This window comes from Microcoleus sp. Pol17C6 (assembly GCF_036701145.1).
Taxonomy (GTDB): Bacteria; Cyanobacteriota; Cyanobacteriia; order Cyanobacteriales; family Microcoleaceae; genus Microcoleus.
On record NZ_JAUBQH010000003.1, the window covers coordinates 60,340 to 175,682 of the forward strand.

The window sequence follows — 115,343 nt, forward strand, 5'->3', positions numbered from 1 at the left end:
ATCTTGCCCGTTCTTAAGGCAGGCAAGATGCCCACTCCCCAATCCAACTCACTCTTTGTGGAACGGGCATCTTGCCCGTTCTTAAGGCAGGCAAGATGCCCACTCCCCAATCCAACTCACTCTTTGTGGAACGGGCATCTTGCCCATTATTAAGGCAGGCAAGATGCCCGCCCCACAATCCAACTCAAACTCAAACTTTTACAGCTTTTTCTAAAGGAAAGCCCAGCTTTTCGCGCTGTTCCAAATAAAGCTGAGCAACTCGCCGCGCCAAGTTGCGAATTTTGGTGATATACCGAGTTCTTTCCGTTACCGAAATCACACCTCTAGCATCGAGCAAATTGAAAGTGTGAGAACATTTTAACACATAATCAAGACTAGGCAAAACCAATCCTTTTTTTGTCAATTGTTCGGCTTCTTGCTCGTACAATCCAAATAGAGTAAACAGCAATTCTGGATTAGAAGCTTCAAAGTTATAAGTACACTGTTCTATTTCTCCTTGCAGGTGAACGTCGCCGTAAGTGATGCCATCTTTCCACTGAATTTTCGTCATCGCATCGACTTCTTGGAGATACATTGCGAGGCGTTCTAGTCCGTAGGTAATTTCAATGGAGACGGGGCGACAGTCAATGCTACCGCACTGTTGAAAGTAGGTAAATTGGGTGATTTCCATACCGTCGAGCCAGACTTCCCAGCCGACGCCCCAAGCTCCTAGGGTGGGCGATTCCCAGTTGTCTTCTACGAAGCGAATGTCGTGGTCTTCTGGGCTAATTCCTAATGCTCTGAGGGAGTCTAAATAGATGTCTTGGATGTTGGGAGGAGAGGGTTTAATTAAAACTTGATATTGATAGTAATGTTGGAAGCGGTTGGGATTTTCGCCGTAGCGTCCGTCGGTGGGGCGGCGACAGGGTTCGATGTAGGCGACTGACCAAGGTTCGGGGCCGATTGCTCTGAGAAAGGTGTGGGGATTCATGGTTCCTGCACCTTTTTCTGTGTCGTAGGATTGGGCGATCAGGCATCCTCGATCGCTCCAGAATTTGTTTAAGGTGGCAATGACTGATTGAAAATTCACTGGTTTAAATATGGTTAGCGAGTGTCTCAACTTATTTAAGCATACTCAAGGCAGGGTTTATTGAAATAAACCCTGCCGAAATCAGATAAGACAGGATTTATAGGGAATTGCCCTACTCTGCTTTTTCCTGTTTGCGTTTTTCTCTTTCGACGATCGCTACTCAAACTATCGAGCGATCGCATTTACGAAGGTGCGGATACAATCAGGAACGACATTACCATCCGCTTTCATCAACCCCTATAGCAATATCACAGTTTCAGCAGATTGATTTCCCCCATTACGAGGGCGAAGATGTAAGGTAATTTCCGTATCGAGTCGCTTGAGGAAAAGCAGTAATTTTCCCTCACTGAACCGTTGAAACTCTCCGTTCATTAAATGAGAGACTTCTGGTTGTGGGATGCCCAGTAACTCGCTCATTTCACGCTGTTCCAAGTTGCGCTGTTTCAACAGACGAAGTACCTGAATTCCAATTTTACCCCGCGCAAAAAGTTCGTCAGCATCTGCCAATCCAAGGTCAGCAAATACATTACCGCTGCTTTCTTCAAAAATGGTTTCTTCTGTCATAATTGTTCCTCTCTCGCTAGTGCGTCTTGATAGCGTTTTTTAATTAAGTCAACATCAGCCTGTGGGGTTTTAATCCCTTGCTTGGATTTCTTTTGAAAAGCGTGCAACACATAGATTTTGTCACCAATCTTGACAGCATAAACAGCCCTGTAAGTATCGGTATCGTAACGTTTGACGATTTCATACACACCGCTTTCCACCCCTTTAAAGGGCTTGGCTGACAAAGGTGTTTCGGGTGCATCTCACTTTTGCAGATACATCAAGTAGAAAGTTGACCATTGAGATAAGCACAGCGAAGAGAAAGGAATTAGGAAACACTCTCGATATTCCACTGCGCTCCCGATAATTTCACCCTTAGTCCAATCCGTTTAATCGTTGATTCTACTGTTCCAGAACCGATAGAACTTAAAGATTCTTCTTTATAGAATCGGTAGTTAACTATGCGGTTGCGATGGAACTCTAAATAATTGCAAAAGGTTTTAAATCCTTTTCTTTTCAACTCTTTAAATAAATTGATAACTTCATTAACTTGACCCGACCATAACAGACTTTCGGCTTGTTTTAATCGTTTCAATGAACCCCCGGCTTTGTACAAATTTTCTTTCAGATGATACCAATCTAAGATTTCTTGTCTTCGTTGGGTCACTCCAATTTCTTGAAACAAGTTCCAAATTCCGGGATGACCATCCCCTATACAATATATAGGATGTAGCAATTTTTGGCTATTACTCCAATCAATTAAATCTTGATTATTTTGAAAGAATGCTCCGCAATAAACATTATCTAAACACACGGCTTTATAATCTTTCCAATAACAGGGCTCACCCTTGTTTTCGTTGCGTAGTCTGACTTTACCTCCATCTAAGGTAATTTCTTGGACTCCTTGTGAGTGATGTAGGCAATTCAAATTCTTGGCTGTGAACTAATCTCTGTAAGGTACTATGAGAAACTGGGATTCCCGTGAATGTTTCTAAATCTTTTTCTCCTTTTTGATAAGACTCGTTGGCGCTGATTATCAGAGCGCACTTTTCCATCATTGGACTGAGTTGACTATAAGGTTTTAGCCCGAAATATTTCGCCTGATTGTCTGTAATATTCAGCAACCCGACTAATGATTTTACGGTTCGCTGTCTTCCGGTTTTAATTCCTGATACTTTTGAAAAAAAAACCTACCTAGTTCGGGTCCAACTTCTTTTAACATTTTTTGACGTAGAGAATTTTCGATACTTTCAAAATTTGAAAGTTCGGTTGAGTGTGTATTTCGGTAAAGAATTTCTGCTACCCCTTTTAAGTGTGCTTTTAGGCGTTGTTGGTCTTCGGGTGTCATTTTTTTACCTCATCTTTTTTCACAGTTTTACTAGCTTTTTCATTTTAGCCCTTTTTCATATATTTGCAAAAGTGAGATGCACCCGGTGTTTCCCCAGCTTGCACCAGTTGTAGCGCATAACCTACCGCTTTTTGTACCTCTTCAGGAAACTCGCGGATATTTTTGCGAGAGTCTCCCATCCAAACAAGAGGTCGTAAAGGCACTTCTATAGTATCTTTGTTATCGACCATTTTATACGAAATTTCCTGTAAAAACCAAGTTTGACAATAGCATAAAATGTTGCCCAGCCTAAAAATCGATTTCCCAAAAAATCGGTTCTTGTGTCATAGTTGTTCCTCTCTTGGCATGGTATAGTACCCATCTTCGATTCGCATCGACAACTCATGAAAACAGACACCATTTTCTACAGCCTGTTTCAAGAATTTCCCAGCTTCTTCTTTGAACTAATCGATCGCCCTCCAGACGAAGCCGCCGCCTATGAATTCACCTCCCGTGAAATCAAACAACTCGCATTCCGCATCGACGGGTTATTTCTCCCCAATACCGAAGAACCTGAAAAACCATTTTACTTGGCTGAAGTTCAGTTTCAACCGGATGCCGACTTGTACTACCGCATCTTCGGCGAACTCTTTCTCTACCTGCGACAATACAAACCCCTCAATCCTTGGCGCGTGGTTGTCATCTATCCCAATCGCCGCATCGAACACGAACATATGCTGCAATTTCAGGAACTCTTAACCAGTCAGCGCGTGCAACGGATTTACCTTGATGAATTGCCAGAAGCCGCAGATTGATCGCTGGGAGTGAAAGTTGTTAAACTGGTAATTGAGCCAGCAGAGACAGCAGCAGAACAAGCGCGGCAGTCGATCGCAATGGCCCGACAACAGTTGTCCGATCCAACCGTTCTACGCGATTTAATTAACCTCATCGAAACAATTATCGTCTACAAACTCCCCCAGAAAAGCCGCGAGGAAATTGCCGCCATGTTGAATTTAAGCGAACTCAGACAAACTCGATTTTACCAGGAAGTCAAGCAAGAAGGCTTAGAAGAAGGACTGGAACAAGGGTAAGGATTCAGGTCACTGAACTCCTTGCTGGGCAAAGACTTTAGATCTGGAGCTTGATGCTAAATAAATCTCTATTCTCAATAAAAGACAAAAAATGACAGTTTTTCGTCCTTTATTGACAATCAACCACGAAAGGCAAAAACCCTTATTTTGCCCTACAACCCTTGCCAGACAAGCGTTGGAGCCGCAAGTTTTTAGACCTGAATCCTTACGAACAAGGTAAGCAGGAAGGTGAGCGGCAGGCGAAGTTAGAAGCCATTCGTCGCACGATAGGGCTGGGGATAAATTTAGAGACGATCGCGCAATTATTAGATTTGTCTCTCGAATTTGTTCGCCAAACCATTAACAAAATCCAACGGGAATCGATGTCACTCCCCGAACAAAATATCGACTCGTTTATCGAACTATTAACTCAGCAGCGATCGCTCTTCGGGGTCGAACAATTAACCGAACTAGCGCAGCTAATTGAACCCTTATCCGATGAGAGCGATGTCCTTTCAGAAGCGATTTCATCCTGGGCTGAAAATTACCCTTCAATTCAGGAAGCTCAAGCCAAACTGCTCGAACCACTACCGCCGGCTAAGGCATCAGAAAAAGCAGCAGTCACCCGAGAAACTAGCGAATCTCAACTCGGCGATCGCCCCAACAAACAAGCTCTCAAAAATGCCATTTTATTGTAGCGCGATCGGCCATATTTCTACTTGCAAATAAACAGAGGCAGATATTGCTGTCTTGCGTCAGGTGTTGAGTGGAAGCGATCGCCAAATTGCCACTAAAAAACAGAATAGTCAGAACCCCGACTTATTGAATAAGTCGGGGTTCTGACAGTGAAAAAGTTGAGATTACTTTCTAGTTTAGTCTGCAGGAGCGAGGGAAACTAACAGAGTGATGTTGTCAACGCCGATGACATAAACCGTGTCTCCCGGTGTGAGAGTGATTTGGCGATCGCACCGTGCGGGCCACCAGCTACCTTGGAAGCGGACGCGACCTGTTTGATTCGGGTAAATCGATTCATCGACGACTGCTTCTTCGTTGAAATAGTTAAAATTGGTGTTGATGTAGTTGTCGATTAACATATTCTTTTCTGTGCTGTAGGTGTGAGGAGAAAAAATAGAACCGAAAGCTTTTATTACGTTAAACATTTTCTTGACTCCTTTTGTGTTAATATATATCGAATTTGAGTCGCCTATTGATGCTATTTGAAAGGTTGCATTTCCGGGTGGTTCATGCTCTGATTTAGTCTGCGGGAGCGAGGGAAACTAACAGAGTGATGTTGTCAACGCCGATGACATAAACCGTGTCTCCCGGTGTTAGGGTGATTTGGCGATCGCAACGTGCGGGCCACCAGCTACCTTGGAAGCGGACGCGACCTGTTTGATTCGGGTAAATCGATTCATCAACCACTGCTTCTTCGTTGAAATAGTTAAAATTGGTGTTGACGTAATTTTTGATGAGCATATTGTTAGCGCCGCTGTATCCTTGGGTAGAGAAAATCGAGCCGAAAGCTTTTACTACGTTGAACATGATATTTACTCCTGTTGTGTTAAAATATGTGGATGTGTAATTGTCTGTTTATGCTATTTGAGAGGCTGCATTTCCTCGGTTAAGATTGATTGATGGCCTTGATATTTCATTGTTCTTGCCTTCCGTTGTTTTATCAGGATAAAAGGCGAAGAATTTTTGAAATGTTGAGGGGATTTGAGAAGCGGTTGCGGGGAGTATAAATCCAGTAATTCCGAGGTATTGAATTAAGGATTTCATGGTTGAGTAGTTGGTGGGATTTACCTTAAGGGTAGATGTGGTTAGCTACATTAGAGATTGTCTGATTCCGCATTACTGCTGCTGTGAATATCTGTGATTTTGGAGTTTGACTTTTGGGTTGAATTTTTTGATTGGGTTGTGACTCACTTGCTTTACATTTACTAATTTGCCAGGAGTCGAATATCTTTGGTGCGATCGCCAGTCCACTTTCCGAGTCTGGTACTGGCACATGACACTCGCCAACCTGCCAACAACGATTTTGCAACGGTTTTGACCTACCGAACAGGCTTGTAGCTGTGCCAATTTAGCCAACTGGACTACCGCGAACAGTGAACTATGAACTTACGCCGTCTCGATCGCCCAATCCGGAATATCCATACATATCTAGTCGGTGACTTACGCACCAAACCCCTAAAAACCCGGTTTCTGACACCCTGTGCGCCATAAGGAGCCCGTAAGCGGATCTATGATATAAGCAAGTAAACTTCGCCTCTCACCCGCCCTCCCCATGCGATGTTGATTTGTACCTACCTATTTAGGCATAGAAAATAGGCGATCGAGATTGACGCAGATATCAGGAGGCCGTAGGAGTTTTTGATCTATGCAGCTCGATCGCACCCTGTTATTCAATTATTGAACAGGTCGAACTTAAAATCCATTCATAAATTCAGAATATTAAATTCATAAAAGTCATAATTATAGACAACCTGCTTGATACTGCATAATTGTTACAGGAATTCTGAATAAAGTTTTAGCTAATTGAGACAAACCAAACTTAAATTTAAGCGACTGCGGCAATTCTTGTACGGAAACTTCTACGAACCCAAAGCGAGTATAAAATGATGCGAGTCGCTTTCCCAAACATTCTAAATATAGCGGTTCTGTAGCTTGTTGAATTAAATATTTTGTGAGGTAGCTTCCCAAACCTCGATCGCGCCAATCTTTCGCCACCACCAAACTGCCCAATTCTTGCGCGCCCGCAAAGTTCCGCAACTGCCCGCAAGCTGCCAATTTTCCCTCGCATTCGATGACCCAGAATTGCTCCCAGCGCAACTGAGTTGGATCGAGTCGGGCGCTCCACACTAATATTCTAATTGATTTGATGTCTTGAGCTGATGCTGGGCGGATGGCGCATTCAGACGGCAACGAAAAACAACTTTCATTCATTATGATTCCATAAAATTAGCTTTAAGTAGGTAGGCGCTGTAAAACACAATTATGTTAAGGATTGTAAAGTATCCAAATGCCCTAAGCGTGGCTAAGTTAGCCCTGTTGACATATTGTTACATAGCTCGGTTTAATCCCGCTTACCTACTTAACTACCCTCAGGCTTTTTTCAAGCTATACCGTAGGGTACAGAGTAATCTTTATGGGCTGGGACAACGCCGATGGCTCTTGGTCATTGCTCCCGCAGTCAGATGCCCGACACCAATGACAAATGACATTTCTAATACCCAGGCGGGCGTTGAAAAAAACCAGTTACTTGAGTTAACTTTTCCGCAATCTCTAGCAGTTTCAGATCGCTTCCACGCCGTCCCACCACTTGCACGCCGATGGGTAGTCCTTCTTTTGACTGGGTAAAGGGCAGCACTACGGCAGGGTTGCCAGTTAAATTGAAAATTGTTACGTAAGCACCTATTGTTGTCCAATAAGAGAACTCGCGACCATCCACCTCAATGGGTTCTCCTGGCTGACGGTGGGTGAAAGCAGGCACTGGCACCACTGGACACAGCCAAACATCCCAATTAGATAAGAAACTTTCGATATTAGCAATCAGAATATCGCGCTCAATGAGGGCGTTGACATATCGTTGTTGCCGTTGAATCTGCGTCAGGTGTGGCTGGGATAAACCCAATTCAAAATTATAAATATTGAAGTAAGTATCACGTACCGCATTGCTATCAAAATTTGGCGGCTCGTTGTGTTGCTCTACACAGCATCCTATATCTGTCAGGGATGATGCTAATTTCTCTAGAGCAGCTTTGGTTTGAGCTGTGGCTGGAATCTCACCAAAACCTTCTGTCCAAGCGTAGCGGTACGATTGTAGCGTGGTTGCTGGGTTAACTTGTTTGGATATCGGTATTACTTCTGGCTGGCGGGGGTCTGGATCTTGAATCAGTGACAGGCACAATCGCAAGTCTTCTACAGAGCGGGCAAGAGGTCCTATTGTTTGTAAGTGGTGGATAGTTTTAGGTGTTCCTGGTAATTCTGGAATATGTCCAAATGTTGAGACGCGATTCTGGCTTGGTTTCAAGCCGAAAATGCCACAGAAGTGAGAGGGAACGCGGATTGACCCACCAATATCACTACCAAGTTCAAGAGGGGATAACCCCGCAGCTATAGCACTCGCTCCACCTCCTGTGCTGCCGCCTGGCGTATATTCATGGTTCCAGGGGTTGTTTGTTCTACCAAACAGAGGACTGTTGGTCTGAAAGTTACCAGCTAGTTGTGGTGTATTCGTCTTGCCCAAAATAATTGCTCCTGCAGCACGCAGTCGAGCGACGACGGTAGCATCTTGCTTTGGGACATAATTAGCTAAGGGTTGATAACTGCTGGTTGTGCCTAATCCTTTGGTTTCGAGGGTGTCTTTGATAGTTACGGGTACTCCATGTAAGGGCCCCCAATTTTCTCCTTGAGCTAATGCTCGATCTGCCACTTTCGACTGCGCGATCGCATTTTCCGCATCCAGAGTCACAATCGCATTTAGTGCTGGGTTGTATTGAGCAATCTGACTCAAATAAGCTTCTATTACTTCTGTTGAAGAGACTTGACGAACGCGGATTGCTTTTGCTAATTGATTAGCAGTTAAATAAACTAAATCATTCATTATAATTAACTCTTGTTATCAATACCTAAGTAGGTAGGCGCTGTAAAACACAATTATGTTAAGGATTGTAAAGTATCCAAATGCCCTAAGCGTGGCTAAGTTAGCCCTGTTGACATATTGTTACATAGATCGGTTTAATCCCGCTTACCTACTTAGTAAATTTATTCTTATTTTCCGGGTCGAGTTCCAGAGGGTGCATTTAAGTATAACTTCAATCACTAGAAATTATACCAGCTAGCCGCTTCAAAATGCGAAAAACCTCGTAAAGTTCATTTCCGGGATTCGCAATATCGAAAAGTTTAGAGACGGCATACTGCGGTGTGTCTCGTTTGGTCATTTTGATAAATCGAAAGCTGCTACCATTCGTCAGAAGCCCAAATGTTACAGGTTCGGGGCTGGGGTCATTCAGCATATAAAATAGTAAGTGAGGAAGCCCAGCTTCAACCGAATATTGAGAGCGTTTTGCTTCGATCGCAACTACCCAAAAAGATTTCAGCAATAGCAGGGCATCGATGCTACCCTTGACAATTGTATCTTCATCTTCAATAGTCAGTTCTACTGATTTTTCTGCCTCTATGTGAAAGGGAGTCAAGTAGAAATCTGCTAAAAATAGCAAGGGAGCCAGTAGCACCATTTTTACGGTATCTTCCAGCATCGCGTACTTGACACTGTTGATATAACCTGCTTTTACGTTGTCGAGCGCTCGCTTTTTGTCATCGCTAATTTCCGGTAAATCGTCAATCCACTCCCGGAAGAATTGCTCGTCTTCACAAAGTTGAAAATTAAATTTTGTTTCGACATCTAGCAGAGTCAGTGTTTTTGCTTGAATGCTTTGTTTCATAGTTTTATTTAGTTATTTATTAGTTGTAATTTATTGTAGCATATCAACTGTCAATCGCCTCCAACAACACCTCCGCGCCAAACCTTACCGCATCGGTACAAGGCAATCCCGTTTCTGCTTGAACTTCAGCTATTGCTAACAGCGCATATTCCTGATTTAAGTGATGAGTGTTGAGGGCAATCGCGCTCACTTTTCCCCCTGCAAAAGCACCCGCAGCAGCAGCAACCATTTCGTACAATTCGACCACTTTCGATAAATTGGGAATCGATACGTGCGGGTGATTGCGAATGCTAGTTTGTCCGGCTCTGTGGGCTAAAATTAAGTGAGTTGGCTGCGAACCCCGCAACAGTGGCAGAGTCGCCGTCGAACCCGGATGCAATAACGAACCTTGCCCTTCTACGTGCAGAATATCGCATTCAGAACCCAATTTAATCACCATTTGTTCGACAGCACCAGCCGCGAAATCAACTCGCACGGCATCCAAAGGAATGCCTTCATTTCCGATCATTAAACCTGTTTGTCCGGTTGCCAAAAATTTGGAACGCAAACCCCGCTGCAAGCAAGTGCGATTAAGTTCCAGACTGGTTGACATTTTGCCAACGCTCATATCTGTGCCGACAGTTAACACGCGGCGGCAGCTTAATTTAGCGGCGGCGGCAGAGGCGATCGCACCGACAGATTTCGGTTCCTGACGCACGTCCCAAATCCATTGATTTTCGGTTAAGGGAACTGTTATCAAAGGTGCAAGTTTTGCGTGCAAACCGTTGACAATTGACAAACCTGCTGCTACCGCTTGATTAATTTCTGGCAGCCATTCCGCAGGCAAAATACCGCCGGAAGGAGCGATACCAATTAGCAGAATATCCGGCGCAAATTGCAGTGCTTCTGCAACGGAAGCAACTATCGGTACTTGTTGAGGAATACCCGTTAATTCAGGTAAAGATTGTCCTGCACATTGGCGGTCTATTACTGCTACAATTTGTGCTTCGCTGTAGCGCAAAAATGCTAAGCCTGTTTTGCCGGAAGGGCCAATAATTCCCTCATGCAGTAAGATAGCAACTTTGCCATTTTTGATGGGATAGTTTTTAGTCATTGGTTCACTGTAAGTAGATAAAGCTTGAAAATACATCAGGCCTGGACGCAGTGAGTGAAACTTTAGTTTTCGCGAGCCGAAGGAAAGCAATCACAAAGTTTATGATAGCTTGATATTCTGTTACATGGTAAAGTTTATTTGCGCCGACATACTTACTTCTATTCTCCAATTTCAATTCGCCGCACTCCCAATCCCGATCGCCCGTTTGGCAGCAAACACCCATTTTCGACGATCGCACCGGTGAAAGGATCGTCTAATAAATTTAAGTGACTGTCCAAATCCAAATAGTCAGCTAGGGGGGAAAGTTGGGCTGCTGCTGTATTTGCGATCGCGCTATCTGAATAGCAGCCGAACATTACTTGCAAATTGCAGGCTTTTGCTGTATGAATCATCCGCATTGCTTCGGTCAATCCCCCTGACTTCATCATTTTGATATTGATGCCGTGGACGCAGTGCGCTAACTTGGGTATATCGGAAGTATTAAAGCAACTTTCATCAGCAAAAATTGGCAGGGGCGATTGACGGTACAGTTCTGAGAATTCCTCCCTATCTGCGAGGGGTGAAAGCGGCTGTTCGACATAATTTATATTATATTTTTCTAGCCAGTGACACATCTCGGCAGCATCTTTTAAACTCCAACCGCCGTTAGCATCAACACTAATTTTAAGGTTAGCTGGTGCTTCATCCAGCACTGCTATTAACATAGCTTGGTCGGCTTCTATTCCTGCGGGATTTCCTAATTTAACCTTAACGGCGCGGTATTTGATACCTGCTGGATCTTTGCCAAACCAATCGCGCACTCTTTCTCTTGCACCAGAGGGCGAATTAATGCCGATTGTGACGGAGGTGGGGACGATGCGCGATCGATCTAATCCCCACATTTTCCACAGCGGCAAGCCTGCTTTTTTGCCCAGCCAGTCGTGCATTGCCATGTCGATGCCGGCGCGGGCGGCTGAGGGTAAGTTGACCTCTGTTAATACTTGTTCGATTTTTTGCCGATCGAACGGAGTAAACTTTTCTAGCAGCGGTGCAACCTCCTGCAATGCGGCTAGCAGAATTTCGGTAGTTTGGGGCCGAGAACCTGTGGAAAACGGCGAAGCTTCTCCCCAGCCTTCGATTCCTTCGTGTGCTAATTTTACCCATAAATTGGTACTTTGGGCTGTTGTACCGCGGCTGATGGTAAGGGCAAACCGCTTGCGGACAGTGAAAGTTTCAATTTGAACGTGCATTGTCAGTGATTGGTTATTTTTTGTAGATAAAAATCCGAGGTGGCGGATTGCGCCGCTATTGCCATTTTTTACTTTTTACTTTATAGTTTGATTTTCCTTGTTCTAGTTTATCAAAAACTTGATGAAATTCCTGATTTCTGTTTCGCCGAAGAGAGTTGCTTTCTCTCTCAGCATTTGGGTGCTCTTCTTTGCTGTTGCTGGTTGCATCGTACAAGTTCTCCGCTACGGTTTTAACTATCAACAACGCTGGATTAGTTTGTTTAACTTAGACAGAGAAATAAATTATCCTTCCTGGTACTCGTCATTTACTTTGCTGTTTTGCGCGATTTTGCTAGGTATTATTGCTAGTGCTAAGAAGAAGCAGGGCGATCGCTATTTTGGACACTGGAAAGCGCTGGGGTTCATCTTTGTATTTTTTTCGTTAGATGAAATTTTGAGTTTGCACGAAATATTAATTATTAACGACTTGCGAAAGGCACTAGATTTAGGGGGACTTTTTTACTTCATTTGGGTAATTCCGGGGACGATTTTTGTTGTGGTTACTGGGCTGGCTTATCTCAAGTTTCTCCGGCACCTACCCCGGAAAACAAGGGATTTATTTTTACTGGCAGGCAGTATATATGTCGGTGGAGCACTTGGCATGGAAATAGTTTGTGGCTATTATGCAGATGCGGTAGGTCAGCGAAACTTGATCTACGGTTTGATGGCTTCTGTTGAGGAAATTTTGGAAATGGTAGGGGTGATCGTATTTATCTATGCCCTGCTGTCTTACATCGGTTCCCATCTTGAAACTATTGATTTGCGGTTGAAGATAGTCGATAATCCAGAGAGGTAAAACTGACGATAAACCAACATTCTTAACGAAATTAAAATCGCAGACTTTATGCCTATCTACTTCTACACTACTGGCAGCGAATACGGCTGTTTTTCTAATTTTTCCAGTCATGGATTTGAGTTAGACGGAGAATATTGGGCAACTACCGAACATTATTTTCAAGCACAAAAGTTTCCCAAAACGGCTCACTGCGACCAAATTCGCCAAGCAAAAACGTCGAAGGATGCAGCAAAAATGGGGCGCGATCGCTCTCGTCCCCTCCGCAAAGATTGGGAAGAAGTCAAAGATGATATCATGAGAAAAGCCGTACTCCGCAAATTTGAAACTCATCCCGAAATTAGAGAAATTTTACTCGCTACTGGTGATGAGGAAATAGTCGAAAATTCTCCTAGTGATTACTATTGGGGTTGCGGCAAAGATGGCAGCGGCAAAAATATGTTGGGACAGATTTTAATGGAAGTAAGGGAAATATTGCGACAACGCACGCCAGAGTAAAACATAATTTTAATTTCCCATCATAAAGCAGGACTTGTTTAATCGTAAGTCCTGCAAAGCTCTAACCGAGCATTTTCCCAATTTTATTAAACACGCTGACTCAAAAATCCGCCTGACCAACTGTCGAATTTTGTGCCAATCTCCTCAGGCTGTTCTGGTAGAGGGTTTAGCCTCTCCGAGAAGACTGCAAAGCAGGGGAAACGGTAAAAACCCTGCACCACCTTTTGATTTCAACAACTACTGTCAACCCGAATTAACTTTTCTCGTCGCAAGTACAGCATTTGTGCGCCAGTCGCCTCCCGGACACCGTTCTCCTTAGGTTGGCGATTCACAGGTCAAACAGCAAAAGTCCTGTTCTGGTTAAAGTTTGTTTTTTATTGATGCTGTATCTTTCTATTGTGTTGGATTTATGTCAAGTTTTAGCTGTTGTACAGAATTCTTTACATTGGTGATTTATTTGGATACAATTGCGCCCCTCTGTCGCAGTTGCTGTTGAATTCGGTTGAATTCTTTCTGTTCTGCGCTTAGCAAAGTATTGTCGATCGGCGATCGCATATCCCACTGCAATTCGGACAATAACAACAAACAGCCAGCCATAATTATTCCTGTGGTTAGATATTGCCAAGGTGCAACAAAACTTAATAGAGGAATGCTAAATAAATGAGTTAGTCCGATCAGGAGAAAAGTGCGCGATCGCAAACCGAACCCCGTCAACAAATAGCCGATCGCGCTCAACCCCAACCACAAATCACAAAGATGCAGCAACAAACCTCCCCAACCGGCAAAAATACTGCAATCAGTCAGAACCAAACCAGTTATCATCAAAATTGCCCAAGAGTAAAGAATCCAGCTAACTCGCTCGACTCTTACCCAAAACAAAGTCAAAACAGCCATTACCGCAGTACCAATTAGAGTCAAACTTGACCACAGAATCGCCTGAAAGCTCCAACTGATGGGGAAAAACTGAGCCGTAAAAAAAATCCCCCCTGTCACCAAACCCCAAAGCAGAAAAGTTTGGTCGATGCGGGTATAAAGTCCTGAGAAAAGAGTAATATTTCCAATTTGCCAGCGGAGTTGCAACAGGCCTTCGCGGTCTTGTACGTCGAGATGTTCCTGTTTGCAGCGGATTAGGGGTTCGGAGGCGTTGAAAAAGGTCATCCAGTGTTGGGGAAAGTATGAAGTTTTGTGTATTGTAACAAGTCTTAAGGAATATTTTTCAGATTTTTTCTTGTTCCCCGGCTCAATCTGGGGACGTAGATTTGGAGGCTCTGCTTGCTGTTTTCCTCAGCAACCGAAGAGGCAGAAGGCTGCGTTAAGCTTTGGACTAACGCAGCCTTGAGGTTTGAGTTCAAGCAAGTCTCCAATTCTTATCTTTTGGAGAATAAATGAAGGCAACATTCACAAGAATTGAGCCATCTTTTTTGCCTGTAGAGTAAATTTGCCACGTACCTGTGGGAACCTGCCGCAGATACGGTTTATTTTTCTTTAGCCGATCGTAGATTGAGCTTTTTGAGCATTTGGTATATTCGGCCGCACGTTCAACTGTGCAGCCCATTTCCACCGAAACTGCGATCGGCTGGGTGAACAGATTGAGCTGTTCGCTGTTATAATTAGTCATGAGAAATCCTCGGTCTATATAGACCATAAACAACATGAGAGTCCTACTGGTTGCACCCAGTGGCTCCCGAAAACTGATAAGCAATTGAGAGCGTCTCTAGTACCACCTAGGGGCGCTTGTTTGCTTGTTAAAGGCAGTCTAACACTGCTTTGCAAAATATACAAAGATATACACCAAAATTGACGTATTTTTTTTTAAACCTATGGTAAATTAGACGTATAAGCTTTAAAAGCCTTGTATAACAAGCATTTTCTCCTTCCCGGCTCAGCCTGGGGAAGCTGATCCGGAGGCTCTGCCTCCTGTTTTCCTCCGCAACCGACGAGGCGGAGCCTCTGGATATGGGTTCCCAGGCACAGCCGGGGAACCAGTTAAACCAAATAGATATTATGAAAAATACATTTATCTCTCGATTTACTCCTAGCTTGATGTCACCAGAAACCCTGGAAGCTATCTTAGTACAGCGTCACGCACTGGCAGAACGTTTAGTAGAGCTAATTCGGGTGAGCGCGCTAACAGATAACAAGCATTTTCAACTGCTAATTGGGCCGCGCGGCATTGGCAAAACGCACTTGGTTTCCCTGATTTATCATCGCGTTGTTAAGATGGAAGATTTGCGGGATAAATTGCTAATTGCGTGGCTGCAGGAAGAGGAATGGGGGATTGCGTCTTTTTTGGATTTATTGCGGGGAATATTCCGGGCACTTGCTAAAGAATATAAGCCAGAATATGAAGCTCAGTTACATGATGATGTTGAAAAGCTTTATGATTTGTCGCCGGAGCAAGCTGAATTTAAGGCCGCTGAATTGCTGAGAGACTTTGTTGGCAAGCGGGTGCTGTTGTTGATTGTCGAAAATTTAGAGGACGTGTTTAGCGGCTTGGGGGATTTCGGGCAGAAGCAGTTGAGGGCGTATATTCAAAATAATTTTTTTTTGACAATTTTGGCAACATCACAAAGTTTGTTTTATGCAGTCAAGCTCTCTAATAATCCTTTTTATGATTTTTTTGATTTACATGAATTAGATGAGTTTAAGCTCGATGATGCTGTAGCTTTATTAAAGCATATTGCTAACTTAGAAGGGAATAGTGATTTAGCATCTTTTATTCAAAGTCCCACAGGGCGCGATCGCATTAAAGTTGTGCATTACCTTTCTGGTGGCAGTCCTCGCGTCTATATTGTTTTTTCGGCTTTTCTGATGACTCCTGAATCGCTCGATAAATTGGTAGAACCGTTCATGGAAATGCTGGATAGCCTCACGCCATACTATCAGGATCGGATGAAATATCTATCAAATCAGCAGCGAAAGATTGTTGACTTTTTGTGCGACAGAGGTGGTGCCGCACCAGTAAAAGAAATTGCTAAACGCTGTTTTATCGAGCAGCGAACTGTATCTAGCCAACTTAAAGATTTGCGAGATAAGGGTTATGTTAAAACTGAGGAAATTGGACGGGAATCGTGGTATGAATTGCGGGAACCATTGATGCGTTTTTGTCTGGAGGTAAAAAAGCAGCGCAATCAACCGATTCGATTAATTGTGGATTTTATTCGGGTTTGGTATACGCGGAAAGAATTGCAGCAGCGATTGGGATTGAGGATGGCGGATGTTGATTTGGCGGAGAAAGAATGTCATTTTATGTATCGGCAAGGTTTGAAACCGATTCCACCTGATGCTGTGATGGAACGAGAATATTATACGCGGGCGCTTGAGGCTATTGAGAGAAATGAGGAAGACCCGCGTCTGAAGGCTTATGTTGATGAAATTGGAAATTGTATTGAACAGAAAGACTATGTTTCGGCTTTAGCATATGCGGAAAAATTGGTAGCAAGTCGCGGCGAGGCAAGGGATTGGGTAGAAAAGGGACGCTGTTTAAATAGCCTGGAACGCTACGATGAAGCTTTAGAATGTTTAGAAAAAGCTATTGAAATTGACTCGAATTATGCCAGGGCTTGGGCGAATCGAGGCGATGTACTCGAAAGTCTTAAACGCTATGATGAAGCCTTAGTATCCTACGAGAGGGCGCTCGAACTTGACGAGGATGATCCGTGGCATTGGGCTAAGCGAGGTTATCTACTCAACAACCTCAAACACTATGAAGAAGCCTTAGAATCCTTTGATCGGGCGCTCGAACTTGACGAGGATGATCCGTGGGATTGGGCTAGCAGAGGCGATGTACTCGACAACCTCAAACGCTATGAAGAAGCTTTAGAATCTTACGATTGGGCGCTCGAACTAGATGCCAATTATCAGTGGGCTTGGCGTATGCGAGGTGATGTACTCAACAACCTCGAACGCTATGAAGAAGCCTTAGAATCTTACGATTGGGCGCTCGAACTTGACGAGAATGATCCGTGGGCTTGGGTTAACCGAGGGGATGTACTCAACAACCTCGAACGCTATGAAGAAGCCTTAGAATCTTACGATCGGGCGCTCGAACTGGATGCCAATTTTCAGTTGGCTTGGTTTCTTCGAGGTCTTTTACTCGACACACTCAAACGTTATGAAGAAGCCTTAGTATCTTACGATCGGGCGCTCGAACTTGATGCCAATAATCAGTCTGCTTGGAGGTGGCGAAGCTATGTACTCAACAACCTCAAACGCTATGAAGAAGCCTTAGAATCTTACGATCGGGCGCTCGAACTTGACGAGAATGATCCGTGGGCTTGGGTTCAGCGAGGTCATGTACTAGACGACCTCAAACGCTATGAAGAAGCCTTAGTATCTTACGATCGGGCGCTCGAACTTGACAGCAATTATGAGTGGGCTTGGTTTAGCCGAGGCTGGACGCTGGATAATCTCGGCCGCTATGAAGAAGCTTTAATATCTTGCGACAAAGTGATCGAACTGGGTTCTCAACATTCATCTGTCTTCTTCAACCGTGCCATTGCTATTCTCGGGTTGAATCGCTGGGATGAAGGCATCGCCGCCTTAGACGACGCATTCCAACGCCTCGAACCAGGCGATGAAGCTGAGGCAGATGATGCCAAGTTAATTATCAACAACCTATTCGCGAGCACACACAATCTAGCGATATCTCAAACTCGCATCACCAGCCTGATAGCCGTTTATGAAAAACACAAATATCTCTCAATCTTAGGACAGGGAATTGTGCGAAACATTCCTGCGCTAATGTCAGAAATGGTAAGCGACAAAGCCGCCCGCACTTGGTTAGAATTATGGCAAGAACTAACCACCAACTACGAACAATTCCTAATTCCTATCCGCCTGCTGAATGCGGCTGTCCGCTATAAGGACACAAAGGGCGACAGACGAGTTTTGCTAGAACTTGCCATAGAAGAACGCAATTTATTAGAACCATTGGTCTCAACCAAACCCGAATAAGTAAAACAGGATTTACACACTCCCACAAATAAACCGGGTTTTTTACCGAATCTTCGAGTACGAACGAAGTATTTTCGTAAAAAAAACGGTTGCTGGGTCCCATGCGTAAGTCCTATAAAATAGGTATAAAATAGAAATTGATGATACTAGCAAAGGACTCATCCCCATGACCGCAACAATTCCAACTAAAACCTCAGCAGAAATCATCTACCCAGACAGCGACGCCAAACCCATGTCAGACAATACCAAACAGTTTGAACTAATTGTCACCATTCAAGGCGGAATAGATGCCTTATACAAAGACAACGAAAATGTCTTTGTAGCCGGTGATTTGCTGTGGTATCCCGTCGAAGGCGATAACAAAACTCGCCAAGCACCTGATACGATGGTAGTGTTTGGCAGGCCGAAAGGTTACAGAGGTTCCTACCAACAGTGGCTTGAAGATAATATTGCGCCGCAAGTTGTCTTTGAAATCATCTCCCCCGGCAACCGCATGACAGCAATGTTTAAGCTGTTTAAGTTCTATGAAAATTATGGAGTCGAAGAATATTATGTCTACGATCCAGAGGATAATGAGTTAATGGGTTGGGTGCGAAGTGACGGACAACTCAACTATATTGAATCAATGGAGGGTTGGGTGAGTCCGCGTTTGCAGATCCGTTTTCAAACTGCATCGGGAGACTTGGAAATTTATCGGCCTGATGGACAGAAGTTTTTGTCTTATGTGGAGTTGTCAAGACAACAGGAATCAGCACAGCGACAAATGGAACAAGAACGGCAAGATAAAGAGTTAGCACAGCAAAAAGCCGATCGCCTATCGGAAAAATTGCGAGAAATGGGCATAAATCCAGAGGAAATTTGAAACTTTTAGAGACCACCGACGCTTGAAACCGCCAGATTTCTTCAACCAGCGAAGGCGAGTTTTGTCTGTGTAGACGCGGTTTGAAGCGTCGGGTATTTGAATCACCTATAATAACTTGACATATCAACAACTCTCCATGCAAAATCCCCGCCAAATAGCCTTTCTCGCACTCCGCGAAGTCCACCGCCGCGGTGCATTCGCAGATGCGGCACTCGATCGCGCTTTCAGCAATTCTCAACTCAACGACCTCGATCGGCGTTTAGTGACAGAATTAGTTTACGGTAGCGTCAGGAGAATGCGATCGATCGACTTCATCATCGACAAACTAGCAACAAAGAAATCCTCCCAACAACCGCCCGAACTCCGTACCATCCTACATTTAGGGTTATATCAACTCGAATATCTCAACCAGATTCCCCCCTCCGCCGCTGTCAACACCACCGTTCAACTAGCAAAAGAAAACGGATTTTCAGGACTCAGCAGTTTTGTCAACGGTTTGTTGCGCCAATACATCCGTTTAACAGATAACGGCTTAAATCCATTAACAGTTACTAATTATAAATCAACCGTTGAACGCCTAGGAATTTTGCACAGCTTCCCCGAATGGCTGGTGAAATTGTGGATAGAACAAATAGGCGAAACCGAAACCGAACAACTCTGTGAATGGTTCAACCAATCTCCCACAATAGACCTGAGAATCAATCCTTTAAAAAGCTCGATCGCCCAAATCGAAGCTGCCTTCAAATCCCACAACATCTCAACTAGCAGAATCCCACACTTGCCACAAGCATTAAGACTAAATGGCAGCATCGGCGCAATTCAAAACCTCCCCGGATACAGCGAAGGTTGGTGGACAATCCAAGACAGCAGCGCTCAATTAGTCACCCATTTACTAGGGCCCCAGCCAGGAGAAACTATCATCGACGCCTGCGCCGCACCGGGGGGAAAAACCACCCACAGCGCCGAATTAATGCAGGATGAAGGCACTATTTATGCCTGCGACAAAACCGCCAGCAGACTCAAAAAACTTAAAGAAAATGCAGACAGACTCCAGATGAAATCCATTAAAATTCATACCGGAGACAGCCGCCATTTCCCAGAGTTTGTTAACCTTGCAGACAGAGTTTTACTAGACGCACCTTGTTCTGGCCTGGGAACCCTCCACCGCCGCGCCGACGCCCGCTGGCATCACACGCCCGAAAACATTCAACAACAATCTCAACTGCAATCGGAATTACTAGCAAATGCAGCGACATTTGTCAAGTCCGGCGGCGTATTAGTTTATGCAACTTGCACCATTCATCCCTTGGAAAATGAAACAGTTATTCGATCGTTCTTAGACAGCAATCCTCACTGGCAAATAGAACCGCCAACAATTGATTTACCCGTACAGCCATCACCCGAAGGATGGGTGAAAGTTTGGCCGCACAGACATCACATGGACGGCTTTTTTATGGTGAGGCTAAAGCATTTGAAAAAGCAGTAAAGTCCTTACTCCAAACCGATAGTTTAATATCCCGGTTCTTGATAAGCAGGTTCTTCATAAGCAGGCTCTTGATAAGCAGGTTCTTCATAAGCAGGTTCTTCATAAGCAGGCTCTTGATAAGCCGGCTCTTGCGGTGGGTAATACTTCGGTTCAGGATTAGGATTGTAAGGCACGATCGCACCATCCTCATTCACAATCATCCCCCGAATAATCCTCTTAGGCTCCACCGGTTTCGCCTTAATACTGCCTTTGCGGCCCTCTAACTCCGGCAACTTCGGAAACTTCTCTACCGGCATTCCCTTAACAACTTGACTCATAAAATCGCGCCAATTATAGGCCGCCGTACCGCTAGTTCCCCAGGTGGGATAATTGTCATCATTCCCCAACCAAACGCCAGTCACTACCTGCGGAATGTAACCAATAAACCACAAATCCCGAACGTTTTCCGAAGTACCAGTTTTGCCTGCTACAGCGCGATCGTTTAAAGCAGCAGGCCCCCCCGTACCGTCTTGCACAACGCCCTCCAACATCCAAGTAGTAATCGCAGCACTATCCTTATCCAAAACCCGCTTCGGTTTAAATTTAGCCTGATAAATCACATCTCCCCGCTGATTAATCACCCGCTTAATTCCGTGGGCTTCAATAAAATTCCCTTGGGCGGCTAAAGTACCGTAAGCATTAGTTAACTCCAGCAAATTCACCTCTGAAGAACCCAAAGCCAGGGAATAAATCGGACTCAATTTAGACTTAATCCCCATATCGTTGGCTAATTTTATCGCCGGTTCAAACCCCACATCCATCAACACCTTCACAGCTACGACATTCACCGAGCTCGTCAAAGCATCAGAGATCGATCGCCAACCGCTAAATTTTTTGCCATAATTATTCGGTTGATAGCCGTCGATAATAATTGGTTCGTCTTCGTAACTGTCATAGGGAGAAAAACCAGCCGCCATCGCTGCGGCATAAACCAAGCCTTTAAACGTCGATCCGGGCTGCCGCAAAGCCTGCGTAGCACGGTTAAATTGACTTTCCTTAAAATTTCCGCCACCCACCAGCGCCTTAACTTCGCCAGTCTTAGTGTCCATAGAAACTAAAGCGGCCTGTTCAAAACCCTGACGGCGGCCATCAACTTCGATCGCATCTTTAACCACCTTTTCCGCTATTTTCTGCCACTTCAAATCCACCGTCGTCTCCACAGTCAAACCGCCCGCTTCCAAAGCATCCTGAGAAACATAGCGCGGCAATTCCTTCCGAATGTAACTAGCAAAATAAGGCGCCACTACATTAAATCGCTTCGGCGGACTTGGTTTAACCGCTATAGGTTCCGCCATTGCCTCCTTCGCCTGAACCTCTGTAATGACCTTCGCTTCCTGCATTTCTTGTAGCACAAGATTGCGGCGTTTCTTAGCCATATCCGGATTAACTAAAGGCGAATATTCGCTCGGTGCCGGCGGCAAACCCGCCAAAGTTGCCATCTCTGCCAAAGTTAATTTATCGACTGTTTTGCTAAAGAAAACCAAAGCTGCATCTGCCACTCCGTAGGCATCCGAACCCAAATAAACCAGATTTAAATATCTTTCTAAAACTTGGTCTTTACTCAACTCCCGCTCTATTTTCTGAGCTAAAAGAGCTTCCCGAACTTTCCGCCTAATACTTCTTTCCTGATTAAGGAAAACCACCCGAGCCAATTGTTGCGTAATTGTACTGCCGCCCTGCACTAAATCTCTCGCTACCAAATTAGAAACAATCGATCGCACAATACCTTGATAATCCACCCCGCGATGTTTGTAAAAACGGCGGTCTTCTATGGCAATAAAAGCTTGAACCAACTGTTCAGGAATTTCTTTAAGTTTCAGTTTATCTCTAGTTGCAGGCCCCGACTGCAACAAAATCGTATTATCTGCCGCCTTAATTGTCAGCGTTCCGTCGCGGTTAAACGCTGACAAATCGTTAACATCCGGCAAACCTTTGTCTAAGGTATACAAAATCCATAAACCGTAGATTAAAGCGCCCCCGCCTATACTGGCAACACCTAAACTTATCCAAAATCTAGGCGGGCGGGAGATCCGTTTTTTAGTATTTTCCTGCGGTGCGCTATTTTCCTGTAGTGCCGTATTTCTCGGCAGTTCGGTGTTCTGCGATTCGCTATTTTCAGGCAATTCGCTACTATCCGATTTTTGGGGTGATTTAGTTCCCAGCAAACTTGATCCCGGCCGCAACAATTCTTTTCCCTTGGTTTGCAAGCTGGTAACTTGAGGTTCAATTTCCAACCAAGCAATTAAGCGCTTCAACCCTTCCCACTCGCGCTTGACTATTGGATATCTATCGTATTCTGGTTCTAAATATTCTGATTCTAAATATTCTGATTCTAATTCCGACTCTTCTAGAGGTGCAGCCTCTTCTGATACCACATACTCCGATCTTTCCGCCGTTGTCCCTCTATAAAATTCCGCCTCCGATTTCGGCGAGTTGAGCTTATTGCCCTTCGCAGGCTTCGGCGGTTCTCGATCGGAATTACCGCTTATTGCGTTAGTGACTTTGCTCAATGTATCTTTGATATTTGAGAAAAATTCTGCCACGTTCAGACCTTCAAACCTCATCAAGTCCGATTAAAAATTAAAAATTTAAAAAGCTAGCATTCTTAAATTCTTAATTTTTAATTCGACATTTTTTATTGAATAACACGCTGCCTTGAATTAGATTTTTTGAATTAAAAACTTTTTAATTCAAAACTCCAAATTCAAAACTTTTCTTAACGCTGCAGAGCTTGGTATTTTTTTGAGAAGTGAATTATATTTTTTGTATTCAAAATTTTTTAACTCAAACCTCAAAACTCTGCTTAACTCGCATGACCCAGTGCCAAGGCTGCTACCAGCATACCCAAAACCAGGAAAGGCTGAGCACTTGCCTGATATTTAACATCATTTTCCAGGGGATTACGCAAAAAGTACATATCCTGAAAAGTAATTTGGGGAATTATCAGCAGTAGCAGAATGACAGCGTAAAGGTTTTGGTGGATGCTGATTAGGTAGCCTGCAATCCCAGCTTGAAATATGTCGATCATCAACACGCAAATCCAAGCTGCGGTGCTAATGCCAAACATCACTGGCAAAGATTTTAACCCTAATTGCCGATCGCCTTCCACACTTTTGAAATCATTGACGATCGCAATCCCCAGCCCTGCCAAACTATAAAACAGGGTCAAGATCATAATGGTGGGATCTAGTGTACCAAACAAAGCTTGACCAGCCCACCAAGGCAGGGCAATGTAGCTAGCACCCAGGGCATAATTTCCCAACCAGCCATTCTGCTTGAGTTTCAGCGGGGGCGCAGAGTAGATATAAGCTAGAAACGCGCCGCCGAGAGTCAAAACCGTCATTATTGGGAATTCATGACCCGCCCACAAGTCTAGAGCATAAGCCACCCCAATGCCAGCCGCTAATAATACCAAAATTTGCGTTACTACTTGGGGAATCGAGATAATACCGGAGGGAATCGGACGGTAGGGCTCGTTGATGGCGTCGATGTCGCGATCGTAAAAATCGTTCAAAGTTTGAGTGTACCCGGTCAGCAACGGCCCTGACATCAACATACAAGCTGCTGCGATCAAGAAATTCTCTAGGTTCCAAACATAGTTTCCAGAAGACGCCGCCCCGCACACCACGCCCCAAATTAGGGGAATCCAGGTAATCGGTTTCATCAATTGCAAGCGAATCTTCCAGATGGAAGTTTCCCCGCTAGCGGCCCCTTTCATGCCCAACAGTTGCCTAGTTTTGGCACTGCGGTTTTCGGTAGCAGCACTTTCCGGTGCTGCTTCTGGGGAGATTTGGGATGGAGGAGAGTCAGACATAATTTGATGTTAGCGGTACTGCTACTATTGTGTCGTTTTGCATTTCAATAATAATTCAGATAGCTTACCACTGATATTTAAGGCAGATTCTTGAAAACTTACCCTGGTTTGGAGTTGATGCTAGGGAAAAGTACGAGTTTCACAATATATTCAAATATCATTATTTTTCGTAAATGTCAAGAGGATAAATACTTTTTTTATAATTTCGCTGAGCCCGCCTGCTGGGGGAGATTTTTGCCAGCAGGTGCATTTAATGTCAATTACCAGGAGGCGATCAAGTTTTTTGCCATACTACCCTTGAATCATCTCATCTGGCAGAAAATCAATCCATTTTAGATTTTATATTTTAGATTTTAGAAATGCTAACGCTTCTTTGATCCAGTTTAAATTGCCATTTAAGCAAGTGCAGAAGAATTACCACCAGATTACTCTCTCAACTCCGGCGTTCACTTTGCCCCATGTCTTCTATTTCTGCAATCAGATTTTCCCAGTTAATCTTTTAAAACTCGCGAACCCGCAACTTTTCCACAGTGGTTTCCCTCCATCTCAGGTAATATGTATCATACAAGTTTTGTCGGTCAACTTCTAATTTTGTTGGCATAAGCGTTTGGTGCTAACCACTGCAAATTAACAAATATGGCGATAGGAATCAAAAGGCAGTCCCGTCCGTCGCTTGACTTCGACAACTGATTTGTAAGCGCCTTTTCTCTGCCTTTCTCTAACTATTTTTTCCGCAACATATCGATCTAAACCGCTGGCGATTAACTCTTCCGGCGAAAGAATATTTAACCGTTTCCAAGTAAACTGCGATTCTTTTTGATAATTGTAGCTGAAGCAAATCATCGGGGCGATTCGTCTGACGTGACTTTCGGGAACTCCGGCTATTTGTGATAACTCTTCGGCGTAGGTAAAAATGTAGCCTTCGTTTTGCAAAGATTCAATATCGTTGGCGTAGACGATCGGCAAACCCAAGATTCTGACCATATCGTCTTTGGTACACTCGTTAATATCTATTTTGCCGCGCACGTTTGCCAGTTCTTCGGCATTCGTCGCACTCGCCGGAACCAGTAAACCTCTGGGTGCGGTTTTGATCAGATAGCGCTTTTTCAAACTAAAAGCAGTGACAATTTGAGCAATCCACACGATCGTACCCAAATTAGCTGAAGAAGATACCGCTAGTGCTGCTAAAGTAATGCCAACACCCCATCCCATCCAACTACGAATATTTGACTTTTGGCCTGCATAGGCGATCGCCAATCCGCCGAAGTAGGGAATAAAAGAATACCACACCCAGTTTGGAGTTTGACGCAGCCAGTATAAATCTTGAGACACTTTAATTTTATCCTTAAATAGCTGTTATCTCACACTTACTTATTTCACTCCCACTTTTTTAATAGTGGGCTTTCTTCTTCCTTCTTCCTGACATCCGTTACATCCGTTACACAATCCGTTGCCGAACTTCCTTCTTAATTACAATTCTCGCAGCAATTTTTGGCGTTTTTCTTCATATTCTTCGGCGGTAATTGCGCCCATATCGTAAAGTTTTTTCAATTCGCCGATCGCCCCCGTTACATCTTTTGCCGCTCTGAGGACATACCCAGATGGCAACGTGCCGCCATTGTACTGAACCTGAAAAGCTTGTTCCGACATCAGCAGCAGCCCGAGAAAATCGAAAAACGCGATCACGAACGGAATTAATGTCCCAGAAAATAGCAAGTATAATACCCCTGCTAAGTTATTGCCCAAATAAAATTTGTGAATTCCGAAACCTCCTACAAAGAAAGCTAACAGAACTGCTACGGTTTTATCTTTTACCATTTTTACTTTCCCCAGTTTTTTATTTTAACTTCCGCCATCGACTTTGAATGCACGACCTTGAACAATCGAGGTAAGTAATTTTACTAATTTTTACTCATTTGTTTGGGTTTTTGCGAAACTTAGACATCGCAAAATACAGTAGAACTATACCGGCTTGAGCTTGTAGAATGACCAAGTAGCCTCTCAAGAAATAATTTAGTTCGCTGCCTGAATTGAGAGAAAATATTAAAATGCCCAAGGCTGCGTAGGGTGCGAAACGCATCCAACTCGGCGTTCCATCTAAGTTGTGGCTGTTCAAATTGCTCATGGGTTTAAGCCTCATCCTAAATTAAAATTTAGCTATAAATTAGCCGGATTGTCAACTTCCGTTTGGTGCGATCGCCCGGGTGAGTCTCTCAATCATCAGCCGACAAGATATTACTTCCATGTTAAACCCTGTTTTTCCGCTCAAGTAAGGAACCGGGGCCCGTCGAGCTGGAGCTGTGGCTGATATTACAGATTAGGGTGAAGCCGCCCCTAATGAAATTCCGGTTATTTTACCGGACTACATATCAGGGGCGCACCGAGCACCCTACTGCTGTTTTTGGCAAGAGTCGATCGCCCTGACGATCGCTCTCAAAAAAACTCGATTAATTCACAATTATTAACAACCGTCCGAATTAACTTGCGCCGCCGCCCAAAAGAAACAGACTCAGGAGAGTACCGCTGTTCCAAAGACTGTGGAGAAGCATAGGAGCAAGGAGATTGCGCGATCGCGTATACACAAACCCCAAAACCGCACCCAAAGTCGCTAAAGGCAGAATCTCAGAGACACTCAAGTGAGCCACCGCAAACAAGAAAGCAGAAGCTGCGATCGCCCCCCAAACAGGCAAATAGCGAGTCAGAGAAGGCAGCAGAAAGCCCCGAAACACGATTTCCTCAAAAACCGGAGCCGCGAGCGCAGCAGTGCCGAAAAACACCACCAAAGCCACGTTGTCCCTACCTTCGAGAACGATCGGCAAAATAGGATTACTGCCACCTTGTCCCTGCCACAATTGCTGATTAATCAGCGACACCAAAACTACCAAAGGCAAAGCAACAAAATAGCCGCCAAAACCCCACAAAAACCAACTTCCCCGCCAATTAACCCGGAACCAACCTTCCGGCAAAGGCAAAAAAGATTTGACCGAAAAATACAGTACCGAAAGCCCCCCACCCGACAGCAACAAATAAGTAGCAAAGATATAAAAAGCCTTGTCGCGCGGGTTAAAAGTAGCGGGATTGAGTTGTAAAACAGCCAGAGAAACTGGCAGTAACAAATAGGGAATCAAGATTTGGCCGACAAAGAAAAAGCCGACCACAAGTACCTGCCAAACAATCTCGCCGTCCCAAGGCACATCCCAAGTCAAGCTCGCATTTCGCGCCAAAACCGGGCCGGAACCTGCTGTATCTAACTGCTTCCGCTGCAACAACCACTGCACGGTCAAACCAACCAGCAAAACCGTGCCAATACAAAGTGCGATCGCCGGAACGCCAACTATAATTGCCAACTTTTCTACAGCTTGCTCTGCCGTTACTTGCTCTGCTGCTTGCAGCGCCGCCAGCTCTTTAGAACGTTCTTGCAACTTGTAAAGTTGAGCGAGAGCGCGATAGCGAAACCAGCCATCCAAAGACTTTTGAATGCGCGGCTCGGCATCCGGCAGCAGTTGAGCCGGATTGCTCCAAATTCCCGTTAAAACTTGAGCAGTTACCACCGAAGAATCGTCATCACTTTTAGTTTTGTAGCGATCAACTAAATTTTTCCAAGTTTGGAGAGCTGCCTCAGTTTTGCCACTGCTTGCCTGCAAAATCCCCAATCGCAAGTCAAGTTCGTTTAGCAGCCCTGACTGTTGCTTGATAGACTCTGACGCAGCCTTATTTTGAGCCAGATTCAGAGTATTATCCTCAGACTTAGAGGCGATGGCAGACTGAATTACTTTAACTTGTGATTGAGTTGTTTCGAGAGTTTTGCGAGTCGAGTCTCGCGCTTCTTGATATTGCGTCAAAGCCGTATTTAAAGGATCTGCACCGACAATATTGTTGCGCGCCGAACTTAAATTAGCACTCTGATTATTTTCTCCTTGCCACTCCGAGGCGTGCAGCAGCAAATTTGTCTGGTAGAGCTCCAGCCGGCTTTGAATTTGCGGCTGATTCCAACTAGCAAGTAAAGATAAACCGACCATGGCGATCGCGATCGCCGTTAAAATACCTAAAATAACCCGCTTCAGTGTCATTCCTCGTTTTCCGTCCCGCGCGAATCCGTGGCTAAGTCTTTTCCGTCTCTAATCATAGGCGTTTGCAGCCGAGAGTATCCCGACAACTGGTAAAATTTCACTGGCTCATCTTTTTGACTCGCCTCGCACCCGAAGACTGGGTAAGGCGTGCACCGCGCACCCGAAGCGCGGTAACAGGCTAAATCTAAAATCTAAAATCTAAAATCTAAAATCGAATGACTCGCATTATCTTAGTCCGTCACGGCAAAAGCACTTACAATCAAGAACGCCGCATCCAAGGCCGCCTCGATAAATCAATTTTGACAGAAGCAGGCCGCAGCGCTGCCCTGCAAGTAGGCGACACACTCAGCAGTATCGCCTTTGATGCCGCCTATACCAGTCCTCTACAACGAGCCAAAGAAACAGCGGAAATCATCCTGTCGCGCTTGACAAATCCGCCACAACTCCAACCAACTGATAATTTGATGGAAATCGATTTGCCTCTGTGGGAAGGAATGCTGCGCCAAGATGCGATCGACAAATTCCCCGAAGCCTATCAGCAGTGGCAAAGACAGCCAGACAAATTTTCCATGAAACTGCCATCTGTGGATGGCGAAATCGAACACTTCCCCGTATTGGCAATTTTTGCTAACGCCCGTCATTTTTGGCAAGAACTTTTATCCCGCCACCGGGACGGCACAATTCTAGTAGTAGGTCATAACGGAATCAACCGCGCTCTCATCGCTACAGCGTCGGAAATTAACCCGAATTACTACCAATCTATTCAGCAGTCAAATTGCGGCATTAGCGTCCTTAATTTTGGATATTCCCCTGTTACCACCGACGAGCCAGGAGAGCCAAAAAAGAAAGTTCCGGTTCAATTAGAATCCCTGAATTTAACTTCCCATACCGGGGAAATTTTTCCCAAACCGAGGGACGGACACCAAGGCCCGCGCTTGTTGCTGGTGCGTCACGGCGAAACAGACTGGAATAAAGCAGGTAAATTTCAGGGACAAATTGACGTGCCTCTCAACGATAACGGCCGCGAACAATCCCGGCGGGCGGCAGAATTTCTCAAGGATGTAAAATTAGATTTTGCTATTAGCAGTTCGATGCTACGCCCGAAAGAAACTGCGGAAATTATTCTCAAATATCACGGCGGTTTGCAACTAGAACTCCGCGACGAGTTGAGAGAAATTAGCCACGGACTTTGGGAAGGAAAGTTTGAATCAGAAATCGAACAATCCTATCCGGGTTTGCTAGCAGAATGGAAAACATCTCCTGAAACAGTGCAAATGCCCGAAGGAGAGAATTTGCAGCAAGTTTGGCAGAGAGCGATCGCATCTTGGCGAGAAATCGTACAATCAGTTTCTGGTACTGGGATTGTCGTTGCTCACGACGCCATTAACAAAGCAATTCTCTGCCATCTATTCGGTTTGGAACCCGAACATTTCTGGAAATTCAAACAAGGAAACGGAGCCGTTAGCGTGATTGATTATCCCCACGGCCCCGATGGTTTGCCGGTATTGCAGGCAATGAATGTCACAACTCATTTGAGCGGCGGCGTTTTTGACAAAACAGCAGCCGGAGCACTGTAATCGGTAAATTGCTGAGCGCGAACCCGTAGATGTATTACCGGTCTGCTGTTTGACGATTAGGCCTTCGCTCCCCCCTAGCCCCCCTTCTTAAGGGGGGAAAAGAAGCCTTCTCAAAGTCCCCCTTTTTAAGGGGGATTTAGGGGGATCGAGACTCGTGTCAAAGCGAAATTTATCAAAGCTTTTAGGCCTAAGTTAACACCACTGCCCACCGCTACGAGCACCCACCTGAAAAAGGTTTTAATTTTTATAGCAACTGCCAAGATGGTTAGGAAGTTCTTAATTACTAAAACCCTTGCTTTTATTCCTTCTTCCTTGTTCCTTCGTGTCCTTCGCGTCTTCGCGGTTCCATCTTCCATCCATCCGTTACATCCGTTACAGAATCCGTTGCCGAACTTCTTTCTTCCATATATTTAAATCTTAAGTTATGAGCCGCGAACTGCTACAAAATGTACGAGTGCTAGATCCAGTTTCAGGGAGCGATCGCATCGCTGATATTCTGATTGCTGAAGGTGATATCAAAGCAGTTGAGGAAAAAATTGCTGAGTTTCCCGCTGACACGGAAGTGCGGGATTGCCGGGGACTGATTTTGGGGCCGGGGTTAACTGATATCTACAGTCACAGCGGAGAACCGGGTTTTGAGGATCGGGAAACCCTGGAATCTTTGATGCAGGCTGCGGCGGCTGGCGGTTTTACGCGAGTGGCGATTTTGCCGGATACCTCGCCGCCTGTTGACAATTTGGCCGGTTTAGCTTTGTTGCAGCAACATATCCGCAATTTGTCTCCCGGGCTGCCCCGCTTGTATTATTGGGGAGCGCTGACAGCGGGCGTGAAAGGGCAGCAGATGGCCGAGTTGGGCGAGCTGGCCTCCTGTCAAGTGGTGGGTTTTGCAGACGGTTTACCGCTGTCTAATCCGGCTCTGGTGAGGCGTTTGCTTGAGTATATCCAGCCTTTGGGCAAGTCTGTGGCTTTGTGGCCGTGCGATCGAACTTTGGCAGGAAAGGGCGCGGCGCGGGAGGGTGCGGTGTCGGTGCGGTTGGGTTTACCAGGAATTCCGGCGAGTGCGGAAACTTCGGCTTTGGCGGCAATCTTGGAGTTGGTGGCATCTGCGGGCACTCCGGTGCACATCATGCGCGTTTCTACAGCCCGCAGCGTGGAATTGATTCGGGATGCGAAGGCGCGGGGTTTGCCAGTGACTGCGAGTGTGACTTGGATGCACTTGCTGTTGAATGTCGGAGCAATTTCAGGAAACTCTCAAGATTCCGGCGGAAAAAATGCTCTGACTGCTTCCTTGGCCTACGATCCGAATTTACGACTAGAACCGCCGTTGGGCAATCTCAGCGATCAATTAGCGTTGATTCAAGCTGTGAAAGATGGGGTAATTGATGCGATCGCGATCGACCACAACCCGCATACTTATGAGGAGAAAACTGTGGCTTTTGCTGATAGTCCGCCCGGGGCGATAGGCTTGGAATTAGCTTTGCCTTTACTGTGGCACGGACTGGTAGAAACTGGCGATTTTTCGGCTTTGGAACTGTGGCGAGTTTTGAGTACCCGGCCGGCGGTTTGTCTCGGACAAACCCCCGCCACGGTTGCACCGGGAGCCTCTGCGGAGCTGATTTTGTTCGACCCGCAAATGAGTTGGACTGTTGACGGGTCAAGTCTGAAGTCGCGATCGGCAAATACGCCTTGGTTAGGACAGCAATTAGCGGGAAAAGTTGTGCAAAGCTGGATTTATTGACCCTTGCGATTGAAATTCATCTGTTGTAGAACAGGCATCTTGCCTGTTTCTCAAAGTAGAACAGGCATCTTGCCTGTTTCTGGGAATGCTGGATCAGGTGACTCAGAAAAGAAGATAAATACATGATTGCTGCTTTTGATTCGTGGAAGTCCCCACCGCAAAACCTGACATTGGATCTGGGCGAAATTCATGTTTGGCGCGTCTCTCTGGCTCAAACAGAATCTTGCTTGCAGAGTTTACAACAGACTCTCTCTACAGACGAGCGGACAAAAGCCGAGGGTTTTCACTTTCCCAAAGGTCGATCGCAATTTATTGTGAGTCGTGGGGCGCTGAGAGCAATTCTGAGTAGCTATCTTAACATAAATTCTCACATTTTGCGCTTTGACTACAATCCCTACGGCAAACCCTCTCTCATCGCCGCCCAAGGTGGAAATACCCTCCGTTTCAATTTGTCTCACTCAGGGAACATGGCTCTAATTGCGATTACCAAAAATCGAGATATTGGTGTCGATATTGAAAGCATAAATTCCAACTTTCCTTGCCTGGAAATTGCGGAAAAGTTTTTTTCACCCTTAGAAAATTCTGTCTTGCTTTCGCTTCCACAACATCTTCAATCCCGCGCGTTTTTCACCTGCTGGACTCGCAAAGAAGCCTACATTAAAGCAGTTGGTAAAGGACTTTCTATACCCCTGAATCAGTTTGATGTCAGCCTCGCACCAGGAGAACCTCCCGCGCTGTTAAATGTTGAAGACAACCCCGAAGAAGCATCGAGATGGTCTTTAATGGAATTAATTCCGAGTTCTGATATGGTGGCGGCTGTTGCGGTTGCAGGAGATTGCTCGAAACTTCATTGTTGGCAGTGGACGGGGGAGTTTTGATTTATACTGAGATGTTGCACCATTATCAATAAGCTTTTTATCAACAGGCTTTTCGGCCTGTTCCACAAGAAAATTCACTCTTTGTGGAACAGGCCGAAAAGCCTGTTATTGAGAATGGTGCAAGATGTGAGTTTATACCGATCGCCCAGGGTAAAAGACAACGGCAACTGTCGCTGGAATAGCTCTACTGGTGGCACCTCCAAGCTATTGTATTGCACACCCTCCATAGACCAATAAGGAGATAACATTTTTTTGTCCTTATTTGTCTATTCGACTGCAATTTGTCACTCTACAACTGATTTAATAATTTAACCAAATCGATAGCCGAACCCGCGTACCGTAATGATATATTCTGGTTGGGCTGGATCTATTTCCAACTTTTCGCGCAGCCAGCGGATGTGAACGTCAACTGTTTTGCTGTCTCCGATAAAATCTTGACCCCAAATTTTTTCCAACAACTGATCGCGAGACCAAACTCGCCGGGGATTACTCATAAATAGTTCTAGTAAGCGAAACTGTTTAGGAGAAAATTTCACTTCCAGACCACGAACCAACACGCGGCACTCTTCAGGATACAGAGTTATGCTCTTATATTGCAGCGTCCTCGGTTCCGGTAACCTACTGAGGCGCTGGCGCCGCATCAGCGCCCGACAGCGAGCGATAAACTCCCGCATTCCAAAAGGCTTGGTCAGATAATCATCCGATCCGGCTTCTAGGTAAAAAGCGCAATTGTTGGCACTTCCTCTAGCACCGATAATCAAAATAGGGACGGGATTTCCTTGATGCCGTAACATTCGACACAGATCCAAACCGTTAATTGAATCCATAATTAACAGGTTAAAGGCAAATTCACCGTGGTATGACGAAGAAGCCTGTACAGAAGGCAGAGCGTTGCGCCCGTCGCTAGTAACCACCACCTCATAGCCCTGTTCTTTAAGGGCTAAAGCTAGCATTTCCCGCAACAGATCTTCACCTTCCAATAACAAGATACGGCCGGCTTGTCCAACAGCCAACCTTGAAGGACTTTCGCTTAATTCAACAGAAGACATAAATATCAGTGGGAGTGATGTTTGTATGTGGCTAGCGCGAGGTACCTTCTTCAGTAGCTGAGGCACTCTCGCGCTGCGATCGCTTGTACGATCGCCATTTATTGGTTCAATCGCTTAGAATCCTTCGCCAGTCCATCCCACAGACACGCGCTCGACCTTTGCTACTTGCTCATGCAAGGAATACAGCCGTAGAGCAGTTGCCGGAACCGCGCTGTCTGCCTGCGTCCAGGCCACAGAAGTCTGGTCATTTTTCGGGGTCGGTGTTAATTTCATAAAACATTGCCCGCTGTTAATTGACCACGTAACACCCAATCTAGAGGGATATGCTTGTTATACTACTCTTAAAAGGTTATTAAAAGGTAAAGTTTTGGCCATCAAGTGGTTAAATTATTAACGTTAAGTAATATAACGGTAAAGTTGCGAGCGCACTTTAGAGCTTTTTTTAAGAATACAATAATAAGTTGGTCGAAATTCCTTTTTCTTCCCGTGCCGGCTACGATCGACGATAGCAAGTAAAAATTCTGTAGACTACCTATCATGTTGCTGCATTTGAGTACCTGGCCCGAGGTAGAAGCTTATCTCGAAAGCTCGCGAGGCATAATTATCCCGATCGGCTCCACCGAACAGCACGGGCCCACCGGCTTGATCGGGACTGACGCCATTGCTGCCAAGGCGATCGCCCGCGGTGTCGGCGAAGCTGCCAATGCCTTAATCGGCCCGACAATTAATGTAGGGATGGCCTTGCACCACACCAGCTTTCCCGGCACAATCAGCCTCCGACCACAGACCCTGATACTGGTAATCAGGGATTACATCACATCTTTGGCAAAAGCGGGATTTGAGAAATATTTTTTCATCAACGGTCACGGTGGCAACATTGCCACCATGAAAGCAGCATTTTCCGAGACATACGCACATTTGTCGGACTTGAATTTACCGAATGCCGATAAAATCCAGTGTCAAATCGGCAACTGGTTCATGTGCGGTTCAGTCTACCAACTAGCAAAAGAATTATACGGAAACCAAGAAGGTTCCCACGCCACCCCGAGCGAAATCGCCTTAACCCAGTACCTTTATCCAGAAGCAATTAAGCAAGCTCCGCTTTCGGAAGAAGTCGCTTCCGGGCACAAAATTTTCGGTAGTGCTGACTTCCGCCGCCGATTTCCAGACGGCAGAATGGGTTCAAATCCGGGCTTAGCAACCCCCGAACAAGGTCAGCAGTTTTACGAATTAGCAGTCAAAGAATTGACTAACAATTATTTGGAGTTTGTAAGTTCCGATTAACGTTTTTAATTCTAGTTACCCGGAAACTCCTGGTAACGAGTAAAAATCTCAAACTCTTCTATATTTTACGCTTATGAGTGAGTCAGCGACATGATATTTCATATAAATTCCGGCTACACCGGAATGATATCAAACCCTTGCTTCATTCGTCGGGCATAAAGTTGAATCTCGATGCCAACCACTAATTCGCGCAATTTTCATTTTTTTGACTCACAGTCAACAGTCAACAATCACGGATGCTGCAACCGGAATCGATATCATCTATCTAAGAAAGGGTATATCTCCCGATTAACCACCGGGAGAATATCAAAACTATTCCACAATCCAAGGAGTTAAACAAGGTGTCCAAGCACTCAATTCTTCTTCCTTGAACCAAAGGCTAATTTCCGCACGGGCAGTCTCGACAGCATCAGAACCGTGAATCAGATTACGGCCGACATTGACAGCAAAATCGCCCCGAATTGTCGCTGGTTCTGCATTAAGAGGATTCGTGGCGCCAATGATTTTTCTCGCCGACGCCACAACGCCGTCGCCTTCCCAAACCATCGCCACTACAGGGCCTGAAGTGATAAAGTTTACCAATCCAGCAAAAAATGGTTTTTCTTTGTGAACATCATAATGTTGTTCCGCTAGTTCTCGACTCGCCGTCATTAGCTTCATACCAACTAGCTTAAAGCCCTTGGCTTCAAAACGACCGATAATTTCGCCGACGAGTCCGCGCTGTACGCCGTCGGGCTTAATCGCTAAAAAAGTCCGTTCCAAGATTAACTCCTATAATTGTGTTAACTGACCCAAAAGATAGAGTAACTCACAACGCACCTAAAGGCAATTCTGAGAATGGGAAATTGTCATTTGGAGGCTTATAGCCGCCCGAAGAAGCAATAAGGAATAAGAAGAGGGAAGAGAAAAGAGGGAAGAAGCAATAAAAGCAAAGGTTAAAGAAACCTGGTTTGTCAGAAAAATTTTTGTTGAGCAGCTATGAATCTCCGAAGAAACCTGGTTTCGAGACTTCTATGCGTCTAGGACTGATTTGCAGGGATCACCGCGATTTGGTAAAAGGCATTTTTTAGCAGTGCGAACAGGATGCTCACTTGCCCATATAAGTTAATCATCCTTTAAATTATCGGTAAATAATCAAACTCTTGTGGGGTGGCTTTGAGCAACGCCTGAAATATGCAATCTAAATTTAGAAGATTTTATCTCTAGGCAACAAGATGCTCAAACTTCTGGCACAATATGATACCAGTCACTGTTTCCTGTGACTGCCAACACTCTTACCTATGATCTCAAATACAAATATATATGATAATAAACACAATTCTTTAGGCTCGAAAATATAGATAATTAACGGAGATATGAAGACGATCTTGACAGCAACCATTCAGGCAAAAAAAGTATGAAAGGCATTGTAGCATTCATTGAACCCAAAAAGCAAGAGTTTGCAAAATTGCCCTTGTTTGACTTTCTAGCCAACAAAAACATTCACGCGAATCAACGACTAATTTTTGCACCTGTACTCGCTCCTTTGGCTGTGGGATTGAGCGATTTAAATAAATATGTGCTGCGAGAATCTTCTAGTAATAACAAAGTTCAGGAACTCATTAATAAATATACTTATAAAAAGAACTATTATTGGCACGACTATCTAGAATACCTAGAGGAACTGGGCTTAAACCAATTAATGAGTTACGGCGATTTCAGACTGCTTTGGGGTGAAGAAACTAAAAAAACTCGAGCGCTTTGTTCAGTGATCGAACGCTACGCTTGGAAAGCTTCTCCTATTCAGAAACTGGTGTTAGTGGAAGTCCTCGAAGGAACTGCCCAAGTTTTTTTTGAGGCGGCGCTAGCAGTGGTAATGGAATTACAGCAAATTAACCAAAAAGAATCTGTTGATTTTGGAGGATCTTATGGGGGTTTAGAAAATTATCACCTTTTAAACACGCCAGAGATGTTGCAAATTTTAGCAGAAATCAAACTTACAGATGCGGAATACCAAGCAGCTTTAGAATTAGCACAAAATTTATTTGAACTGTTTACAGAAGCGATGAACGAGCTGTTCCAACACAGCCAAACAAATTCTTGCAAGACTGTGCTGCAAATATCTTCAATTTCTGCCTTCGCTCATTGCGCGATCGACTGTCTCGATATTTGTTAGTTTAAACAATCACTAAATTATCTCGGTGTACCGCCGTTTCTACGCCTGCATAGCCTAAAATCTCAGCAATTTTCTCTGATTTGCAGCCTTGGATTTGTCTCAATTCTAAACTGCTATAATTCACAAGTCCTCTAGCAATTTGCTGGCCGGCTGCGTCGCACAACTGCACGGAATCATCAGCTTGAAATTCTCCTTCTACTTGAGCAATACCCGCAGCTAAAAGCGATTTTCCGCCGTGGGAAATTGCCTTTACAGCACCCGCATCTAAATATAGTTTTCCTGCTGGAATTAAAACGTTAGCTATCCAGTGTTTGCGAGCGTTTACAGGGCGCGGTTGAGGCTCGAATTGAGTACCGATCGACTCTCCGTTGAGTATTTTCTCGATATTACCAGGAAAGCAGCCGTCAGTGATGACAGTCCGCACTCCCGATGCAGTTGCTATTCTCGCGGCTTCAATTTTTGTCACCATTCCGCCGGTTCCCCAACCGCTGCGGGAATCTCCTGTTTGCACCTGAAATTCTGTGAGCTGTGCCATACTTTGGACTAGGGCGATCGGCTGCGCGTCTGGATTGCTGCGCGGATCGGCGGAGTACAGCCGATCGACATCTGTGAGCACAAACAACCAATCTGCTTCTACCAAACTCGCTACTAGCGCCGAAAGCGTATCGTTATCGCCAAATTTGAGCTCGTCTACCGCCACAGTATCGTTTTCATTGACGATCGGAATCACGCCCAACCTGAGCAGTTGCTGAAAAGTATTGTAAGCATTAACATAACCGTTACGCTGCACTAAATCGCCCCTGGTGAGCAATACTTGAGCGATCGGCTGTTGCAGAGTAGTAAACAAGTCATCGTACACCCGCATCAGCCGCCCTTGGCCCACAGCCGCCACAGCCTGTTTCAGAGCAATGTTTCGCGGGCGTTCCGTCAAACCCAAGCGCGCGCAGCCCACCCCAACTGCACCCGAAGAAACCAAAACTACTCGATGGCCTTGCTGTCGCAAATCAGCTAAAATTTCGACCAATGCAGCAATAGTTGAAAGAGCTAAGTTTCCCGTAGTCGATCGAGTCAGAGTCGAAGTTCCAATTTTAACAACAATAGTTTTAGTCTGTTGTCTGTTGACTGTTGACTGTTGACTGTTGACTGTTGACTGTTGACTGTTGTCTGTTGCCATTAGTTACCAATTCCTAATTACCAATTCCCAATGCCCTATGCCCCATGCCCTATGCCCAATTTTAATCTTTAATTTTCAGAGATGCCCCCAAAGCTTGAGAAACCCAAACTTCAAAAGAGCGCACCGGATACTTGCGAAGCGCATACCCAGCATCAACCATTGGTTCCACTAAAATAGTGAACATACCCAAACGATTGCCTGCTAAAACATCAGTAAAAAGTCGATCGCCCACCATCGCCACCTGTTCCACCGGCAAATTCATGGCAGTCACTGCTGTTCGCAACTTGCGGCGCGACGGCTTAGCCGCACCCGTGATGTAAGGTAGATTCAAAGAATCAGCAATTCGACCGATCCGATTTTGACTTAAATTATTGCTCGCCAACCATAGCGATACCACGGGTTTAATTTCTTGCACCCACAAGCTGAGTTCAGGAGAAGCATTCATTGCCGTAATGGGAACAAGAGTTTCGTCCACATCCAACACTAATCCTTTAATCTGATATTTCTGCAGAATATCAGCCGTTAACTTCATGACTGAATCGCCTAAAACTAAGTCAGGCTGTAGTAGTTTACCCCAAGTCATAATGAGTTTAGATTTTAGATTTTAGATTTTAGATTGAGAAATAAGAAATTGGGAGTTAAAGATTCAAAAAGTAAAAAATCAAAAGTGAATAATTATGGCTTTTGCTTGGTGACTTTTGACTTTTTACTTTTTTATTAGTCATTGCCCATCTATGGATTCGATCGCAACTGCTGGTCAACTTTAGCAATCGCAGCATCGTGTTCCGCCTGCGTGCGGCTAAAAATGTGAGTACCGTCGTATCGAGCCATAAAATACAGATATTCTGTCTTTTCCGGAGTCAGAGTCGCTTCCAGACTTGCGATTCCCGGAGATGCGATCGGAGTTGGGGGTAGTCCTGGATTTATATAAGTATTGTAAGGAGAAGGCGTTTCTACTTGCTTAAAAGTCAGAGGCTTTTCCTTAGTTTGCCTGATGCCTAGAGCGTATTCAACTGTCGGGTCAGAGCCCAACGTCATACCCTTATTCAGACGGTTGTTGAATACTCCAGAAATGCGGTTCCGCTCGGAAGCAACCACAGCCTCTTTTTCTACAATACTAGCCAGCGTCACCCACTCTTTCAAATCCAGCTTAGTATTCTTTTGATTCTTTTGATAGATCGGCAAAGCCAACTGCTCGAAACGACCGAGCATTTGCTTAATGACAGCTTCCGGGGTAATTGCATCGCCGTCTAGCTGATAAGTATCCGGGTACAAAAACCCTTCCAAGTGAGGCAATCCGCTCGGTAGCCAAGGGTACTGAGCGTAGGGAACTTGACTCGCCACCGCCATAAAATCCTTAGCCGGAAAAAAACCTTGCGCTTCAAAATAAGCGCTCATTTGTTGCAGCGACCACCCTTCTGGAATAGTGAAACTCTGCTGTGCGACTTCGCCCTTCCAAATTTTGTCAGCAACTGCACTCAGAGGCTGAGTAGGCGAAAGTTGGTAAGTTCCTGCTTTAAAACCTCCCTCGCGGTTTTGCAGAGTCAGCCAGCGGGCCCACATATTCCATGCCGAGCTCGATCGAATTAACCCCGCTGCCTCTAAATCGCGGCCGATTTTTTGACTGGGAGTACCCTCCGGGATTTGGATAGAAACAGCAGCATCCTCTGCCGGATTCCCCGATGAGGATGTGATTTTAGGCGGCGCCGAAGCCCAGCTCCACCAAGCCCAGCCTTGCCAAGCGCAAACTCCCCAGATGGCCGGCAGCAACGCCAGATAAAACAACCATTTAGAGACTTGCGGAGTACCTTTTCGGCTCTCGCGCGTGCTGCCTTTTGTCATTTGTTCTTTATTCATAGTCCGTTGTCCTGGATAAGCGGCGGTTAACTAGCGACTAATGACTGATGACCTGCGATTGATGACCGAAAAGTTACGAATACAAGCCCTTAAAAAGACCCAATTCACGCGGCCCAATTCAAAAGCCCGATCGCGAAGGCAGAAGTGGCCATCTCGAAAAAGTTCGATCGGGCGAGCAGTTTACTGTTTTATAAAATAGTAAAAAATTCTGCTTTTTGCCATCAGGGCTTGTGCCTGCAATTAATATCTAATCAAGCTCGTCAAAGAACTGGTCTTCCAGCATAGGTAACATCGGTTCCAGCCTTTGGAACTCTTCTTCCGAAAGCAATTCTGGCTTGCCGTCGTCATCCATTCTAGCCAATATAAAGAACGGGTCGAGAGGCGTATAAATGGCATATTCCTGTTCTTCGTGGTAGAAGCTGGTCAGCCACATCAGTTCCTCGAATTCGGACTCCTCATCTGGATCGACATCAGATGCCATATCCTCTTCGGGAAATTCCGGCAATTCACCAACAACAGTCAGCGTCACCGCCGTGCGCCGGAGCGTCAAGTTCTGCTCTTGCAGGACAACTTTAGCTGTATCAAAAATTTTGTCAATTTCGGTCTCGTCTTCTACAGGAATTGCGGCTTCGTCGTTATCGTCTCCCTGCCAAGTAAAAATTTCTACGGGTGAGTCAATCGGAAGCAGCAAAGCGTATTCTTGACCTTCTAGGTTCATAGAATATTCTATGTTGCAAGTCAGCGATCGCCCAACTTCATCCGTCAGGGTGACGGACTCTTCGTTGGAATTGCCATTCTCTTTTTTGCGGTATGGGGATGAGGACATCGCGTGTATCTTATTTTCCGTCAATAATTCAGTAACGTTTGCTTGACAATGGGGAATTTTCGTGGCGATATTCTGGCTAAGTGGGCGATCGCCAGTCCACCAGCTTAAACCGCGAGACTCGCGGCCTTTTCCACAGGCGAGGAGTGCAGCGTTTAAATCTCAGTCGAGTCAGCAAGCGACACTGAGGACAAATCACGATTTTGTGATTCTTCAGTACCGAGGTACAGCAGAATTTTCTCCAGTTTGTCAAGGGTTACAGGTGTGCGTAGCAAACTTGCACAACCAGGATATCACGCCTTTGTTACCAGCTATCAAGGATTGGGAAGGGCGGAGATATTTTGCCTCCGCTCGTCTAGCCACTGCTGCAAAATCAGGGCTGCTGCTTTGCGATCGATCGCACCCTTATTTTGCGACACCGAAATCCCTTGTGTTTTCATCAATTCCTCTGCCTCAACCGAAGTCAGGCGCTCGTCCACGTATTCTAGGGGGAGTTCTAACGCTGCGGCGATGCGATTGGCATATTTCTGCACCTGTCGGGCTTGAGCGCCCAATTCTCCGCTCAGGGAGTAGGGCAAGCCTGCAACCAAAATTTGCACTCTCCGCTCTCGCACGAGCTCTCGGAGATAAGCTACGTCTCGCTCGAAGGACGATCGTACCAGTGTTGTAATGCCCGTAGCTATTAAACCGGTGCCGTCACACCCGGCGATGCCGACTCGTTTGAGGCCGATATCTAATCCCAGTGCTGAAATCCATAATTTATCGTTGGACATTATCAATCAAGCAATTTTAGATTTTAGATTTTAGATTTTAGATTTACTGTTTTTTGGCGTAAATAATCTTATTTAACGAACCGCGAAGACGCGAAGGACGCGAAGGAATAAGAGAAGAAAGTAAGAAGAAGATAGGTAATCTTAGGTTGAGCTCAATTAAAAGCAGAAGGGATATTTTGGGATTATGGCCGAAAAAAAGAATTTTTTGGATGATTAATTCTATTTTTTTCTGTCTTCTACCTTTTACCTTCTGCTTTCACTTATTAAGAATTGAATTCTCCTGGCCAGCCGCCGTCTAGAGGCAACTCTGGCAGATTTAAAGGCAAAATGCTGCTGCCATCAGTTGCTGCTGATTCGGAATTTTGGCCGCCCAAGGGGTTAACTTGATTCGTTTGGCTGTTTCCTGAGTCAGCCAACAGAGGTTTAATCTCACAGGACGGGTGCCCTGCTGTCGCTTCCCCAGCCATCGGGCCGAGCCAGGACATCCGGCCCGGTACGGGTTTGCGAGTTGGCTGGAAGCTTTGCAGCATTTCTGATAGCTGGAGTCCTTCGAGAGAGACTAACTTGGACTCGCGCAATTTGTGCCACACCGATCGAGACATTAGCAAACTGTGTTCCACGCGCACTGCTCCAAATTGCTCTAAATAAGCTTCCCGTTCCGGCTGATAGTCAGCGGAAGCCAGTTGCAGGCTTTGAACTGGGAAATCTTGAACAAGGCGCGCCATCTGGGACAGGAGTTCTGGATAAAGCCAAGTGTAAGCCGGGTGTACAGTCAACTGGGCGACGTGCGGTTGCTGGCCATTGCGGGATAGCTGCACCTGAAAATAGCCGATCGCGGCTTTGCGCTGCGGTTCAAACACGTAGCCGCTGACTACCTCGGTTTTGCCCAGCCACTGTCTGACACCTTCGACTAAAGCGCCGAAAAAACTGGTTTTGAAATCTTGAATGTGCCGATCAAATACTTGGCGCACCAGGGGCGGCATAGACGCGGTATCCAGTTGGTAGAGCAACTGAGCGTCTGCGTTGCTGACCGGCAGCAGATTGGGCAAATCTGGCGTCGAGGAAGCCATTTCTTGCAGGCGTTCTGGGGCGATCGTCCAGTAAGTCATCTGGGCCAAAGGCTGAAACCCGTTTTGCCGATACAAAGCCAAGGAAGTTTTGTCCCCGATATTCACTTCCAACAGCCACGTCCGCGCCTCCCAGACTGCCTCAAAGCAGTACCGCAGCAGCATGGAACCAATTCCTTTGCTGCGGGCTTCCGGGTCTACTCCTATGCGATCGATCCGCCAAGTGCTGCGGGTGCGGTTGAAAGGAGAAATCTGAATTATGCCCTTAACGCTCCCCTCTTCTTCGGCAACGTGGGCACGGAACAGGGACTGACAAGGGTTGGGAAACAAGCTAAAAATCTTTAGCAGTCCGTACCAGCGGCGAATCTGCTGCAACTTTCTACCTAATACCACGTCGCAGCTTCCGCCCTTGCTGTTTTCTGGCTCTTCGGCTGTTTCCGCGCACAGTTGTTCCATCACCTCGATGTCGCGATACTGAAACGGGCGAATCACAACCTGGTTTTGGTTTTGGGAGGGAAATGAAGTCATAGCATACAAGTGGAGAATGGAAATTTAAAAATAAAAATTCAGAAAGGGGAAGAGTTAGATAAGTTTTGAGTTTTGAATGGGTAAATTTTGAGTTCAAAACTTATAACTTTTGATTCTTCTCCCTTTCTTGCTGGATCGAAAATTAAAAATTGCAAATCATCTTTTTGAATTTTTAATTTTCTGTTTTCAACTCAAGATTTTTGTGGCAGAGGTCGAATTACAACGACCGGTGTTCGCTCGTCAGCATTCCCGGCGGGGTTGCTGCGCAAGGCTTCCTCTAAAAATGTTACCGATAAATCGGAGGTCGCTGCTAATATCTTAACTGCTTTCAAGTCATTAGCGTCTACGATCGCCGCCGCAAGTCCGGTTTCTCGTTGAATTTCTTCTACAACTTGCTGGGGATTGTCGGGGCCGAGGACAATAAATTGGTCGAAGGGAGGCAAAGTCCCGGTAACGTCATCGATCAGCCTGGCTTGTTCCCCTGCTAGTTGGTAAAAGACTCCCGGCTTGCCAAATATTTTCGCCACAGAGCCGATCGCAAATGCTGCTACTACGCGCCAAGGGCCTACTACATCAACCAACGTCTGCATTCCGCAAGCCGTGGCCAAACTCGACATCGGCAAGAAAAACAAGCACACTCGCTTTGCCGCCCATCCGGGTTTGACTTCGCTGGGATGGCGATAGCGTCCCTGCATCAAAGCTAGGGGAGTTTCTGCGAGGGCGACAATATCACCTTTCTGGGCGCGCGGGAGCACGTACCGCTTGACAATTTCGACGGGATTGTCCAATTCTGCCAGTATGTGAGTGCGAATCGGCAAGACTTCTGCAACTCCGACATTCCTGGCGATGGGTACGGTGTCCGAGTTTGGAAATTGCAGCGGGACTACTACGTTACGGACTTTGGGGATGCGGCCACTTGGGCCGTAGGTGACGAAATGTACTTGCACCCAAGCCGACTGCAATTTGGTTAAATCTTGCCCTTGAATGTCTACAGAAACTTTAATTTTTGTGGTTTTTTGGGCTTTAACAATATAGCCGAACCAGTAATCGTCTGCTCTGGCTACTGCGTCTTTGTGGCAAGGCATCACCTTTGTCTGGGAAGTAACGCCATCCAAACTTCCGTCTGACAGCAGTTTCACCTGCGCCCGCACTTCCGGCAACATAATCTCAAACCGCTGTGTCAGGTTGCGGAACTCCATTTCCCCGACTAAAAGATAGCGGTTGGGTTCCGAGATGGCTAAGTGCCATTCTCCGGCTGTTAGTTCTAGTTTATTTGCACTTCCAGTCCGGCGATAGTTCAACTCTAGGCCCAATCCGCCCAATGCTAGCAGCGAACCGGCTGCTGCGATTCCTGTTGCTAAAGTCTCAATCACTCTAATTACCGCCAATAATATTTTGTGTTTACTGTAGTCGATATCGGGTACTTTGAGCGCTGATCCGGTAGTAATTGGATTGTGCTGAGTTTGTTGGGGGATCTCGAACTTATGCCCAATTACACGTAAGTGCGATCGCCTCTGGTGGTTACAGCGGTTAAGTTGCTGTTCCAAGAGCTCTCCTCGTGAGTTAGATCACTCCAAAATCTGACCTTGCTTAATCAGGGCATGAAAAAAATTAGTTGAAAATCCCGACTCTTTGTGGATACTGATTTCTCTGACTTACCTATTTAGCCTTTCCTATCCTAAACCAGCAACGTCTACAAAACAAATCACTTAATTCAATAGTAGGAATTTTCTAAAAAAACATATTGTATATTTTTTTAGAGGCTAATTTATAAACAGGCACTCCACATTTTTTAGAAAATTTATTAATCATTTAATCTGTAAAAAAAATCTGTATACATGAGTTATTTTTGGCTCGCTAAGCTAAGACTGTTCCAGATGTCCGATCGCCAGCCTCCAGCTTCTTCAAGGTCGAATGAACAGCGAGCCGCTAGCGCCGTAGTGGTCAGTACCTTTAATAATCTACTTCTTAAGTAACAGTCCAAATCTAGTTCTTAGGCAGTAGATTTTCTGAGAAGTATATAGTTAGCCTAGTAAATGTAACAGTAATACCCAAGGATATCTATGACTGATAATAACCAGCCTTTTAAGCAGCCTGAAGCCAATCCTGACTTCCAGGAAAAGAATGTTGACAATAGCGAAAACCAGCAGCTTCAGGTTCAGACTAACGAAAATGCAGAATCAAAGGAAGATCAATCATCAGGCTCAGGCATTGGTGCGAGGATAGCTGGAGCAGCAGTCGGGGGTATACTAGGTGCTCGCTCTGGAGGCATTATTGGTGCTGTAGCAGGCTCAGTTGCTGGCGCTATGATTGGTAAAGGTACTGCTGATACTGTTAACCGTGCTGTAGATAATTTAGGGGATGCAGCACACAGCGTAGCAGACGGTATTACACACACTGTAGAAGAGCTAGGGACAGTAGTAAAGGAAACTGCTGAGGAAGTTAAACCATCTATCAAAGCTACAGCAGAAGCAGTCAAAGAGACTGTTGAGGAAACTAAGCCTTCGATTAAAGGTATAGCCGAATCTGTCAATGAGACAGTTAGGGAAGCCAAGCCTTCTGTAGTAGATGCAGTCAAGAGTGCATCCGAGGAAGTCAAACCTACGATTAGAGAAGTAAAAGATTCAGTCAAGCAGACAGTCGAAGGTGTCAAGCCTTCTATACAAAGTGCAGCGGACTCTATTAAGAGTACGGCTGATGAAGTTAAGCCTTCTGCCAAAGCTGTAGCTCAAGAAATTGAGGGGGCAACTAAGGAGTTTAGATCGACTGTAAAAGATACAGCGAAGGCTGTGGAGCCATCTATAAAAAGTGCAGCCGCATCGCTTCAGTCATCTGGCAAGAGTGCAGCCGAATCAATTAAGTCATCTGCTCAAAGCGCAGCCGAATCTGCTAAAGGTGCAGCGCAGGATGTTAAGTCATCTGCCCAAAATGCAGCCGAATCTGCTAAAGATGCAGCGCAGGATGTTAAGCAGGATGTTAAGTCATCTGCCCAAAATGCAGCCGAATCTGCTAAAGGTGCAGCGCATGATGTTAAGTCATCTGCCCAAAAGGCAACCCCATCTCCTCAAGGTGCAGCGCATGATTTTAAATCATCTGCCCAAAATGCAGCCGAATTTGCTAAACCTCCAGTGCCTGATTTTAGGTCATCTGCCCAAAATGCAACCCCATCTCCTCAAGGTGCAGCGCATGATTTTAAATCATCTGCCCAAAATGCAGCCGAATCTGCTAAACGTGCAGCGCATGATTTTAAATCATCTGCCCAATATCTAGCCGAATCCACCGAGGAAAATATGGATACGGATATTCACATCTCCGGCACTCCTAAACTCAAGGATCAAGTGGTCATTCATGACAAGAGAATCATTAAGGACTAGGTAAAGTAAGGACTTAACTCCAGCTTGTTAAAGCTAGCCCTAAGAGAGTTTAACAGAGAGTGGATCTGAGAAAAAAGTCCACTCTTTTCTGTTTAGGAGGAATGCGATCGCCTAGGGTTTAACGGAGAGTCTATTTATTTAGGAGCTCTCCCCCTGAAGAAGGAGAGATTCCGTTCATAGTTCATAACAAATTGTAGCCATTTGTCGTAACTGCTCACCGCAACAAAGCTGCGGTGAGCAGTTACACTTTAACTAAGAGCGCGCCACTTAATATTTCCTTAGCTAATTATGAATTTTTCCACCGACTTACTGAGAGTGAAACTTTGTTTGGCGCTAAAATTGTTTAGGCTTTGATTGTTGTGCCTCTTGGGAGCGAAGATACGGAAATATTTGTGTGGGAGGCGAACAATTGCTCGACTACGGGCAGAAGTGGTTAAAACTGCTAAAGTTTTTTGTAGAAAAAGCTGCTTGATAAATCGAGAAATAGTTAGGGTCAAGCTGATGTGGCCAGTTCAACCCCTAACTATTTAATATCCAAATTGCAAAGTCACAGAAGCTTCTACCTGCTGTTCCCCTCCCACCACAGGCGTTGTAGCGTCAGCAGCAGCCATGCGAGCACCAGCCACTTGCCGATACATTGGAGGCGGCGCGATCGCACCATTGACTTGAATGCCCAGAATCTCTCCCCGCTTGAGGTTGAGGGCGCTCAAGACTGCATCCGCTTGCGATTGAGCGTCTTGAGTTGCTTTGCGGAGTGCTTGTTTTCGAGCAGATTCGATCGCACTATCGGCAGCGGCAAAACTCACGCCGTCGATGCGTGTGGCCCCGGCATTCACCGCATCGTCAAGCAAAGTGCCGGCAGATGCAGTATTAATCCGAAAACTGACGGTATTCGTGGCCGTATAGCCTGTCAAGCGCTGCTGGTTGTTGTCGAAGTTATAAATGGGATTGAGGGTGATGCCGGCAGTTTCGAGTTTTTCGACTTGGCGCGATCGCAGCAACTCTACCACAGCCGACGATCGTCTCGCCGCTTCCTGCTGCACCTGTGCCGCCGTTTTCCCCTGCACCTCAACCCCCAGCCGCACTTGTGTTTGAGTTGTAGGAATCGCTTCCACACCCCGCCCAGTAACACTCAGCGTTCTGATCCGCTGTTCTTGAGCCGCCGCCGGATCTAATCTCACAAAACTCACGAGAGTTAAGGTTAAACACAACGCTGTTACCAGACTGCGGAAATTAATGCGATCGCGACGTTGCAAATTTGAACTCATAAACTTGATTCTCCTCACATACAACAGATGCTATACTTTACCTTGCCACTGAAATTGCTAAATATCCGGGTTGTTACATTTTTAGCAACTAAAAAAATAGTCAGTAATTCTGAAGAAATTGTGAGTTATTATACTGTCCGTAGGACGCTCCACTAAAAAATCGGTGTTCTAGGCAAAATCAGAGGTTTGGCAATGATAAATAACGATAAATATAGAAACCCACCGGGTTTCTGAAACTGTCGGCACAACTCCTAGTTCATTTTAATTTTAATGCTTAATAAATATTGACAGTAGTTAAGTTTTGTCGCATCTCATAGGTCGTCCAATTAAAATATTCTGATTATAAATGTTGTCAATTGAATCTGTGAAAGCTGTCTCTGTTATTGACTCAAAAACAGTAGAAACTGTTGGGTCTTTAAATAGGGTATAAATTTAGTTGAGTCACTCAATACAAAAATGCCAGCCCAAAAAACATCTCAAGCCCCAACAAATAGATAAACTACAAAAAGCTTTAATAGAGGGAAAAAAAGCAAATATTCGAGAAATAATTATGATTTTATTATTGCTCAATGACGGCAAAGCAAAATCTAAAATCGCTGATTTTTTGGGTTGCTCAGTCAACAAAGTATCCAACAGAGTGTCTCAATGGAGACACAGACAATCTAGAAAGTTTGATGGATAAAAAATGGAGGGAAATCACAAAAAAGCCAGAGATAAATATATACATATATTATTAAAAACTCTAGACAAAGACCCTCAATAAGTAGGATATAATTTTGGAAGATGGACAGCGCAGAGATTAGCAACATAATTATAATAATTCACATAAATAAAATTATATGTAGGACAAGTTCGGAGGATATTAAAGCAAAAAAACTATGTTTACCTCGCTCGCTAAGTATAGCCTAGAGTCCAAAAAAAATCCTAAAAAAAGGACAGCGTTTAAAATAAAGATAGCAAAATATCTAAAAGTATAAAAAGAAACGCCAGAACGATTACAGGTATGGTTTTGGGACGACATTGGATTTAGTTGAAGAGTCACCAGCACAAAAAACAGGTGTAAAAAAGGAAGCCGAAAAAAGGTCAGAAGAGACCGAAGAAAAGGCAGAGGTAATGTAATGGAAGCAGGGAGGAATTTGTATCAAAAAATGTAGGTAGACTTTATCAAAAGAGGCAATTAATATAAGTTTTATCAAGTGCTAAAACTCTTTTATGAAGAGCTAATCAATGAATGGTATTAGCCAGTAATCAAGCCTCACAATTTGCTGAGAAATGAGCAACAATAGTTATCATTCTTGATAAGGCTAGTTTTCATAAGAAAGAAGAGTACCTGAAAAAACTTGAAACAGAAATGCCTAATCTTCATTGAGAATTTCTCCCCGAATACAGCCTCTACTATAACTTAATTAAATTAGTATGGCATTCAACCAAAAAATATATACTCACTCGAACTTTTACATCAATTGAAGAGCTAGAGTATTTATTGCAGATCCTCTTAAATGAACGAGAATTAATAATTAAATGAGGGCGCAAAATCAAAAATAATGGCAATGCTTGTATCACAGTTTAAATATGCAATAGCTTAATGCTAATAGCCCTGGAGAGCAAGCACTTTGACCGCAGTTAGATCGACACAAGGTAACAAAATCACTATCTAAGTAGAAGACTCCGAGTTCGTCGCGCATTTTCATATACGGGTTTCCTTTCCGAAAGGAGGTTCGTGCTCTATTAAGCGGTGATTTCTGGAATCAATGACGAGTACCGGGGGTGAAGAGTCATAATCAATTATTGAATGTGGTGCACGATCACACAATCATTCTCGCTATTAATTGTGACTCGACCTGATGGTTTCACCCCTCAGATCGAGTCAGCAGTCTCTTTCAAACGCCGAGTAATCAATGAGATAACTTCTACTTGAAATCTCCTAAAGACCTGCCGCACAAACAGCCGCTCCAATTAACCCTACATGGGGATTCAAAACAAGACGAACAGGCATCATTTCTAACAGCGAATCCATCCGGCCTTTGTGGGTAAAAGCCCTCATAAAACCTCCGTCTTGAATCAGCGGCAAAATTTTAGCAGCGATGCCGCCGGCTATGTACAAACCGCCGTAAGGTAACAGTGTCAGAGCCAGATTTCCGGCCACTGCACCGTAGGCTTCTACAAACATTTGCATTGTTTGTTCCGAAAGCCGATCGCACTTTTTGAGTGCCGCCTGTGCAATTGTCGCCCCCGGATCGACACTCTTCTCACTTTTACCCATTTCTGACTCCCATTTTTTGATAACTTCCCCTATCTCCGGCGATTCAGGAGCAAACTTTTTGTCCCGCAAAAACTGGTAAATTGAAACAATCCCTTGTCCCGAAACTACACGCTCGATCGATATTCGGGAAATGTCGTGTTTTGCTAACAAATATTTCAGCAATTGAAACTCCAACTCCGAACGAGGAGCAAAGTCACCGTGTCCCCCTTCCGAAGAAAAAACCCTGATACCATTTGCTTCGGGAATTCCATAACAATTTCCTAAACCTGTACCCGCACCAATCACAGCAATTGGATCGTGTTCGCGAGGTTTTCCCACTTGCAAAGTGTGCAAATCTCGATCGTCCAAAGCCCACACGCCGTAGCCAACCGCGACAAAATCATTAATTAAACTAACGTGTGATATTCCTAATTCCTGTTCCAGACGCTTCGCATCCAGCATCCAAGGCAAATTAGTCAGTTTTGCAGTGTTATTAACCACCGGGCCTGCGATCGCAAAACAAGCTTTTTCCGGCAATGGCGTCAAATCCAATTTCGTAGCAGCTTCCCTCAAAAACTGCTGCACCATCGGCACTAAATCGGGAAACTCCGCGCTCGGATAGCGAAACTCGTAAAGAGCGTTCATTTCACCGTTAACAGTCCTTTCCACTAACCGCAAAATTGTCTTAGTTCCGCCAATATCGCCCGCTAATAATAATGCCATAAATCTCCTATTTTATTAGTAGTTGTCTTGATTTCTTTGCCGAATAACCCACCTAGTTTATAACAATTACAGGCAGATTGGTGAACTCTTTTTTTTAACGAACCGCAGAGGTACTCTTGACTCAGAGAAAGAGAACAGACAGAGAAAGAGAGATTCTCTTGAGGGCTTAAATTTGCGATATTACCAAATGATTGATAACACTACTAATTTAAACACCCACAGTATTAATTGCCAACCAAGCCCGCAGCACCTCAGCCACAGTCCAAGCTTGAGCCGTGCAGCCCCGAGGCGAGTGAGGGGCGTCGCCCTCAAAAATTTCGCCCAGACTGCCAACTCCGCCGCCCCTTATATGATGTGCCATCGGTTCCAGGAATTCGCTCGCTTGTGCTGGGTTTTTGTATACGTGTAAGTGCGCCAAGACAAACGGGCCAATCAGCCAGCCCCAAACTGTGCCCTGGTGGTAGGCGCTGTCGCGCTGCAATTGGTCGCCTCCGTATGCGCCGCGGTATTGCGGGTGCTGCGGCGAGAGGCTGCGGAGGCCGACAGAAGTTAGAAGCTGTTGAGCGCAGCCGTCCACCACGGCGCGCTGCTGGATGGGCGTCAGTAACGGTGTATAGCGGGTTTCCTGGCGCATCCCCGCTGACAAGGAGTTGGCGGAGTGAGGAGGAATCGAGTCTAGGGGCAAGGATACGGCAAATATTTGGTTGGGCCGCAGCGAACTATCGTGTCCGTCGGGGCCGTCGAGAACGTCGTAACAGTAACCGGTTGAGGCATTCCAGAAGCGAGGGAATCCGGCGGCTGTTCGATCGCCCAATTGTTGGTATTCATTGTGAGGCTTGCCCAGTTTTCGAGCAAAACTTGCCATAGCTTGTATAGCATTGTACCAAAGCGCGCTGAGTTCGATCGGCTTACCAATCCGGGGTGTCACCACCCAATCGCCGATTTTGGCGTCCATCCAAGTCAGTTGCACGCCGGTTTCGCCCGCGTAGACTAAACCGTCATCGGGATCGACGCGGATGTTATACCGAGTACCCTGCAAGTGCCAGTCAACAATCTCACATAACACCGGCCAGAGTTCGGTCAAAAGGTCGTCGTCGCCCGTGGCATCGACATAAGCCCGAATTGCCTCAAAGTACCACAGCGTGGCGTCTGCGGTGTTGTATTCCGGTTCGCCGCCCGCATCCGGGAAGCGGTTCGGCAGCATCCCCCGATCGACATACCGCGCAAATGTCCGCAAAATCGATCGCGCAATTTCCCATCGCCCGGTACAGATTGTGAGGCCGGGTAGGGCGATCGTCGTATCGCGGCCCCAGTCGCTGAACCAGGGATATCCGGCGATGATTGTTTTGCCTTGGGATTCCTCCGGTAGGGGGCGGCTGACGATAAATTGGTCGGCGGCTAGCACTAAGTGATTGATCCAGTCGGGAGATTCGCTCACTTTCGACCAGTTTTGCAGCAGTTGTCGGTCATAAGCGCGGCGCACTTCTAAAGCTTTACCGCCATTGAGTTCGGGATTTTTCTCGGTGCTGGCTATCAATGTGAGAGAACTTCCCGGTGCGATCGTCATGTGAAAAGTCGCCGCCTGCAAGTGATCCTCGCAGCAATCCAATCCGCGGCGCTTTTCGGCTGCTAGATCCAATCCGTAATGCCAATTGTATAAGGGCGCAGAGACTCGAAAGTTGGCCTCTGGTGCGGCATCTGTCAGCAAATACAGGGGTGCAGCCTTGGGAAATGCAGTCACGCAAACCCCGCGTTCCAAGGTTTCTAGGCTCATCTGCCAGTCGCCGGCGCTCGTCGTGTGGTGGTAGTCGCGGTAGTTGACTAGGGCTTTGACAGCGAGGGCGATCGGTTGTGAGGCGCGGTGCAAGCGGTATTGAATATATGTTGTGTTAGCACCTTGCTGCATCCAAATCCGCTTTTCCAGGATAGCGTCGGCGAGAGCAAACCTCCAAACAGGCGTCGTGCCTTCGAGGTGAAAGCTTTCGATGTAGTTGTAGCCGTGGGGTTCCATCGTCGCGTCGGCCCAGCGGTTTGTATAAAGCGGATAGGCGCGATCGTGATACACAGCCGTCTCGTCCAGCTTGGCGAGCATCAAAGTGCGTCCCAGCGGGGGTTTGAGGGCGGCTACCAACAAGCCGTGATAGCGGCGGGTGAGGAGATTTGCGATCGTCCCGCTAGCGTAACCGCCGATCCCGTTTGTGACCAACCACTCCCGAGACTCCGCCGAGTCGAGATTGCAGCAGATTTCCCGTCCAAAAGCCATAACCATAAAGTCCACACTCGCGCTGATTTTTGACCTACCTTTAGGTAGATTTTCGACATGATATCAACCAGAAATATTAACGCTTCCAGACCGTTAATTTGGCGATCGCCCCCGTGCCGATTCCTGCTCTAATTTAGACACAACCAACCGCTAATTTTGCCAATTACACAATTTTTGCCTTTGATGCCTCTGTCTAAAGTTAGTTGTTTGTTATATTAAGTAATATTACCGTCTAAACAGGCGCTGAACGTTAAGGGCAAAGCATTTGATGGCGCGTCGGGCGATCGAACTACCAACCTATTTTATAAGGAGAACAACTCAAAGTGAAGATAGGAGCAAATTACCTCGGCAACAACCAATGTGAATTTACCGTTTGGGCGCCCACCGTCAAACAAATCGCAGTCCAAATTGTTTCCCCAAAAAAACGCCTGATACCCCTGCAACAATCAGCAGAAGGTTATTGGCAAACCACAGCTACAGACATCGAACCAGGAACCCTTTACACCTACCAAATCGAAGGAAAAACCGACCGACCAGACCCAGCCTCAAAATATCAACCCCAAGGCGTACATGCCCCGTCGCAAGTAATAGATGAAAATATTTTTACTTGGACTGACACAAATTGGCAAGGCGTGCCGCTAGCCGAAATGATTATTTACGAACTGCACGTCGGCACGTTCACCCAAGCCGGAACCTTTGAAGCAATAATTCCCCAGCTAAAACAACTTAAAGAATTGGGAATCAACGCTATCGAAATAATGCCAGTAGCCCAATTCCCTGGCGAGCGAAACTGGGGATATGACGGCGTATATCCCTACGCCATTCAAAACTCCTACGGCGGCCCCGAAGGCTTTAAAACACTCGTCAACGCCTGCCACGAACACGGTATTTCAGTAATTCTCGATGTAGTTTACAACCACCTCGGCCCCGAAGGAAATTATCTCAGGGACTTCGGCCCCTACTTTACCTCAAAATACGGCTCGATTTGGGGAGAACCCCTCAACTTCGACGATGCCTACAGCGACGGCGTGCGTAACTACTTTATTGAAAACGCCCTCTACTGGTTTCGAGACTATCACATCGATGCTCTGAGATTAGATGCAATTCAAGCAATATTTGAAGTTGGTGCAAGACCTTTTTTACAAGAACTATCCGATGCCACAGCCGAGATTTCCCACGAACTAGGACGGCAACTTTACTTAATAGCCGAAAGTGACTTAAATGATGTCCGCACTGTACGTCCCAAAGAACTCGGTGGCTTCGGACTAGACGCCCAATGGTGCGATGATTTCCACCACGCACTGCACGCCTTGCTCACCGGAGAAGACGACCGATACTACCAAGATTTCGGCAAGTGCGAACACCTAGAAAAATCATTCAAAGAAAGCTTTGTTTACTCCGGCCAGTACGCCCCCCACAGAAAGCGGAAACACGGCAATTCTGTTAAGGATGAACCCGGTCATAAATTTGTAGTATTTTCCCAAACCCACGACCAAATTGGCAACCGCATTTTGGGAGACCGATTATCCAAAATAGTTGACTTTGAAGGATTGAAACTTGCAGCCGGCACAGTTTTAATTTCTCCCTACATTCCCTTCTTTTTTATGGGAGAAGAATACGGAGAAGAAGCACCGTTTTTTTACTTCATTTCCCACTCGGACGAAAACTTAATTGAAGCTGTCCGCAAAGACAAACAACAAGAATTTAAAATCTTTGAAGGCCGAGGCGAGTTTAACGACCCCCAGAGTCCTGAGACTTTCGATAAGTGTAAGTTAAACTGGGAAAAACAAACCGAAGGCAAACACAAAATCCTTTGGGAATGGCATCAACATCTGATTCAACTGCGGCGGACAATACCGGCCCTTAAAAAACTCGACAAAAACAGTCTAGAAGTGTCCAGCATTGAAGCGGAAAAAATCTTATTTCTACGTCGCTGGACAGATGACAGCCAGATATTCTGCATTCTAAACTTCAACAGTCAAGAGGTAGCCTTTACAGCTGCACTTCCCCAAGGCAACGGTCACAAAATTTTAGACTCTGCTGATGAAAAATGGATGGGTTCAGGTTCTAGCTTGCCTGAAAAGATAACTTCACAGCAAGAATTGACTGTTAAACCCCAGAGTTTCGCACTTTACGAAATAATACAGAAATAGTAGGTTGAGCGGAGCGAAGGGTTCGCTCCCGCTCAACCCAACAACTGATTTTAGATTGGCGATTTGAGATTTTAGATGGGAGCAAAAATCTCAAATCTCACTTAAATCTCATAGTGAAGGGCTTGGGCGGAGTGAAACGGAGGGTTAGTTCTCCACTCAACCTAACTATTTCTAATTTTAAACAACAAATCCAACCAACTAATTAATTAGGAGTAAAATTAAGATGAGAATTCCCACAACTACTTATCGGCTTCAATTTCATGCAGGTTTTAACTTTGAATCCGCCAAACAAATCCTTAGCTATCTGGAAGATTTAGGAATTACCGACGTTTACGCTTCACCGATATTTAAAGCAAGAAAAGGCAGCTCTCACGGATACGATGTCGTTGACTCAAATCAGATCAATCCCGAATTGGGAACATCAGAAAATTTTGAAGCCCTCACATACGAAATCAAGAAACGGAACATGGGATGGCTGCAAGATATTGTCCCAAACCACATGGCTTACGACACTCAAAACTTGCTACTGTTAGACGTATTGGAACACGGGCCGGATTCCGACTATTTCGATTACTTTGATATTGAATGGAATCATGCTTACGAACATCTCAGAGGTCGAGTTTTGGCTCCGCTGCTGGGCAATTTTTATGGAGAGTGTCTGGAAAATGGCGAGATTCAACTCAAATACAGCGAAATTGGGCTGACCATCAATTATTATAGCTTACAATTGCCAGTAAGAATTGAATCTTATGCTAAATTTATCAGTCATAATTTGGGGCATTTAGCCAGGGAATTAGGCAGACGCCATCCAGATTTTATCAAGTTTTTGGGAATTCTTTATTTGATTAAAAATACACCTTCAGAAACTAAAGGTAAAACCCGATACGATCAGATAGCTTTTGTCAAAGGACTGCTCTGGGAACTCTACAATCAAAATCCCCTTGTACAGGAATTCATTGATGAAAATATCAAAGTTTTTAACGGAGAAAAGGGAAATGCCGAAAGCTTTAATCTGCTAGACGACTTGCTTTCCGAGCAGTTTTACCGTCTGTCTTTCTGGAAAGTCGGGGCAGAAGAAATTAACTACCGAAGGTTTTTTACGGTAAACGAACTTATTTCGGTAAAAGTTGAAGAGATTAAAGTTTTTCACAAAAACCATGCTCTGATATTCGACATGGTTGATGAGGGAAAGTTTACCGGATTGAGAATCGACCACATCGACGGACTGTACGACCCCACAGAATATTTGAAAAGGCTCCGGGAGAAAACCGGAGACACTTACATTACTGTTGAAAAGATTCTGGAACACGAAGAAGATTTGCCGTCATATTGGCCGATTGAGGGAACTAGCGGCTACGACTTTTTGAATTACGTAAACGGCGTTTTTTGTCGGTGCGATCGCGAGCAGCAATTTAGCGAAATATATCATAGATTTACTCGCTTGACCGTTCCCTACGAACAGTTGTTTTTAGATAAAAAAGGGCTGATTGTTGAGAAAAACTTGGCGGGAGATGTAGACAATCTAGCTCAACTTTTGAAGAATATCTCCGGTCAATCGAGACAGGGAAATGATTTTACTCGTCCCGGTTTGGAAAAAGCATTGGCGGCTGTTTTGACGATTTTTCCAGTCTACCGGACTTACATCAATCAAGATGGTTTGAGAGAGTCCGATCGCACTTACGTAAAATATGCGATCGCTCACGCGAAAGAACAAGTACCGCGACTTCTCAAGGAACTTAAATTTATCGAAACGGTGCTGTTGCTGGAAGAAGAAGAAACCCTAACAAGCGAACAAAAAGAGCAGCGCCGGCACTTTGTAATGAAACTCCAGCAGTTGACAGGACCTTTGATGGCCAAAGGTGTTGAAGACACGCTTTTATATGTCTACTATCGGCTTTTATCCCTCAACGAAGTGGGAGGAAACCCCAGCCAGTTCGGCGTGTCGTTGGTAGATTTTCACGAGTTCAACAAACAGCAGCAAGTCGCTTGGCCGCACAAAATGAATGCTACAGCTACCCACGATACCAAACGCGGCGAAGATGTGCGAGCTCGAATTAACGTTTTGTCCGAAATTCCCGATGAATGGGAACAGCAAGTCAAGTCTTGGAGAGAGCTAAACTCTTCTAAGAAAGTCAACTTTGTGAATCGAATGGTTCCTGATATTAATGACGAATACTTCTTGTACCAAACTATGCTCGGCACTTTTCCCTTTGAGGGAATTGAAAACACTGATTATGTCGATCGCCTGAAAGATTATGCCATTAAAGCCGTCCGCGAAGCCAAAGTTTATACGGCTTGGCTGAGACCGGATAACGACTACGAAGCTGGTTTTATGACCTTTATCGATAGCGTTCTCGAACCTTCGGAACAAAATCAGTTCCTCAACAAATTTATACCTTTCTGCAAAAAAGTAGCTAATTACGGAATTTTCAATTCTTTATCTCAAACGCTGCTGAAAATCGCGGCTCCGGGCGTTCCAGACATTTATCAAGGGACGGAATTCTGGGATTTAAGCCACGTCGATCCGGATAACCGCCGTCCCGTTGATTTTGACCGCCGAATCGAGGTTTTGCGGGAAATTAAAGAGCGATCTCAGACTGATATTTTGCAACTGGTTGAAGATTTGATGGCGACGCGGGAAGACGCTAGAATTAAGTTGTTTTTGACAGCAAGAGCGCTATCTGCGAGAAAAAAATACTTGCAAGTTTTTAAATCAGGCGACTATCTGCCCCTGCAAGCAGTTGGCACATTTAAAGATAATGTTGTTGCCTTTGCCAGAAGCTTTGAAGATACTACAGTTATTGTCATTGCTCCCCGGTTTTTCACGGGAATTGTCAAACCAGAAGAATTGCCGATCGGCAAACAAGTTTGGAAAGATACTAATTTGAAATTATCCGAGCAAATGCCGTCGGTTTGGAAAGATGCAATTACAAATCAGGCGGTAGAAAGTAACGGTACGTTGGCAATTGGTGAAGCTCTGACTTACTTTCCAGCAGCTCTGCTGATCGGAGAAAAATAGCAATTAAAAGCTGGAAAATTCCCGAATAATCCGAGATTCCCAGCAGGCGGACTTGAGGCTCTCCCTCAATATATTCCTTCCCAGGCACAGCCTGGAAGTAAACCGATAGGGGCACGGCATTGCCGTGTCCCTTTTCAGAATTGATATTAAACCTGATTGGAAGTCAAAAAACCGATCGCGCCTACCAACCAAACAAAATTTATATACATAAGACGGCAAATACAACACAACGTATACGGTTTGCCACAATACCCGAATGGATCGCACACCGTACATTGGGAAGAGTAAAGAAAAGCAAAGCAGTCAACAACTGTAGCGGTGCAAGCCTCACGGATGCAACCGTCCCCCAACAGGTTCGGTAAATACCCCTTCATCGCAAGGTCTACCGCCCGCAGTATAGAGATCAGCACCCTATCGAAGACTGTATTAAAGCAGGACTCACTACCCGTAAACCGCGAGGTAAAATCGCAGTCCTGAATAACCAGACTATCGCACAGATAAAACACCAAAATTTTGTAGAGATTGGAGCCGGAACACCCCTATGGGAAAAGTAGTTGGAATTGACTTAGGTACGACAAACTCCTGCGTCGCAGTTATGGAAGGCGGCAAACCCACCGTCATAGCCAACGCCGAAGGGGGTCGCACCACACCTTCTGTAGTAGCATACGCTAAAAATGGCGATCAACTTGTCGGACAAATCGCCAAGCGTCAAGCCGTGATGAACGCCGAAAACACCTTTTACTCAGTAAAACGGTTTATCGGGCGTCGGGTTGATGAAGTAGCCCATGAAACCACTGAAGTTTCCTACAAAGTCCTCAAAGTTGGCAACAGCCTTAAACTAGACTGTCCCGCCCGCGGCAAGCAATTTGCACCAGAAGAAATTTCTGCACAAGTTCTCCGCAAACTCGTAGAAGACGCCAGCAAATACCTCGGCGAAACTGTCACCCAAGCGGTAATTACTGTTCCCGCTTACTTCAACGACTCCCAGCGCCAAGCTACGAAAGACGCGGGAAAAATTGCCGGTATAGAAGTGCTGCGGATTATTAACGAACCTACAGCTGCAGCTTTAGCTTACGGGTTAGATAAAAAGAGCAACGAAACCATCCTCGTATTTGACTTAGGTGGCGGTACTTTCGACGTATCTATTCTCGAAGTAGGCGACGGCGTATTTGAAGTGCTAGCAACTTCTGGAGACACTCACCTCGGCGGTGACGACTTCGACAAAAAAATCGTCGATTACATTGCTAACGAATTCCAAAGAGCCGAAGGCATTGACCTTCGCAAAGACAAACAAGCACTGCAACGCCTGACGGAAGCAGCAGAAAAAGCCAAGATTGAGCTTTCGAGCGTTACCCAAGCAGAAATCAACCTGCCGTTTATTACCGCGACTCAAGACGGACCAAAACACTTGGACACGACTTTGACGCGGGGCAAGTTTGAAGAACTCTGTTCAGATTTGATCGATCGCTCTCGCATCCCCGTAGAAAATGCGATCCGCGACGCCAAATTAGACAAATCTGCAATTAATGAAGTCGTCTTAGTTGGTGGTTCTACGCGCATTCCTGCGGTGCAAGAACTGGTCAAAAAACTCCTTGGCAAAGACCCCAACCAAACGGTAAACCCGGACGAAGTGGTCGCAGTGGGTGCAGCAATTCAAGCAGGCGTACTCTCCGGCGAAGTCAAAGACATCCTGTTGCTCGACGTTACTCCGCTGTCTCTCGGTGTCGAAACCTTGGGTGGCGTGATGACCAAAATCATTCCCCGCAACACTACTATTCCTACCAAGAAGTCGGAAACTTTCTCGACTGCTGTAGACGGCCAAACAAACGTGGAAATTCACGTTTTGCAAGGCGAACGGGAAATGGCGAATGATAACAAGGATTTGGGAACCTTCCGCTTAGATGGAGTTCCTCCAGCCCCCCGTGGCGTACCTCAAATTGAAGTTACTTTCGATATCGATGCTAACGGTATTTTGAATGTAGCTGCCAAAGATAAAGGTACTGGCAAGGAGCAATCGATTAGCATTACTGGTGCTTCTACTTTGCCCAGCAATGAAGTCGAGCGCATGGTGAAGGAAGCCGAATCGAATGCTTCTGCTGACAAAGAGCGTCGCGAAAGGATCGATCGCAAAAACCAAGGCGATTCTTTAGCCTATCAAATTGAGAAGCAGTTGGCAGAATTGGGTGATAAAGTTCCCGCTGCTGACAAGACTAAGGTTGAAGGCTTGATCAAAGACTTGCGCGATGCGATAGCTACTGAAGATGACGATCGCATCAAAACCCTAACAACCGAGTTGCAGCAAGCATTCTACGCTGTCAGCAGCAACCTGTACCAGCAAGCAGGCGGCCCAACTGATGGCCCTGGCGGCCCTGGTGGCCCTGGTGGCTATGGAGACGGCGGCCCCACTGGCGGTGGCGACGACGTGATTGACGCCGACTTCACAGAAGGCAACAAATAAAAGGCTAAATTAAAAGCCCCCAGCTAGAAGCAAGAAACCCGGTTTTGAACAGAAACCGGGTTTCTGTTCATTCAAAAACAAACCAAAGCCGATCGGCTAAAATTACTAAAAATCTTGCTTGAGGCATATAGACAAAACTAGAATATGCTTCAATAAATATCATAAACTAGCATTAATATCGCACTTGAGAGTAATTAAATGTCACGTTCTCCTCTACAAAATTCTTCCCCAAATACTCCCAACCAATCTCATGTTGCATCCTTGCGCCGAATCCGCCGGATCAGCCATTTACTAGACAATGCAATTCCGATTCCCGGCACAAAATACCGCATTGGACTCGATCCAATATTAGGACTGATACCGGGAGGCGGCGATTTAATCAGTTCAATTTTTGCAGGCTATGTTGTCTTCAAATCCGCTCAAATGGGAGTGCCGCGAGAGACTTTAGTACAAATGGCTGCTAACATCGTGTTTGATACATTTGCCGGTACTGTACCCGTTGCCGGAGACTTGTTGGATGTTACTTGGAAAGCTAATGTCAAAAATATAGAATTGCTGGACGCTCATTTAGGTTCCCCTGAACCTGGGAAAAAAGCCGACTGGCTATTTGTGGCGGGGCTGCTTTTGGGTTTGATGTTAATTGTCGGAGGCGTGATTTTCTTGAGCGTGATGCTTTTTGGCTGGCTATTTCAAGTAATTACAGGGCGTTAATCTTTGGTGTGATGCTGAAGATAAATCACTCTCTTTATGTCATCTTAATAGCATCTAATCGGGGAAAGTATTCCTTAAAAACCATCTTTGAGGATGATTAATAGCAGGGAAAAAAATCTGGCTTTAACTACCCGTATAGGCTGCGTTGCTTTTTTTATCCCTCAACAAAGAGCGAAAATCTCACATATTCGTACATTACAAACAGGGCGAGTAAAAACAAACCCAACACTTTTTTTGCTGCAATAATTGAGAAAAATAATATCAGTTTCAGCTACCAAAAAACAGCGGGTGCGCTCAATCTTCAATAAATACTAAAATGTGTCAGCGTTTTAAAATTTAACCAACCCATACCAAGAAAAGTTCTGAGCCTCTTACCAAGAAGAGATATGTGGCAGAAATCGGATCTGTTGAGCAAAGTTTATTAAAGCACTTATAAGACATCAAAGACCAGACAGCATCTCACTTTTGACACAACTGAGATGCTGTCTGGTCTTTGACCAAAATTGAGGTGAATCCCCACTCTTTTTATATCTCAAATGGATTTTATAATAAAAAGTAAAGCGATCGCCCTTTGTTGAAATAAAAAATATACCTTAAGATGATTGACAAGTATTATTTAATATGATATCAGCTCTAAAATTTCTTTTAAACTCGGTATTGACCGGATAGCCCTTGAGTCCGATATAGTGATATAATCCAGACTATAATATCAAATTGATATAAATGCTTGAATTATCAGCCCTTGGGCTGCTACAGTTGCAACCCCTGCACGGCTATCGGCTAAAGCAACAACTGGAGCTGTTTATGAGCAGTTGCATCAGCGTCAACTACGGAGCGATTTACCCGCTGCTGAAGCGCTTGGAAGAGCGGGGGGAGATTTCGGTAATAGCCGAAGAAGCCGGAGATGCGGGCTGTCCGCGCAAAATCTACGGAATTACCGCCAAAGGGCGCGAACTGTGGCGGCAAAAAATGCTCGAACACCCTCAAGAAAGCTGGGTTAACAGTGGTTCCCGGTTCCGAATTAAGTTTTTCTTTTTTGGTAACTTAGAACCGGAAGAACGGCTGAAGCTATTGGAACACCGCTTGCGAGCCTGTTACACCCGGCAAGACTACATCGAAAGCCTCAAGAGCGAATATCCACTAACCGACGGCTATCAATTCGCCTCTCGCGATCGCTGCAAGTCAGTGCTGGCGTCAGAGATAGAGTGGTTAACCGAGCAACTAGCCAAGGAAAAAAGCGCGATCGCCGGAGTGCGTGACTCCCTCACCTCCGCTGAATCCGCCGACTCCAAGGAAAAATCCTTCCAACTCACCCACTCAGGTAATCCATAAGAAGGAGGTCTAATCTTCCCTGGAGATCTTAACTTTTGAGAGATAACAAAAAGCTTTCCTAAAAATAATCACCCCCTGGCTTGACTAACTGCGATCGGACTAAAGCCCTGCACATACCCCAACCCCATTAAAAAGGGACTTTCCAGATTCCATCCTGTTTAAAAGCGCTTGTCCTTATTCCCCCTCTGTTTGAGGGGGCACCGGAGGAATCAAAGATTCCGCCAAAGTCTCAGTAAGTCAGAAGTTAAAAAAATCTAAGTGGTGCTGCCCATGAGTTATTCTAAATCCCCAGAATCGGTCGTTGAAGCCCAAGAGCAAAAATCTGCCACACCGGAACTCCACCCAACCAATGCAGACAGCGATCGAGCGCAGGATTTGGCCCCCCTTGCCGATCGCCCCGAACCTGTTGCTAAACCGGAACTGCACCCAACCGATGGAGACAGCGATCGACCGGATGATTTTCCGCCTATTGTCGATTGCCCCGAACGTGTTGCTAAACCACGATCGCGCTGGCCCCTAATTGCCGCGATCGCGATCGCCACAGGCGCAGCAGGTTTCGGCTGGTACTCGTGGCAATCGGGTCATAATCGCGCACAGCAACCGGCAGCAGCAGCCCAACCCCCAGGCATACCAGTCAAGCTCGCAGCCGTACAAACCAGCTCAGTCCAAGATTCCTCGGAATTTGTCAGCAGCTTAGAAGCCAAGCGTTCGGTAGAAATCAAACCCGAAGTAGAAGGGCTAGTCACGGAGATTTTTGTCAAATCCGGGGACTTCATAAACAAAGGGCAAGCCATCGCCCGCATGAAAAGCGAGAGCGCCCAAGCAGACTTGAGGCAATCCCAAGCCAACCTGATCCGCGCTCAATCCCATTTAGCCGAATTGCAAGCAGGAGCCAGGCCCGAAGAAATCGCCCAAGCTCAAGCCCAAGTCGCCCAAGCCCAAGCCAACCTCGCCCAACTGCGATCGGGCTCTCGGCCAGAAGAAATTGGTCAAGCCCAAGCCCGCGTTTCCCAAGCTGAAGCCGACCTCGCCGACGCCCAAACAGGTAGCCTCTTAGAAGACATTGCCCAAGCAAGAGCGCAAATAGAAGCAAGCACAGCCGAAGCAAAGTTAGCCACCCAGCAGCTTGCCAGATATCAGGCATTGGCAAAAGAAGGCGCAGAATCCGCCAACACCCTCGAACAATACACCCAAAAAGAAGGCACAGCCAAAGCCAATCTCCGAGAAGCTCAGAGGCGGTTTGAGCAGCGGCAAAAGAACAGACAAGCCGAGATCGAGCGCCGGACAGCGGCCTTGCAACAGCAGCGGCAAGCTTTGCGGCAATTGCAAAACGGTTCGCGCCCAGAGGAAATAGCCAAAGCCGAAGCAGAAGTCGCACAAGCCAAGAGCAGATTGGCGCAGTTAGCCAACGGTACTCGCCAAGAACAGATCGATCAAGCTGAAGCGCAAGTTGCCGAGGCCGCCGCTCAAGTGCGCGGCTTTGAAGTACAACTGCAAGAAGCTGCGGTCATCGCGCCCTTCGCGGGAGTCATCGGCGACATACCAGTGAAAGTAGGTGATTACTTGCAAAAAGGTGATGCGATCGCCACCCTGACAGAGAACCAATTGCTAGACTTGCGGTTATCAATTCCTTTGGAACGGATGCCTCAATTACGCTTAGGGCTGCCAGTACAAATGCTCGACGCTCAAGGTAAGGCGATCGCCCAAGGTCAAATCAGCTTTATCTCCCCCAACGTCAGCGCCAATTCCCAAACAATTTTAGCTAAAGCCACCTTTCCCAACCCCAGCGGCGAACTGCTTAATCTCCAGTTTGTAAAAGCTAAAGTCATCTGGAAACAGAATCCCGGCATTTTAGTTCCAGTAACAGCAGTCACTCGCTTAGGTGGGCAAACTTTTGTCTTCACAGCTCAAAAGCCGGAACAGCCAAAACCTGGAATGCCACCTTTAGTAGCGCGACAAAAGTCCGTGAAATTGGGAACCATTGAAGGTAATAATTATCAAGTTATCGAAGGTTTGCAAGCCGGGGAAAAAATTGTTACCGCAGGCATCCTTAACCTGACAGACGGTATTCCGATTATGGCTCAAGAGGAAGGAAAAGGCTCAGGAGAAAAATTACCAGTAGAAAGCAAAAAATAAGGTATGTTGTTGCGCTTGAGCGCTCTTAAGATGGGAATTAAGAGCGCTCAAGCGCAACTCTCTACCTTACGTGAAACTAATTGATTGCTCCGCTATAAAAAAGGGGGCTATTTTAATTTTTGACCGAAGTGCCTGCAATTAGGAATTAGCAATTATCAACTAACAACTACCCATTACCCAAATAATGTTTGCAGATTTCTTTATTAAACGACCTGTCTTTGCTAGCGTCTGCGCCTTAATTATTATTTTGGTAGGCGCAATCAGCATTCCCACATTGCCGATCGAGCGCTTCCCCGACATCAGCCCTACCCAAATTAACGTCACAGCTAACTATAGCGGGGCGAGTGCTGAAATTGTCGAAAATGCCGTTACCAACATCCTAGAAAGGCAAATAAACGGTGTTGAAGGACTAAAATATCTAACTTCCAGTAGTAGTAACGATGGCACTAGCACTATTACAGCTACCTTTGATTCCTCGCGCAACAAAGACATTGCCGGCGTCGATGTTCAAAATCGAGTTGCAGTTGCTCAACCCCAGCTACCAGATGCCGTACAACGCACAGGAGTTACAGTTACAAAACAATCTACAAGTCTCCTATTAGCGATCGGTTTATTTACAGAAAATAAAGAATACGACACCATATTTTTAAGCAACTACGCTGACCTATATTTAGCAGATGCTTTAAAGCGGGTAAAAGGTGTTGGCGACGTGCGAATTTTTGGGGAAAGACGCTATGCAATGCGTTTATGGATAGATCCCAATAAATTAGCGGCTCGCCGTCTCACAATGCAAGATGTAACGAGCGCTCTTAACGAACAAAACTTGCAAGTTGGTGCTGGGAGAGTTGGTCAAGAACCTGCTCCGCAGGGACAAATGTATCAAATTGACTTGCGTGCTGAAAGTCGCCTCAAAGAACCAGCAGAATTTGAAGAAATCGTCCTCAAAACAGAGACAAATGGAACGTTAGTTAAATTAAAAGATGTGGGTAGAGCAGAACTAGGGGCAGAGAATTACAGCTCATTTCTGCGATTTCGAGGCAATGATGCAGTAGGTTTAGGGATTTACCAACTGCCTGGAAGTAATGCTTTGAATGTTGCCCATGCCGTCAAAAAAGAAATGGAAAAACTAGCTGTTGCTTTCCCTCCGGGGTTGATACATAGAGTAGCGCTGGACACGACTTTGTTTGTAGAAGAGTCGATGGCAGAAGTAGTCAAGACATTATTTGAATCAGTCTTGCTAGTGGTGATAGTAATTTTTGTTTTCTTGCAAGACTGGCGCACAACTCTTATTCCTATCATCACAATTCCCATTTCTTTGATTGGGACGTTTGCTTTTATCAAAGTTTTCGGATTTACGATTAACAGTTTATCTCTGTTTGGTCTGACATTAGCGACGGGATTAGTGGTTGATGACGCTATCATTGTAGTAGAAAATATTGACCGCATGATCCGCCAAGGGATGAATGCCCGCCAAGCGGCTTTTGAGTCAATGCGGGAGCTTTTTAGCGCTGTAATTGCGACTTCTTTAGTGTTGATGGCAGTGTTCGTACCCGTGGCATTTTTCCCCGGAACTACAGGAGCGCTTTATAAACAGTTTGCGCTGACAATTGCTTTTTCCGTTCTGCTTTCTACCTTTATTGCTATTACTCTCACGCCCTCACTTTCAGCTATATTACTGCGTCGAGGGCCGAAGTTTGGGGGACCGCTAGGTTGGGTTTTTGACCGTTTTAATGGAATTCTCGATTGGGTACAGCGACAATATCGAAAATCCTTAATATTTCTCACAGGAATTAAGACTATTGTCACCCTCGTGTTCATCGCTTCTCTGGGAGTCACAGCTTGGCTTTATTTATCAGTGCCCACAGCATTTATCCCGGAAGAAGACCAGGGCTATTTTATGACAATTATTCAAGGGCCCCAAGGTGTTTCGCTGCAATACACTCAGAAAGTAATGGATCAAGTAGAACAAGAAATCCTCAAACTTCCTGAAGTTGTCGGGACTTTTTCAGTGGGTGGATTTGGTTTTAGCGGTAGCACTTCTAATCAAGGGATTATATTTACTACACTGAAACCCTGGGAAGAACGTCACGGAGAAGATCAAACTGTACAAGCGATTATTGGTAAGTTGCGGGGTCAGTTTTTCTCGATTCCCGAAGCTAGAATTTTCCCTGTGAATCCGCCGGCTATTCAAGGTTTAGGTCAATTTGGGGGTTTCCAATTTCAATTGCAAGACCGCAAAGGTAACAGCGGTTTAGATGGCTTAGTCCAGACTATGGGCGGGATTTTGAAGCAGGCAAATCAGACACCGGGACTGCAAGCGGTATTTAGTACGTTTGCGGCGAATACACCTCAGTTAATTGTGGAGGTTGACCGCAATCGAGCTAAGGCTCTAGATATTCCGATTAATGATGTTTTCAGTACGTTACAAACGGCTCTGGGTGCTCAGTATGTGAATGATTTTAACCTCCAGCAGCGCAATTATCGGGTTTATGTTCAGGCGGATAAACAGTTTCGCGATAACCCTGAAGATATTGGGAAATTGTATGTGCGTTCTGGAAAGAATGAAATGATTTCTTTGAGCAATTTGGTGAAGATTACTCCGGTGGTGGGGGCACAAACTGTTAACCACTACAATTTGTATAGGTCAATTGAAATTACTGGCTCTCCGGCTCCGGGAGCGAGTTCTGGACAGGCGCTAAAATCGATGGAAAAGGTGTCGGCTCAAGTTTTGCCTTCGGGTTTTGGCTACGAATGGTCGGGGAGTTCTTTAGAAGAAATTGAGTCGGGGGGTCAAGCACCGATTATTTTCGGTTTGGGGCTGATTTTTGTGTTTTTGGTGTTGGCGGCTCAGTACGAAAATTATGTCGATCCTTTCATTATTTTGCTATCGGTGCCTCTGGCAATTTTGGGTGCACTTTTAGCTCAGTCGTTGCGGGGTTTGGCGAATGATGTTTATTGCCAGATTGGTTTGGTGATGTTGATTGGATTGGCTAGTAAAAATGCGATTTTAATTGTGGAGTTTGCGAACCAGTTACGGGAGCAGGGATATTCAATTGCTAAGGCCGCAGTTGAGGCTTCTCAAGAGCGTTTACGACCGATTTTGATGACTTCTCTGGCTTTCGTGTTGGGTATTGCTCCTCTGGTTAACCCAGAAGGTGCGGGTGCAGCTAGCCGGCGATCGCTAGGGAATGCGATCGCGGGGGGGATGGTTGTTTCTACTGTCTTGAGTTTGTTTATAGTGCCGGTTCTGTATGTGGTGGTTGTCTCGGCTCGCGATCGCTTTAAGAAGCGCGATCGACTAGACAATCTTCCCGAGGATGGCACAATTTTGAATGGGAAAACGACTCCCCACGAGGAGATTGAACGCGATAAAGTATCGCCGTTGTAGTTGGTAAGTTGAAAAGGCGATCGTTTTGTGAGTCTCATTGGTGCGATCGCCCAAAACCCGCCAATCCCGCATCAAAACCCCCAAAGTCCCCAGATTAGTCCGGGGATCAATTCTTCAATCGAAAATCCAAAATCCAAAATCCAAAATCGATTGACGGCGGCCCCCATCTGCGGCTACGCTTTGAAGTGAGAGGTTGCTTGCTTGTAGAGGATGCAGCCCGCGTCGCCCAAAAATCTAGTTGCACTGCCCAAAGCTGCTCGTAACAGCAATGGACAGCTAACCGCCAAACTGGTATCAGCAGTCTGGAGGCTAACGGAGTATCTTAACATCCTCTGTAGCCGCCCTGCTATGCGTTGAAATGCGGGGCGGCTGGGTTTTTGGGTTTTTCTAGAAAACCCAAAACCAGGAGAACATATTATGTCACAGGAATTCGTGCCTGACGACAACAAATTCGATCGCCCAAATGACGACTCAGCAGCAGTATCGGAACAGGAAGTTGTGCTGTTAACGGTTGTCGGTTCGCCCAAGGGAGTCAGGGAAACCATACTGACTTTGTACCGACTAGGATTTGCCGAAGTCGGCGATTGGAGCCCCGTACAACGTGCAGCCAATCCGAAGCAAGTGATGAGCGTGCTGATCCGTCGGAAGCGATCGACTGATGATACACCGCCGAGAAAATCTGGACGGTAAGCTGCGCTGTCATTTTGATTGAAGCGAAGAATCTTCGTGGGGTGGGCGTCTCGCCCGCCCTAAAAATACAATTACTTACTGGGCGTTGATATTGGATTTCAGGGTAGAAGTAAGAGACTTGCGATCGCGGGCAACAATTTACTGCAAGCTTCTACCAATGTCGCCGCACTAGGTAAACCAGCAATAGTCCCTTTCAAAATTTTCATTGCCGTTTTCCCCGCCTTTTGCATTGTACTTTCTTGGGGATTTTTCCCTACTTGTGCCAAAGTTTTTACCTGCTCCAATGCTTCAGCTTTATCATCATCAGATAAATCAGTTTCAGCCTCAATCGCTGTTTGTAACTGGGTCAATAATTCTTTTATTCCCGGTTCATCTGGTTTAGCAGAATCAGATAATTGATTAATTGTATTGGCAACAGTACCGCTGATATCACCTAAACTTAAAGCTCCTGCACCGCTAGCGTTAACGGTTCCGCCTGTAATTTCTATTTTGCGACTTTGGTCACTCATAACTTTATTCTCTGATGTAGATTTAACTTCATTATTATTAATAATAACATTAACAGGTCGCGTCGCCAACAATTTGAGAAGTTCATTTAACTCCAAACTTTTTTGACGGTAAAAGTCTATATCTCTATCTTTAGCTTGCAGTTCAGATTTGTGCTTGGCTTCTAAATTTTTGATAATTTGCTCATATGCCTGGATGATTCGAGTAAGACTTTCGTCATTTTGCATGGTTTGGGTAAGACTTTATGCTTACTTATCCTCCTGAATAATATTAATCGACAGCGGTTGTTTAGCTAACATCTCTGTTAGTTCTCTCATTTCAGCTATTTGCTGGCGATATAAAGCGATTTCCTCATCTTTATATTTTAATTCTGCCTTGTATTTTTGGGCGATCGCCCTTAGTGACTCCACATCCTCTGATTCGGCGATCGACTCCTCTTCCTGACTGGAATGAGCATCGGTTTCAAGCTCTGTTACACTTTTAGAAACTGCTTCGGAAATAGCTATCTCTTGACGGTACATGGCAATCTCGCAATCTTTTGCTCGCAATTCAGCTTGATATTTATCTTCAATAGCCTTTAACAGCAGTTCGTAGTTTTGCTTTAACTCGTGATAAATTATAGCTTGCTTATCCTCGGTCAAAGCATTGACAAAGATGGCAATTACTCCCTTTTCGGAATTTTCTATACTCTGGATTGACAATTCTGTATTTTCATTTGCAATCGCAGCTTGCAATTGCAGCAGTAATTCTTTAAATTCCGGTTTCTCTGAATCTACTGATACGCTCATAGCTTTGATTTCCGCTGTTACCAGAGTTTGATTAAAATTATAGCATTACTCACTTTGTCAGGAAGGGCGATCCTCTTCGAGGGCTGCGCTAACGGCTGAATCAGGCAACTCTTCGATCGTGTTGGCTGTTGTACCGCCATTATCTCCTAAACTTAATGAGCCGGCACCGGTAGCGCTAATCGTTCCTCCTGAAATTTCAACTTTGCGACTTTGGTCGATGTTGTCGCTTCCGATTTTATTCTCGGCTGTAGCTTTAACTTCTATGGTAACAGGTTTAGCAGCCAGTTGATTAACGACTCCTTCCAGAAAAGTTATATGCTTCTCTTTATCTTCCAATCGTGCCACCATTAGTTCATAAATTTGTGTGAAATTTTGATGAATCTGCTCCTTATTAGTATCAGGTGGTACGCTAACTTTGACAACAATGACTCCATCGCCTTTATTTTCAATACTCTGAATAGTAAGTTCCATTCCTTCATTTTCCACTTGCACTTTTTTGAAGGCAGCAACAAAAGCTTTCCAGTCAATACCGTTACGAAAAATTAGATCGATGGTGTTCAAAACCTCCTCAAACAGTTTGGTAAATTCTCTCGGTGCAAATTCGCCACTGCTGGGGCGGCGTTCGCGATCGTCCGTTCCCGGTTTGGGATATTCTAGAAGATAAACAAACCGACAGTCAGCGCGATCGAGCTTTGTATTAGCGTCTATGTTCCAAGCTTCCAAACAAGCACCTGTAAAATAAGCTTCTGTAAAATCGGTTGCTAAGGCTTGAGTTTCAGTCAGGTTTGCGAATTCCAAATTAGCTTGATGCAAAGTTGCTTCGCTGAGGTTAGCCTGCTTGAGATTAGCATAGTTGAGATCAACGCCTGTCAGGTTTGCTCCTTGGAGATTCGCACCGAAATATGATTTTTTGTAGCCATTGCCAGTGATGAGTAATTCTCGGACGCGGGCATCAGCTAATATCGAATTACCGACTCGCGCGCGATCGAGTTTTTCTGTTTTGTGGAAGCAAGTGCGAGTGAGATTGGCGGTTCTAAAATCTGTACTTTTGAGAGTTGCCTCAGTGAAATTGGCATCAGTTAGATCGGCATTCCGAAAGCTAGTGCCACCTGTAGCGGCAAAGGCAATAGCAATGCTGCGAATCAATGCCTGTTTCTCATCCCCAGCCAGGGCACACCAAGCAACGTAAATACCTAGTCCTGCCACTGCCGCTGCCGCTACTACTGCCCCTGCCGCTGCCACTGCCCCTGCCGCTGCCACTGCCCCTGTCGCTGCCACTGCCGCTGCCACTGCCACTGCCCCTGCCACTGCGACTGCCACTGCCACTGCCCCTGTCCCTGCCACTGCCACTGCCACTGCCACTGCCACTGCCCCTGCCGCTGCGACTGCCCCTGCCGCTGCCGCTGCCGCTGCGACTGCGACTGCCGCTGCCGCTGCCACTGCTGCTGTCCATATACCTTGGCGGATAGTTACTATAAAGAAGATTGCTAAAACTATCAACACAACCACACCCGGAATAATCGTGTACTGTTTGAGGCTATCTGAAGTGAAAAACACTGCTACCCACAAACTAGCAAAACCTAAAATCAATCCCGACATTACCGATAGAAATAGCGAGACAGTTACTAGAAAAATTGTCCAGCGGCGTTGCAGTCCAGCTTTGGCACGGGTGAAGTCAGCGTCTCTGAGGATCGCATTGGTGAAGTTTACGCCTCGGATGTCTGCACCGATAAATTTTGCACCTGTGAGGTTTTGACCTTTGAAATTGTGGCCTCGGAGATTTTTACCGGAGAAGTCTTTGGGCATGATTTCACGCAGGGATATAATATTATGTCCGGTCAATTAATGAGGACTACAGTGCGAGCTTCTAGCTCGCGAGCCTTACCCTCTTACTACAAAATCATTATTAGCGATTACCGAAACATAATATGATAACTATTTAATAAAAACTCAAACAAGTCCAAATATCATCTTGGGTAAGATAGGAAAAATCATCTAGAATTTCTTCCTAACTCATCCCAGAAGCGAAATATTCCCACACGTCATCAACGGTAATTCTCCTGCCTCGAATACAAGGTTTCCCCCCTCGCTTACCCGGTTCGATCGTAATAATATTAGCGATGTCTTGTTCTGACATGGCACTTTCCCTTTAGCTTATTTTCTCAATTCTAGGCTAACAAAGGGATAGAGCGCTCCTAACGTTTGGTAGCTTCCAGCATTTTATTAGTTCCTTTAATTTCCTAATTCACTTTAAATCAATGCCCGCACAGCCAGCACTACCCTCAAGTCCCATCAGGGGCGTGCCCGGAGTCATTTTGGGTATCTTTTCACCGATCGCCCTCCATCGTGCAATAATAATATGACTTGCATGAAAGCTCTATTAGTAGGTAAATCTTGCCTACCTTACCGCTACATATAGCGTCTCAACTGTCAACCCGTGCAAGTTCCCAATTAAACCGGCTGTTGCACTACACAAATTTTTCCTAATGGCTGAAGTCCCCCTAAATCCCGCAGAACTTGCAGAAGCCCTCAACGGCTTTACCGATATCAATTTCCAATTGCCAGACCCCGAAGACGAACAAATACCAGACTTTGATTTTGACAATCAGGTTGACAATGCCTGGAAAGTGTGCGATCGCTTCGACTTGCAAACCGACATTTGGCGGGGACGCATTCTCCGAACAGTCCGAGACAGAGAAAAAAAAGGCGGCGAAGGACGCGGTACAGGCTTTTTGAACTGGCTCAAAGAAAGAGAAATTGGCAAAAGTCAAGCCTATTCTTTGATAGAATTAGCTAATAGTGCCGATACTCTGATCCAGCAAGGAGATTTAGACCCAAATTCCATTAGAAACTTCAGCAAAAGAGCCTTTGTAGAAACCGCCAAAGCATCTCCCGAAGTCCAGCAAATGGTAACAGATGCCGCAGCAAGTGGCGATCGCATCACCCGCCGCGAAGTCAAACAACTCTCCGACGAATGGATGGCAATGAACTCAGATTTATTGCCAGAAGAAGTCAAAGAAAAAGCATCTACGGGTTCTCTACCTTCCCGCTACCTCGCTCCTTTAGTCAAAGAAATGGAGAAACTCTCCCCATCTCACCAAAGCGAAATTCAAAAAGAAGTAGCAGAAAATCCCGACGTAGATACTGTCAAACAGCTAACATCCGACGCCAAGAACTTATCCAAATATCTCGACGCCGCCGCCCAAGTGCAAGCTCTCAATCAGTCTCACTTAGACATGGAAATGGCCTTAGAAGAATCTTTGCGAGTAGGCTGTTTGGGAACCACCGCCGACGTTGTAAAACAAGCCGCACAGCTAGAACAAACAGTAGTCAAACTCTACACGATTTGGAAGCGTTTAGGCAGTTTAGCCGATAGATTGTACGTGGATACAGGAGCAAGCACACCCAATTTGCGGTTGCTTTTGGGATGCTTGGACACTCTTTCGGGAGAAAAGATTGAAGTGGATTTTGGAGACGGAGAACGCTCTATTCGCTTGCAAATTTTCAGCGAATAACTCAACCTTGCCCGCAGATAAACGCCAATCTCCAGGCTCATTATCGGCGTCGATTCCTGTTCATCTGCGGTTAAAATTTCTGATTTTTTTCCAAAGATATCGGGGATGCAAATAACGCCGATATTTGGTAACTACTTCTTTTCCCAACAGCACTACGCTAATCCAAAAACAAACCTCGGCCCCAACAGCCAGAACGACAGATAAAGTAGTTTTTTGGGTAATGTCCAGCGGCAGGAACGGCACAACAAAAAAGACTGCCAACCACGGTAGAAAAGATACGATAAATAAAAATAAACCGAGCTTCTGCATAGATTCACATAATACAGCTTTGATATGCCCTTGATCTCTTAGTGTGCTGAAAGTAAACTTCGTTTGTATAGTAGCGAGTTCAATCACCGAGTGACTACAAAATCACATCTGGCACCATTCTCAAGAACAGACCCGAAAGCCTGTTCTTGAGAATGGTTCCACAAATGACTACAAACTTAATTGCCAAGCATCTCCAACTCAATTCTTAATCCCCGTCGCCGCAATCCCTCGAATAAACTGCCGTTGACCGGCCAAAAACAGCAACACCACCGGTACAGTTCCAATTACCACCGCCGCCATCAACAACTGCCAACTGCTAGTAAACTGTTCCTGAAATTCCGCCAAAACCAACTGCACAGTCCGCAACTCCGGCCGCGTCGTAAACACCAGCGGCTTAAACAAATCGTTCCACTCCCCGATAAACGTAAACAAAAACAGCGTCACCAAAGCAGGGCGGGCCAAAGGTAACATCACCTGCCACAAAACCTGCCAGCGGTTAGCCCCATCCAGCATTGCCGCCTCCTCCAACTCCACGGGAACAGTCATAAAATACTGGCGCAGCAGAAAAATTCCAAAACCGTTAGCCGCCGTCGGCAAAATCAGCGCCCCGTAGGTATTCAGCAGATGACCCCACTTCAAAACCATGAAAATGGGAATCACCAAAAGCTGAAACGGAATTACCAGCGTTGCCAAAACCCCCAACACAATCGCCTGTCGCCCGCGAAACTTCAGCCGGGCCAAGGCGTAACCGGCCAAAGCAGAAGTTACAACCTGAAAACCCGTCACTGCGATCGCCACTAGAGTAGAATTAACAAATGCCAACAAAAAATTGCCCCGTCGCCAAGCTTCCTGATAGTTCGCAAAAGTCAGGCCTGTGGCCTTGACACCCACACCAGATGGTGATAAGGAAACCAAAAATACAGCAGCCAGCGGCAGCAGCACCAGCGCAGCCCCCGCCAGCAACAAAATAAAACTCAGCAGTTCCAGCGTTTGAGACCTGTCAAAGGATTTACCCATAAATTTGTGAATTAACCTAAAATAATAAGCCTGTGAGGTTCTCCAACCCGATCGCATCCCCGATTCCCATACAACAACATAATAGTCGTAGAAGGAAAGAAGGAGTACCTAGGGAGGAAGTTGTGATTAGGATATAATGTTATAGATAGAGTTGGTACTGTAAAACCCTGAAAGGTGGAGACATAGACCGTATTTCTATCATCTATTTCCGGGCAAAAGATCGACTAACGACTAATTCAAGTAATTAGTAAATAGATAGCATTCTAGCGATAGTCTTTCTGGAGTGTTCGACGGCAAAACTCCGCCAAACACGCTGATGACGCCAGTTTTTCCCGGAACGTCAAAGAAAAGTTCTTTGTCGAAAGAATCCTCAGCTATAATCTCTGATTTAGATGGGGTGCGTTCAAAAAAGGTAAAGTGCACTGTCACTGACCCCCAATTTTAAAGTGGTTTGCAGACATCCCACAAGCTTATATGAGGAGACTACATATCTATGCCCCAGCTTGAGGCCAGCCCAACAATTGACTTTCAAACCGAAACTTACAAAGATGCTTACAGTCGCATCAACGCCATTGTGATTGAAGGCGAACAAGAAGCTCACGACAATTACCTGACACTGGCCGAACTGTTGGCTGACAAAAAAGCAGAGTTAGTTGGCTTGTCCAAGATGGAGAACCGTCACATGAAGGGCTTCCAAGCTTGTGGCCGGAATCTTAAAGTCACGCCGGACATGGCATTTGCCAAAGAGTTCTTTTCGGAATTGCACAAAAACTTCCAGACGGCAGCGGCCCAAGGTCAGATTGTAACTTGCTTGTTGATTCAATCGCTAATTATCGAGTGTTTTGCGATCGCAGCTTACAACATCTACATCCCCGTCGCCGATGACTTTGCTCGCAAAATCACCGAAGGCGTCGTCAAAGAAGAATACACCCACCTCAACTTTGGGGAAGTCTGGCTGCAAGCTCACTTTGAGGAATCCAAAGCCGAACTCGAAGCTGCCAACCGCCAAAACCTGCCCATCATCTGGAGACTGCTAAACTCTGTCGCAGACGATGCCCGCGTTTTGGGAATGGAAAAAGACGCTTTAATCGAAGACTTTATGATTGCCTACGGCGAAGCCCTAGGCAACATAGGCTTTAACAACCGCGATATCATGCGGATGTCAGCACAGGGCCTCGCAGCCTAGTTAATTTGGAAATAAGGAATGGGAAAAAAATTAAAAATTAAAAATTAAAAATGGGATACCTCATTTTAAAATATACATTTTTAATCTTCCCATCTTCCCATCTTCCCATCTTCCCATCTTCAATCTTCCTTCATTTGACAACTTAATGTTTGGTCTAATCGGTCACTTAACCAGCTTAGAACACGCCCAATCAGTAGCTAACGAGCTGGGCTATCCAGAATATGCCGATCAAGGTCTTGATTTTTGGTGCAGCGCACCGCCCCAAATAGTTGATCAGATCACGGTAACAAGCATCACTGGACAAAAAATAGAAGGCCGCTATGTGGAGTCCTGTTTTTTGCCAGAAATGCTAGCCACTCGCCGGATTAAAGCAGCCACTCGCAAAATCCTTAATGCGATGGCACACGCTCAAAAAAACGGGATTAACATCACTGCTTTAGGCGGCTTTTCTTCGATCATTTTTGAGACTTTCAACTTGCAGCAAATTAAGCAAATTCGCAATCTCAAGTTGGAGTTTGAACGCTTCACCACTGGTAACACTCACACGGCTTACATCCTCTGCCGCCAAGTAGAAGAAGCAGCCCCTAAATTGGGGATTGAACTTTCAAAAGCCACGGTAGCCGTTTGTGGTGCTACTGGCGATATTGGCAGTGCTGTGTGTCGCTGGCTCAATGTTAAAACAAATGTAGCAGAATTGTTGCTCATTGCCCGCGACAAAGAACGATTGCAAGATTTGCAATCGGAATTGGGCAGAGGCAAAATTATGGACTTGGAAGAAGCCCTCCCCCAAGCGGATATTGTAGTGTGGGTAGCCAGTATGCCCAAGGGAGTAGAAATTGACCCTAAGACATTGAAGCAACCATGTTTATTGATTGACGGTGGCTATCCGAAAAATCTGGCAACTCAGGTTCAGCATCCAGAAATTTACGTACTCAATGGCGGCATTGTGGAGCATTCCCTCGATATTGAGTGGAAAATTATGAAGATTGTCAATATGGATGTACCGGGCCGACAGTTGTTTGCCTGTTTTGCTGAATCAATGCTGCTGGAATTTGAAAAAATGTATACCAACTTTTCTTGGGGACGCAATCAAATCACTGTGGAAAAGATGGAGCAAATCGGTCATATTTCTGTCAAGCACGGTTTCAGACCTTTAATGTCATTTTGATGTGATTTGTTGTGGTTATTGGTTATTGAGGAAAGTTTTTCTGATAATAACCAGTAACTTTTTTTATACAGTTAATAGTAAATTTTTAACACTTAACTATTAACATTAGCTCAGCTCACACAACCCGAAGAAAAGTAGTTTGTAGTTCGGAACAAGCGGATGTGATTGGTGGCAAGAGTTTGTCTTTAATTCTTCTGATATTTGAATTTTGGCGAAAAAAGGTAATATAGACACGGCTGTTAAAGCTTCCGAAGGGATCAGTTCGATCGCGCTGGTGTCGCTTTTTGGAGTTGGGAACAGTTCAGCAGGGTTAGGTCTTTTGTGGCGATGGGGAACCCAGGAGCGCTGGGAAATATGGGCCTAAAACTCAGAAGTAAGCCAAAATAGTGTAGCAAAAAACGAGGCTCCAGCCTCTGGTTTTCAACCAGCTTAGTAAGCCAAGCATAATTCAAAATTTACAACTTCCAAATTTCCCCTCTTTTTCAGCATCCCCTGACAGGGTAGGATCGGAAAATAGTCGATCGACAAAACCTTATAGAAATTATCCGCGTGCCAAACCCAGATCGTAAACCCTTACTCTTAGATTTTGAAAAGCCCCTGGCCGAACTCGAAGGCCGAATTCACCAGATTCGCGAACTCGCCGAAGAAAACAGCGTCGATGTCACCGACGAAATCCGCAAACTCGAAGCTCGCTCAGCCCAACTGCGACAAGAAATCTTCAGCAGCTTGTCCCCCATGCAGCGGCTGCAACTCGCCCGTCACCCGCGCCGCCCCAGTACCCTCGATTACATTCAGGCAATTAGCGACGAGTGGATCGAGCTTCACGGCGATCGGCGCGGCGGAGACGACCCGGCCCTCGTCGGTGGAATTGCCCGCATAGATGGGCGTCCCACAGTCATTATCGGCCATCAAAAAGGGCGCGACACTAAAGACAATATCGCCCGCAACTTCGGTATGGCTGCTCCCGGCGGCTACCGCAAAGCCCTGCGGTTGATGGAACACGCCGATCGCTTCGGAATGCCAATTTTCACCTTTATCGACACTCCGGGGGCTTGGGCGGGCTTAGAAGCAGAACAGCTTGGACAAGGAGAGGCGATCGCCTGCAACCTCCGAGAAATGTTTCGCCTCGACGTTCCCATTATTTGCACCGTCATCGGCGAAGGTGGTTCCGGCGGCGCTTTGGGTATCGGTGTCGGCGAGCGGCTGTTGATGCTGGAACATTCCGTCTACACCGTCGCCACTCCCGAAGCTTGCGCGGCCATTCTCTGGAAAGACTCTGGCAAAGCTAACTTGGCCGCAGAAGCCCTGAAAATTACTTCCTGGGACTTGAAAAACCTCGGCATTCTCGATCAAATAGTACCAGAGCCGATCGGCGGCGCTCACTCGAATCCCCTCAAAGCTGCTTCCATACTCAAACAAGCTTTGTTGGAAAACTTAGCAGAACTCACACAGCTTACGGCTCAGCAGCGACGCGAGCTTCGGTATCAAAAGTTTCGCCACATAGGTGTATTCACTGAAATTTCTGCTTGAGCCGATCGATTCAGAGTTATCAGTTATGAGTTAAAAATTCTTAACTTTAAACTCATAACTCACAGCTCATTATTCTGCCGATCAGTCAGCAGTGTTATAATTTCTCAGGTGACACCGGCTTAACAGTTCTTAATGTTCATCTCATAATTAACTGTTATCACCCGCAGCAGACAGTTGTTTAATTTGCCGAAGAAGGCTGCAACGCTGTAGGGAGTTGCCGAGCGAAAGTATTAGGACACTGAATGAACCATCCAACAACAAAGCAGGCTCTGATAACCGGAGCCAGCAGCGGTATTGGCAAAGCGACGGCTCTAGCGTTCGCAGCCGAGGGCATAAATCTGGCATTAGTTAGCCGAGAGTCGGAAAACTTAGAAGCCGTTGCCGCAGCAGCCCGAGAAGTCGGAGTGAAAGCAGAAGCTTATCCCTTAGACTTGGCAAAAATTGAGCAAGTGCAAAGCAGCATCAGCGCGATCGCATCTCAATTGGGTTCCGTAGATATCCTGGTCAACAGCGCTGGCATGGGCTACACCGGCTCTTTGACGGAAACGCCCCTAGCCGAGTGGCAGAGCGTTCTAGACCTCAATTTGACTAGCGTTTGGCAGTGCATTTTAGGAGTTTTGCCCTCCATGCGCGATCGCAGATCGGGAATCATCATCAACGTTTCCTCGATCGCCGGCACCCAAGCCTTCCCCAACTGGGGAGCCTACTGCGTCAGCAAATTCGGTCTCATGGCTTTGTCTAAAACCTTAGCCGCCGAAGAACGGACTCACGGAATTCGCGTAACAGCAATCTGTCCGGGTTCTGTCAATACTCCTCTGTGGGACACAGACACCGTGGAAGCCGACTTCGATCGCAGTGCCATGTTAACCCCAGAAATCGTCGCCCAATCAATTCTGCACGCAGTTCAGTTGCCAGCAAGTGCAGTAATTGAAGAAATCACGCTCATGTCCAACGCAGGAGTTTTGTGAACTTGAGATTTTAGACTGCTGGATTTTTCTCGAATTCAACAATCTTTGAATCTATAGCTATATCCCCCAATCCAAAATCGCAAATCGATTCACCCTCACACCAAATTGTTATGACAATTGCATCTTCCCCCGATTCCAATGGCTCGAACTCAATTTCGACTGACAGCATGAAACTGTTACAAACCGCAGACAACAACACCCCGCGCATCCCAACTCGACCCGATCGCAATTCCTCGAACGGTCAAGAATCCAGCGTGCCAAAACCTTCAGAAGTAGGCATGGAAGAAATGATGGAGGCCGTTCGTACAATGCTGCTGGGAGTAGGAGAAGACCCCGAACGTGAAGGATTGCTCAAAACCCCAAAACGGGTAGCAGAAGCAATGCGGTTTCTCACCAGCGGTTACAGTCAATCCCTCGAAGAACTCCTCAACGGCGCTATCTTTGACGAAGGCCACAACGAAATGGTACTGGTGCGAGACATCAGCGTATTCAGTATGTGCGAACACCATATGCTGCCGTTTATGGGCCGAGTTCACATTGCTTACATTCCCAACCAAAAAGTAGTGGGATTGAGCAAATTAGCCCGAATTTCCGAGATGTACAGCCGCCGATTGCAGGTGCAAGAACGTTTGACCCGCCAAATCGCCGAAGCAGTTCAGACAATATTGGAACCGAAGGGAGTAGCTGTAGTAATGGAAGCCAGCCATATGTGCATGACGATGCGGGGTGTGCAAAAACCTGGTGCTTGGACGGTTACGAGTGCAATGTTGGGCGTGTTCCAAGAAGAACAGAAAACTCGCGAAGAATTCCTGAATTTGATCCGCCACCAACCGGCATTCTTTTAATCATTAGTCATTAATCATTAGTCATTAGTCATTAGTCATCAGCCAATCACTTTTTGGCTGGTGGCTAGCAATCAAGTAATTTGGTCACTAGCCCCCTGATTCATCCGCAGTCGCAATTCCATAATCTAAAATCTAAAATCTAAAATCAGATGACGATCGACTGATAAACCCATAAAATAGACGGGTGACTCATGACTTGTGACTAAATGAATCCTATTAAATTCGGTACAGATGGCTGGCGCGGTATCATTGCTGACGATTTTACATTCGATCGCGTAGCGTTAGTCGCTCCCCTAGCGGCACAAGTTCTCGCACAAACCGGCAGTAGCGATGGCAGCAGCGGTACCGTAATTGTCGGTTACGACCGCCGATTTCTGGCTGAAGAATTTGCCAAAACAGCGGCTGTTGCCGTCCAAAATGCAGGATTTGACGTGCTGCTGAGCGAATCCTACGCCCCCACTCCAGCTTTCAGTTTAGCTGCCAAACAATTAAATGCTTTGGGTGCGATCGTCCTGACAGCCAGCCACAACCCCGGTGCATATTTAGGGTTAAAAGTCAAGGGCGGATTTGGCGGTTCAGTTTCGCCCGAAGTTACTCAACAGATAGAAGCAAAACTCGAAAATCCGGCGGCACTTTCAGCAACTCCGGGCAAATTGGAGAATTTCAATCCTTGGCCGGCTTACTGCAAAACCTTGCGGGAAATGGTAGATATTGAGGCGATTAAAGAAGCAATCGCCAGCGGCAAAATTACAGTATTTGTAGATGTAATGCACGGTGCCGCCGCCGGAGGATTAGCTCAAATTTTAGAAGTTCCGGTACATGAAGTCAATAGCGATCGAGATCCGCTGTTTGGAGGCGGTGCACCGGAACCTTTGCCGCGCTACCTGTCGCAGTTATTTCGGGTGATGCGTACTCACCAGCGAAAAAGTTCTGGTTTGTCAATCGGATTTGTATTTGACGGAGATAGCGATCGAATTGCAGCAGTTGACTCTAGCGGCAACTTTCTCAGTTCACAAATCCTAGTTCCCATCTTAATCGAACATTTAGCAAAACGGCGCGGCTTGACGGGGGAAGTCATCAAAACAGTCAGCGGTTCAGACATAATTCCCAAAATTGCCAAGCTGTACAACTTGCCATTATTTGAAACGCCGATCGGTTACAAGTATATAGCCGATCGAATGTTAACCACCCAAGTCTTAGTCGGTGGCGAAGAATCGGGAGGAATTGGCTACGGTACACACATTCCCGAACGAGATGCTTTACTGGCAGCGCTGTACTTGTTAGAAGCAGTTGTCAAATCCGGCGAAGACTTAAGCGAAATTTACAGCCGACTGCAACAAGAAACAAGCTTTACTTCAGCGTATGACAGAATCGACTTGCACTTAGCAAACATGGAAGAAAGGTCGCGTTTGCTGTCGCTGCTGCAAAATCAACCCTTAACAGAAATCGCCGGCAAAGCAGTTGTAGATTGCAACAAAGTTGACGGATATAAGTTCCGCTTAGCTGACGGAAGTTGGCTGTTAATTCGGTTTAGCGGAACCGAACCAGTGTTGCGGCTGTATTCAGAAGCGGCGACATTGAAAGAAGTTATGCAAAACTTAAACTGGGCGAAAAACTGGGCGCATAATTAATCCGAGTTTTCAACCGCAGATAAACGCAGATAAAAATAGCTCAAATACTATCAGCGTTAATCAGTGTTCATCCGCCGATATCTGCGGTCAAAAAATTCCATTATTTCCCAGCCTACAAGCAATAAATTCCCAAGCAACCAGAAACAATATAACTTAAGTAACCACACAAAATTAATTACATAAAGACTCCTTGCTAGGCAAGGGTTTCAGTAGAAATATTGTGTAATTAATTCTGCACACCTACTTATTTGCGATCGTGCGACGTTTTTTTTGTTAATATCAATTCGTAAGTTTTAATTGAAATAATGACCGATCGCAAATTGCTAGTTGTAGCTACGGGCAATCCGGGTAAACTCAAGGAAATGCAAGTTTATCTTCAGGATTTGGGATGGGAATTGGAACTCAAACCGGAAGAGTTGGAAATCGAGGAAACAGGCGAAACTTTTATGGCTAATGCTTGCTTGAAGGCGTCTGAAGTGGCGAAAGCAACGGGCAAATGGTCGATCGCCGATGATTCTGGTTTAATGGTAGATGCACTCGACGGCCAACCTGGGATTTACTCGGCACGCTACGGGAAAACCGATGCTGACAGGATATCTCGACTTCTCAATGAATTGGGTAGCGAACAAAACCGGGAAGCACAATTTGTTTGCGCGATCGCGATCGCCCGTCCCGACGGTACAATTGCCTTGCAAGTAGAAGGAATTTGCCGTGGCGAAATCCTCCACACTCCTCGCGGTACGGGAGGTTTCGGATATGACCCCATTTTCTACGTACCCACACAGCAACAGACTTTTGCAGAAATGACACCCGATATCAAGCGATCGCACTCTCACCGCGGTCGAGCCTTTCATGCTCTAATACCACAAATGCCGAACCTTGTCAACTCCTAATGAATAAAAAAGCCCAAACAGGGGGTAACTGTGGCATTGGATATTGACACTTAGGTATCAAAACTGAACAGGAAAGAGGTATTTCGTTGGCAATGATTAGTTACCGATGACCAATTACCAATGCCCTGTTTGGCCAATGCCCAATGCCCCAGTATCTTAGATTGCCTCCAAGTTCTTTTCCCCAGTCCGAATCCTAATAATTTGTTCTACAGGAGAGATGAAAATCTTGCCGTCGCCAATCTCGCCCGTGCGGGAAGCCGCGATAATTTTATCAACCACCATGTCAACTTGATCGTTTTCCACAACAATCTCCACCTTGAGCTTTTGCAAGAACTCAACGGTGTACTCAGAACCGCGATAGCGTTCTGTCATGCCCTTCTGACGGCCAAAACCTCTAACTTCAGAAACAGTCATCCCCACAATACCAGCATTGACGAGTGCGATTTTCACTTCGTCTAGTTTAAAGGGGCGAATAATAGCTTCAACCTTTTTCAAGTTTTTCACTCCTAACAGTTAGTACCTTCGTTATATTACTTAATCGGCGTGACATCTTTTAATATCACGGCCAACAGCAAGTATTTTGTCAAGTATATTACCCTATCTTGTACTCACGATGAAATGCACGCCAACCTTTAACAATCTTCTCGGATTTTTCGGGGGCGCGGGTTCTGGGCTCCGGCTGATCGCGGTAGAGTTAAGAAGACTGCAGCAGGCGTCCCCCGCCGATCTGCTAAAACAGAAAAAGAACGCAGGAGACAGGAGTTTTCCGAGTTTCCGCTTTGCTATGTCAGATTTGCACGTATTGCTGAAAACTATAATTGCCAGAGGCGGTCAGTTAAACTATTCTTATGCACCCAGCCAGCCCTCCCCCTGACCGCAGCGGGCTTGATGCCCTACTGAGAAATCGCCCCTTCCTCGCCTTGTGGACGGGCCAGTTATTGGCCCAAGTGGCGGATAAAATCTTTTACGTATTGCTGATTATTCTGCTGAAAACCGGCGACTACCGACCCTGGCCGGTTTCTGGGCAACATTCGGAAAATTCTATGCTGTCAGCGGTGATGATTGCCTACACAGTGCCGGCGATCGTCTTTGGTTCCGTAGCCGGTATCGTGGTAGACCGCTTTTCCAAAAAGCAAATGCTGGTCGCCTGCAACGTGATTCGAGCCGGGTTGATTGTAGCTTTGCCGTTTTTGCCCAAAGCTTTTGTAGTTTTGTTGACGATGACGTTTTTGATCTCTACCGTAACGCAATTTTTTGCTCCGGCAGAGCAGGCTGCAATCCCCCTGGCCGTGGGGCGAGAGGGACTGATGTCGGCAAATGCGCTGTTCGCCTCGTCCACAATGGGCGGGATTATTGTCGGGATGACGATCGGCGAACCGCTGTTTAGTTGGGTAAAACACAGCTTCGGAGCCGATTCTCAAGAGTTTATGCTGGGCGGGTTGTACCTGATATCTGCCGGTTTGATCTATGCCATGCGGATCAAAGAAAGTCATGCCGGCAGCAGTGGCAAAAACGTCCATCCTTGGCAAGATCTCAAAGAAGGTTTGCGCTATTTGAAACACAATCACCTTGTCAGCAACGCGATGGTGCAGTTGACAATTTTGTATTCCGTGTTTGCGGCGCTTCAGGTGCTGGCGATCGCGCTTTCAGGCAAAATAGGTCTCAAAGAAACTCAATTTGGCTTTTTGCTCGCTGCAGCGGGAATTGGAATGGTCTTCGGTGCAGCCTTTTTGGGACACTGGGGTCATCGAATGCACCACAAACCTCTGCCTTTAATCGGTTTCTTGATGATGGGTTTTGTATTAGCAATGTTTGCTTTTACTCGACAGTTATGGGTGGGATTCGGATTGAGTGCTCTGTTCGGTTTTGGTGCTTCCTTAATTAACGGGCCGATGCAGGCTCTGATTCAAGAAAAAACTCCAGAATCTATGCGGGGCAAAGTCTTTGGATTGGAAAACAATGCGATTAATATTGCTCTGAGCCTGCCTTTAGCACTGACCGGCCCGCTGACGGATGCTGTCAGTAATGCTGTCGGCGACGATGACTTGGGCTTGCGGATCGTGTTGCTGAGTTTGGGCTTTTTGGTCTCCGTGATGGGAATGGCAGCTTGGAAACATACTCGCAAAGTCTTGCAGGATGTTCTCTGAACTTTGCAAAGAAGGCAGAAGGCAGAAGGCAGAGGGGATGGGTGTCAACTTAAGGTCAAATGTAGTACCGATCTACTGTTTGACGATGATTGTCGATATCCCCTGATAGTTGGGGGCAACCAGAGCATTCTCTTTAGTTTCCCTTCTTAACGGGAATGGGAGCAGGATCGAGACTCGCGTCTAAACAAAATTTATCAAGGGTTTTAGGCTAGTGTTGACACCAATGGGAAGAGGGAAGAGGGCTTTCTTTTCGCGATCGATCCATAACATAGCAACCGCCCTGATGATTATGACGTTCTTAATTGCTGAAACGATTGTTTTTCTTGTCGAATGCCGAATCACGAATGCTCTAAAAGCGTCATATTGCGGTAAACACGCATAGAGCCCACTATTTCCTCTGTTTCTTTTCTTCCTCTGCAGTTCCACAATTTCTCGATCGGGCGAACTCTTTGCGATCGCGCAATCTTTTGTAAAATCTCACCACTTAAATTTTCCTAGTTTCATTAATTGAGATTAAAGTAGTATAAAAGCTTTCATTAAAAATCATAATTAGTTTAAGGAAGGAAATTCTGTGCAACTAAAAACTAAAGTGACCATCAGGCGTGCAACTGGTGGATTTGCTCTGATTGACAGCTTGATCCGCCACGGCGTCAAGCATATTTTTGGTTATCCCGGCGGTGCAATTCTGCCGCTTTACGACGAACTCTACCGCGCAGAAGAAACTGGCGCTATCAAACATATTCTGGTGCGCCACGAGCAAGGTGCTGCTCACGCGGCTGACGGATACGCCCGCGCTACTGGCAAAGTAGGGGTTTGTTTTGCTACTTCGGGCCCCGGCGCAACTAATTTGGTAACGGGGATTGCGACAGCCCACATGGATTCGATCCCGATGGTAATTATTACTGGTCAGGTTCCTCGTCCGGCGATCGGCACTGATGCGTTTCAGGAAACTGATATTTACGGGATTACCCTGCCAATTGTCAAGCATTCTTATGTAGTGCGCGACCCGAGAGATATGGCGCGAATTGTGGCAGAAGCTTTCCACATCGCGAGTACAGGGCGGCCGGGGCCAGTCTTGGTTGACGTGCCCAAGGATGTGGGTTTAGAAGAATTTGACTATCTGCCCGTGGAACCCGGATCGGTGAGAATTCCGGGCTACCGGCCGACGGTGAAGGGAAATCCTCGGCAAATTAATCAAGCAATCTATTTGCTGCAGGAAGCAAAGCGTCCTTTGCTTTATGTCGGGGGCGGGGCGATCGCAGCGGGGGCCCACGAGGAAATTAAGGAACTCGCCGAACTTTTCCAATTGCCGGTCACGACAACGCTGATGGGCAAAGGTTCCTTTGACGAAAACCATCCTTTGTCGGTGAAAATGCTGGGGATGCACGGCACTGCTTACGCTAATTTTGCCGTTACCGAGTGCGATTTGCTGATTGCTGTGGGGGCGAGGTTTGACGATCGCGTGACCGGGAAATTAGACGAGTTTGCCGCGCGCGCAAAGGTGATTCACATCGATATCGATCCGGCGGAAGTAGGCAAAAATCGCGGCCCTGATGTGCCGATTGTCGGAGATGTCCGCCAAGTTTTGGTCGATTTGCTGCGCCGCTGTCGGGAAACTGGAGTTTCGGGGAAGGCCGGACAGACTGCGGAATGGCTGCACAGGATCGATCAGTGGAAACAGGACTATCCGTTAGTTGTGCCTCATTACCCAGACATTTTGTCTCCGCAAGAGGTGATTTCCGAGTTGGCTACTCAAGCGCCGGATGCTTACTACACAACAGATGTCGGTCAACATCAAATGTGGTCGGCTCAATTCTTGAACAACGGGCCGCGCCGCTGGATTTCTAGCGCTGGTTTGGGCACGATGGGTTACGGGGTGCCGGCTGCTATGGGCGCGAAAATGGCGCTACCCGATGAGCAAGTGATTTGTATTGCTGGCGATGCTAGCGTGCAAATGAATATTCAAGAGCTCGGAACGTTAGCACAATACGGCATTAATGTCAAGATTGTGATTGTAAATAACGGCTGGCAGGGAATGGTGCGGCAGTGGCAGCAGGCGTTCTACGGCGAGCGTTATTCGTCGTCGAACATGACTGTGGGGATGCCGGATTTTGTGATGCTGGCTGAAGCTTATGGGGTGAGAGGGATGCTGGTTTCGCGGCCGGAGGAACTCAAAGATGCGATCGGGCAAATGCTAGCTCACGAGGGCCCGGTGGTGATGAACGTTAAGGTAACGAGGGACGAAAACTGCTATCCGATGGTAGTTCCAGGTAAGAGCAACGCTCAAATGGTTGGCTTGCCTGAACGTAGCAAGTTGCAATCTGCAGAGTTGATTTATTGTCCGAGTTGCGGCGCTAAGAATGTTTCGACCAATAAGTTTTGTCCTGAGTGCGGGACAAAAGTTTAACGAGTTTTGAGTGGGGACTTAGGCTGTGCCTATTAGTCTCAACTTAAGGTCAAACGTAGTCATAGACTGCTGTTTCTCGTCGAGGCCAGATCCCCCCTAGCCCCCCTTAAGAAGGGGGGGACAAGAGTCCGATCAAAGTCCCCCTTCTTAAGGGGGATTTAGGGGGATCTGGCCTCGGATAAAAGCGAGAGATACAAAGGTTTCAGACTTAAGTTGACACATATCGGCAAGGCCGTCTCTTTACCCGGCTCTGCTGTTTCACATTTAAAACCATGTCCGCTGGCATCGCATCGAGAGCTTTAATCTGTGTAATCTCTAAGCATATTTTATGAGCCAGTGTCTAAACCCTGATTGCCTATTCCAAAACTCGTCTGGCTCTACAAAATTTTGTCAAAAATGTGGGGATAAACTGCTATTGGGCGATCGCTACGGAGCCCAAAAAATTATTGGACAAGGGGGATTTGGGCGCACTTTTCTAGCTCTTGACGAGTATAAACCCTCAAAACCTCCCTGCGTTATTAAACAATTCTACCCCCAATTTCAAGGCACTTCTAGTATCCAGAAAGCTGCTGAGTTATTTGAGCTGGAAGCAGTACGCCTAGAACAGTTGGGTAAACATTCTCAAATTCCCGACTTATTAGCATATTTTAGTCAAGATGGACGGCAGTATTTAGTCCAAGAATTCATCGACGGTGAAAATTTAGCCCAAACACTAGAGTCTAAGGGATATTTTAGCGAAACGCAGATTCGCAATTTGCTTAATAATTTACTGCCAGTATTCGAGTTCATTCACTCTAGCCAAGTTATTCACCGAGATATCAAGCCAGAAAATATTATTCTTCGGCAAGATGGGCAACTGGTTTTAGTTGATTTTGGTGCCGCGAAATATGCGACACAAAAGGCTCTAGCGGTAACGGGAACGAGGATCGGGACGGCTGGATATACGGCACCAGAACAAGCCAACGGCAAAGCTATTCATGCTAGTGATATTTATAGTCTGGGTGTCACTTGTCTGTGTCTGTTAACTGAGGTTGAACCGATTGATTTATTCGATGATAGCGAGTTTGAGTGGGTGTGGCGAGAACACTTAAAAACATCTGTCAGTTCGGAACTGAGTCAGATTTTAGATAAAATGATACAACCTGCTATTAAAAAACGTTATCACTCTGCTACTGAAGTGTTGCAGGCTCTTGCTTCTCAATCACCTCAATTATCAGCTCAAACACCTCTATCGGCACCGCCACCAGACTCCCTGAAATCGGCGCGGGGTGTTGACTATACTCGTCTCCGGGATTTATTGGCCACAGGGGAGTGGAAAGAGGCGGATCAGGAAACAATAAAGGTAATGCTGAAAGCTGCGAGACGGGAGAAGGAAGATTATTTTGATACGGACTCAATTGATAATTTTCCTTGCGATGATTTACGCACCATCGACCAGTTGTGGGTAAAATATAGTCAGGGTCGCTTTGGTTTTAGCGTCCAGAAAAACATTTGGTTGGAAGTGGGCGGCAAAGTTGATTGGGATACTGAAAAGAAGCTCGGCGATCGCGTCGGTTGGCGAAAAGGAGGCCGTTGGTTGGACACAAAGAACCTAACCTATAATAAACAAGCACCTGTGGGCCACCTCCCTAGGCAAATGTGTGGGTGGTGGGGTGGGTTCCGGGGTTTGGGTGTCAAGTGGCGTTATGGTTCTTCTCTCGCATCAAGAAGTGTAAGCTGTAATCTATAGCGATTTCAGCCCTTGGTTGGTTTGCCCGATCGTAGCAAGTTGCAATCTGCGGAGTTGATTTATTGTCCGAGTTGCGGCGCCAAGAATGTTTCGAGCAATAAGTTTTGTCCTGAGTGCGGGACAAAACTTTAAGGGCGGAAACTAGGGACACGGGGGTCAGTTCAGAGGTGTCAAAAATCGCCTGAAAACAATTGTATCTCTGGTCGATGGCCGAGTCCCAACCCCCCTACACACAAGTCCGAAATCTATCAACACCATTCATGACTGAAACCCCAACTTTCGATATCGCCATTATTGGTGCAGGACCAGGCGCACTATGTGCAGCCCATGGGCTAGCCAATTTAGGTTTTTCGGTAGCTGTGTTTGAACGAGCTAGAGCTTTACGTCCCATCGGCGCTGCTCTAGGGTTGGCAGAAGCGGGGTATAACGCATTGTCTCTGATTAATGCCGATCTCGCTACCGAAGTTCGTGCCGCTTCTGCTAACCCACAGCGACAACTGCTGATGAGACCCAATGGCGAGGTTCTGTTTTCTGATGAATCGCCGTTGGCGGGTACTCCCTTCACTTGGCTAGCGTGGTATAACCTACAAACCTCATTGCACAACACACTGCCACCTACCGTATCCCTTCACCTTAACCATAAGTTTCTCAACTTCACTAAGGTCGCTGATCCGTCCAAGCCTCCCTTACGCTTGCACTTTGAGAATCAGACCGATGTTGGCGCACAACTGTTAATTGGTGCCGATGGTTATCACTCCGCGGTTCGCGCTCTTACCGTGGGAGATGGTGCGCCTCTGTACACTGGAACCATGACTTGGCGAGGAATCTTGCCCCGTCAAATCCTAGCCCCCCTCGCTGAACCCTTTGCAGAAGGGGCTGGTTTTCAACTGGTGGTAGGAGACCAGAAAAATTTTTGGATTATGGATGCAGGAGGCGAGGCACTGGCTTGGACAGGGACTGCACTCCATCCGACTTCAGAGAAGAGTAGCGATGTTTTAGCTATGGTTCTCCAAGTTTTTGACCAATGGACTCCCTTTGTTGAAAGGGTTATTCGAGCAACTGACCCTACCACTATTGTGGAAACTGGCGTGTTCGATCGGGAACCAGTATCCCAATGGGGGGATAGAGAGAGAATCACCTTATTAGGGGATGCGGCTCACCCGATGCGACCGTCATTAGGATTAGGCACTACTATGGCATTTGAGGATGCTGTTGCTTTAACAAAAAAACTCAAGGGTCTGAACTTGCAGGATACTCCTTCTGTTGCTCAAGCTCTTACGGACTATGAAGAGGAACGGATTGCGATCACCGCACCGTTACAACTCAAAGCAAGGCAAGGAGGAGAAGCATCCCATGCCTCTGACCAAGCTGACCAACTCAAGGCAGGCTTTGAATTAGCCTTAGCTGCTCGCAGAAACAAGCAGTAACAAATGAATCTTTATTTGGGAATAGATTTCGGCACGACAGGCGCGCGATCGACTGTCATAGACTCCCAGGGTATGATACATTGTGAGACAGAATATACTTTTGCCAACAACGGGCAACAACAGCCTGAATTGCCTTCGGTGTGGCAAAATGCGCTGTGGGCTGTAATCGAGCAAATTCCCCCAGCAATCCGCAATCAGGTAAGGGCGATCGCCCTTGACGGCACATCATCCACTGTCATACTGTGCAATACCGACGGTATACCAGTATGCGAACCGATTTTATACAATGATGGGCGCGGTGCAGCGGTGACAGAGAAGTTGCGGGCGATCGCCCCTGCCAACCACACAGTATTAAGCGCTACATCCAGTCTGGCAAAACTCCTGTGGTGGCAGGAGGGCGGGCACGGGGGCACCGCCCCTACGGTTTTCCTGCATCAAGCTGACTGGCTGGCATTTCTGCTGCACGGGAAATTAGGAATTAGCGAGTATCACAATGCTCTGAAACTCGGTTTCGATGTTGATACTTTGTGCTATCCGAATTGGCTGACACAGGGAATTGCGGGCGCTGCAACTCCTGAATTGCCACGAGTTGTCGCACCGGGCACGCCTGTGAGGGAAGTGAGAGCTCAAGTGGGCGATCGCTTCGGTTTTCCCCGCGATTGTATGATTTGTGCTGGCACAACCGATAGCATTGCCGCATTTTTAGCAAGCGGTGTCAATTTACCAGGGGAAGCAGTAACTTCTCTCGGTTCTACACTAGCAGTCAAACTTTTAAGTCATACCCGCGTAGATGATTCTAGATACGGGATTTACAGTCATAAATTAGGCGATTTGTGGTTAGTTGGAGGTGCTTCTAATACCGGAGGTGCGGTGCTGCGACACTTTTTTACTGATGCTGAGTTGGCTAATTATAGCACACAAATTGATCCAGAACAAGAGAGTTTGCTGGATTATTACCCATTGTTGAAAAAGGGCGATCGCTTTCCGATTAATGACCCGAATTTGCCGCCCAGACTCGAACCGCGTCCAACTGATTCAGTGGAATTTCTGCACGGTTTGCTAGAAAGCATAGCGCGGATTGAAGCGCGGGGATATCAATTATTGCAGGAGTTGGGTGCAACTCCTTTGACCAAAGTTTATACTGCTGGCGGCGGGGCAAAAAATTTGGTTTGGAGTGCGATTAGAAAGCGTTATTTAAAAGTCCCTGTTGAAACGCCAATTCATACTGCGGCTGCTTACGGGGTGGCGCTGTTGGCGAAGCATGGAACGCAAATTTAAAGGTGGTAAATTTGGACTGATATCGCTCTCGATAAAAGCTAAAATGAGAGGAAGCAAACACTCTGATATATTGTGTTAAGTTGTTATCCCTAAAAATTAAGGACAATGGCAAAGCTACCTGATGACATCCTGAACACAATTTTTACCTTGCAGCGGCGGCTAGTGGAAATCCTCAACGAGACAACCGCGACAGAATATATTTTAATGCAGCAGTTTGGCGAGACAGAAGCGACACTCCCCGAACTAGAATCCCTGGATAATGTTAAGGAAAGGTTGAGAAACCCTTACAATCGTTTGTACAGGCTTTTGCAGCAGGTAGCAGAATCTCAACCCGCTGCGACTGCGGATACGTTAAACTTTCTGTATAGAACGATAGAACAAACAGAGGCGGCTGTCGATGCCTCAGAAGCAACTATCCGAGAAATCAAAATGGATTGGAATTTGCCATGAATCAACAACCTAGAATCCCCGACGCTGAAACCAGAAAGCGACACGTTGAAAAGATGCGTGAAGTCTGCCAACAGCTTGACGCTTTGACTCTAAACCTGGATGAATTAATCGCCATATTTGAAGCTGATAACCGCCGCCAGCGTCGAGAACGTTTGGCGGGTAAATACAGGCGTGTGGAATCTCAGGTAGTCGAATAAGATATGAGATGTGGCATCATTGTTAATAAGTCTTTTATGAACAGGCAAGATGTGAGATAAGATCGATCGAGGGGCGATTCCCTGCGGGAGAGTCTTGAATCATTTCTTTTGTGTCCCCTGAAGTTCGGACGCAAGGTTGTGTAGTAACCGTTTTAACCGCCGACTATCGGGAGTTTTCAACACTTTTTTATTACACTCGCTGCAACTTAGCTGTTCTCGGATCGATAATTTTTCTGCCCAAACCCGAAAACTTAATTGCCAGATTAGTTTTATCGCCTTCTCCCAAGACGTGGGTAATTTCTCCAACTCCAAAAGCATGATGAAAAACCCGATCGCCCGTTTTCCACTCCGCCGATTGTCCATTGTTGCCCGCTTGAGAACTGGCGGAATTTGCTGCTGAATTATTAGTTTTTCCTTTCGAGGCAGCCGTTTTTCCCGCTTTAGTTTTTTTGGCAATTCCAGCCAGCAAATGTGGCGGCAATTCTCCTAAGAATAGCGAAGGGGTGCAGTGTTCGCGGTAGCCTCCCCACAAGCGGCGTTCGCGAGTGTGGGTGAGAAATAGCAATTCCTGGGCGCGAGTGATGCCGACGTAGCACAAACGGCGTTCTTCTTCGATCGCTTTCGGGTCGTCCAAACTGCGGAAATTGGGAAATAAACCCTGTTCCATTCCGACTAGAAATACTACGGGAAATTCTAGCCCTTTTGCGGAGTGCAGCGTCATCAGCGACACGCGGGAATCTTCTTCCTGCAAGTCATCTAAATCGGATGCTAAAGAGGCTTTTGCTAAAAATGATGTCAGCGTCGGTTCTTCGTTTTGTTCTTCAAATTGCAGCACAGCATTGTACAATTCTCTGACGTTTTCGATGCGATTTTCGGCTTCCTCGGTTCCTTGATTTTTCAAATCTTGAATGTAGCCTGAATCTTCGATAATTCCTTGGACAATTTGCGAAGCCGGCAGAGTTTCGACTTGCGATTGCCAACGACCAATCATTTCGGCAAACTTAATAATAGCTTTTGCCGATCGCCCTGCTAGAGTATTTACAGAAGACTCATCACTGAGTATTTCCCACAACGGAATGCCCAATTGAGTTCCAGCGTCTTCGATTTTGGAAAATGTGGTATCGCCAATGCCGCGACGGGGAGTATTGATGATGCGTTTGAGGCTGACGCTATCGTCGGGATTGGCAACCGCCCGCAGGTATGCTAGGATATCTTTGATTTCTTTGCGATCGTAAAACTTCAGGCCGCCGACAATATTGTAAGGAATGTCTAAACGCATTAACGCTTCTTCAAAGGAGCGAGATTGAGCGTTTGTGCGGTAGAGAATCGCAAAGTTACTGCCGTTTTCGTATTCGGAGTTTTGCCGCTTCAAGGAATGAATTTGACCTGCTACAAATTCCGCTTCATCTAATTCGTTGTCCGCCCGCCAGACAACAATCGGAGCTCCCGGTTCGCGAGTCGGGCGCAGAATTTTCTCGATGCGTTCGGTATTGTGTTCGATCAAGTGGTTCGCAACTTGCAGGATGTTTTCGCGCGATCGATAATTTTCCTCTAATTTTACCATTGTCTGAGTTTTATCGTCTGACAAACCATCTCCGAAATCTTGTTGAAATTCCAGCAAGATGGTATAATCTGCCATGCGAAAGCTGTAAATTGATTGATCGACATCGCCCACTACAAAAATCGAGCGGTTTTGCCATTTATCGAAGCTTTTCGGGTCGGCGTTATTTGTCACCAGCATCCGAATCAAATCGTATTGAGTGCGGTTGGTATCTTGGTATTCGTCAACTAAAATATGGCAAAACTTTTTATGCCAGTAATTTAATACTTGCTCGTTTTGGCTCAAAAGTTTAACGGGAACGAGGATTAAATCGTCAAAATCTAGGGCATTGTTGGCTGCTAAAGCGTCTTGGTAGCGGCTGTAAACATCGGCAATCACGCGACCTCTGTAATCCGGTTCTGCTGCTTGGTATTCTTGAGGCGACAAGCCTTTATTTTTAGCGTTGCTGATGACATAGCGGACTTTTCGCGGGTCAAATTTCTTGTCGTCGAGGTTCAGTGTTTTGGTGACGATTTGTTTGACGATACTTTGAGCATCTGATTCATCAAAAATCGAAAAATTTTTCTGCCACTTGCGGCCTTTTTCGTCTTGGTATTTTTCAATATCGTAGCGGAGAATGCGGCCGCACAAAGAGTGGAAAGTTCCCATCCAAATGTGCTTGGTAATTCTCTGGTAAATTTGCGATCGCAATTTGGTTTGTACATCCGGGGCTAAGTCTACCAAAGGTTTACCATATTCCGCTTCAGCTTGCTGAGTTGCCAGCAATTTCTCAATTCTTTCTTTCATCTCCCTGGCGGCTTTATTTGTAAATGTCACCGCCAGAATATTTTCAGGATCGACTCGATGCGTGCGAACTAAGTTAGCAACTCGGTAAGTTAGAGCTCTGGTTTTGCCGGAACCAGCGCCCGCTACTACTAACAGCGGCCCGTTATAATGGGCGACTGCTTGGCGCTGAGATGGGTTGAGGTGGCTGAGGAAATCAGTGGTTTGAGTCATAGCTAGAAAGTTAGTTTAATTTTTTAAGGAGTAAATAATACTTGGTATGCGATACCGCGAGTTTTTTTTTAAGGTAAGGTGCGCCTAGCGCACCCTATATTATAACTACAACGGTGATTTTTGAACTTTAAATATTTTTTTGCCAAGCGAGTTGTTTAAGGTAAGGTTCTCGGCGCGCACCCTAGACTATAAATAGATAGGTGATTTTTTTTAACGTTTAAATATCCGTGTTAGCCACATTGCTGCTAATATTCCCAAGCCAATCCAAATGGCAATAATCACAACAGCGGCAGCCCGATTTATCGGTTTTCCTCGCTCTATTTCTGCGGCTGCTTTTTCCCGACACTCGGCTAAAACCGGTGGCGGAATCATCTTCAGTACCAGCCAAATTCCCAAAGGTACAATTATCAAATCGTCCAAGTAGCCGAGAACCGGTATGAAGTCAGGAATTAAGTCGATCGGGCTAAAAGCATAGGCAACCGTAAGGCCTGCTAAAATTCTGGCGTACCAAGGTACTCTCTGGTCTGTACTTGCTAAATAAACAGCGTAAGTCTCTTTTTTGAGTCGGCGGGCAACTTGTTTTAAGGATTGCATCTTTTAAGAATTTTATCATTTTTAAAGTTTATTTAAAATGAAACAATATCTGCGTCGGATTGTCATAAACTGGGTGGGTTTCTATATTTATCGTTGCCAAACCTCTTATTTTACCCAGAACACCAATTTTTTAGTGGAGCGTCCTGCGGACATCATAATAACTCATAATTTCTTCAGAATTACTGACTATTTTTTTAGTTGCTAAAAATGTAACAACCCGGATATTTAGCAGTTTCAGTGGGAAGGTAAAGTATAGCATCTGTTGTATGTGAGGAGAGTCAAATTTATGAATTCAACGATCGCGCGATCGCATTAATTTCCGTAGTCTGCTAACAGCGTTGTGTTTAACCTTAACTCTCGTGAGTTTTGTGAGATTAGATCCGGCGGCGGCTCAAGAACAGCGGATCAGAACGTTGACTGTTACTGGGCGGGGTGTGGAAGCGATTCCTACAACTCAAACACAAGTGCGGCTGGGGGTTGAGGTATAGGGGAAAACGGCGGCCCAGGTGCAGCAGGAAGCGGCGAGGCGATCGTCGGCTGTGGTAGAGTTGCTGCGATCGCGCCAAGTCGAAAAACTCGAAACTGCCGGCATCACCCTCAATCCAATTTATAACTTCGACAACAACCAGCAGCGCTTGACAGGCTATACGGCCACGAATACCGTCACTTTTCGGATTAATACTGCATCTGCCGGCACTTTGTTTGACGATGCGGTGAATGCCGAAGCCACACGCATCGACGGTGTGAGTTTTGTCGCTGCCGATAGTGCGATCGAAGAAGCTCGAAAACAAGCACTCCGCAAAGCAACTCAAGACGCTCAATCGCAAGCGGATGCAGTCTTGAGCGCCCTCAACCTCAAGCGGGGAGAGATTCTGGGTATTCAAGTCAAAGGTGCGATCGCGCTAATTCCCGATCGCAATCCCCACAAGTCGATCGCCATTACCGCTCACAAAGATGAAATTGGCATCCTAGAGAATCTAGCATTCATGCAGGCTCTACTCGATAACCACCTATCCTGGATAAAGTAGACCTGTTACCTGAATCAAGTTAACAGACGTTTGTCCTGCTGACGACACTCACAAACTTGATTTGCCACAACCCCTAGCCTTCACCCCAAGCTGACAAGAAGCCCATTATTCTCAAACGCAACATTTGTTCTTGAACACCTGGGTTTTAGCACCTACTTGTACGTCCGGTGAGGCTGGTCACCACCGCCACTAACTCCGCAGCATCTACGGGTTTGGTCAAATGCATCTGAAAACCTGCTAATAGTGCCTGCTGACGATCGTCATTCCGGGCATAAGCCGTCAGCGCGATCGCGGGTAGCCTACCGCCCCGCTGCGCTTCAAGTTGACGCAACTTGCGGATCAGGGAGTAGCCATCCTCATCCGGCATCCCAATATCGCTCACTAAAACATCGAGCTTGCGATCGGTTGCGGTTTCGATAATGGTCCAGGCCTCCTTGGCCGAAGCCACAGCCATGACATCAGCACCATACTTTTCGAGAATCGTGCTCAGCAACTCTAGCGCGTCAGCCTCGTCCTCTACCACTAAGATTTGTAAGCCTTCAAGGGTCGGCGAGGCCTCAACCCTCCCATTCGCCTCGACCAGCGAGTTTAATTGCTCTCGATCGCTGGGTGGTAGATGGATAATCATTACGGGCAGTTTGACTGTAAAGGTCGTCCCCTGTCCTACCCCTGGACTCACTACCGTTACAGTCCCGCCATGTAGTTCAACTAATTGACGCACAATGGCTAACCCTAAACCCAACCCCCCATAACTGCGAGTAGTGGTGCTGTCGTGCTGGCTGAAGCGATCGAAGACCAACGGTAGAAAGTCGGAGCTGATGCCTGCTCCAGTGTCGCTGACAGTAATTTCAACATGGGAATTAACTCGCTGCAAAAGAATCTGGACTCGCCCGTCTTTAGGAGTAAATTTGACGGCGTTAGAAAGTAGATTCCACACAACTTGCTGCAACCTATCGGCATCACCCAAGAGCGGACCAGCTTCAGAATCGAGTACGCTTTGCAGGCGAATTGACTTTGCCTCAGCCGCCAATTGTACAGACTCAATCGCCGATTCAATCACCGGCACGAGGTTGACAGGACGCACTCGGAGGCGCAGTTTACCTGTGATGATGCGAGAAACATCGAGGATGTCTTCGATGAGCTGGGCTTGAGACTTTGCGTTTCGCTCGATCGTCTCCAAAGCGCGCGCCACCTTATCCTCACTCAGGTTTTTTTGCCGTAACATAGTTGACCACCCTAAGATCGCGTTGAGAGGAGTTCTGAGTTCATGAGAAAGAATCGAGAGAAACTCATCCTTGGCACGGTTAGCTGCCTCTGCCTCTGCCCGAATTATTTGTTCACGCCTCAATAATTCGTCTTTGGTGCGATTAGACGCTTCGAGTTGGGAAGTGCGTTCCTGCACCCGTTGCTCTAGCTCCACATTAATCGCCTGGATACGGCGGCGACTCTCTTCTAGTTCCTGGTTTGTAAAGGCAAGTTGAGCTGGACTCGGCGTATCGAGTGCCACTGGAATTAAGGGAATCAGTAAAAAGGTGAAGGTATACAAAGACCAAGCACCAGTGACAGCTTTGATCAGTCCTGAAACCCAATAAATGGGGTGCCAAAGTGTCACTATTTCCATCAGGTGCGTCGTGCCACATAAGGCAAAGATAAAAAAGAAACCCACCAGCAGTATCACCGTGTGGGCAGGCAGATCCTTACGCTCATTCGTAAAATAAACAATGGCAACCGCCACCGAGAAATAAGCGAGGGTAGTCAAGGCATCTGACATTAAGTGCAGCCAGACTAACCCCGGTTTCCAGAGGTAACAATGCCCGTGAGGAATGAAATTATTAGAAAAGAAGCTGCTCAAGAGGTCAGGCATATTAGTTTACGGCACTGTCAAGTTAATTTAGGGGGTGTCATCAATTCAAACAGATGACTGCAGCAGCCAGAAGAATCCCACGCCGGAAAGTTCACCGCCCTACGGTAATAGCGTGTCGTGATTGCCTGATACTGCTTGAGCTTGGGGAAAAAGTTCTCAATCAAATGACGGGCTTTGTACAATTCAGCATCGTAAGTTTCCAGGGTCTTGCAATTGCGGCGAGGTGAAATCACGGTGGTCTTGCCCTCGGCATTGAGGGGGTCAATCACACGCTGATCTGGATCATAGCCCTTGTTAGCCAGCAGTGTATCCGCCACCAATAACGGCTACGGTTGGTCGCCTCCTGCTCGCGTCACGAGTTTGTCCGGGGTGAGGTGAAACCCCAACGGATTGCCCAACGCACCCACGGGCTCCCATAAATCTTGTTACTCAATCCCCCTTTGCTGCGTCCAATTGCTTCATTCCTAGGCTCCTCAAAAAGCTCAGCAGGAAGATGTTTCTTTCAAGTGGGAAAATGCCTGAATTAAAACTAAGTGTACCGCCGGGGAAATAGAGAGTAAATCTGCTTTAATATATGTCAAAATTCGCTCCTAAAAACGAAAATCAAAAATGTTAGAGTTTGATCGCCTGTTCCAAACAATCGAAGAATTAGTAATGCTGCACTCACCCAGCGGTGCGGAGTCGGAAATTAACCAGCGGTTGATGGAAAAATTCGCCGCCCTGGGAGTGAATGCTTGGCTCGATCGCGCGGACAATGCGATCGCCCTAATTAAGGGCCGCAATCCCGAAAAGTCGATCGCCATTACCGCCCACAAAGACGAAATTGGCGCCCTAGTTAAAACAATAGGCGAGAGGGGCCGCGTGGAAGTCCGCAGACTGGGGGGCGCATTTCCTTGGGTTTACGGCGAAGGCGTGGTGGATTTGCTCGGAGACAAGCAAACAATTAGCGGCATTCTCAGCTTCGGTTCGCGCCATGTTTCTCACGAATCTCCTCAGAAAGCTCAGCAGGAAGATGTTTCTTTAAAGTGGGAAAATGCCTGGATCGAAACTAAGTGTACCGCCGAGGAATTAGGCGAGGCCGGAATTCGACCGGGCACGCGGATGGTGGTGGGAAAGCACCGCAAGCGCCCGCTGCGGTTGAAGGATTGGATCGCCAGCTACACTCTGGACAACAAGGCTTCAGTGGCGATTTTGCTGGCTCTGGCGGAATGTTTGAAAGAGCCTGCGGTGAATGTTTATTTGGTAGCGTCGGCGAAGGAGGAGGTTGGAGCGATCGGAGCTTTGTATTTCACGCAGCGCCAGCCGTTGGATGCGCTGATCGCTTTGGAAATTTGCCCTCTAGCACCGGAATACCCGATTCGTGACGGCGAAAACCCGGTTTTGCTGGTTCAGGACGGCTACGGAGTCTATGATGAAGGATTGAACGCCCAATTGCGCGCAGCAGCCGCAGCAGCCGATGTAGAGGTGCAGTTGGCGGTAATTAGCGGTTTTGGGAGCGATGCTTCGATCGCCATGAAGTTCGGCCACGTAGCCCGCGCCGCTTGTTTGGCTTTCCCCACCCAGAACACCCACGGCTTTGAAATTGCTCATCTCGGGGCGATCGGCAATTGCGCCGCCATCCTCAAAGCCTACTGTGACGAGCTTTGGGACGACTAGAAAAAAAAGTTTCGCAAAGTAGTTGACAGATTGGGAAAGATTAGTTAAGGTAATAAAGGTGCGGAACACAAGCAAACGCAACGACGCGCCCCCATCGTCTAGAGGCCTAGGACACATCCCTTTCACGGATGCGACGGGGATTCGAATTCCCCTGGGGGTATTGAAAATTTAAGTCTGATATCAAAGTGATATCTAGTATATGGGGTGGGCATTTTGTCCGCCCTTATTGCTATTAGGACTTACGCACGGGTAGCCAGAAACCGGGTTTTTGCTCAGAAAAGGCGTGACAGCCCGCAGCAACAGCAAAAACCGGCCCGGCTTTATTTAGTTTGGTTCCTGGTGCATCGTTGAGCGATTTATCCCGGATTATTGAGCGGATACATAGGCTCAATATAGTTGAACACTTAGACAGGAAATAGCAGCAAAGGGGAGTGCGATGTACATACCTGTTACTTTCGACGACGGCAGCATCCAAAGGAACGAAGCAATAGAAATAAAAGTCAGAAACTTTAAAGACTTAAACTTACAGGAAAGACATATTGAAGAGTTCTTACGCAAAAACATTAATTTGCTCTTTGGGGATGAGGAGACTCTTCTAGTTGTTGGTCAACAAGTTCGTAATGCGAGTAACGGGATTAGCGACTTAACTGCCATTGACGCAGATGGCAATGTTGTTCTAATCGAGATTAAACGCGACGTACAAGACATCAAGGCGAGAAAAGAACCTTTTGAATTTCAAGCTATCAGGTATGCCGCGAGTTATGCCAAAATTTCGACACCTGAATCCCTTGTAGAGTTAGTCTATAGTTCGTATATCGAGATACACAAAGATGAGTATGAATTAGGTGATTTGACTCCTGGTGAAAAAGCGAGACGAGAGTTGAATAAATTCTTGTCAAGCAATGACGCACTCAAAACCTTTAACAAAAAACAACGAATAATACTTATAGCCTCATCCTTTGATGAGCAAACCCTTTCTGCTGTTGCTTGGTTGATTTCAAATGGGGTAGACGCCATCTGTCTTAATATCACTCCTGTTTTTATAGGAGAGCAAGGTTTTTTGAGTATTGAGAAAATTTTGCCTCCGGCACAACTGGATGATTTTTACGTGGGTTTAGCCGGAGAATGTTCTACAATGAAGGGAGAAATTATATCCACTGATTCTGGCTTTAATAGAACTTGGCTACCTCGAATGGATCAGTTGTTTGAGTGGGAATTAATCAAAGCTGGGGATAGCATTGAAATTAAAGAGTTTGAAAGCTCTGAAGCTATAATAATTGATGATACATTGGTCAGATTTAATGGGGAAGAAATCTCCTATAATAATTGGGGAAAGAAAGTTACTGGTTGGTCTTCTATAAATATTTATGAATGGGCAGTGCTTAGTTCGACTAATAGAACCTTACATGAACTAAGGAAGGAAAAAATGGCAGAGTTGGAAGCCAAAGGCAGTCCATGGGAAGAATGAGACCAGCGGTTCTAGAGCTATTTGCTTTCTTAAAGCAGCTCAAGGCTTTTTTCGGATATTGCAGTTGATCGACCGGACACGATCTCAGACTATTAATTTGATTAACAGCATAAGGTGCGCCGCAGCGCACCCTACATAATTAGATCGCAGCTATCAATTCTGCAACTTCAGCAACGGTTCAATCTGCTCCCTTTGAAACTGCAATTCATCCGCCAAAGGCTGGTAAATTTCCCGATCGCCCGATTCATTGCAATAATCCCACAAACCATTGTAACAGTGCCTGTCGTCGTCCCAACCCGGATGGTTAACAATCGGATACAAGCAGATTCCCTCTATCGGAACTCCTGCTTTCATCGCCGCCACTACCTCAGTACACACATAATTAAACCAGACAGGTCTAAAATCGTCTTCAGTACCCGTTTCGGCTATGAATAAGGGGCGACGGTAACGCTCAAACACTTCTTGCAGCAGTTCGCGAAACGGCCGATACAGCGGATCGGTGTATTTCATTGGGTCTTCATTATGAATCCACTGATTGCGATCGTAATAATTCACCCCAATAATATCGAGATATTTTTCCTTACCGCCGAGTTCCGGGCGAAAACGTCCAGCCAACATATCCCAAGCTTGATATTGAGATAAGCGATAACCTTCCGCTGCGTCCCGATCCTCCGGTTTGTCAGGGTCAGCAATAATGTTAATTGTGGGATCGATTTGAACGATGCGAGTGCGGGGATTGACTTCCCAAACTGATTCTATCGCCGCGATCGCAGCTTTGACTAACTGGATTTTGAGCTCGTCTCCCCGCCCTTTTGCAAACGGATTGATGTAGGCAACATCGCCGCCGGCCCAAGCAATAAATGAAATTTCATTAACAGGTGTCACGAAAGGTGTTTGGTCTGTTTCCTCAGTTAGCACTTCCATAAAAGCGCGCACCATGTTTGCAAACCTGGACACAAATTCGGGACTGAAAATATCAATATCGTCTGGCCAGCCGTAGTGAAACAAATCCCAAATTACCTGCATTTTCATGTCGCGGGCGGCGCGGATGATTGGCAGGGAACTGGAAAAATCGTATTTTCCGGGTGTCTGTTCGATTAAGTGCCAGCGGAGGCCTTCGCGGACTGTGTAAATGCCTTGCTCCTGCAAGCGTTGGTAGTCGGCTGCTGCAAATTTATCGTGACCGGTGGCGGCTGTGACATCGAGGCGTTTTCCAGATTGCACTCTGTGGGTGGAACATTCAAATCCGCCCATGAAAAAACTTTGAAACATCAATCGAATGGGTAATGGGTCATTAAGGTTTGTAGTCAGGACTTGAGTCCTTAAATCTCACTCAGAAAGGATTAAAGCCCTTACTACAAAGGGTGTTTTTGTAAGAACTATATCGATCGGCAAAAAGTCAAAATGAAATAAGAAAAAAATCTCAGATTTTTACTTTTTCCTTGACAAATCACCAATTAGCACTGAGTAATAGCTTGCGGCTGTGAACTTTCTTCGGGAATATCCCAGCCGAGAGTTGCCGCCGCGATCACCTCTACGGGAAACTTGGGAGTGCGATCGGCATACAGCAAACCGTTAGCTTCTTGGAAAGTATCGGTTAACTGCGTGTAACAAAATCCGCTGAACATTTCCACTCGGTTTACCACCTTCAACAGCGCGGTGTAGCGCCTTTGCAGTTCCTGCGTGTCGGATGCGCGCACGTAGCCCCAAACTCTGAAAAAATCGGGGTTTTCGCGACCGGCGCAGGCAATGCCGCCGAATTCTGTCAGCATCATCGGCTGTCCTTGGTGCGGGTGGCCGTCGAGGGTGAGGACTCGCCCGCCGGGACGCCCGCGATCGAACAAATCGGCTAGCTGGACTTCGGGCCCGTAGCGCTTGGCTAGGGTTTGCGGGTTGTTGTCGTAGTCGTGAATCGCCAGGATGTCGGTATCGATGCTTTCCCAGCCGTCGTTACCGATGACGGGGCGAGTCGGATCGAGGGTTTTTGTCAAGAAATACAGCGCTTGCACGTAGTTGCGGTGGGCTGCTGCTTCGACTAAATTCGGAACTCCCCAAGATTCGTTGAACGGCACCCAGACTACAATACAGGGGTGGCTGCCGTCGCGCTCGATGACTTCCGTCCACTCCCGCGTCAGCCGTTGTACGGCTTTGGGAGTGAAGCGGTAGGCGCTGGGCATTTCTTCCCAAACTAAGAGTCCCAGCACGTCAGCCCAGTACAAAAATCGCGGGTCTTCGATTTTTTGGTGCTTGCGGACGCCGTTGAAACCCATTGCTTTGACTAATTCGACATCGTGTCGCAAAGCTTCGTCGGAAGGGGCAGTCATCATGGTGTCTGGCCAGTAACCTTGGTCGAGCACCAGTCGCAAATAGTAGGGGCGGCCGTTTAGCATGAAGCGATCGCGCTGGATGCTGACCGTCCGCATCGCGGTATAAGATTTAACCTCGTCGAGTAGTTTGCCGTCGGCCCACAACTGCACTTGAGCGTTGATTAAGGTCGGCTTTTCGGGACTCCACAGCAGTTCGTTGCGGTAGTCGTCGATACCAGGGTCGGAGAGGGCGATGCGGCGGTGGATTTCGCCGTTGATAACTTCGTAGGTGTCGTTGACTAGCAGCAAACAGCCGATCGACAGTTTAACTTTAATTTGGATTCCCGACTGGCGATCGCCCGCGACAAACGCTTCAAAACCAATTTCCCAGCGTTCAAACTGCGGAGTCCAGCGGATGCGCTCGATATAAGTGTGAGGCACCAATTCTACCCACACCGTCTGCCAAATACCGGTCGTGCGCGGATACCAAATACTGTGCGGCTCTATTTGCCAGTCTTGCTTGCCGCGCGGTTGTTCCAAATCTTGCGGGTCGTCGTGGGCCCAGACTGTCACCCGCTGGGGTCCGTTGAGGTTCACAACTGCTGTAATGTCTGCGGTGAAAGGAGTGTGTCCGCCTTCGTGTTCGATGATAAACTGACCGTTCACCCAGACGCGGGCGCGGTAGTCTACGGCCCCAAAGTGGAGGAGAACTCTGCCTTCTGTGTGGGGTATGTCAAATTCGCGTTCATACCAGCAGTTGGCGTGAAAATTCGTGTCGCCGATCCCGCTTTTTGCCGATTCTGGAGCAAACGGCACTTCTATAGTGTGACTCCACTCAGAAATATCGATCGGCTGCACGCAGTGGCCCGCGTCATCATAAGCAAACCGCCACTGACCATTGAGACAAATCCAGTTGCTCCGGCGCAGTTGGGGGCGCGGATAACCTGTTTTCCGTCCTTGAACTGTCACCTTACTATCAAGAGTTGCAGACTCTTCTATCTCGCAATTTTCTAGCTCTCTACCTAACCAACTCATCGGCACATCTACCCAAAGTTATATTTATAGGTTAGCGACAATTACCCTCACTTTGACAAGTTTTTTGCTAATTAATTTGCAAAAGTTCTGCCCATTAAAACAGCCTCATCTGAAGGCTCTCTTGTGCTGAAGTCATTAGTCAGGAGAAGGAACAATAAACCAGGAAGAAAAAACCAGGAAGATTTTTCCTATCCCCCCTCTCCTCCTCTCCCTCTAGCTAGCAACACTTTGCAAACCTCCTAACGGTTCAGTTTGCTCACTTGTGAGATAAAATTCTTCCGCAAAGGGCAAACAATGAAATATTTGCTGTAGTCCCGTGAGTTCAAATAGAATTCTAACTTGTTCGCTCATGGCAGAGATCAAAAGTATACATTCGCTGTCTCTAACTAATTTCACGATCGCCACTACAGCCATTAACTCGGAATTTTTCAGAAAATTTATTTTTGAGAAATCGAGCATAATAATTTTGCCACCGCTGGCCATTAGGCGCTGTATTTCTTTCTGAAACTGAGCAAATTGAGAAATTTCCAAAACCTCATGAGACAAAACAATTTTCACTAGAACGTTCATTTTTACCTCAATGGTTGTTTGAATTATTAAATAACTTTTGATGAAAACCGAGTAAGGTGCTCTCTCGGCACCTTACCTTTTTACCCGTACGTAACTCGCAGCTTCCAGCTACTTGGTAGTAGATTTGCCGTTGCCGTTGCCGTTGCCGTGGTTGACAGCAGCGACTTCTAGAGAAGCTGCGCTTGGGCGAGGGGCGACTCCATTGGATGAGCTGACATTAGAGGCAGAACCGTTAACATTTTCTACCAATTCAATCACCGGCTTGGTAGTAATTTGTGTGTAAGTTGTCAGAGCTTGAGCGACCACTTGATCCATGTTGTAATACCTGTAAGTCGCCAGCCTTCCCACGAAAGAAACTCCCGGAGTTGCATCAGCCAAAGCCTTATATTTCTTGTAAATTTCGGCATTTTCCGGGCGTGGAACCGGGTAGTAAGGGTCTCCCTCAGCTTGGGGATATTCGTAGACAATGCTAGTTTTTAGATGCTCTTGTCCCGTGAGGTATTTAAACTCCGTGCAGCGAGTATATAAATGCTCGTTCGGGTAATTTACCACCGGTGCTTCTTGGTGTACGGGTACGTTCAGCGTTTCGTGCTTAAATTCCAAGGAACGGTAAGGCAGTTTGCCGTAGCAATAATTGAAATAGGAATCGACTGGCCCGGTGTAAATCATTTCTCCGTAAGGGATAAAACCCTCAATCTCCCGGTAGTCGGTATTCAGCATCACCTTTATGTTTGGGTGAGAAAGCATCTTTTCAAACATCCGAGTGTAGCCGTGCAGGGGCATTGCTTGATAGGTATCGGTAAAATAGCGATCGTCCCGGTTAATGCGAGTGGGAACGCGGGCAATCACTGATTTGTCGAGTTCCGACGGATCCATTCCCCACTGTTTGCGGGTGTAGTTGCGGAAGAATTTCTCGTAAAGTTCGCGACCGACTTTGCTGACAACGACATCTTCGGAAGTGCGAATGTAATCCTTTGGTTCTGCTACTTTCGCGAAGAAATCTTCTACTTCAAATGACGTGAGATTCAGTCCGTAAAGTTTGTTTACGGTGTTGAGATTGATTGGAATTGGCAACAGTTGACCGTCAACGCTGGCGAGGACCCGGTGTTCGTAAGGCCGCCACTCGGTGAACCGCGAAAGATACTCGAAAACTTGGCGCGAATTGGTGTGAAAAATGTGGGGGCCGTATTTGTGTACCAGGATGCCGTGGTTGTCGTAGTGATCGTATGCGTTGCCGCCGATGTGGTTGCGGGTATCAATTATCAGGACTGTTTTTCCGGCCTCATTTGCTAGTCTTTCGGCAATGACGCTACCTGCAAATCCGGCTCCGACGATTAAATAGTCAAACATTGAAACACCTCTGAGTGTGGGTAAGGGTAAGGAATAATTGGTAATTGGACATACAGCGAGGAGTGTTGAGTGTTAGTTTTTGAATCCGTAAAGTGTAACTCTTTAACTTCAACCTCAACATTCCTAACTTAAAACTTTCATCCGGCCTTCTGCTTTCTGCCGTTTCTCGTCGATCGCACTTTCGATCAACCCCAGCATTTCACCCCAGGTATTGTCCCAAGAATTGTCTGCTAAAAAGGCGTCTACTTCGCTCAGCCACTTGGTGCGAACGTCCGAACTTTCGCTGAAGATTTCTTCACCACAAGCAACGAATTCTTCCGAATTGCTAGCAATCCGAACCAAGCCGTTTTCTCCGTAGGGTCGCACCACGTCGCGGATAGGAGTAGAAATGACAGGTTTGCCAGCAGCGAGGTATTCTGGAGTTTTCGTAGGACTAATAAACTTAGTCGATTCGTTAATCGCAAAAGGCAGCATTGCGATATCCCATCCGCCAAGATACCCTGGCAGTTCTTGATAAGATTTGCCACCAAGATAGTGGATATTTGGGTGAGTTGGCAGAGTTGCCGGATCGATTTTCACCACCGGGCCAATGATGACTAAATGCCAGTCCGGCCTTGCTTGGGCCATGCCCGCTAGCAGTTCGAGATCCATGCGTTCGTCTATGACGCCATAAAATCCCAAACGCGGGTGAGGAATGTCTTTTTGATCCGCCGGTTCTTCTGAATGATTCCTGGCTGTCGCAAAGTGTTCTTTTTCGATGCTGCTGGGGAAGGGGTGAATGTTTGGGTGCTGGTGCTGTTTGGCTTCGTAAAGGTTGTGTCCCCCGGTAAATACTACGCTAGCGCGCTTTAATAATTGGTTTTCATTGGCTTTTAAATCCGGGTGCGCGCCTTGGAATGCTGACAGTTCATCCATGCAGTCGTAGACTACAGCTAGCGGCTGTAAGTGGCTTGTGAAACTGACAGCCATTGGTGTGTAATACCAGAGGATGTACTGGCTAATTTCCGCCGCTCGAAACAAATCATCTAGCATGGCTTGCTGAGCAGTTTGTGCTGTTGCTTCGCTGGTTCCTTCGCTCAGGTGCGGTACTATTACCCAGACTCCGCTTTCGTGGATGCTCACATCAAGCCACCAATCTGTAGCCGCGGTAAACACAGGTTCTTCTACAAAGAATACGCGACGAGTTTTGGCACAGCGACTCAAGAGATGTTGCGGACGTTGATAGACAAAATTCCACCGCAAATGGGACAGGCAAACTAAATCTGGTGCATCTAAAGCCTCAGTTTTTGATAAGTTGGCGCGCAATGCGGGCGACGCAGCGAATTGAGATGGCGATTTGGCTGGATCTATAGAGGTAAATCGGATCTCCCATGCTCGCTCTTTATTGCTATAATTATTGTTTACTGAGTTTTCTGGGGGCGACATATTAGCCTCTGGAATTTGTCAATGAAAATTTGTCCGTTAAAAGTTGTCAATAGGATATATTTCTCAGCAGTGTCTTACTGAAAGTCGCAAGCATAAATCTGAGAACTTTTATTGACGAGCAAGCGCCGCATTCAGTGAGCCAAACAAAGAAACTGTTTAGCTGCGGAAAAAACAGGCTTATCTGCTTTTTTCAGAATTGAAACTTGGAGATAAGTTAATATTGTTAGACTTGCTATTGTTGTTAAATGTAACCCAGTTTTTCTGCCATAACTTCTATCTGAAGGATGACTTTTATCTCAGGAGACACCTAGCTTGTATGCGAGGTTCCAAAGCCGTTAAAATGCCGATCGACCTTGTAAAATGACTTTTAACTGGCAGGTACGGGGTGAAAAAAGAGCAAGTTTTATTGCTTTATTTGAAGATGAGAGAAAATTTGCCATCAAGTTTATGTTGCTTTTTGATTTGACAAACCTTGCTTTTTTTTAACTCATCCGATCGCTAATTGGGTAAATTTGTATCCTACTATACCAAGTTGCGTCCGAGATTTCTGACTTCCGATAGATTAACAATTGACAGTTTATGCAGTCAGGTTAAACTCACCGAACAGCACCTGTCTCAACAATATCACAGAAACCAGGCAACCGCAACGATAAACCTAAGATTTTGCGCGAGTCTGTGGGAAGAAACCAAGATGATGACATTGGCGCTGTGGGCGTCAGTTTAACCTTGCGCCCACAGCACAAATGTCAATCATCCCTCTAAGGGCGGGTTCGCCGCTATCTGCAATCAAAGGCACAATAGCCACCTAAATCCGCAACTAGAAAATAGCAGCAACTTTACAGTCGGCGTCTGTCAATCTTGGCGATTCCACCTCCAAAGGCAAAATCTTGCACTGTCGAACTCTTTAAGAAATCGTGAGGGAAACCCAATTCAATTGCACTTACTTTGTCTAACTGTTGCATTTGTTCCGGGGTTAATTCAAACTCCAAACAAGCTAAATTTTCCTGAAGTTGCGAGAGTTTGCGCGAACCCACAATCGGAATAACTTCGACTGGCTGTTGTCGCAGCCAATTTAGGGCTACTTGAGAAGCAGGTTTGCCAATTTCGACCGCTATTTTGCTAACTTCGTCAGCAATTTTGAGGTCTCGTTCGTTAATTTTTCCAGATTCAGGTGAATTCAGCCGTTTAGCTTCGCTGGCTGTTTCTGAAGTGTTGTATTTTCCTGTCAGCAAACCGGCTGCTAGGGGACTCCAAGCTGTGACGCCAATATCAAACGCTTTTGCCATAGGGATCAAGTCCCGTTCTGGAGTTCGCTCTTTTAAAGAATACTCGATTTGCAAGCCGATAAATGGTGTCCAACCGCGCAGATTAGCGATCGTATTTGCTTGAGAAATAATCCAAGCTGGCGTATCGGAAATGCCGATATAAAGAACTTTACCGGCGCGCACCAAATCATCAAAAGCGCGCATCACTTCTTCGACGGGTGTGGTAAAATCCCAAGCGTGCAGCCACAACAAATCTATGTATTCAACTTGCAATCGCTTCAAACTTGCTTCTACTGCTTGCACCATATTTTTGCGGTGGTTGCCGAAACCATTGATTTCGCCATTTTTCATGTTGAGGCTATACTTAGTGGCAACTACCCATTTTTCGCGATCGGCTGCGATGAACTCACCGACATATTTTTCGCTAGTACCGTTGGTGTAGAGATTCGCGGTATCAATGAAATTGCCGCCGGCTTCTGCAAAGGCGTCGAACATTTTCCGGCTTTCGTCGTAGGAACTCCCCCAACCCCACTCTTCCCCAAAAGTCATGGTTCCGAGGCAGATTTCGGAAACGCGAAGTCCGCTGTGACCTAATAGTTTGTATCTCATGTCACCCTTCCCCTAGTTAATGGTTGTTAACAGTTTAGATCGGGATTTCCCAAACTGTTGCCATAAGTCGGGGTAACGGGCTTTTGTAATGTGTTAGCGCTGGGCTGAGGGTTGAATGTTTTGCCAAGTTAATCAAAATGTCGTAGCAGGGGCGATGCAGTCTCCCCCCTGCGTTTAGTTTAAAAAGCGCGCAGGGGCGATCGTCTTACTAATGTATTTAGGATCACATCAACAATTTAAAATACAGTAAAAGGGCAAAACACATATCTACCTTTAGATAGGTATTGTATGAAATGATTTAAATCAAAAAATGCTATCTGAAATAATCAGACAACCAGACAGAACTAGAGAAAAAATTAATGTAGCTAAATTAACTTTTTAGCGTTATAGTGATTTATAGATTACAAAAACTAGGTGACTCACTTGGCTGATATCGTTGATACCGCCGTTTCGGCTGGATCTTTTACAACCCTAGTTGCTGCTGTCAAAGCTGCTGGTTTAGTAGATACTCTCAAAGGCGCTGGCCCCTTCACAGTTTTTGCGCCTACTGACGAAGCTTTTGCTAAGCTTCCCGCAGGTACTGTAGAAGCACTGCTTAAGGACATTCCTAAGCTCACAAAAATCTTGACTTATCACGTCGTTTCTGGCAAAGTTATGGCCGCTGATGTGGTCAAGCTGAAATCTGCCAAGACAGTGGAAGGTTCAGAAGTTAAAATTGATGCTTCCAATGGCGTCAAAATCAATGATTCTACCGTTACTGCAGCCGATGTTGCTGCTGATAATGGCGTCATCCACATTATTGATTCAGTCTTGCTTCCTGCGTAAGCATAGACTTAGATAGCGCAATACTATCTTGAGGGCGGTGGCTGTTGTTAGCCACCGCCCTGTTTTAATTGATAGTTGAGATTTAAATATTTTACCCAGCTCGATAATTAAAACTATCGCTCTTTTGTCTGTCTAGGGGGAGGAAAAGTGGAACTCAGAATCATCTTCAATTACAGGAATGGCTCCCTCGACGCTATCATAATCAGGGACTAGGTTTCACTCAGCGATTTTCCTTGATTATAGTCTTCCCAGAGTGACTAAAGAGCGATATAGCGCTGCTTTGGTGCCTGAGCAAACGCCATAAGTCGGCAAAATTCAACGTGTAACAGACTAACAAAAATTGATGACCCGTCCATTATGATGAAGCTGAGTTGCACCCTCTTTTAAATCCAGAAAAACGCCTTTGAGTTGATTTGAAAAAGCGGAACGTTATAGTGGAACGCGAGCGAATTTATCAAGAGTTATAAGTTACCAGTAGAGTATATTAAATGTGGTTTTTTCGCTCCAATATAGTCATTAATTCCCGTCTTAACATAAAATTAATCACATTGAATTCCAATATTTTAAAAGCTATTTTTATAATTTTAATAAATTACTTTTACACATTCCTTAAGCCAACAATTCACTCACAGCTACGCTAAAACCTGTAAGTACACTTTGAGTGTTAACCACTTCATCCGCATTAAACAACCGCCAGCGTTGCCCTGCATTCACAAATATTAATCTAGCTTCAGGAAATAGCAACCAAACTTCTAAACATCCCGATTCCAAATATTCGTGAGCTTTCGCAAATAACTCTTCGCCGCTATCTTCGGGGGAAGCAACTTCCGCTATCAAAGGAAAACTTTGGGAAAATGCTGTAAAATTGCCTGATTCTGGCAACAATTCAGGAGTAATGTAAGCAACATCGGGACGGCGACCCTGCTTGCTAGTGCGGCAAAGAACTTCTGTAACAACTTCTCCTCCCTGTCCGCTGGAATTTTTGTAATTTCTCCAGGATGTAGATAATTTAGATTGAGCGAGACCGTGCTGGAATGTCATTCCTGTTTTCTCCACTAAGTTGCCATCAACCCATTCCATTCTATCAGGAGGCTTGACTAAAAACTCTTCGAGAGATATGACTTTTTCTGGCTGAGATTCGGGGTAAATTTCTGGTATATTTTCTAAGTTTGGATGTGATTCTGGCTCTGAGTTTGGGTCGGTATTTTTGGGTGTAATTATAGTAGCTGTCATGCTATAAACCTCTTGTTAACGATTATAATTGTACAAGCGATCGCTCTCGATCGCATCTTTATGATCTTATTGAAATTGGTAGATGTGGTCTTTTCAACTTAGCCCGACAATTTATATATCATAGCAATTCAGAAAGGTGACTTTCATGATTCTCTCAAACCGTTTTTCTGAAGCCCTCACCTATGCTGCCGAATTGCACGCTACCCAAGTTCGCAAAGGTTCCGGGGTTCCCTACATTGCCCATTTGTTGGGCACGGCTAGTATAGCTTTAGAATATGGGGCAAATGAAGATGAGGCGATCGCAGCTTTGCTTCACGATGCGATCGAAGATCAAGGCGGCGCCACCACCCGCGAAGCCATCTGCCACCGCTTTGGGAATACCGTCACAGCGATTGTAGACGGCTGTACCGACAGTGACGAGACGCCGAAACCCCCTTGGCGTCAGCGAAAGCAAGCTTATATCGATCGCATTTCTACAGCTTCTGGCTCGGTCAGATTAGTCTCGGCTGCTGATAAACTTTATAATGTTCGATCGATCCTGAAAGATTACCGTCAATTAGGAGATACTGTTTGGGAACGCTTCAAAGGTGGCAAAGATGGTTCTCTCTGGTATTATCGTTCTTTAGTAGAAGCATTCCGCCAAGCTGAGTTAACGCCTATAGTTGAAGAATTAGACCGCACAGTTTTAGAATTGGAACAGTTTTCTGAAGGCTGAAGACTGAAGGTAAAAATCACTAATTATCAATTACTAATTACATTCACAAAATGGCAAATGTTCGCTTAGAAAATATTACCAGACGCTACCAAAACGTCACCGCGATCGAAAACATCAGCTTCAAAATCCCGGACGGGGAATTTTGGGTATTAGTCGGGCCATCCGGCTGCGGTAAATCCACAATTATGCGGACAATTGCAGGTTTAGAAACCGCAACTTCCGGCAATCTTTACATCGGAGATAATTTAGTTAACAACATTCCGGCGAGACAGCGGGATGTAGCAATGGTGTTTCAAAATTACGCGCTTTATCCGCACATGACTGTCGCCGAAAACTTGGCATTTGGATTGCGGATGCGGAATGTTGACCAGACTAAAATTCAAGAACGAGTCGAAACAGTAGCCCGATCGCTCTCGATCGACCACCTCCTCAAGCGTAAGCCCAAACAGCTATCAGGCGGACAGCAGCAGCGGGTAGCACTCGGAAGGGCGATCGCCCGCGAACCGAAAGTATTTCTTTTAGATGAACCGCTTTCTAACCTCGATGCTCAACTGCGAGATGACACTAGAGCAGAACTCAAACAACTGCATCAACGGCTGGGAATTACCACAATTTACGTCACCCACGACCAAGTGGAAGCGATGACTTTAGCTGATAAGATTGTAGTTTTAAATGGGGGTAAAATTCAACAAATTGGAGACCCGCAAAGCATTTACGCCAAACCAGCTAACCGCATGGTTGCCACATTTTTAGGCAATCCCGCCATGAACATTTTGCCGGCAATTTATACTAACGAATCCTTTCAAGTGGGAAATCAACATTTAGCCTGTCCGCCCTCGATTCAGAAAAAATTGCAGGCTAGAGAAGGACAAGGATTTGATTTGGGCATCCGTCCAGAAAATATAGAAATCTTTACCCCACAAACAGTAGAAGATGATGATTTGAAAACCGATGTTTGGGCCTTAGAAAAAGTCCCTCTTGATGTAGAGGTAAAAGTCGTGGAACCTCTGGGGCGAGAAACTTTAATTCGGGCGAGTTTGCCTTTGTTGAGTGCTGAAACTACTGTACAGTTACAAATACCTGCGAGTGTTCGCTTGCGATCGGGCGATCGACTGACGGTACAGCTTGACTTCGATCGACTATTTATATTTGACCCCTCCACTGGCGAGGCGCTGTATCCTTAACTGGATTGAACAGGACTTACGCAGGGGTAATTAGCCACCGGGTTTTTTTAGTCGCAGTGCGTAAGTCCTGTTCAATCTCAAATCTCAAATCTCAAATCTCAAATCTCAAATCTCAAATAGACTGAGCTTTCCAGTGGGAAAGTCTCGATTCGTAGTTACAAAAGTTTACACTTGACATTTATTAATTTACGAAGTAATGATACGATTAGTATTGGCACAACGGCAAAACGTCCTCCCAAAAGCTGATATTTCCTGACTCGGGGCGATCGCGACCCACAACGCCAGCACCTTCGCGCTAAAAAGCGGCTTTGCGCCCCGACTTGGGAGCAACTAGCGAACCAAAAACTCAGAAAAACGTTCTAGCGGCATTTTTAGATGAATCCCGACAACCTGCCTCAAATGCTGCAAACAGGATTTCACCTAACTTTAGGTGCAACTTCCTTTTTAATTGAGACATTGCAAGATCCTCTGAAGCGAGAAGAAAATCTTGACAAACTGAAGTCAGATTTTGGCCAGCTAGCCGATGAGCTGCTGGAAAAAGGAGAAATGACTGAGCGAGAAGCCCGGAATTTTGTAGATACTATTTTCTCTCAACCGGGCGATCGGGAGAATGCAGACAATGAATCTGTCTCGCCCAAGCAATCAGATGCAGCGACTGATGCTCCTCCCGAG

At 46.0% G+C, this 115,343-nt stretch carries 96 protein-coding genes, 1 tRNA gene and 6 pseudogenes (1 of these 103 running past the window's edge); 48 read left to right on the top strand and 55 right to left on the bottom strand.

What is annotated here, in order from left to right; all coding sequences use genetic code 11:
* Nucleotides 1-190: 190 nt before the first annotated feature.
* The 5 genes and pseudogenes from glyQ to QUA25_RS02440 form a co-directional block, all read right to left on the bottom strand.
* Nucleotides 191-1,069: a glycine--tRNA ligase subunit alpha gene (gene glyQ / locus QUA25_RS02420; RefSeq protein ID WP_190660228.1), complete on the bottom strand. Its 879-nt coding sequence runs from the start codon at nt 1,067-1,069 to the stop codon at nt 191-193.
* A gap of 237 nt (nt 1,070-1,306) precedes the next feature.
* A complete protein-coding gene (locus QUA25_RS02425; protein WP_293297862.1) occupies nt 1,307-1,633 on the bottom strand; it encodes a helix-turn-helix domain-containing protein in 327 nt (108 codons plus the stop codon).
* The gene (locus tag QUA25_RS02430; protein WP_333035275.1) at nt 1,630-1,857 is read right to left on the bottom strand and encodes a type II toxin-antitoxin system RelE/ParE family toxin; all 228 of its coding nucleotides are present in this window, start codon (nt 1,855-1,857) and stop codon (nt 1,630-1,632) included. Before QUA25_RS02430 ends, QUA25_RS02425 begins: the two co-directional genes overlap by 4 nt.
* An 83-nt stretch (nt 1,858-1,940) precedes the next feature.
* Nucleotides 1,941-2,960: pseudogene (locus QUA25_RS02435) on the bottom strand (ISKra4 family transposase).
* Between the two features lie 44 nt (nt 2,961-3,004).
* A complete protein-coding gene (locus QUA25_RS02440; RefSeq protein ID WP_333035276.1) occupies nt 3,005-3,190 on the bottom strand; it encodes a hypothetical protein in 186 nt (61 codons plus the stop codon).
* A 153-nt stretch (nt 3,191-3,343) separates the two neighbouring features.
* On the opposite strand from QUA25_RS02440, the pseudogene QUA25_RS02445 reads away from it, so the two are divergent.
* Together QUA25_RS02445 and QUA25_RS02450 are read left to right on the top strand one after the other, a co-directional pair.
* Nucleotides 3,344-4,027, top strand: a pseudogene (locus tag QUA25_RS02445) (Rpn family recombination-promoting nuclease/putative transposase); the annotation flags it as partial.
* A gap of 164 nt (nt 4,028-4,191) precedes the next feature.
* Nucleotides 4,192-4,707: a hypothetical protein gene (locus QUA25_RS02450; protein ID WP_333035277.1), complete on the top strand. Its 516-nt coding sequence runs from the start codon at nt 4,192-4,194 to the stop codon at nt 4,705-4,707.
* A gap of 174 nt (nt 4,708-4,881) precedes the next feature.
* Here QUA25_RS02450 and QUA25_RS02455 read toward each other — a convergent pair whose 3' ends face one another.
* The 8 genes from QUA25_RS02455 to QUA25_RS02490 form a co-directional block, all read right to left on the bottom strand.
* A complete protein-coding gene (locus QUA25_RS02455; RefSeq protein WP_333035278.1) occupies nt 4,882-5,169 on the bottom strand; it encodes an NfeD family protein in 288 nt (95 codons plus the stop codon).
* A gap of 94 nt (nt 5,170-5,263) precedes the next feature.
* The gene (locus tag QUA25_RS02460) at nt 5,264-5,551 is read right to left on the bottom strand and encodes an NfeD family protein (protein ID WP_333035279.1); all 288 of its coding nucleotides are present in this window, start codon (nt 5,549-5,551) and stop codon (nt 5,264-5,266) included.
* 48 nt (nt 5,552-5,599) lie between these two features.
* The gene (locus QUA25_RS02465) at nt 5,600-5,788 is read right to left on the bottom strand and encodes a hypothetical protein (protein WP_333035281.1); all 189 of its coding nucleotides are present in this window, start codon (nt 5,786-5,788) and stop codon (nt 5,600-5,602) included.
* A gap of 696 nt (nt 5,789-6,484) precedes the next feature.
* Nucleotides 6,485-6,955 carry a GNAT family N-acetyltransferase gene (locus tag QUA25_RS02470; RefSeq protein WP_333035283.1) on the bottom strand — a complete coding sequence of 157 codons (471 nt, stop codon included), beginning with the start codon at nt 6,953-6,955 and terminating at the stop codon, nt 6,485-6,487.
* Between the two features lie 280 nt (nt 6,956-7,235).
* A complete protein-coding gene (locus tag QUA25_RS02475) occupies nt 7,236-8,615 on the bottom strand; it encodes an amidase (RefSeq protein WP_333035285.1) in 1,380 nt (459 codons plus the stop codon).
* A gap of 211 nt (nt 8,616-8,826) precedes the next feature.
* Nucleotides 8,827-9,456, bottom strand: coding sequence for a restriction endonuclease subunit R (locus tag QUA25_RS02480; RefSeq protein ID WP_333035287.1), 630 nt, complete (start codon nt 9,454-9,456; stop codon nt 8,827-8,829).
* A 43-nt stretch (nt 9,457-9,499) separates the two neighbouring features.
* Complete coding sequence (locus tag QUA25_RS02485) at nt 9,500-10,549, bottom strand: DUF1611 domain-containing protein (protein ID WP_333035289.1); 1,050 nt, start codon at nt 10,547-10,549, stop codon at nt 9,500-9,502.
* Between the two features lie 158 nt (nt 10,550-10,707).
* The gene (locus QUA25_RS02490; protein ID WP_333035291.1) at nt 10,708-11,778 is read right to left on the bottom strand and encodes a dipeptide epimerase; all 1,071 of its coding nucleotides are present in this window, start codon (nt 11,776-11,778) and stop codon (nt 10,708-10,710) included.
* Nucleotides 11,779-11,899: 121 nt separating this feature from the next.
* Between QUA25_RS02490 and QUA25_RS02495 the strand changes: the two genes are divergently transcribed.
* The 3 genes from QUA25_RS02495 to QUA25_RS02505 all read left to right on the top strand — a co-directional run bounded on the left by QUA25_RS02495 (nt 11,900) and on the right by QUA25_RS02505 (nt 13,427).
* Entirely contained in the window at nt 11,900-12,613 is a 714-nt protein-coding gene (locus tag QUA25_RS02495) for a hypothetical protein (protein ID WP_333035293.1), read from the top strand.
* Nucleotides 12,614-12,661: 48 nt separating this feature from the next.
* The gene (locus tag QUA25_RS02500; RefSeq protein ID WP_333035294.1) at nt 12,662-13,108 is read left to right on the top strand and encodes an NADAR family protein; all 447 of its coding nucleotides are present in this window, start codon (nt 12,662-12,664) and stop codon (nt 13,106-13,108) included.
* Between the two features lie 130 nt (nt 13,109-13,238).
* Complete coding sequence (locus tag QUA25_RS02505; protein WP_333035295.1) at nt 13,239-13,427, top strand: hypothetical protein; 189 nt, start codon at nt 13,239-13,241, stop codon at nt 13,425-13,427.
* Between the two features lie 134 nt (nt 13,428-13,561).
* Here QUA25_RS02505 and QUA25_RS02510 read toward each other — a convergent pair whose 3' ends face one another.
* Both QUA25_RS02510 and QUA25_RS02515 read right to left on the bottom strand, forming a co-directional pair.
* Nucleotides 13,562-14,266: a hypothetical protein gene (locus QUA25_RS02510; RefSeq protein WP_333035297.1), complete on the bottom strand. Its 705-nt coding sequence runs from the start codon at nt 14,264-14,266 to the stop codon at nt 13,562-13,564.
* 190 nt (nt 14,267-14,456) lie between these two features.
* Nucleotides 14,457-14,726: a hypothetical protein gene (locus QUA25_RS02515; protein ID WP_333035299.1), complete on the bottom strand. Its 270-nt coding sequence runs from the start codon at nt 14,724-14,726 to the stop codon at nt 14,457-14,459.
* A gap of 386 nt (nt 14,727-15,112) precedes the next feature.
* On the opposite strand from QUA25_RS02515, the gene QUA25_RS02520 reads away from it, so the two are divergent.
* The 3 genes from QUA25_RS02520 (at nt 15,113) to QUA25_RS02530 (ending at nt 20,412) form a co-directional block, all read left to right on the top strand.
* Nucleotides 15,113-18,064 (top strand): tetratricopeptide repeat protein, encoded by a 2,952-nt coding sequence (locus tag QUA25_RS02520; protein ID WP_333035302.1) that lies wholly within the window; start codon nt 15,113-15,115, stop codon nt 18,062-18,064.
* Nucleotides 18,065-18,230: 166 nt separating this feature from the next.
* Nucleotides 18,231-18,926, top strand: a complete 696-nt coding sequence (locus QUA25_RS02525) for a Uma2 family endonuclease (RefSeq protein WP_333035304.1) — start codon at nt 18,231-18,233, stop codon at nt 18,924-18,926.
* Nucleotides 18,927-19,062: 136 nt separating this feature from the next.
* Nucleotides 19,063-20,412 carry a 16S rRNA (cytosine(967)-C(5))-methyltransferase gene (locus QUA25_RS02530; protein ID WP_333035482.1) on the top strand — a complete coding sequence of 450 codons (1,350 nt, stop codon included), beginning with the start codon at nt 19,063-19,065 and terminating at the stop codon, nt 20,410-20,412.
* Between the two features lie 23 nt (nt 20,413-20,435).
* Here QUA25_RS02530 and QUA25_RS02535 read toward each other — a convergent pair whose 3' ends face one another.
* The 7 genes from QUA25_RS02535 to QUA25_RS02565 all read right to left on the bottom strand — a co-directional run bounded on the left by QUA25_RS02535 (nt 20,436) and on the right by QUA25_RS02565 (nt 28,335).
* Nucleotides 20,436-23,015 carry a penicillin-binding protein 1A gene (locus QUA25_RS02535; RefSeq protein ID WP_333035483.1) on the bottom strand — a complete coding sequence of 860 codons (2,580 nt, stop codon included), beginning with the start codon at nt 23,013-23,015 and terminating at the stop codon, nt 20,436-20,438.
* A gap of 239 nt (nt 23,016-23,254) precedes the next feature.
* Nucleotides 23,255-24,265, bottom strand: coding sequence for a chlorophyll synthase ChlG (gene chlG / locus QUA25_RS02540; RefSeq protein ID WP_333035306.1), 1,011 nt, complete (start codon nt 24,263-24,265; stop codon nt 23,255-23,257).
* Nucleotides 24,266-24,698: 433 nt separating this feature from the next.
* Complete coding sequence (locus QUA25_RS02545) at nt 24,699-24,761, bottom strand: hypothetical protein (RefSeq protein WP_333035485.1); 63 nt, start codon at nt 24,759-24,761, stop codon at nt 24,699-24,701.
* Between the two features lie 131 nt (nt 24,762-24,892).
* Complete coding sequence (locus QUA25_RS02550) at nt 24,893-25,597, bottom strand: helix-hairpin-helix domain-containing protein (RefSeq protein ID WP_333035307.1); 705 nt, start codon at nt 25,595-25,597, stop codon at nt 24,893-24,895.
* Nucleotides 25,598-25,735: 138 nt separating this feature from the next.
* Nucleotides 25,736-26,083, bottom strand: a complete 348-nt coding sequence (locus QUA25_RS02555) for an NINE protein (RefSeq protein WP_333035309.1) — start codon at nt 26,081-26,083, stop codon at nt 25,736-25,738.
* 94 nt (nt 26,084-26,177) lie between these two features.
* Nucleotides 26,178-26,390, bottom strand: a complete 213-nt coding sequence (locus tag QUA25_RS02560) for a hypothetical protein (protein WP_333035311.1) — start codon at nt 26,388-26,390, stop codon at nt 26,178-26,180.
* Between the two features lie 352 nt (nt 26,391-26,742).
* A complete protein-coding gene (locus QUA25_RS02565; RefSeq protein ID WP_333035314.1) occupies nt 26,743-28,335 on the bottom strand; it encodes a type II CAAX endopeptidase family protein in 1,593 nt (530 codons plus the stop codon).
* Between the two features lie 215 nt (nt 28,336-28,550).
* Here QUA25_RS02565 and QUA25_RS02570 point away from each other — a divergent pair, with 215 nt between their 5' ends.
* From QUA25_RS02570 to QUA25_RS02580, 3 genes are all read left to right on the top strand, one after another.
* Nucleotides 28,551-29,912 (top strand): histidine phosphatase family protein, encoded by a 1,362-nt coding sequence (locus QUA25_RS02570; RefSeq protein WP_333035316.1) that lies wholly within the window; start codon nt 28,551-28,553, stop codon nt 29,910-29,912.
* A gap of 424 nt (nt 29,913-30,336) precedes the next feature.
* Complete coding sequence (locus QUA25_RS02575) at nt 30,337-31,650, top strand: dihydroorotase (protein WP_333035318.1); 1,314 nt, start codon at nt 30,337-30,339, stop codon at nt 31,648-31,650.
* Nucleotides 31,651-31,772: 122 nt separating this feature from the next.
* Nucleotides 31,773-32,528: a 4'-phosphopantetheinyl transferase superfamily protein gene (locus tag QUA25_RS02580; RefSeq protein ID WP_333035320.1), complete on the top strand. Its 756-nt coding sequence runs from the start codon at nt 31,773-31,775 to the stop codon at nt 32,526-32,528.
* A gap of 74 nt (nt 32,529-32,602) precedes the next feature.
* Here the strand turns inward: QUA25_RS02580 and QUA25_RS02585 are convergent, their stop codons facing one another.
* Together QUA25_RS02585 and QUA25_RS02590 are read right to left on the bottom strand one after the other, a co-directional pair.
* Nucleotides 32,603-32,776, bottom strand: coding sequence for a hypothetical protein (locus QUA25_RS02585; protein ID WP_333035321.1), 174 nt, complete (start codon nt 32,774-32,776; stop codon nt 32,603-32,605).
* Between the two features lie 60 nt (nt 32,777-32,836).
* Nucleotides 32,837-33,577: a response regulator transcription factor gene (locus QUA25_RS02590; protein ID WP_333035322.1), complete on the bottom strand. Its 741-nt coding sequence runs from the start codon at nt 33,575-33,577 to the stop codon at nt 32,837-32,839.
* Between the two features lie 537 nt (nt 33,578-34,114).
* Here QUA25_RS02590 and QUA25_RS02595 point away from each other — a divergent pair.
* Nucleotides 34,115-34,861: a creatininase family protein gene (locus QUA25_RS02595; RefSeq protein ID WP_333035323.1), complete on the top strand. Its 747-nt coding sequence runs from the start codon at nt 34,115-34,117 to the stop codon at nt 34,859-34,861.
* Nucleotides 34,862-35,173: 312 nt separating this feature from the next.
* Here the strand turns inward: QUA25_RS02595 and ndk are convergent, their stop codons facing one another.
* Complete coding sequence (ndk, locus tag QUA25_RS02600; RefSeq protein ID WP_333035325.1) at nt 35,174-35,623, bottom strand: nucleoside-diphosphate kinase; 450 nt, start codon at nt 35,621-35,623, stop codon at nt 35,174-35,176.
* Between the two features lie 634 nt (nt 35,624-36,257).
* On the opposite strand from ndk, the gene QUA25_RS02605 reads away from it, so the two are divergent.
* Nucleotides 36,258-37,016, top strand: coding sequence for a hypothetical protein (locus tag QUA25_RS02605; protein ID WP_333035327.1), 759 nt, complete (start codon nt 36,258-36,260; stop codon nt 37,014-37,016).
* A gap of 1 nt (nt 37,017) precedes the next feature.
* Here QUA25_RS02605 and proB read toward each other — a convergent pair whose 3' ends face one another.
* From proB to QUA25_RS02640, 7 genes are all read right to left on the bottom strand, one after another.
* Nucleotides 37,018-38,190: a glutamate 5-kinase gene (proB, locus tag QUA25_RS02610; RefSeq protein ID WP_333035329.1), complete on the bottom strand. Its 1,173-nt coding sequence runs from the start codon at nt 38,188-38,190 to the stop codon at nt 37,018-37,020.
* Between the two features lie 61 nt (nt 38,191-38,251).
* Nucleotides 38,252-38,773 (bottom strand): YqeG family HAD IIIA-type phosphatase, encoded by a 522-nt coding sequence (locus tag QUA25_RS02615; protein WP_333035333.1) that lies wholly within the window; start codon nt 38,771-38,773, stop codon nt 38,252-38,254.
* Between the two features lie 149 nt (nt 38,774-38,922).
* Nucleotides 38,923-40,047 carry an endolytic transglycosylase MltG gene (gene mltG, locus QUA25_RS02620; protein ID WP_333035335.1) on the bottom strand — a complete coding sequence of 375 codons (1,125 nt, stop codon included), beginning with the start codon at nt 40,045-40,047 and terminating at the stop codon, nt 38,923-38,925.
* 247 nt (nt 40,048-40,294) lie between these two features.
* Complete coding sequence (locus QUA25_RS02625; RefSeq protein WP_333035336.1) at nt 40,295-40,873, bottom strand: DUF3727 domain-containing protein; 579 nt, start codon at nt 40,871-40,873, stop codon at nt 40,295-40,297.
* Between the two features lie 311 nt (nt 40,874-41,184).
* Complete coding sequence (ruvX, locus tag QUA25_RS02630; RefSeq protein ID WP_333035337.1) at nt 41,185-41,643, bottom strand: Holliday junction resolvase RuvX; 459 nt, start codon at nt 41,641-41,643, stop codon at nt 41,185-41,187.
* 263 nt (nt 41,644-41,906) lie between these two features.
* Complete coding sequence (locus QUA25_RS02635) at nt 41,907-43,238, bottom strand: GNAT family N-acetyltransferase (protein WP_333035338.1); 1,332 nt, start codon at nt 43,236-43,238, stop codon at nt 41,907-41,909.
* A 191-nt stretch (nt 43,239-43,429) separates the two neighbouring features.
* On the bottom strand, nt 43,430-44,611 hold the full coding sequence (locus QUA25_RS02640) for a F420-0:Gamma-glutamyl ligase (protein WP_333035487.1): 1,182 nt from the start codon (nt 44,609-44,611) through the stop codon (nt 43,430-43,432).
* A 690-nt stretch (nt 44,612-45,301) separates the two neighbouring features.
* Here QUA25_RS02640 and QUA25_RS02645 point away from each other — a divergent pair.
* Nucleotides 45,302-46,612, top strand: coding sequence for a hypothetical protein (locus QUA25_RS02645; protein WP_333035340.1), 1,311 nt, complete (start codon nt 45,302-45,304; stop codon nt 46,610-46,612).
* A 527-nt stretch (nt 46,613-47,139) separates the two neighbouring features.
* Here QUA25_RS02645 and QUA25_RS02650 read toward each other — a convergent pair.
* The gene (locus tag QUA25_RS02650) at nt 47,140-47,880 is read right to left on the bottom strand and encodes an SIMPL domain-containing protein (protein ID WP_333035341.1); all 741 of its coding nucleotides are present in this window, start codon (nt 47,878-47,880) and stop codon (nt 47,140-47,142) included.
* Between the two features lie 448 nt (nt 47,881-48,328).
* Between QUA25_RS02650 and QUA25_RS02655 the strand changes: the two are divergent.
* A pseudogene (locus QUA25_RS02655) lies at nt 48,329-49,405 on the top strand (IS630 family transposase).
* Between the two features lie 399 nt (nt 49,406-49,804).
* Here the strand turns inward: QUA25_RS02655 and QUA25_RS02665 are convergent.
* Both QUA25_RS02665 and QUA25_RS02670 read right to left on the bottom strand, forming a co-directional pair.
* Nucleotides 49,805-50,845: a glucokinase gene (locus QUA25_RS02665; RefSeq protein WP_333035343.1), complete on the bottom strand. Its 1,041-nt coding sequence runs from the start codon at nt 50,843-50,845 to the stop codon at nt 49,805-49,807.
* A gap of 208 nt (nt 50,846-51,053) precedes the next feature.
* Nucleotides 51,054-53,114: an amylo-alpha-1,6-glucosidase gene (locus QUA25_RS02670; RefSeq protein WP_333035346.1), complete on the bottom strand. Its 2,061-nt coding sequence runs from the start codon at nt 53,112-53,114 to the stop codon at nt 51,054-51,056.
* 317 nt (nt 53,115-53,431) lie between these two features.
* Here QUA25_RS02670 and treZ point away from each other — a divergent pair, with 317 nt between their 5' ends.
* The 8 genes from treZ to QUA25_RS02710 all read left to right on the top strand — a co-directional run bounded on the left by treZ (nt 53,432) and on the right by QUA25_RS02710 (nt 68,494).
* Nucleotides 53,432-55,261: a malto-oligosyltrehalose trehalohydrolase gene (treZ, locus tag QUA25_RS02675; RefSeq protein WP_333035348.1), complete on the top strand. Its 1,830-nt coding sequence runs from the start codon at nt 53,432-53,434 to the stop codon at nt 55,259-55,261.
* Nucleotides 55,262-55,484: 223 nt separating this feature from the next.
* The gene (gene treY / locus QUA25_RS02680; RefSeq protein ID WP_333035351.1) at nt 55,485-58,280 is read left to right on the top strand and encodes a malto-oligosyltrehalose synthase; all 2,796 of its coding nucleotides are present in this window, start codon (nt 55,485-55,487) and stop codon (nt 58,278-58,280) included.
* A gap of 541 nt (nt 58,281-58,821) precedes the next feature.
* Entirely contained in the window at nt 58,822-60,738 is a 1,917-nt protein-coding gene (gene dnaK / locus QUA25_RS02685) for a molecular chaperone DnaK (RefSeq protein ID WP_333035353.1), read from the top strand.
* A gap of 198 nt (nt 60,739-60,936) precedes the next feature.
* Nucleotides 60,937-61,449 (top strand): DUF4112 domain-containing protein, encoded by a 513-nt coding sequence (locus QUA25_RS02690; RefSeq protein WP_333035355.1) that lies wholly within the window; start codon nt 60,937-60,939, stop codon nt 61,447-61,449.
* A 723-nt stretch (nt 61,450-62,172) separates the two neighbouring features.
* Nucleotides 62,173-62,781, top strand: a complete 609-nt coding sequence (locus tag QUA25_RS02695; RefSeq protein ID WP_333035357.1) for a PadR family transcriptional regulator — start codon at nt 62,173-62,175, stop codon at nt 62,779-62,781.
* Nucleotides 62,782-63,051: 270 nt separating this feature from the next.
* On the top strand, nt 63,052-64,917 hold the full coding sequence (locus QUA25_RS02700; protein WP_333035359.1) for an efflux RND transporter periplasmic adaptor subunit: 1,866 nt from the start codon (nt 63,052-63,054) through the stop codon (nt 64,915-64,917).
* Nucleotides 64,918-65,101: 184 nt separating this feature from the next.
* The gene (locus tag QUA25_RS02705) at nt 65,102-68,305 is read left to right on the top strand and encodes an efflux RND transporter permease subunit (protein ID WP_333035361.1); all 3,204 of its coding nucleotides are present in this window, start codon (nt 65,102-65,104) and stop codon (nt 68,303-68,305) included.
* A gap of 27 nt (nt 68,306-68,332) precedes the next feature.
* Nucleotides 68,333-68,494 carry a hypothetical protein gene (locus QUA25_RS02710; RefSeq protein WP_333035363.1) on the top strand — a complete coding sequence of 54 codons (162 nt, stop codon included), beginning with the start codon at nt 68,333-68,335 and terminating at the stop codon, nt 68,492-68,494.
* On the opposite strand, the gene QUA25_RS02715 is transcribed toward QUA25_RS02710, so the two are convergent.
* The gene (locus QUA25_RS02715; RefSeq protein WP_333035364.1) at nt 68,479-68,634 is read right to left on the bottom strand and encodes a hypothetical protein; all 156 of its coding nucleotides are present in this window, start codon (nt 68,632-68,634) and stop codon (nt 68,479-68,481) included. The genes QUA25_RS02710 and QUA25_RS02715 overlap by 16 nt on opposite strands.
* A gap of 88 nt (nt 68,635-68,722) precedes the next feature.
* On the opposite strand from QUA25_RS02715, the gene QUA25_RS02720 reads away from it, so the two are divergent.
* Nucleotides 68,723-68,995, top strand: a complete 273-nt coding sequence (locus tag QUA25_RS02720) for a hypothetical protein (protein ID WP_333035366.1) — start codon at nt 68,723-68,725, stop codon at nt 68,993-68,995.
* 98 nt (nt 68,996-69,093) lie between these two features.
* Here QUA25_RS02720 and QUA25_RS02725 read toward each other — a convergent pair whose 3' ends face one another.
* The 4 genes and pseudogenes from QUA25_RS02725 to QUA25_RS02740 all read right to left on the bottom strand — a co-directional run bounded on the left by QUA25_RS02725 (nt 69,094) and on the right by QUA25_RS02740 (nt 72,427).
* On the bottom strand, nt 69,094-69,729 hold the full coding sequence (locus QUA25_RS02725) for a hypothetical protein (RefSeq protein ID WP_333035367.1): 636 nt from the start codon (nt 69,727-69,729) through the stop codon (nt 69,094-69,096).
* Between the two features lie 21 nt (nt 69,730-69,750).
* Nucleotides 69,751-70,290, bottom strand: a complete 540-nt coding sequence (locus QUA25_RS02730) for a hypothetical protein (protein ID WP_333035368.1) — start codon at nt 70,288-70,290, stop codon at nt 69,751-69,753.
* Between the two features lie 57 nt (nt 70,291-70,347).
* Complete coding sequence (locus QUA25_RS02735; RefSeq protein ID WP_333035369.1) at nt 70,348-72,096, bottom strand: pentapeptide repeat-containing protein; 1,749 nt, start codon at nt 72,094-72,096, stop codon at nt 70,348-70,350.
* Between the two features lie 133 nt (nt 72,097-72,229).
* Nucleotides 72,230-72,427, bottom strand: a pseudogene (locus QUA25_RS02740) (DUF433 domain-containing protein).
* Nucleotides 72,428-72,776: 349 nt separating this feature from the next.
* Here QUA25_RS02740 and QUA25_RS02745 point away from each other — a divergent pair.
* Nucleotides 72,777-73,805, top strand: coding sequence for a hypothetical protein (locus QUA25_RS02745; protein WP_333035370.1), 1,029 nt, complete (start codon nt 72,777-72,779; stop codon nt 73,803-73,805).
* Nucleotides 73,806-73,865: 60 nt separating this feature from the next.
* Here QUA25_RS02745 and QUA25_RS02750 read toward each other — a convergent pair whose 3' ends face one another.
* The 3 genes from QUA25_RS02750 to QUA25_RS02760 form a co-directional block, all read right to left on the bottom strand.
* Nucleotides 73,866-74,201 carry a transporter suffix domain-containing protein gene (locus QUA25_RS02750; RefSeq protein ID WP_333035371.1) on the bottom strand — a complete coding sequence of 112 codons (336 nt, stop codon included), beginning with the start codon at nt 74,199-74,201 and terminating at the stop codon, nt 73,866-73,868.
* A 111-nt stretch (nt 74,202-74,312) separates the two neighbouring features.
* A complete protein-coding gene (locus QUA25_RS02755; RefSeq protein ID WP_333035372.1) occupies nt 74,313-75,131 on the bottom strand; it encodes a carbohydrate ABC transporter permease in 819 nt (272 codons plus the stop codon).
* A 231-nt stretch (nt 75,132-75,362) separates the two neighbouring features.
* Nucleotides 75,363-75,554 (bottom strand): hypothetical protein, encoded by a 192-nt coding sequence (locus QUA25_RS02760; RefSeq protein WP_333035373.1) that lies wholly within the window; start codon nt 75,552-75,554, stop codon nt 75,363-75,365.
* A 70-nt stretch (nt 75,555-75,624) separates the two neighbouring features.
* On the opposite strand from QUA25_RS02760, the gene QUA25_RS02765 reads away from it, so the two are divergent.
* The 7 genes from QUA25_RS02765 (at nt 75,625) to rdgB (ending at nt 83,352) form a co-directional block, all read left to right on the top strand.
* Entirely contained in the window at nt 75,625-76,317 is a 693-nt protein-coding gene (locus QUA25_RS02765) for an aldehyde oxygenase (deformylating) (protein ID WP_333035375.1), read from the top strand.
* Nucleotides 76,318-76,462: 145 nt separating this feature from the next.
* Nucleotides 76,463-77,485, top strand: coding sequence for a long-chain acyl-[acyl-carrier-protein] reductase (locus QUA25_RS02770; protein WP_333035377.1), 1,023 nt, complete (start codon nt 76,463-76,465; stop codon nt 77,483-77,485).
* A 549-nt stretch (nt 77,486-78,034) separates the two neighbouring features.
* Complete coding sequence (accA, locus tag QUA25_RS02775) at nt 78,035-79,015, top strand: acetyl-CoA carboxylase carboxyl transferase subunit alpha (RefSeq protein WP_333035380.1); 981 nt, start codon at nt 78,035-78,037, stop codon at nt 79,013-79,015.
* A 242-nt stretch (nt 79,016-79,257) separates the two neighbouring features.
* A complete protein-coding gene (locus QUA25_RS02780; protein WP_333035381.1) occupies nt 79,258-79,983 on the top strand; it encodes an SDR family oxidoreductase in 726 nt (241 codons plus the stop codon).
* A gap of 110 nt (nt 79,984-80,093) precedes the next feature.
* Nucleotides 80,094-80,828 carry a GTP cyclohydrolase I FolE gene (folE, locus tag QUA25_RS02785; protein WP_333035382.1) on the top strand — a complete coding sequence of 245 codons (735 nt, stop codon included), beginning with the start codon at nt 80,094-80,096 and terminating at the stop codon, nt 80,826-80,828.
* A 206-nt stretch (nt 80,829-81,034) separates the two neighbouring features.
* Nucleotides 81,035-82,459: a phosphoglucomutase/phosphomannomutase family protein gene (locus QUA25_RS02790; protein WP_333035384.1), complete on the top strand. Its 1,425-nt coding sequence runs from the start codon at nt 81,035-81,037 to the stop codon at nt 82,457-82,459.
* Between the two features lie 305 nt (nt 82,460-82,764).
* The gene (rdgB, locus tag QUA25_RS02795) at nt 82,765-83,352 is read left to right on the top strand and encodes an RdgB/HAM1 family non-canonical purine NTP pyrophosphatase (protein WP_333035385.1); all 588 of its coding nucleotides are present in this window, start codon (nt 82,765-82,767) and stop codon (nt 83,350-83,352) included.
* Nucleotides 83,353-83,508: 156 nt separating this feature from the next.
* Here the strand turns inward: rdgB and QUA25_RS02800 are convergent, their stop codons facing one another.
* On the bottom strand, nt 83,509-83,847 hold the full coding sequence (locus QUA25_RS02800; protein WP_006633346.1) for a P-II family nitrogen regulator: 339 nt from the start codon (nt 83,845-83,847) through the stop codon (nt 83,509-83,511).
* Nucleotides 83,848-84,200: 353 nt separating this feature from the next.
* On the opposite strand from QUA25_RS02800, the gene QUA25_RS02805 reads away from it, so the two are divergent.
* The 8 genes and pseudogenes from QUA25_RS02805 to QUA25_RS02835 all read left to right on the top strand — a co-directional run bounded on the left by QUA25_RS02805 (nt 84,201) and on the right by QUA25_RS02835 (nt 92,987).
* Nucleotides 84,201-85,499 carry an MFS transporter gene (locus QUA25_RS02805; RefSeq protein WP_333035388.1) on the top strand — a complete coding sequence of 433 codons (1,299 nt, stop codon included), beginning with the start codon at nt 84,201-84,203 and terminating at the stop codon, nt 85,497-85,499.
* A gap of 571 nt (nt 85,500-86,070) precedes the next feature.
* A complete protein-coding gene (ilvB, locus tag QUA25_RS02810; protein ID WP_333035390.1) occupies nt 86,071-87,906 on the top strand; it encodes a biosynthetic-type acetolactate synthase large subunit in 1,836 nt (611 codons plus the stop codon).
* A gap of 328 nt (nt 87,907-88,234) precedes the next feature.
* Complete coding sequence (locus QUA25_RS02815; protein ID WP_333035392.1) at nt 88,235-89,635, top strand: serine/threonine-protein kinase; 1,401 nt, start codon at nt 88,235-88,237, stop codon at nt 89,633-89,635.
* Nucleotides 89,636-89,647: 12 nt separating this feature from the next.
* Nucleotides 89,648-89,767 (top strand): annotated as a pseudogene (locus QUA25_RS29395) (zinc-ribbon domain-containing protein); the annotation flags it as partial.
* A 128-nt stretch (nt 89,768-89,895) separates the two neighbouring features.
* A complete protein-coding gene (locus QUA25_RS02820) occupies nt 89,896-91,062 on the top strand; it encodes an NAD(P)/FAD-dependent oxidoreductase (protein ID WP_333035393.1) in 1,167 nt (388 codons plus the stop codon).
* Nucleotides 91,063-91,065: 3 nt separating this feature from the next.
* Nucleotides 91,066-92,340, top strand: a complete 1,275-nt coding sequence (locus QUA25_RS02825; RefSeq protein ID WP_333035395.1) for an FGGY-family carbohydrate kinase — start codon at nt 91,066-91,068, stop codon at nt 92,338-92,340.
* A 105-nt stretch (nt 92,341-92,445) separates the two neighbouring features.
* Entirely contained in the window at nt 92,446-92,790 is a 345-nt protein-coding gene (locus QUA25_RS02830; RefSeq protein WP_333035397.1) for a hypothetical protein, read from the top strand.
* Nucleotides 92,787-92,987 carry a hypothetical protein gene (locus QUA25_RS02835; protein ID WP_015174854.1) on the top strand — a complete coding sequence of 67 codons (201 nt, stop codon included), beginning with the start codon at nt 92,787-92,789 and terminating at the stop codon, nt 92,985-92,987. Before QUA25_RS02830 ends, QUA25_RS02835 begins: the two co-directional genes overlap by 4 nt.
* A 190-nt stretch (nt 92,988-93,177) precedes the next feature.
* On the opposite strand, the gene pcrA is transcribed toward QUA25_RS02835, so the two are convergent.
* Nucleotides 93,178-95,544, bottom strand: a complete 2,367-nt coding sequence (gene pcrA / locus QUA25_RS02840) for a DNA helicase PcrA (protein WP_333035399.1) — start codon at nt 95,542-95,544, stop codon at nt 93,178-93,180.
* 210 nt (nt 95,545-95,754) lie between these two features.
* Entirely contained in the window at nt 95,755-96,138 is a 384-nt protein-coding gene (locus QUA25_RS02845) for a YkvA family protein (protein ID WP_333035400.1), read from the bottom strand.
* Nucleotides 96,139-96,428: 290 nt separating this feature from the next.
* On the opposite strand from QUA25_RS02845, the pseudogene QUA25_RS02850 reads away from it, so the two are divergent.
* A pseudogene (locus QUA25_RS02850) lies at nt 96,429-97,049 on the top strand (SIMPL domain-containing protein); the annotation flags it as partial.
* 262 nt (nt 97,050-97,311) lie between these two features.
* Here QUA25_RS02850 and QUA25_RS02855 read toward each other — a convergent pair.
* Nucleotides 97,312-99,030: an ATP-binding protein gene (locus tag QUA25_RS02855; protein WP_333035403.1), complete on the bottom strand. Its 1,719-nt coding sequence runs from the start codon at nt 99,028-99,030 to the stop codon at nt 97,312-97,314.
* Between the two features lie 17 nt (nt 99,031-99,047).
* Complete coding sequence (locus tag QUA25_RS02860) at nt 99,048-99,347, bottom strand: hypothetical protein (RefSeq protein ID WP_333035404.1); 300 nt, start codon at nt 99,345-99,347, stop codon at nt 99,048-99,050.
* Between the two features lie 292 nt (nt 99,348-99,639).
* On the opposite strand from QUA25_RS02860, the gene QUA25_RS02870 reads away from it, so the two are divergent.
* From QUA25_RS02870 to QUA25_RS02880, 3 genes are all read left to right on the top strand, one after another.
* On the top strand, nt 99,640-100,686 hold the full coding sequence (locus QUA25_RS02870; RefSeq protein WP_333035406.1) for a M42 family peptidase: 1,047 nt from the start codon (nt 99,640-99,642) through the stop codon (nt 100,684-100,686).
* A gap of 87 nt (nt 100,687-100,773) precedes the next feature.
* A tRNA-Glu gene (locus QUA25_RS02875) sits at nt 100,774-100,846 on the top strand.
* 276 nt (nt 100,847-101,122) lie between these two features.
* The gene (locus tag QUA25_RS02880) at nt 101,123-102,154 is read left to right on the top strand and encodes a hypothetical protein (protein ID WP_333035407.1); all 1,032 of its coding nucleotides are present in this window, start codon (nt 101,123-101,125) and stop codon (nt 102,152-102,154) included.
* Nucleotides 102,155-102,307: 153 nt separating this feature from the next.
* Here QUA25_RS02880 and QUA25_RS02885 read toward each other — a convergent pair whose 3' ends face one another.
* The 6 genes from QUA25_RS02885 to QUA25_RS02910 all read right to left on the bottom strand — a co-directional run bounded on the left by QUA25_RS02885 (nt 102,308) and on the right by QUA25_RS02910 (nt 110,714).
* Nucleotides 102,308-103,426, bottom strand: coding sequence for a beta-glucosidase (locus tag QUA25_RS02885; RefSeq protein ID WP_333035408.1), 1,119 nt, complete (start codon nt 103,424-103,426; stop codon nt 102,308-102,310).
* 185 nt (nt 103,427-103,611) lie between these two features.
* Nucleotides 103,612-105,495, bottom strand: a complete 1,884-nt coding sequence (locus tag QUA25_RS02890) for a glycoside hydrolase family 2 TIM barrel-domain containing protein (RefSeq protein WP_333035409.1) — start codon at nt 105,493-105,495, stop codon at nt 103,612-103,614.
* Between the two features lie 213 nt (nt 105,496-105,708).
* Complete coding sequence (locus QUA25_RS02895; RefSeq protein ID WP_333035411.1) at nt 105,709-106,065, bottom strand: STAS domain-containing protein; 357 nt, start codon at nt 106,063-106,065, stop codon at nt 105,709-105,711.
* Nucleotides 106,066-106,173: 108 nt separating this feature from the next.
* Nucleotides 106,174-107,415 (bottom strand): UDP-galactopyranose mutase, encoded by a 1,242-nt coding sequence (gene glf / locus QUA25_RS02900; RefSeq protein ID WP_333035412.1) that lies wholly within the window; start codon nt 107,413-107,415, stop codon nt 106,174-106,176.
* 123 nt (nt 107,416-107,538) lie between these two features.
* Nucleotides 107,539-108,840, bottom strand: a complete 1,302-nt coding sequence (locus QUA25_RS02905) for a glycosyltransferase family 1 protein (RefSeq protein ID WP_333035413.1) — start codon at nt 108,838-108,840, stop codon at nt 107,539-107,541.
* Nucleotides 108,841-109,676: 836 nt separating this feature from the next.
* Complete coding sequence (locus QUA25_RS02910; protein ID WP_333035414.1) at nt 109,677-110,714, bottom strand: aldo/keto reductase; 1,038 nt, start codon at nt 110,712-110,714, stop codon at nt 109,677-109,679.
* A 423-nt stretch (nt 110,715-111,137) separates the two neighbouring features.
* On the opposite strand from QUA25_RS02910, the gene QUA25_RS02915 reads away from it, so the two are divergent.
* On the top strand, nt 111,138-111,539 hold the full coding sequence (locus tag QUA25_RS02915; protein ID WP_333035415.1) for a fasciclin domain-containing protein: 402 nt from the start codon (nt 111,138-111,140) through the stop codon (nt 111,537-111,539).
* A gap of 609 nt (nt 111,540-112,148) precedes the next feature.
* Here QUA25_RS02915 and QUA25_RS02920 read toward each other — a convergent pair.
* Nucleotides 112,149-112,772, bottom strand: a complete 624-nt coding sequence (locus tag QUA25_RS02920; protein ID WP_333035417.1) for a Uma2 family endonuclease — start codon at nt 112,770-112,772, stop codon at nt 112,149-112,151.
* 145 nt (nt 112,773-112,917) lie between these two features.
* On the opposite strand from QUA25_RS02920, the gene QUA25_RS02925 reads away from it, so the two are divergent.
* The 3 genes from QUA25_RS02925 to QUA25_RS02935 form a co-directional block, all read left to right on the top strand.
* Nucleotides 112,918-113,487 (top strand): HD domain-containing protein, encoded by a 570-nt coding sequence (locus tag QUA25_RS02925; RefSeq protein ID WP_333035420.1) that lies wholly within the window; start codon nt 112,918-112,920, stop codon nt 113,485-113,487.
* A gap of 50 nt (nt 113,488-113,537) precedes the next feature.
* Nucleotides 113,538-114,671, top strand: coding sequence for an ABC transporter ATP-binding protein (locus QUA25_RS02930; protein WP_333035423.1), 1,134 nt, complete (start codon nt 113,538-113,540; stop codon nt 114,669-114,671).
* 375 nt (nt 114,672-115,046) lie between these two features.
* A protein-coding gene (locus QUA25_RS02935; protein ID WP_333035425.1) for a hypothetical protein crosses the window boundary here: on the top strand, nt 115,047-115,343 show its 5' portion. The gene runs 108 nt beyond the window's last position; only the first 297 of its 405 coding nucleotides appear in the window; the start codon lies at nt 115,047-115,049; its stop codon lies off the right edge, out of view.

What these genes read in the sequence shown, in the direction of transcription:
- QUA25_RS02535 (WP_333035483.1), bottom strand. Translation starts at nt 23,015, where the DNA reads ATGAGGTTTGAAGGTCTGAACGTGGCAGAATTTTTCTCAAATATCAAA.
- QUA25_RS02825 (WP_333035395.1), top strand. Translation starts at nt 91,066, where the DNA reads ATGAATCTTTATTTGGGAATAGATTTCGGCACGACAGGCGCGCGATCG.
- QUA25_RS02765 (WP_333035375.1), top strand. Translation starts at nt 75,625, where the DNA reads ATGCCCCAGCTTGAGGCCAGCCCAACAATTGACTTTCAAACCGAAACT.
- QUA25_RS02720 (WP_333035366.1), top strand. Translation starts at nt 68,723, where the DNA reads ATGTCACAGGAATTCGTGCCTGACGACAACAAATTCGATCGCCCAAAT.
- QUA25_RS02905 (WP_333035413.1), bottom strand. Translation starts at nt 108,840, where the DNA reads ATGTCGCCCCCAGAAAACTCAGTAAACAATAATTATAGCAATAAAGAG.
- QUA25_RS02615 (WP_333035333.1), bottom strand. Translation starts at nt 38,773, where the DNA reads ATGACTTGGGGTAAACTACTACAGCCTGACTTAGTTTTAGGCGATTCA.
- QUA25_RS02745 (WP_333035370.1), top strand. Translation starts at nt 72,777, where the DNA reads ATGGCTGAAGTCCCCCTAAATCCCGCAGAACTTGCAGAAGCCCTCAAC.
- QUA25_RS02805 (WP_333035388.1), top strand. Translation starts at nt 84,201, where the DNA reads ATGCACCCAGCCAGCCCTCCCCCTGACCGCAGCGGGCTTGATGCCCTA.
- QUA25_RS02670 (WP_333035346.1), bottom strand. Translation starts at nt 53,114, where the DNA reads ATGGTTATGGCTTTTGGACGGGAAATCTGCTGCAATCTCGACTCGGCG.
- QUA25_RS02695 (WP_333035357.1), top strand. Translation starts at nt 62,173, where the DNA reads ATGCTTGAATTATCAGCCCTTGGGCTGCTACAGTTGCAACCCCTGCAC.
- QUA25_RS02645 (WP_333035340.1), top strand. Translation starts at nt 45,302, where the DNA reads ATGACTGATAATAACCAGCCTTTTAAGCAGCCTGAAGCCAATCCTGAC.
- dnaK (WP_333035353.1), top strand. Translation starts at nt 58,822, where the DNA reads ATGGGAAAAGTAGTTGGAATTGACTTAGGTACGACAAACTCCTGCGTC.
- QUA25_RS02495 (WP_333035293.1), top strand. Translation starts at nt 11,900, where the DNA reads ATGAAATTCCTGATTTCTGTTTCGCCGAAGAGAGTTGCTTTCTCTCTC.
- QUA25_RS02895 (WP_333035411.1), bottom strand. Translation starts at nt 106,065, where the DNA reads ATGAACGTTCTAGTGAAAATTGTTTTGTCTCATGAGGTTTTGGAAATT.
- QUA25_RS02705 (WP_333035361.1), top strand. Translation starts at nt 65,102, where the DNA reads ATGTTTGCAGATTTCTTTATTAAACGACCTGTCTTTGCTAGCGTCTGC.
- QUA25_RS02625 (WP_333035336.1), bottom strand. Translation starts at nt 40,873, where the DNA reads ATGTCCTCATCCCCATACCGCAAAAAAGAGAATGGCAATTCCAACGAA.
- QUA25_RS02580 (WP_333035320.1), top strand. Translation starts at nt 31,773, where the DNA reads ATGATTGCTGCTTTTGATTCGTGGAAGTCCCCACCGCAAAACCTGACA.
- rdgB (WP_333035385.1), top strand. Translation starts at nt 82,765, where the DNA reads ATGACCGATCGCAAATTGCTAGTTGTAGCTACGGGCAATCCGGGTAAA.
- QUA25_RS02770 (WP_333035377.1), top strand. Translation starts at nt 76,463, where the DNA reads ATGTTTGGTCTAATCGGTCACTTAACCAGCTTAGAACACGCCCAATCA.
- proB (WP_333035329.1), bottom strand. Translation starts at nt 38,190, where the DNA reads ATGGCAACAGACAACAGTCAACAGTCAACAGTCAACAGTCAACAGTCA.
- QUA25_RS02490 (WP_333035291.1), bottom strand. Translation starts at nt 11,778, where the DNA reads ATGCACGTTCAAATTGAAACTTTCACTGTCCGCAAGCGGTTTGCCCTT.
- QUA25_RS02465 (WP_333035281.1), bottom strand. Translation starts at nt 5,788, where the DNA reads ATGAAATCCTTAATTCAATACCTCGGAATTACTGGATTTATACTCCCC.
- QUA25_RS02820 (WP_333035393.1), top strand. Translation starts at nt 89,896, where the DNA reads ATGACTGAAACCCCAACTTTCGATATCGCCATTATTGGTGCAGGACCA.
- QUA25_RS02920 (WP_333035417.1), bottom strand. Translation starts at nt 112,772, where the DNA reads ATGACAGCTACTATAATTACACCCAAAAATACCGACCCAAACTCAGAG.
- QUA25_RS02925 (WP_333035420.1), top strand. Translation starts at nt 112,918, where the DNA reads ATGATTCTCTCAAACCGTTTTTCTGAAGCCCTCACCTATGCTGCCGAA.
- QUA25_RS02470 (WP_333035283.1), bottom strand. Translation starts at nt 6,955, where the DNA reads ATGAATGAAAGTTGTTTTTCGTTGCCGTCTGAATGCGCCATCCGCCCA.
- QUA25_RS02700 (WP_333035359.1), top strand. Translation starts at nt 63,052, where the DNA reads ATGAGTTATTCTAAATCCCCAGAATCGGTCGTTGAAGCCCAAGAGCAA.
- QUA25_RS02635 (WP_333035338.1), bottom strand. Translation starts at nt 43,238, where the DNA reads ATGACTTCATTTCCCTCCCAAAACCAAAACCAGGTTGTGATTCGCCCG.
- QUA25_RS02560 (WP_333035311.1), bottom strand. Translation starts at nt 26,390, where the DNA reads ATGAGCAATTTGAACAGCCACAACTTAGATGGAACGCCGAGTTGGATG.
- QUA25_RS02790 (WP_333035384.1), top strand. Translation starts at nt 81,035, where the DNA reads ATGAATCCTATTAAATTCGGTACAGATGGCTGGCGCGGTATCATTGCT.
- glf (WP_333035412.1), bottom strand. Translation starts at nt 107,415, where the DNA reads ATGTTTGACTATTTAATCGTCGGAGCCGGATTTGCAGGTAGCGTCATT.
- QUA25_RS02480 (WP_333035287.1), bottom strand. Translation starts at nt 9,456, where the DNA reads ATGAAACAAAGCATTCAAGCAAAAACACTGACTCTGCTAGATGTCGAA.
- QUA25_RS02565 (WP_333035314.1), bottom strand. Translation starts at nt 28,335, where the DNA reads ATGACACTGAAGCGGGTTATTTTAGGTATTTTAACGGCGATCGCGATC.
- QUA25_RS02520 (WP_333035302.1), top strand. Translation starts at nt 15,113, where the DNA reads ATGAAAAATACATTTATCTCTCGATTTACTCCTAGCTTGATGTCACCA.
- QUA25_RS02830 (WP_333035397.1), top strand. Translation starts at nt 92,446, where the DNA reads ATGGCAAAGCTACCTGATGACATCCTGAACACAATTTTTACCTTGCAG.
- QUA25_RS02475 (WP_333035285.1), bottom strand. Translation starts at nt 8,615, where the DNA reads ATGAATGATTTAGTTTATTTAACTGCTAATCAATTAGCAAAAGCAATC.
- QUA25_RS02730 (WP_333035368.1), bottom strand. Translation starts at nt 70,290, where the DNA reads ATGAGCGTATCAGTAGATTCAGAGAAACCGGAATTTAAAGAATTACTG.
- QUA25_RS02885 (WP_333035408.1), bottom strand. Translation starts at nt 103,426, where the DNA reads ATGTTTCAAAGTTTTTTCATGGGCGGATTTGAATGTTCCACCCACAGA.
- QUA25_RS02515 (WP_333035299.1), bottom strand. Translation starts at nt 14,726, where the DNA reads ATGACTAATTATAACAGCGAACAGCTCAATCTGTTCACCCAGCCGATC.
- QUA25_RS02890 (WP_333035409.1), bottom strand. Translation starts at nt 105,495, where the DNA reads ATGAGTTGGTTAGGTAGAGAGCTAGAAAATTGCGAGATAGAAGAGTCT.
- QUA25_RS02555 (WP_333035309.1), bottom strand. Translation starts at nt 26,083, where the DNA reads ATGGTAAAAGATAAAACCGTAGCAGTTCTGTTAGCTTTCTTTGTAGGA.
- QUA25_RS02725 (WP_333035367.1), bottom strand. Translation starts at nt 69,729, where the DNA reads ATGCAAAATGACGAAAGTCTTACTCGAATCATCCAGGCATATGAGCAA.
- QUA25_RS02855 (WP_333035403.1), bottom strand. Translation starts at nt 99,030, where the DNA reads ATGCCTGACCTCTTGAGCAGCTTCTTTTCTAATAATTTCATTCCTCAC.
- QUA25_RS02815 (WP_333035392.1), top strand. Translation starts at nt 88,235, where the DNA reads ATGAGCCAGTGTCTAAACCCTGATTGCCTATTCCAAAACTCGTCTGGC.
- QUA25_RS02735 (WP_333035369.1), bottom strand. Translation starts at nt 72,096, where the DNA reads ATGCCCAAAGACTTCTCCGGTAAAAATCTCCGAGGCCACAATTTCAAA.
- QUA25_RS02590 (WP_333035322.1), bottom strand. Translation starts at nt 33,577, where the DNA reads ATGTCTTCTGTTGAATTAAGCGAAAGTCCTTCAAGGTTGGCTGTTGGA.
- QUA25_RS02845 (WP_333035400.1), bottom strand. Translation starts at nt 96,138, where the DNA reads ATGCAATCCTTAAAACAAGTTGCCCGCCGACTCAAAAAAGAGACTTAC.
- QUA25_RS02485 (WP_333035289.1), bottom strand. Translation starts at nt 10,549, where the DNA reads ATGACTAAAAACTATCCCATCAAAAATGGCAAAGTTGCTATCTTACTG.
- QUA25_RS02870 (WP_333035406.1), top strand. Translation starts at nt 99,640, where the DNA reads ATGTTAGAGTTTGATCGCCTGTTCCAAACAATCGAAGAATTAGTAATG.
- QUA25_RS02575 (WP_333035318.1), top strand. Translation starts at nt 30,337, where the DNA reads ATGAGCCGCGAACTGCTACAAAATGTACGAGTGCTAGATCCAGTTTCA.
- QUA25_RS02440 (WP_333035276.1), bottom strand. Translation starts at nt 3,190, where the DNA reads ATGGTCGATAACAAAGATACTATAGAAGTGCCTTTACGACCTCTTGTT.
- QUA25_RS02525 (WP_333035304.1), top strand. Translation starts at nt 18,231, where the DNA reads ATGACCGCAACAATTCCAACTAAAACCTCAGCAGAAATCATCTACCCA.
- QUA25_RS02425 (WP_293297862.1), bottom strand. Translation starts at nt 1,633, where the DNA reads ATGACAGAAGAAACCATTTTTGAAGAAAGCAGCGGTAATGTATTTGCT.
- QUA25_RS02665 (WP_333035343.1), bottom strand. Translation starts at nt 50,845, where the DNA reads ATGGCATTATTATTAGCGGGCGATATTGGCGGAACTAAGACAATTTTG.
- QUA25_RS02500 (WP_333035294.1), top strand. Translation starts at nt 12,662, where the DNA reads ATGCCTATCTACTTCTACACTACTGGCAGCGAATACGGCTGTTTTTCT.
- QUA25_RS02510 (WP_333035297.1), bottom strand. Translation starts at nt 14,266, where the DNA reads ATGACCTTTTTCAACGCCTCCGAACCCCTAATCCGCTGCAAACAGGAA.
- QUA25_RS02835 (WP_015174854.1), top strand. Translation starts at nt 92,787, where the DNA reads ATGAATCAACAACCTAGAATCCCCGACGCTGAAACCAGAAAGCGACAC.
- QUA25_RS02930 (WP_333035423.1), top strand. Translation starts at nt 113,538, where the DNA reads ATGGCAAATGTTCGCTTAGAAAATATTACCAGACGCTACCAAAACGTC.
- QUA25_RS02595 (WP_333035323.1), top strand. Translation starts at nt 34,115, where the DNA reads ATGTTGCTGCATTTGAGTACCTGGCCCGAGGTAGAAGCTTATCTCGAA.
- QUA25_RS02780 (WP_333035381.1), top strand. Translation starts at nt 79,258, where the DNA reads ATGAACCATCCAACAACAAAGCAGGCTCTGATAACCGGAGCCAGCAGC.
- QUA25_RS02910 (WP_333035414.1), bottom strand. Translation starts at nt 110,714, where the DNA reads ATGAGATACAAACTATTAGGTCACAGCGGACTTCGCGTTTCCGAAATC.
- QUA25_RS02880 (WP_333035407.1), top strand. Translation starts at nt 101,123, where the DNA reads ATGTACATACCTGTTACTTTCGACGACGGCAGCATCCAAAGGAACGAA.
- QUA25_RS02755 (WP_333035372.1), bottom strand. Translation starts at nt 75,131, where the DNA reads ATGGGTAAATCCTTTGACAGGTCTCAAACGCTGGAACTGCTGAGTTTT.
- QUA25_RS02650 (WP_333035341.1), bottom strand. Translation starts at nt 47,880, where the DNA reads ATGAGTTCAAATTTGCAACGTCGCGATCGCATTAATTTCCGCAGTCTG.
- chlG (WP_333035306.1), bottom strand. Translation starts at nt 24,265, where the DNA reads ATGTCTGACTCTCCTCCATCCCAAATCTCCCCAGAAGCAGCACCGGAA.
- QUA25_RS02605 (WP_333035327.1), top strand. Translation starts at nt 36,258, where the DNA reads ATGAAAGGCATTGTAGCATTCATTGAACCCAAAAAGCAAGAGTTTGCA.
- mltG (WP_333035335.1), bottom strand. Translation starts at nt 40,047, where the DNA reads ATGAATAAAGAACAAATGACAAAAGGCAGCACGCGCGAGAGCCGAAAA.
- QUA25_RS02690 (WP_333035355.1), top strand. Translation starts at nt 60,937, where the DNA reads ATGTCACGTTCTCCTCTACAAAATTCTTCCCCAAATACTCCCAACCAA.
- ruvX (WP_333035337.1), bottom strand. Translation starts at nt 41,643, where the DNA reads ATGTCCAACGATAAATTATGGATTTCAGCACTGGGATTAGATATCGGC.
- folE (WP_333035382.1), top strand. Translation starts at nt 80,094, where the DNA reads ATGACAATTGCATCTTCCCCCGATTCCAATGGCTCGAACTCAATTTCG.
- QUA25_RS02530 (WP_333035482.1), top strand. Translation starts at nt 19,063, where the DNA reads ATGCAAAATCCCCGCCAAATAGCCTTTCTCGCACTCCGCGAAGTCCAC.
- QUA25_RS02715 (WP_333035364.1), bottom strand. Translation starts at nt 68,634, where the DNA reads ATGTTAAGATACTCCGTTAGCCTCCAGACTGCTGATACCAGTTTGGCG.
- QUA25_RS02455 (WP_333035278.1), bottom strand. Translation starts at nt 5,169, where the DNA reads ATGTTTAACGTAATAAAAGCTTTCGGTTCTATTTTTTCTCCTCACACC.
- QUA25_RS02570 (WP_333035316.1), top strand. Translation starts at nt 28,551, where the DNA reads ATGACTCGCATTATCTTAGTCCGTCACGGCAAAAGCACTTACAATCAA.
- treY (WP_333035351.1), top strand. Translation starts at nt 55,485, where the DNA reads ATGAGAATTCCCACAACTACTTATCGGCTTCAATTTCATGCAGGTTTT.
- QUA25_RS02585 (WP_333035321.1), bottom strand. Translation starts at nt 32,776, where the DNA reads ATGTTATCTCCTTATTGGTCTATGGAGGGTGTGCAATACAATAGCTTG.
- QUA25_RS02460 (WP_333035279.1), bottom strand. Translation starts at nt 5,551, where the DNA reads ATGTTCAACGTAGTAAAAGCTTTCGGCTCGATTTTCTCTACCCAAGGA.
- pcrA (WP_333035399.1), bottom strand. Translation starts at nt 95,544, where the DNA reads ATGACTCAAACCACTGATTTCCTCAGCCACCTCAACCCATCTCAGCGC.